The sequence below is a fragment of the Variovorax sucrosi genome, assembly GCF_051216635.1.
In the GTDB taxonomy this organism is placed as follows: domain Bacteria; phylum Pseudomonadota; class Gammaproteobacteria; order Burkholderiales; family Burkholderiaceae_C; genus Variovorax.
In genome coordinates, this window is record NZ_JBPJZU010000010.1 from 56606 (window position 1) to 166292 (window position 109687).

General features: G+C 68.3%; 113 protein-coding genes (2 of these 113 cut by a window edge). 70 read left to right on the plus strand and 43 right to left on the minus strand.

All coding sequences use genetic code 11. From position 1 onward, the window contains the following. Positions 1-680 carry the beginning of an ATP-binding protein gene (locus ACSFBE_RS19410; protein ID WP_435492055.1) on the minus strand. The gene continues 1645 nt to the left of window position 1, outside the view, so 680 of the gene's 2325 nt are visible here — the first part of the coding sequence; it begins with the start codon at positions 678-680; its stop codon lies off the left edge, out of view. Between the two features lie 114 nt (positions 681-794). Here ACSFBE_RS19410 and ACSFBE_RS19415 point away from each other — a divergent pair, with 114 nt between their 5' ends. The 3 genes from ACSFBE_RS19415 to ACSFBE_RS19425 all read left to right on the plus strand — a co-directional run bounded on the left by ACSFBE_RS19415 (position 795) and on the right by ACSFBE_RS19425 (position 4293). Continuing rightward, entirely contained in the window at positions 795-2000 is a 1206-nt protein-coding gene (locus ACSFBE_RS19415) for a threonine ammonia-lyase (protein WP_435492056.1), read from the plus strand. Positions 2001-2085: 85 nt separating this feature from the next. Beyond that, positions 2086-2238, plus strand: coding sequence for a hypothetical protein (locus ACSFBE_RS19420; RefSeq protein ID WP_435492057.1), 153 nt, complete (start codon positions 2086-2088; stop codon positions 2236-2238). Positions 2239-2385: 147 nt separating this feature from the next. Beyond that, positions 2386-4293: a phosphoenolpyruvate carboxykinase (GTP) gene (locus ACSFBE_RS19425; RefSeq protein WP_435492058.1), complete on the plus strand. Its 1908-nt coding sequence runs from the start codon at positions 2386-2388 to the stop codon at positions 4291-4293. A gap of 81 nt (positions 4294-4374) precedes the next feature. Here the strand turns inward: ACSFBE_RS19425 and ACSFBE_RS19430 are convergent, their stop codons facing one another. Further along, the gene (locus ACSFBE_RS19430) at positions 4375-4920 is read right to left on the minus strand and encodes a hypothetical protein (protein WP_435492059.1); all 546 of its coding nucleotides are present in this window, start codon (positions 4918-4920) and stop codon (positions 4375-4377) included. A 108-nt stretch (positions 4921-5028) separates the two neighbouring features. On the opposite strand from ACSFBE_RS19430, the gene ACSFBE_RS19435 reads away from it, so the two are divergent. After that, entirely contained in the window at positions 5029-6024 is a 996-nt protein-coding gene (locus ACSFBE_RS19435) for a LysR family transcriptional regulator (RefSeq protein ID WP_435492270.1), read from the plus strand. Between the two features lie 26 nt (positions 6025-6050). Here ACSFBE_RS19435 and ACSFBE_RS19440 read toward each other — a convergent pair whose 3' ends face one another. Then, entirely contained in the window at positions 6051-6224 is a 174-nt protein-coding gene (locus ACSFBE_RS19440) for a hypothetical protein (RefSeq protein WP_435492060.1), read from the minus strand. 124 nt (positions 6225-6348) lie between these two features. Between ACSFBE_RS19440 and ACSFBE_RS19445 the strand changes: the two genes are divergently transcribed. The 3 genes from ACSFBE_RS19445 to ACSFBE_RS19455 are packed head-to-tail and all read left to right on the plus strand — an operon-like array spanning position 6349 to position 8969. Further along, on the plus strand, positions 6349-7155 hold the full coding sequence (locus ACSFBE_RS19445; RefSeq protein ID WP_435492061.1) for a metallophosphoesterase: 807 nt from the start codon (positions 6349-6351) through the stop codon (positions 7153-7155). After that, the gene (locus ACSFBE_RS19450) at positions 7155-8384 is read left to right on the plus strand and encodes a nucleoside recognition domain-containing protein (RefSeq protein ID WP_435492062.1); all 1230 of its coding nucleotides are present in this window, start codon (positions 7155-7157) and stop codon (positions 8382-8384) included. Before ACSFBE_RS19445 ends, ACSFBE_RS19450 begins: the two co-directional genes overlap by 1 nt. 36 nt (positions 8385-8420) lie before the next feature. Next, complete coding sequence (locus tag ACSFBE_RS19455) at positions 8421-8969, plus strand: flavin reductase family protein (protein ID WP_435492063.1); 549 nt, start codon at positions 8421-8423, stop codon at positions 8967-8969. Between the two features lies 1 nt (position 8970). On the opposite strand, the gene ACSFBE_RS19460 is transcribed toward ACSFBE_RS19455, so the two are convergent. Genes ACSFBE_RS19460 through ACSFBE_RS19470 form a run of 3 tightly spaced genes read right to left on the minus strand, consistent with a single transcriptional unit; the run spans position 8971 to position 11473 of the window. Then, complete coding sequence (locus tag ACSFBE_RS19460; protein ID WP_435492064.1) at positions 8971-9507, minus strand: GNAT family N-acetyltransferase; 537 nt, start codon at positions 9505-9507, stop codon at positions 8971-8973. Beyond that, entirely contained in the window at positions 9504-10127 is a 624-nt protein-coding gene (locus ACSFBE_RS19465; RefSeq protein WP_435492065.1) for a helix-turn-helix domain-containing protein, read from the minus strand. Before ACSFBE_RS19465 ends, ACSFBE_RS19460 begins: the two co-directional genes overlap by 4 nt. 50 nt (positions 10128-10177) lie before the next feature. Next, positions 10178-11473 carry a 2-oxoglutarate and iron-dependent oxygenase domain-containing protein gene (locus ACSFBE_RS19470; protein WP_435492066.1) on the minus strand — a complete coding sequence of 432 codons (1296 nt, stop codon included), beginning with the start codon at positions 11471-11473 and terminating at the stop codon, positions 10178-10180. A gap of 79 nt (positions 11474-11552) precedes the next feature. Here ACSFBE_RS19470 and ACSFBE_RS19475 point away from each other — a divergent pair, with 79 nt between their 5' ends. Beyond that, on the plus strand, positions 11553-12455 hold the full coding sequence (locus ACSFBE_RS19475) for a DMT family transporter (RefSeq protein WP_435492067.1): 903 nt from the start codon (positions 11553-11555) through the stop codon (positions 12453-12455). After that, on the plus strand, positions 12452-13732 hold the full coding sequence (locus tag ACSFBE_RS19480) for an arsenic transporter (RefSeq protein WP_435492068.1): 1281 nt from the start codon (positions 12452-12454) through the stop codon (positions 13730-13732). Before ACSFBE_RS19475 ends, ACSFBE_RS19480 begins: the two co-directional genes overlap by 4 nt. Positions 13733-13765: 33 nt before the next feature. Here ACSFBE_RS19480 and ACSFBE_RS19485 read toward each other — a convergent pair whose 3' ends face one another. The 3 genes from ACSFBE_RS19485 to ACSFBE_RS19495 all read right to left on the minus strand — a co-directional run bounded on the left by ACSFBE_RS19485 (position 13766) and on the right by ACSFBE_RS19495 (position 16845). Beyond that, entirely contained in the window at positions 13766-14716 is a 951-nt protein-coding gene (locus ACSFBE_RS19485) for an alpha/beta fold hydrolase (RefSeq protein WP_435492069.1), read from the minus strand. A gap of 64 nt (positions 14717-14780) precedes the next feature. Next, the gene (locus tag ACSFBE_RS19490; protein ID WP_435492070.1) at positions 14781-15761 is read right to left on the minus strand and encodes a Bug family tripartite tricarboxylate transporter substrate binding protein; all 981 of its coding nucleotides are present in this window, start codon (positions 15759-15761) and stop codon (positions 14781-14783) included. 103 nt (positions 15762-15864) lie between these two features. Next, entirely contained in the window at positions 15865-16845 is a 981-nt protein-coding gene (locus ACSFBE_RS19495) for a LacI family DNA-binding transcriptional regulator (RefSeq protein ID WP_435492071.1), read from the minus strand. Between the two features lie 253 nt (positions 16846-17098). Here ACSFBE_RS19495 and ACSFBE_RS19500 point away from each other — a divergent pair, with 253 nt between their 5' ends. The 4 genes from ACSFBE_RS19500 (at position 17099) to ACSFBE_RS19515 (ending at position 20596) form a co-directional block, all read left to right on the plus strand. Further along, positions 17099-18445 (plus strand): NAD(P)/FAD-dependent oxidoreductase, encoded by a 1347-nt coding sequence (locus ACSFBE_RS19500; RefSeq protein ID WP_435492072.1) that lies wholly within the window; start codon positions 17099-17101, stop codon positions 18443-18445. Continuing rightward, complete coding sequence (locus tag ACSFBE_RS19505) at positions 18442-19356, plus strand: glutaminase (protein ID WP_435492073.1); 915 nt, start codon at positions 18442-18444, stop codon at positions 19354-19356. Before ACSFBE_RS19500 ends, ACSFBE_RS19505 begins: the two co-directional genes overlap by 4 nt. 45 nt (positions 19357-19401) lie before the next feature. After that, positions 19402-19902: a hypothetical protein gene (locus ACSFBE_RS19510; RefSeq protein WP_435492074.1), complete on the plus strand. Its 501-nt coding sequence runs from the start codon at positions 19402-19404 to the stop codon at positions 19900-19902. A gap of 127 nt (positions 19903-20029) precedes the next feature. Next, positions 20030-20596 (plus strand): murein hydrolase activator EnvC family protein, encoded by a 567-nt coding sequence (locus tag ACSFBE_RS19515; RefSeq protein WP_435492075.1) that lies wholly within the window; start codon positions 20030-20032, stop codon positions 20594-20596. Between the two features lie 36 nt (positions 20597-20632). On the opposite strand, the gene ACSFBE_RS19520 is transcribed toward ACSFBE_RS19515, so the two are convergent. After that, positions 20633-21049: a hypothetical protein gene (locus tag ACSFBE_RS19520; RefSeq protein ID WP_435492076.1), complete on the minus strand. Its 417-nt coding sequence runs from the start codon at positions 21047-21049 to the stop codon at positions 20633-20635. A gap of 83 nt (positions 21050-21132) precedes the next feature. Beyond that, positions 21133-21471, minus strand: coding sequence for a hypothetical protein (locus tag ACSFBE_RS19525; protein WP_435492077.1), 339 nt, complete (start codon positions 21469-21471; stop codon positions 21133-21135). A 169-nt stretch (positions 21472-21640) separates the two neighbouring features. Between ACSFBE_RS19525 and ACSFBE_RS19530 the strand changes: the two genes are divergently transcribed. Beyond that, complete coding sequence (locus tag ACSFBE_RS19530) at positions 21641-23089, plus strand: aminotransferase-like domain-containing protein (RefSeq protein WP_435492078.1); 1449 nt, start codon at positions 21641-21643, stop codon at positions 23087-23089. A gap of 107 nt (positions 23090-23196) precedes the next feature. Here the strand turns inward: ACSFBE_RS19530 and ACSFBE_RS19535 are convergent, their stop codons facing one another. Further along, positions 23197-23322 carry a hypothetical protein gene (locus ACSFBE_RS19535; protein ID WP_435492079.1) on the minus strand — a complete coding sequence of 42 codons (126 nt, stop codon included), beginning with the start codon at positions 23320-23322 and terminating at the stop codon, positions 23197-23199. Between the two features lie 109 nt (positions 23323-23431). On the opposite strand from ACSFBE_RS19535, the gene ACSFBE_RS19540 reads away from it, so the two are divergent. Further along, positions 23432-24457: a M14 family zinc carboxypeptidase gene (locus ACSFBE_RS19540; protein WP_435492080.1), complete on the plus strand. Its 1026-nt coding sequence runs from the start codon at positions 23432-23434 to the stop codon at positions 24455-24457. Continuing rightward, positions 24454-25239 carry an alpha/beta fold hydrolase gene (locus ACSFBE_RS19545; protein ID WP_435492081.1) on the plus strand — a complete coding sequence of 262 codons (786 nt, stop codon included), beginning with the start codon at positions 24454-24456 and terminating at the stop codon, positions 25237-25239. The genes ACSFBE_RS19540 and ACSFBE_RS19545 overlap by 4 nt, the downstream gene beginning before the upstream one ends. A gap of 10 nt (positions 25240-25249) precedes the next feature. On the opposite strand, the gene ACSFBE_RS19550 is transcribed toward ACSFBE_RS19545, so the two are convergent. Next, entirely contained in the window at positions 25250-26140 is an 891-nt protein-coding gene (locus tag ACSFBE_RS19550) for a LysR family transcriptional regulator (protein ID WP_435492082.1), read from the minus strand. A 118-nt stretch (positions 26141-26258) separates the two neighbouring features. Between ACSFBE_RS19550 and ACSFBE_RS19555 the strand changes: the two genes are divergently transcribed. Then, positions 26259-26672 carry a DUF1127 domain-containing protein gene (locus tag ACSFBE_RS19555; RefSeq protein ID WP_435492083.1) on the plus strand — a complete coding sequence of 138 codons (414 nt, stop codon included), beginning with the start codon at positions 26259-26261 and terminating at the stop codon, positions 26670-26672. Between the two features lie 134 nt (positions 26673-26806). Further along, the gene (locus ACSFBE_RS19560) at positions 26807-27271 is read left to right on the plus strand and encodes a CopD family protein (RefSeq protein ID WP_435492084.1); all 465 of its coding nucleotides are present in this window, start codon (positions 26807-26809) and stop codon (positions 27269-27271) included. Between the two features lie 43 nt (positions 27272-27314). On the opposite strand, the gene ACSFBE_RS19565 is transcribed toward ACSFBE_RS19560, so the two are convergent. After that, entirely contained in the window at positions 27315-28559 is a 1245-nt protein-coding gene (locus ACSFBE_RS19565) for a CaiB/BaiF CoA transferase family protein (protein ID WP_435492085.1), read from the minus strand. A 2-nt stretch (positions 28560-28561) separates the two neighbouring features. Next, positions 28562-29761 carry an acyl-CoA dehydrogenase gene (locus ACSFBE_RS19570; protein ID WP_435492086.1) on the minus strand — a complete coding sequence of 400 codons (1200 nt, stop codon included), beginning with the start codon at positions 29759-29761 and terminating at the stop codon, positions 28562-28564. 130 nt (positions 29762-29891) lie between these two features. Here ACSFBE_RS19570 and ACSFBE_RS19575 point away from each other — a divergent pair, with 130 nt between their 5' ends. The 4 genes from ACSFBE_RS19575 to ACSFBE_RS19590 all read left to right on the plus strand — a co-directional run bounded on the left by ACSFBE_RS19575 (position 29892) and on the right by ACSFBE_RS19590 (position 33303). Further along, on the plus strand, positions 29892-30794 hold the full coding sequence (locus ACSFBE_RS19575; protein ID WP_435492087.1) for a LysR substrate-binding domain-containing protein: 903 nt from the start codon (positions 29892-29894) through the stop codon (positions 30792-30794). Between the two features lie 10 nt (positions 30795-30804). Next, positions 30805-31449: an ABC transporter ATP-binding protein gene (locus tag ACSFBE_RS19580; protein WP_435492088.1), complete on the plus strand. Its 645-nt coding sequence runs from the start codon at positions 30805-30807 to the stop codon at positions 31447-31449. A gap of 96 nt (positions 31450-31545) precedes the next feature. Continuing rightward, the gene (locus ACSFBE_RS19585; RefSeq protein WP_435492089.1) at positions 31546-32817 is read left to right on the plus strand and encodes an MFS transporter; all 1272 of its coding nucleotides are present in this window, start codon (positions 31546-31548) and stop codon (positions 32815-32817) included. Between the two features lie 84 nt (positions 32818-32901). Further along, positions 32902-33303, plus strand: coding sequence for a phage holin family protein (locus ACSFBE_RS19590; protein WP_435492090.1), 402 nt, complete (start codon positions 32902-32904; stop codon positions 33301-33303). On the opposite strand, the gene ACSFBE_RS19595 is transcribed toward ACSFBE_RS19590, so the two are convergent. The 3 genes from ACSFBE_RS19595 to ACSFBE_RS19605 form a co-directional block, all read right to left on the minus strand. Then, the gene (locus tag ACSFBE_RS19595) at positions 33300-33782 is read right to left on the minus strand and encodes a bacteriohemerythrin (protein WP_435492091.1); all 483 of its coding nucleotides are present in this window, start codon (positions 33780-33782) and stop codon (positions 33300-33302) included. The two genes, ACSFBE_RS19590 and ACSFBE_RS19595, sit on opposite strands and share 4 nt — an antisense overlap. A 76-nt stretch (positions 33783-33858) precedes the next feature. Next, on the minus strand, positions 33859-35868 hold the full coding sequence (locus ACSFBE_RS19600; protein ID WP_435492092.1) for an acetoacetate--CoA ligase: 2010 nt from the start codon (positions 35866-35868) through the stop codon (positions 33859-33861). Positions 35869-35959: 91 nt separating this feature from the next. After that, positions 35960-37255 (minus strand): hypothetical protein, encoded by a 1296-nt coding sequence (locus ACSFBE_RS19605; RefSeq protein ID WP_435492093.1) that lies wholly within the window; start codon positions 37253-37255, stop codon positions 35960-35962. 97 nt (positions 37256-37352) lie between these two features. Here ACSFBE_RS19605 and ACSFBE_RS19610 point away from each other — a divergent pair, with 97 nt between their 5' ends. Beyond that, entirely contained in the window at positions 37353-37778 is a 426-nt protein-coding gene (locus ACSFBE_RS19610) for a hotdog fold thioesterase (RefSeq protein ID WP_435492094.1), read from the plus strand. Between the two features lie 10 nt (positions 37779-37788). Here the strand turns inward: ACSFBE_RS19610 and ACSFBE_RS19615 are convergent, their stop codons facing one another. Next, on the minus strand, positions 37789-38337 hold the full coding sequence (locus tag ACSFBE_RS19615; protein WP_435492095.1) for a lysozyme inhibitor LprI family protein: 549 nt from the start codon (positions 38335-38337) through the stop codon (positions 37789-37791). A gap of 271 nt (positions 38338-38608) precedes the next feature. Here ACSFBE_RS19615 and ACSFBE_RS19620 point away from each other — a divergent pair, with 271 nt between their 5' ends. Next, a complete protein-coding gene (locus ACSFBE_RS19620; protein WP_435492096.1) occupies positions 38609-39895 on the plus strand; it encodes a solute carrier family 23 protein in 1287 nt (428 codons plus the stop codon). Positions 39896-39907: 12 nt separating this feature from the next. Here the strand turns inward: ACSFBE_RS19620 and ACSFBE_RS19625 are convergent, their stop codons facing one another. Next, the gene (locus ACSFBE_RS19625; protein ID WP_435492097.1) at positions 39908-40972 is read right to left on the minus strand and encodes an acyltransferase family protein; all 1065 of its coding nucleotides are present in this window, start codon (positions 40970-40972) and stop codon (positions 39908-39910) included. A 189-nt stretch (positions 40973-41161) separates the two neighbouring features. Here ACSFBE_RS19625 and minC point away from each other — a divergent pair, with 189 nt between their 5' ends. The 12 genes from minC (at position 41162) to rutF (ending at position 51995) form a co-directional block, all read left to right on the plus strand. Beyond that, positions 41162-41917 carry a septum site-determining protein MinC gene (minC, locus tag ACSFBE_RS19630; protein ID WP_435492098.1) on the plus strand — a complete coding sequence of 252 codons (756 nt, stop codon included), beginning with the start codon at positions 41162-41164 and terminating at the stop codon, positions 41915-41917. A 50-nt stretch (positions 41918-41967) separates the two neighbouring features. After that, on the plus strand, positions 41968-42783 hold the full coding sequence (gene minD / locus ACSFBE_RS19635; RefSeq protein ID WP_435492099.1) for a septum site-determining protein MinD: 816 nt from the start codon (positions 41968-41970) through the stop codon (positions 42781-42783). A 3-nt stretch (positions 42784-42786) separates the two neighbouring features. Further along, positions 42787-43065, plus strand: a complete 279-nt coding sequence (gene minE, locus ACSFBE_RS19640; protein ID WP_435492100.1) for a cell division topological specificity factor MinE — start codon at positions 42787-42789, stop codon at positions 43063-43065. A 198-nt stretch (positions 43066-43263) separates the two neighbouring features. After that, complete coding sequence (locus ACSFBE_RS19645; protein ID WP_435492101.1) at positions 43264-45717, plus strand: GspE/PulE family protein; 2454 nt, start codon at positions 43264-43266, stop codon at positions 45715-45717. Positions 45718-45943: 226 nt separating this feature from the next. Then, positions 45944-46243 (plus strand): hypothetical protein, encoded by a 300-nt coding sequence (locus ACSFBE_RS19650; RefSeq protein ID WP_435492102.1) that lies wholly within the window; start codon positions 45944-45946, stop codon positions 46241-46243. Positions 46244-46424: 181 nt separating this feature from the next. Then, entirely contained in the window at positions 46425-47426 is a 1002-nt protein-coding gene (locus tag ACSFBE_RS19655; RefSeq protein ID WP_435492103.1) for a serine hydrolase domain-containing protein, read from the plus strand. Positions 47427-47737: 311 nt separating this feature from the next. Continuing rightward, positions 47738-48850 carry a pyrimidine utilization protein A gene (gene rutA, locus ACSFBE_RS19660; protein ID WP_435492104.1) on the plus strand — a complete coding sequence of 371 codons (1113 nt, stop codon included), beginning with the start codon at positions 47738-47740 and terminating at the stop codon, positions 48848-48850. A gap of 22 nt (positions 48851-48872) precedes the next feature. Next, a complete protein-coding gene (gene rutB / locus ACSFBE_RS19665) occupies positions 48873-49664 on the plus strand; it encodes a pyrimidine utilization protein B (RefSeq protein ID WP_435492105.1) in 792 nt (263 codons plus the stop codon). Between the two features lie 39 nt (positions 49665-49703). Continuing rightward, positions 49704-50093, plus strand: a complete 390-nt coding sequence (rutC, locus tag ACSFBE_RS19670; RefSeq protein ID WP_435492106.1) for a pyrimidine utilization protein C — start codon at positions 49704-49706, stop codon at positions 50091-50093. Next, complete coding sequence (rutD, locus tag ACSFBE_RS19675) at positions 50093-50887, plus strand: pyrimidine utilization protein D (protein ID WP_435492107.1); 795 nt, start codon at positions 50093-50095, stop codon at positions 50885-50887. The genes rutC and rutD overlap by 1 nt, the downstream gene beginning before the upstream one ends. A 7-nt stretch (positions 50888-50894) precedes the next feature. Next, positions 50895-51485 carry a malonic semialdehyde reductase gene (locus ACSFBE_RS19680; RefSeq protein ID WP_435492108.1) on the plus strand — a complete coding sequence of 197 codons (591 nt, stop codon included), beginning with the start codon at positions 50895-50897 and terminating at the stop codon, positions 51483-51485. A 21-nt stretch (positions 51486-51506) separates the two neighbouring features. Further along, positions 51507-51995 carry an NADH-dependent FMN reductase RutF gene (gene rutF / locus ACSFBE_RS19685; protein WP_435492109.1) on the plus strand — a complete coding sequence of 163 codons (489 nt, stop codon included), beginning with the start codon at positions 51507-51509 and terminating at the stop codon, positions 51993-51995. A gap of 10 nt (positions 51996-52005) precedes the next feature. Here rutF and rutR read toward each other — a convergent pair whose 3' ends face one another. Further along, entirely contained in the window at positions 52006-52719 is a 714-nt protein-coding gene (rutR, locus tag ACSFBE_RS19690; RefSeq protein WP_435492110.1) for an HTH-type transcriptional regulator RutR, read from the minus strand. A 177-nt stretch (positions 52720-52896) separates the two neighbouring features. Between rutR and ACSFBE_RS19695 the strand changes: the two genes are divergently transcribed. The 13 genes from ACSFBE_RS19695 (at position 52897) to ACSFBE_RS19755 (ending at position 64985) form a co-directional block, all read left to right on the plus strand. Next, positions 52897-53898, plus strand: coding sequence for an isopenicillin N synthase family dioxygenase (locus tag ACSFBE_RS19695; RefSeq protein WP_435492111.1), 1002 nt, complete (start codon positions 52897-52899; stop codon positions 53896-53898). Between the two features lies 1 nt (position 53899). Next, positions 53900-54286, plus strand: a complete 387-nt coding sequence (locus ACSFBE_RS19700) for a VOC family protein (protein WP_435492112.1) — start codon at positions 53900-53902, stop codon at positions 54284-54286. 52 nt (positions 54287-54338) lie between these two features. Next, positions 54339-55430 (plus strand): BMP family ABC transporter substrate-binding protein, encoded by a 1092-nt coding sequence (locus ACSFBE_RS19705; protein WP_435492113.1) that lies wholly within the window; start codon positions 54339-54341, stop codon positions 55428-55430. A 17-nt stretch (positions 55431-55447) separates the two neighbouring features. Beyond that, positions 55448-56968 carry an ABC transporter ATP-binding protein gene (locus ACSFBE_RS19710; protein ID WP_435492114.1) on the plus strand — a complete coding sequence of 507 codons (1521 nt, stop codon included), beginning with the start codon at positions 55448-55450 and terminating at the stop codon, positions 56966-56968. Then, positions 56961-58091 carry an ABC transporter permease gene (locus ACSFBE_RS19715; RefSeq protein WP_435492115.1) on the plus strand — a complete coding sequence of 377 codons (1131 nt, stop codon included), beginning with the start codon at positions 56961-56963 and terminating at the stop codon, positions 58089-58091. Before ACSFBE_RS19710 ends, ACSFBE_RS19715 begins: the two co-directional genes overlap by 8 nt. A gap of 2 nt (positions 58092-58093) precedes the next feature. Next, positions 58094-59029, plus strand: coding sequence for an ABC transporter permease (locus ACSFBE_RS19720; RefSeq protein ID WP_435492116.1), 936 nt, complete (start codon positions 58094-58096; stop codon positions 59027-59029). Beyond that, on the plus strand, positions 59029-59730 hold the full coding sequence (locus tag ACSFBE_RS19725) for a cysteine hydrolase family protein (protein ID WP_435492117.1): 702 nt from the start codon (positions 59029-59031) through the stop codon (positions 59728-59730). The genes ACSFBE_RS19720 and ACSFBE_RS19725 overlap by 1 nt, the downstream gene beginning before the upstream one ends. An 8-nt stretch (positions 59731-59738) precedes the next feature. Then, entirely contained in the window at positions 59739-60722 is a 984-nt protein-coding gene (locus ACSFBE_RS19730; protein ID WP_435492118.1) for an isopenicillin N synthase family dioxygenase, read from the plus strand. A 57-nt stretch (positions 60723-60779) separates the two neighbouring features. Continuing rightward, positions 60780-61826, plus strand: coding sequence for an ABC transporter substrate-binding protein (locus ACSFBE_RS19735; protein ID WP_435492119.1), 1047 nt, complete (start codon positions 60780-60782; stop codon positions 61824-61826). Between the two features lie 2 nt (positions 61827-61828). Beyond that, positions 61829-62938 (plus strand): ABC transporter ATP-binding protein, encoded by a 1110-nt coding sequence (locus ACSFBE_RS19740; RefSeq protein WP_435492120.1) that lies wholly within the window; start codon positions 61829-61831, stop codon positions 62936-62938. Further along, complete coding sequence (locus ACSFBE_RS19745; protein ID WP_435492121.1) at positions 62935-63843, plus strand: ABC transporter permease; 909 nt, start codon at positions 62935-62937, stop codon at positions 63841-63843. Before ACSFBE_RS19740 ends, ACSFBE_RS19745 begins: the two co-directional genes overlap by 4 nt. After that, on the plus strand, positions 63840-64652 hold the full coding sequence (locus tag ACSFBE_RS19750; protein ID WP_435492122.1) for an ABC transporter permease: 813 nt from the start codon (positions 63840-63842) through the stop codon (positions 64650-64652). The genes ACSFBE_RS19745 and ACSFBE_RS19750 overlap by 4 nt, the downstream gene beginning before the upstream one ends. Positions 64653-64733: 81 nt before the next feature. Then, complete coding sequence (locus ACSFBE_RS19755) at positions 64734-64985, plus strand: hypothetical protein (protein ID WP_435492123.1); 252 nt, start codon at positions 64734-64736, stop codon at positions 64983-64985. Positions 64986-65034: 49 nt separating this feature from the next. Here the strand turns inward: ACSFBE_RS19755 and ACSFBE_RS19760 are convergent, their stop codons facing one another. From ACSFBE_RS19760 to ACSFBE_RS19770, 3 genes are all read right to left on the minus strand, one after another. Beyond that, positions 65035-65481, minus strand: a complete 447-nt coding sequence (locus tag ACSFBE_RS19760; protein WP_435492124.1) for an RcnB family protein — start codon at positions 65479-65481, stop codon at positions 65035-65037. Between the two features lie 129 nt (positions 65482-65610). After that, positions 65611-65943 carry a hypothetical protein gene (locus ACSFBE_RS19765; RefSeq protein WP_435492125.1) on the minus strand — a complete coding sequence of 111 codons (333 nt, stop codon included), beginning with the start codon at positions 65941-65943 and terminating at the stop codon, positions 65611-65613. A gap of 16 nt (positions 65944-65959) precedes the next feature. Next, positions 65960-66580 (minus strand): cob(I)yrinic acid a,c-diamide adenosyltransferase, encoded by a 621-nt coding sequence (locus ACSFBE_RS19770; RefSeq protein ID WP_435492126.1) that lies wholly within the window; start codon positions 66578-66580, stop codon positions 65960-65962. A 58-nt stretch (positions 66581-66638) separates the two neighbouring features. Between ACSFBE_RS19770 and ACSFBE_RS19775 the strand changes: the two genes are divergently transcribed. Further along, positions 66639-68063 carry an FAD-binding oxidoreductase gene (locus ACSFBE_RS19775; protein ID WP_435492127.1) on the plus strand — a complete coding sequence of 475 codons (1425 nt, stop codon included), beginning with the start codon at positions 66639-66641 and terminating at the stop codon, positions 68061-68063. Between the two features lie 5 nt (positions 68064-68068). On the opposite strand, the gene ACSFBE_RS19780 is transcribed toward ACSFBE_RS19775, so the two are convergent. The 8 genes from ACSFBE_RS19780 to ACSFBE_RS19815 all read right to left on the minus strand — a co-directional run bounded on the left by ACSFBE_RS19780 (position 68069) and on the right by ACSFBE_RS19815 (position 75043). Next, positions 68069-69034 (minus strand): ParB/RepB/Spo0J family partition protein, encoded by a 966-nt coding sequence (locus ACSFBE_RS19780; RefSeq protein WP_435492128.1) that lies wholly within the window; start codon positions 69032-69034, stop codon positions 68069-68071. A gap of 5 nt (positions 69035-69039) precedes the next feature. Continuing rightward, complete coding sequence (locus ACSFBE_RS19785; RefSeq protein ID WP_435492129.1) at positions 69040-69597, minus strand: RBBP9/YdeN family alpha/beta hydrolase; 558 nt, start codon at positions 69595-69597, stop codon at positions 69040-69042. Between the two features lie 2 nt (positions 69598-69599). Next, a complete protein-coding gene (locus ACSFBE_RS19790) occupies positions 69600-70454 on the minus strand; it encodes a ParA family protein (protein WP_435492130.1) in 855 nt (284 codons plus the stop codon). 13 nt (positions 70455-70467) lie between these two features. After that, positions 70468-71082, minus strand: coding sequence for a LysE family transporter (locus ACSFBE_RS19795; RefSeq protein ID WP_435492131.1), 615 nt, complete (start codon positions 71080-71082; stop codon positions 70468-70470). A gap of 81 nt (positions 71083-71163) precedes the next feature. Beyond that, positions 71164-71802: a 16S rRNA (guanine(527)-N(7))-methyltransferase RsmG gene (rsmG, locus tag ACSFBE_RS19800; RefSeq protein ID WP_435492132.1), complete on the minus strand. Its 639-nt coding sequence runs from the start codon at positions 71800-71802 to the stop codon at positions 71164-71166. After that, the gene (gene mnmG, locus ACSFBE_RS19805) at positions 71799-73763 is read right to left on the minus strand and encodes a tRNA uridine-5-carboxymethylaminomethyl(34) synthesis enzyme MnmG (protein ID WP_435492133.1); all 1965 of its coding nucleotides are present in this window, start codon (positions 73761-73763) and stop codon (positions 71799-71801) included. The genes rsmG and mnmG overlap by 4 nt, the downstream gene beginning before the upstream one ends. 168 nt (positions 73764-73931) lie before the next feature. Continuing rightward, positions 73932-74855, minus strand: a complete 924-nt coding sequence (locus ACSFBE_RS19810; RefSeq protein ID WP_435492134.1) for a transglutaminase-like domain-containing protein — start codon at positions 74853-74855, stop codon at positions 73932-73934. Positions 74856-74857: 2 nt separating this feature from the next. After that, positions 74858-75043 (minus strand): DUF1328 family protein, encoded by a 186-nt coding sequence (locus ACSFBE_RS19815; protein ID WP_435448422.1) that lies wholly within the window; start codon positions 75041-75043, stop codon positions 74858-74860. 193 nt (positions 75044-75236) lie between these two features. Here ACSFBE_RS19815 and gstA point away from each other — a divergent pair, with 193 nt between their 5' ends. Then, positions 75237-75845: a glutathione transferase GstA gene (gene gstA / locus ACSFBE_RS19820; protein WP_435492135.1), complete on the plus strand. Its 609-nt coding sequence runs from the start codon at positions 75237-75239 to the stop codon at positions 75843-75845. Positions 75846-75862: 17 nt separating this feature from the next. Here gstA and ACSFBE_RS19825 read toward each other — a convergent pair whose 3' ends face one another. After that, the gene (locus tag ACSFBE_RS19825) at positions 75863-77404 is read right to left on the minus strand and encodes a cryptochrome/photolyase family protein (protein ID WP_435492136.1); all 1542 of its coding nucleotides are present in this window, start codon (positions 77402-77404) and stop codon (positions 75863-75865) included. Positions 77405-77527: 123 nt separating this feature from the next. Between ACSFBE_RS19825 and ACSFBE_RS19830 the strand changes: the two genes are divergently transcribed. After that, positions 77528-78631 (plus strand): alkene reductase, encoded by a 1104-nt coding sequence (locus ACSFBE_RS19830; RefSeq protein ID WP_435492137.1) that lies wholly within the window; start codon positions 77528-77530, stop codon positions 78629-78631. Here ACSFBE_RS19830 and ACSFBE_RS19835 read toward each other — a convergent pair. From ACSFBE_RS19835 to ACSFBE_RS19845, 3 genes are read right to left on the minus strand one after another with little or no spacing between them, the layout of a single operon-like run. After that, positions 78613-80001, minus strand: coding sequence for a sensor histidine kinase (locus ACSFBE_RS19835; RefSeq protein WP_435492138.1), 1389 nt, complete (start codon positions 79999-80001; stop codon positions 78613-78615). The genes ACSFBE_RS19830 and ACSFBE_RS19835 overlap by 19 nt on opposite strands. Then, positions 79998-80690 carry a response regulator transcription factor gene (locus tag ACSFBE_RS19840; RefSeq protein ID WP_435492139.1) on the minus strand — a complete coding sequence of 231 codons (693 nt, stop codon included), beginning with the start codon at positions 80688-80690 and terminating at the stop codon, positions 79998-80000. Before ACSFBE_RS19840 ends, ACSFBE_RS19835 begins: the two co-directional genes overlap by 4 nt. Before the next feature lie 31 nt (positions 80691-80721). Further along, the gene (locus tag ACSFBE_RS19845; protein WP_435492140.1) at positions 80722-82956 is read right to left on the minus strand and encodes a heavy metal translocating P-type ATPase; all 2235 of its coding nucleotides are present in this window, start codon (positions 82954-82956) and stop codon (positions 80722-80724) included. A 120-nt stretch (positions 82957-83076) separates the two neighbouring features. On the opposite strand from ACSFBE_RS19845, the gene ACSFBE_RS19850 reads away from it, so the two are divergent. Continuing rightward, positions 83077-83271 (plus strand): heavy-metal-associated domain-containing protein, encoded by a 195-nt coding sequence (locus ACSFBE_RS19850; protein WP_435492141.1) that lies wholly within the window; start codon positions 83077-83079, stop codon positions 83269-83271. An 8-nt stretch (positions 83272-83279) separates the two neighbouring features. After that, positions 83280-83708: a Cu(I)-responsive transcriptional regulator gene (gene cueR / locus ACSFBE_RS19855; RefSeq protein WP_435492142.1), complete on the plus strand. Its 429-nt coding sequence runs from the start codon at positions 83280-83282 to the stop codon at positions 83706-83708. Between the two features lie 115 nt (positions 83709-83823). Here the strand turns inward: cueR and ACSFBE_RS19860 are convergent, their stop codons facing one another. Then, positions 83824-84789: a YcjF family protein gene (locus ACSFBE_RS19860; protein ID WP_435492143.1), complete on the minus strand. Its 966-nt coding sequence runs from the start codon at positions 84787-84789 to the stop codon at positions 83824-83826. 531 nt (positions 84790-85320) lie between these two features. Between ACSFBE_RS19860 and creB the strand changes: the two genes are divergently transcribed. Both creB and creC read left to right on the plus strand, forming a co-directional pair. Next, positions 85321-86073 (plus strand): two-component system response regulator CreB, encoded by a 753-nt coding sequence (creB, locus tag ACSFBE_RS19865; protein ID WP_435492144.1) that lies wholly within the window; start codon positions 85321-85323, stop codon positions 86071-86073. Beyond that, complete coding sequence (creC, locus tag ACSFBE_RS19870) at positions 86070-87509, plus strand: two-component system sensor histidine kinase CreC (RefSeq protein WP_435492145.1); 1440 nt, start codon at positions 86070-86072, stop codon at positions 87507-87509. Before creB ends, creC begins: the two co-directional genes overlap by 4 nt. 3 nt (positions 87510-87512) lie before the next feature. Here creC and ACSFBE_RS19875 read toward each other — a convergent pair whose 3' ends face one another. The 4 genes from ACSFBE_RS19875 to creD form a co-directional block, all read right to left on the minus strand. Continuing rightward, positions 87513-88532, minus strand: a complete 1020-nt coding sequence (locus tag ACSFBE_RS19875; protein ID WP_435492146.1) for an SRPBCC domain-containing protein — start codon at positions 88530-88532, stop codon at positions 87513-87515. Continuing rightward, the gene (locus ACSFBE_RS19880; protein ID WP_435492147.1) at positions 88529-89467 is read right to left on the minus strand and encodes an acyl-CoA desaturase; all 939 of its coding nucleotides are present in this window, start codon (positions 89465-89467) and stop codon (positions 88529-88531) included. Before ACSFBE_RS19880 ends, ACSFBE_RS19875 begins: the two co-directional genes overlap by 4 nt. Before the next feature lie 70 nt (positions 89468-89537). Continuing rightward, complete coding sequence (locus ACSFBE_RS19885) at positions 89538-91907, minus strand: penicillin-binding protein 1A (RefSeq protein WP_435492148.1); 2370 nt, start codon at positions 91905-91907, stop codon at positions 89538-89540. Between the two features lie 6 nt (positions 91908-91913). After that, a complete protein-coding gene (creD, locus tag ACSFBE_RS19890) occupies positions 91914-93419 on the minus strand; it encodes a cell envelope integrity protein CreD (protein ID WP_435492149.1) in 1506 nt (501 codons plus the stop codon). Between the two features lie 221 nt (positions 93420-93640). On the opposite strand from creD, the gene ACSFBE_RS19895 reads away from it, so the two are divergent. The 3 genes from ACSFBE_RS19895 to ACSFBE_RS19905 are packed head-to-tail and all read left to right on the plus strand — an operon-like array spanning position 93641 to position 98534. After that, positions 93641-95809 carry a VIT and vWA domain-containing protein gene (locus ACSFBE_RS19895; protein ID WP_435492150.1) on the plus strand — a complete coding sequence of 723 codons (2169 nt, stop codon included), beginning with the start codon at positions 93641-93643 and terminating at the stop codon, positions 95807-95809. Between the two features lie 21 nt (positions 95810-95830). Then, the gene (gene xrtQ, locus ACSFBE_RS19900; RefSeq protein WP_435492151.1) at positions 95831-97267 is read left to right on the plus strand and encodes an exosortase Q; all 1437 of its coding nucleotides are present in this window, start codon (positions 95831-95833) and stop codon (positions 97265-97267) included. A gap of 10 nt (positions 97268-97277) precedes the next feature. After that, a complete protein-coding gene (locus tag ACSFBE_RS19905; RefSeq protein ID WP_435492152.1) occupies positions 97278-98534 on the plus strand; it encodes a biosynthetic peptidoglycan transglycosylase in 1257 nt (418 codons plus the stop codon). Positions 98535-98550: 16 nt separating this feature from the next. On the opposite strand, the gene ACSFBE_RS19910 is transcribed toward ACSFBE_RS19905, so the two are convergent. Beyond that, the gene (locus ACSFBE_RS19910; RefSeq protein ID WP_435492153.1) at positions 98551-98703 is read right to left on the minus strand and encodes a hypothetical protein; all 153 of its coding nucleotides are present in this window, start codon (positions 98701-98703) and stop codon (positions 98551-98553) included. A gap of 138 nt (positions 98704-98841) precedes the next feature. Here ACSFBE_RS19910 and ACSFBE_RS19915 point away from each other — a divergent pair, with 138 nt between their 5' ends. The 7 genes from ACSFBE_RS19915 (at position 98842) to ACSFBE_RS19945 (ending at position 105137) form a co-directional block, all read left to right on the plus strand. Then, complete coding sequence (locus ACSFBE_RS19915) at positions 98842-99960, plus strand: ABC transporter ATP-binding protein (RefSeq protein ID WP_435492154.1); 1119 nt, start codon at positions 98842-98844, stop codon at positions 99958-99960. A 52-nt stretch (positions 99961-100012) separates the two neighbouring features. Then, positions 100013-101293 (plus strand): ABC transporter substrate-binding protein, encoded by a 1281-nt coding sequence (locus ACSFBE_RS19920; RefSeq protein WP_435492155.1) that lies wholly within the window; start codon positions 100013-100015, stop codon positions 101291-101293. 4 nt (positions 101294-101297) lie between these two features. Continuing rightward, a complete protein-coding gene (locus ACSFBE_RS19925) occupies positions 101298-102215 on the plus strand; it encodes an ABC transporter permease (protein ID WP_435492156.1) in 918 nt (305 codons plus the stop codon). Positions 102216-102300: 85 nt separating this feature from the next. Next, a complete protein-coding gene (locus ACSFBE_RS19930) occupies positions 102301-103191 on the plus strand; it encodes an ABC transporter permease (protein ID WP_435492157.1) in 891 nt (296 codons plus the stop codon). A gap of 8 nt (positions 103192-103199) precedes the next feature. Then, positions 103200-103934, plus strand: coding sequence for an aspartate/glutamate racemase family protein (locus ACSFBE_RS19935; protein ID WP_435492158.1), 735 nt, complete (start codon positions 103200-103202; stop codon positions 103932-103934). An 87-nt stretch (positions 103935-104021) separates the two neighbouring features. Further along, positions 104022-104348 carry a thioredoxin family protein gene (locus tag ACSFBE_RS19940; RefSeq protein ID WP_435492159.1) on the plus strand — a complete coding sequence of 109 codons (327 nt, stop codon included), beginning with the start codon at positions 104022-104024 and terminating at the stop codon, positions 104346-104348. A gap of 228 nt (positions 104349-104576) precedes the next feature. Then, entirely contained in the window at positions 104577-105137 is a 561-nt protein-coding gene (locus ACSFBE_RS19945; protein ID WP_435492160.1) for a Spy/CpxP family protein refolding chaperone, read from the plus strand. A 104-nt stretch (positions 105138-105241) separates the two neighbouring features. Here ACSFBE_RS19945 and ACSFBE_RS19950 read toward each other — a convergent pair whose 3' ends face one another. Then, complete coding sequence (locus ACSFBE_RS19950) at positions 105242-105661, minus strand: serine/threonine protein kinase (RefSeq protein WP_435492161.1); 420 nt, start codon at positions 105659-105661, stop codon at positions 105242-105244. A 190-nt stretch (positions 105662-105851) separates the two neighbouring features. Here ACSFBE_RS19950 and ACSFBE_RS19955 point away from each other — a divergent pair, with 190 nt between their 5' ends. The 4 genes from ACSFBE_RS19955 to ACSFBE_RS19970 all read left to right on the plus strand — a co-directional run. Further along, positions 105852-106667 carry an endonuclease/exonuclease/phosphatase family protein gene (locus ACSFBE_RS19955; protein WP_435492162.1) on the plus strand — a complete coding sequence of 272 codons (816 nt, stop codon included), beginning with the start codon at positions 105852-105854 and terminating at the stop codon, positions 106665-106667. Continuing rightward, complete coding sequence (gene clsB / locus ACSFBE_RS19960; RefSeq protein WP_435492163.1) at positions 106664-107902, plus strand: cardiolipin synthase ClsB; 1239 nt, start codon at positions 106664-106666, stop codon at positions 107900-107902. The genes ACSFBE_RS19955 and clsB overlap by 4 nt, the downstream gene beginning before the upstream one ends. A gap of 23 nt (positions 107903-107925) precedes the next feature. Next, positions 107926-108885: a lysylphosphatidylglycerol synthase domain-containing protein gene (locus ACSFBE_RS19965; RefSeq protein WP_435492164.1), complete on the plus strand. Its 960-nt coding sequence runs from the start codon at positions 107926-107928 to the stop codon at positions 108883-108885. A gap of 67 nt (positions 108886-108952) precedes the next feature. Beyond that, positions 108953-109687 carry the 5' portion of a putative DNA modification/repair radical SAM protein gene (locus ACSFBE_RS19970; protein WP_435492165.1) on the plus strand. Its footprint extends 558 nt past the window's final position, so only the first 735 of its 1293 coding nucleotides appear in the window; its start codon is at positions 108953-108955; the stop codon falls past the right edge of the window.

Sequence of the window (109687 nt, forward strand, 5' to 3'; positions counted from 1 at the left end):
AGCCGCGAGCCGGCGCGCAACGCCTCGCCGACGTCGCTGGCGCTGACGCCGGCCACCTCGGCGATGGCGGCATAGGCTTCGGGCGCGTTGTTGACCTTGAACTCGACCAGCAGCGAGCGCAGGTCGCGCTGGTAGCGCGCCAGCGTGCCGTAGAGCAACAGGGCGCGCTCGGCCTTGTTGAGCTGCAGCAGTCCGGCCAACGCGTCGATGTTCTTCTCGACCAGCGTCGACTGCTTGCGCAGCGCATGCGTGAGCCAATCGCGGGTGACCGACAGCACCGACAGCAGGTCCTTCGGCTGATCCTTCGCGTATTCGTCGAGGTAGAAGAAGAGCGTGCCTTCCTCATAGGGGCCGCGCCAGACGCCATGGCGCTCCAGCAGGGTGCGGCCGTCGAAATGCTCGACGCCCTTCCACACGTCGTTGCCGGCGCAACGGCGGCCGAGGAATTCGCGCAGGCGCTGCAGCACCGGCATGGGCCACACGAGATGGCGGCCGGTGAGCGAGAGCAGGCCGTTCAGATCGCGGCGAACGTTGAAGCGCGGGCCCTGCTTGGCGGCCAGGGTGAGCACGAAGTGCGAGCACATGAGCTCGAGCACCGGCGCCTCCTTGAGGCCGGGCGACGGCAATGCCTGCCCGCGCAAGGGAGCAGCCACGGCATCGACACCCACACGCTTGACCATTCGACGACCTCCAGCCAAAGGAATCTTGCGCGACCATAGCGCAGAGTTTTGTGTTGTGGAAGACAGCGCATCGGTAAATCTCCCGATGTTGCAAATCCCTCCACAATGCCACGCATGATCGGAATCCAGGACATCGAACGTGCCGCAGAGCGCCTGAAGGGCCAACTGCTGGCGACGCCGTGCGTCGAATCTCGCACCCTCTCGGACATCGTGGGCGCCCAGGTCTTTCTCAAGTTCGAGAACCTGCAGTTCACGGCCTCCTTCAAGGAGCGGGGCGCCTGCAACAAGCTGGTGGACCTGAGCGAAAGCGGCGTCCACGGGGTGGTGGCGATGTCCGCCGGCAACCACGCGCAGGGTGTGGCGTACCACGCGCAGCGGCTGGGCATGAAGGCGACCATCGTCATGCCGCGCTTCACGCCGGGCGTGAAAATCGAGCGCACCCGCAGCTTCGGCGCCGAGGTGGTGCTGCACGGCGACACCCTGGACGCCGCCCGCGCCCATGCCTTCGAGCTGGCCGAGCGCGACGGCCTGGCTTTCGTCCATCCCTACGACGACGAAGCCATCATGGCCGGCCAGGGGACGGTGGCGCTCGAGATGCTCGACGCGGTCCCCGACTTGGACATGCTGGTCGTCTCGGTCGGCGGCGGCGGCCTGATCGCCGGCATGGCGGTGGCGGCACGCGCGCGCAAGCCGGACATCGAGATCGTCGGTGTGCAGACGACACGTTTTCCGGCCATGGTGAACGCCGTGCAGGGGACACATCATGTGCAGGGCACCAGCACCATTGCGGAAGGCATCGCGGTCGGCACGCCGGGCGTGCTGACGCGGGAAGTCATCGAAAAGCACGTCGACGCCCTCCTGCTGGTCGACGAGGGCGACATCGAACAGGCGGTTCTGATGCTGCTGGAGATCGAGAAGACGCTGGTGGAAGGCGCCGGCGCGGCCGGGCTGGCGGCGCTGATCCGGCACCCGGCCCGGTTCCAGGGCAAGAAGGTGGGCCTGGTGCTGTCGGGCGGGAACATCGACCCCCTGTTGCTGGCCGCCATCATCGAACGCGGCATGGTGCGGGCGGGCCGGCTGGCGCGGCTGCGCGTCAGCGCGCGCGACGTGCCCGGCATGCTGGCGCGCATCACCACGACCGTGGCCGAAGCGGGCGCCAACATCGACGAGGTGCACCACCAGCGCGCGTTCACGATGCTGGCGGCCCAGAATGTGGAGATTGAACTGGTGCTGCAAACCCGGGGTCGCGAGCATCTGGCCGCGGTGCTGGCGGCGCTGCGCCAGGCGGGTTTCGAGGCGGAAGAACAGCAGTCCCATTGACCCTGTTGGGGTAGGCCCTTGGGTGCCTGCAAGAGGGGTTGGCTAAAATGAAGGCAGTCTGCCTGTTGAATACAAAGGAATTAACATGTCTCACCCCACACCCGTCGAGCCTGGCCACGATGCCGCCGTCGAAAAAGACGCGGTCGAGTCGATCGTGCACCTGATGCCGCTCGTGCTGCCCCTGGTGGGTGCCGTGCTGATGCTGTTGCTCGCATCCATCGCCGTCTACATGGCCTGAACGGCAGGCTGCATTCCATTCCCTAGGCGCTCCGCGCCAGACGCATCGATACGCGTTCCCAAGAGCGAAAACGTTTTTTCAAGCGGCCCTCCCGCCGACACCGAGTACCGCTCGGAAAGACGATTTTTCAACTCCTGGAGACCTTCGATGAACGCACCCGTGATGAATGGCTTGACCATTCAGGCGCCCCCTTACGTCAAGAACGCCAAGCTGATTGCCTGGGTGGCCGACATGGCGGCGCTGTGCAAGCCCGAGCGCATCTATTGGTGCGACGGCAGCGATGAAGAATACGACCGCCTTTGCCAGCAACTGGTCGACGCCGGCACCTTCAAAAAGCTGAACCCGGCCAAGCGGCCCAATTCGTTCCTGGCGAACTCCGACCCGGTCGACGTGGCGCGGGTCGAAGACCGCACCTACATCTGCTCGGCCAACAAGGAAGACGCCGGCCCGACCAACAACTGGATGGCGCCGGCCGAGATGCGCGCCCTGCTCGAAACCGGCAGGTCTCCTTCGGAGCCCGCGCTGTTCGACGGCTGCATGAAGGGCCGCACGATGTACGTGGTGCCCTTCTCGATGGGCCCGCTGGGCTCGCCGATCGCGCACGTCGGTATCGAGCTGTCCGACAGCGCGTACGTCGCGGTCAACATGAAGATCATGACCCGCATGGGCCAGGCCGTGTACGACGTGCTGGGCACCGACGGCGAGTTCGTGCCCTGCGTCCACACCGTGGGCGCGCCGCTGGAAGCCGGCCAGAAGGATGTGAGCTGGCCCTGCAACACGACCAAGTACATCGTCCACTACCCGGAAACCCGCGAGATCTGGAGCTACGGTTCGGGCTACGGCGGCAACGCGCTGCTGGGCAAGAAGTGCTTCGCGCTGCGCATCGCCTCGACCATGGGCAGAGATGAAGGCTGGCTGGCCGAGCACATGCTGATCCTGGGCGTGACCAACCCCGAAGGCAAGAAATACCACGTGGCGGCCGCGTTCCCGAGCGCTTGCGGCAAGACCAATTTCTCGATGCTGGTTCCACCGGCCGGCTTCGAGGGCTGGAAGGTCACGACCATCGGCGACGACATCGCCTGGATCAAGCCGCAGGCCGACGGCTCGCTGCGTGCCATCAACCCCGAAGCCGGCTACTTCGGCGTCGCGCCCGGCACCAACTACACGACCAATCCGAACTGCATGCGCAGCCTGGACAAGGGCGTGATCTTCACCAACGTCGCGCTGACCGACGACGGCGACGTGTGGTGGGAAGGCATGGAGCAGGACGCGGAAGGCAAGGCGCTGCCGGCCCACCTGATCGACTGGCAAGGCAAGGACTGGACGCCCGCCATCGCCAAGGCCACCGGCGTGGACGGCAAGCTCAAGCCCGCCGCGCACCCCAACGCCCGCTTCACCGTGGCCGCGACCAACAACCCGGCGCTCGACGACGCCTGGGACGACCCGAAGGGCGTGAAGATCGACGCCTTCATCTTCGGCGGCCGCCGCTCGACCACCGTGCCGCTGGTGACCGAAGCGCGCAACTGGACCGAAGGCGTCTACATGGCGGCCACGATGGGTTCGGAAACCACGGCCGCCGCCACCGGCCAGGCCGGCGTGGTGCGCCGCGACCCGTTCGCCATGCTGCCCTTCATGGGCTACAACATGAGCGACTATTTCCAGCACTGGCTCGACCTGGGCAAGAAGCTGGAAGCTTCGGGCGCCGCGCTGCCGAAGATCTACACCACCAACTGGTTCCGCAAGGGCGCGGACGGCAAGTTCGTCTGGCCGGGCTACGGCGAGAACATGCGGGTGCTGAAGTGGATGATCGACCGCATCGAGGCCAAGGCCTCGGGCACCGAACACGTCTTCGGCGTGTCTCCTCGCTACGAAGACCTGAACTGGACCGGCCTGGACTTCAGCAGCGCCCAGTTCGACACGGTGACCAGCATCGACAAGGCGGCCTGGCAGGCCGAGCTGAAGCTGCACACCGAGCTGTTCGCGCAGCTGGCGCATCACCTGCCGAAGGAGCTGCCGGCCACCAAGGCGGCGATCGAGCAGCGCCTCGCCGCCTGAGACAGAAGACGCACGGGCGCCTCGTGCGCCCATGAAAAAGCCGCCCGAGGGCGGCTTTTCTTTGCGCGCTCAGCGCAGGGCTCAGTAGTACTTGCCCAGGTTCACGCGGCGCATGGCTTCGTACAGCGTCGGCACCTTCACGTCGGCCGAACGCTGCGCCATCATGGCGCGGGCCAGTTGGGCCGGCACGGCAGCCGGGGCACCGGTCACGACCTCATGACGGGTCACGGCGGCCTGGATGTCGTTCATGATGCGTTGGTCGTACTTGGCGTAGGCCAGGAAACGGGCATCGGCTTGCGCTGCATGACGGCGACGGGCATAGGCGGTCCAACCAGCGGTGGCGCGGACAGCCAGGTGGCGGGCCGTGTCGGCGAAGAAGGCGAGAGCCACGAAAGCCACACCCCACATCACCAGCCAGGCGGCAAGCAGGCCACCTTCGTTCAGGTTCGACACCAGCTTGTCAGCGACGATCAGCATGGCCGAGACGACTGCGGCGAGCAGCAGGGCTGCCAGGCCACGCGAGCCATCGAGGCGGCTGCTGCTGGAGCGGATATGGTCAAAAACGGCTTCGGCGCGGGCAACGCCCGGGTGAGCCGCCGGTTGTTCAACGTGGACAAAGCTGGTCATGAGAAATCCCTCCAAGGGGTGAATGGCCGAAGCCGATGGACCGAATATTAGGGGTTACCCTAGTGTTCCGCCACTTTATCTTTCTGATGTTTATCATTCACCACAATGATGAACGTCAACTTTCGCACGCTCGATCTCAACCTGCTGCGCGTCTTCGACGAGGTCATGGCCGAGCGCAACCTGACGCGCGCCGCGCGCAACCTCTCGCTCACGCAGCCCGCCGTCAGCAACGCCCTGCGGCGCCTGCGCGAGGTGCTCGGCGACGAACTGGTGCGCCGCGCCGGTGCGGGCGTCGAGCCCACGCCGCGGGCACTGGCGCTGTGGCCGACGGTGCGCGACGCACTGCAGCAACTGCAGCACACCTTGGCGCCGAACGAGTTCGATGCGGCAGTGGCCGACACCACCTTCGTGCTGGCCATGGCGGACGCCACCGCGGCCGAACTGATCCCCGGACTGGTCCAGATCATGCAGGCCGAAGCGCCAGCGATCTCGGTGCGCGTCGTGCCGCTGACCACGCGCGACCCGCGCCAGTTGCTGGAGAACGAAGAAGCCGACATGGCGATCGGCTACTTTCCGGCCGTGATCGCCAGCCTGACCGCTCGTGGCCAGTCGGGCGTGGCGGTGCCCTTCGAGGCGCAACGGCTCTATGTGGGCCAGTATGTGTGCGTGATGCGGCGCGACCATCCGCTGGCCCAGAAGCCGCTCACCCTGGACGACTACTGCGCGGCGCGCCACCTGCTGGTGAGCTTTTCGGGCCGGCCCTACGGCTTCATCGACCAGACGCTGGCCGCCCTCGGGCGGGAGCGCCGCATCGCAGTCACGGTGAATCAGTTCTTCACGGCCGGCCGGGTGGTGGCCAATTCGGACCTGCTCACGGTCTTGCCGCGGCACTTCGTGCGGGTGACCGGCATCGACGACCAGCTGGTGCTGCGCGACCTGCCCTTCGACCAGCCGCTGGTCCATGTGGACGCGGTCTGGCATCGGCGGGCGCAGCACGGGCATGCGCACGAATGGCTGCGCGCGGCGCTGGTGCGCTCTGCGGCGGCGGCCTTTGCGCGGTCGCTTCTGGGTCAACCCGCCCCGGGCGCGGCGGCGACGGGGTGATTTCGCGGCCGGCGGCCGCTCGTCCTTTAGCGGACCACGCGCAGCCAGGCGCTGGCGGCGACACGCAGGTCCTGGGCGTCGTGCGCATCGTGGCCGGCACGGTGGTCGGCGCTCTCCATCAGGAGCGATGCGGGGCTGGCCGGGGCCTGGTCGGCTGAAGGGCGGAAGAAGCGGGCGATCTGGGCAATGAGGCTGAACATGATGGTTGCGCGGCCTGATCCCGCGCTGGTGTTTGGAGTACACCGTAGATTAAGGGTTATCCCTAGTGTTTCCACCGCCACTTCATGCGCCTTGGACATAAGGGCATTCGCCTAGACTGCGTCCATGAAGCTTCAGCTGCTCTCCGATCTGCACCTGGAGTCCCATCCCCGCCTTCAGGTGGCGCCAGCGCCGGGCGCCGATCTTCTGGTGCTGGCCGGGGATGTTGGCTCCTACCAGAACGGGTCGCGGCTGGAGGGCACCGATTTCGGGCTGGCGCGGTTTTCTCCGCGCCATGGCTGGCCCACGCCGGTGCTCTATGTGCCCGGCAACCACGAGTACGACGCCACGGACTTCGACCAGACCCACGCCCGCCTGCGCGCCCTCTGCGATGAATTCGGCATCGTCTGGCTGGAGCGCGAAACGCTGGTGCACGGCGGCGTGCGCTTCATCGGCACCACGCTCTGGGCCGATTTCGACGCGCTGGTCGCGCCCACCGACGACCTGGGCGAGCGGCTCAAGAAGCGCGGCAAGGCGATGCGCGCCGCCGACTTCTACCTGGAGAAAGCAGCCGCCACGCGCGGCGGACTTCCCTTCATGGCGGCGCAAATGCGAGAGCATGCGCTCACTTGTGAAGCCTGGCTGGCCGCCGCGCTGGCCCAACCCTTCGACGGCACGACCGTCGTCGTCACCCATTTCGCGCCCACGCTGGCCAGCGCCGACCCGCGCTACGGCCTGCGCCCCGGCACCGCGGGCTTCTGCAACAGCCTGGACCACCTGCTGCCGCAGGCCGACCTCTGGCTCCACGGCCACCTGCACTGCGCTTTCGACTATGTGAAGGACGGTTGCCGGGTCATCGCCAACCCGCTCGGCTACGCGTCGAAGGGCGAGCAGGAGGGCTTCCGCCCCGACCTGCTGATCGAGGTGACCTGATGCTCAACGGCTTGTGGCTCGGCTTCTTCCTCGTCGCGGCGGTCGCCGGGCTGGCCCGCTGGCTGATCGGCGGCGACGCGACGGTGTTCGCAGCGATGGTCGAAAGCCTCTTCGCCATGGCCAAGCTGGCCGTCGAGGTGATGGTGCTGCTTTTCGGCACGCTGACGCTGTGGCTCGGCCTGCTGCGCATCGCCGAAGCGGCCGGTCTGGTCGCCTGGCTGGCGCGGTTGCTCGGTCCGTTGTTCCGCCGGCTGATGCCCGAGGTGCCGGCCGGCCACCCGGCGCTCGGCCTCATCACCATGAACTTCGCCGCCAACGCGCTGGGGCTGGACAACGCCGCCACGCCGATCGGCCTGAAGGCGATGCGCGAGTTGCAGACGCTCAATCCGCACCCGACCGCGGCGAGCAATGCGCAGATCCTGTTCCTGGTGCTCAACGCCTCGTCGCTCACGCTGCTGCCGGTGACCATCTTCATGTACCGCGCGCAGCAGGGCGCGGCCGACCCGACGCTGGTGTTCCTGCCGATCCTGCTGGCGACCAGCGCGTCGACGTTCGTCGGCCTGCTGTCGGTGGCGATCGTGCAGCGGCTCAAGCTGTGGGACCCGGTGGTGCTGGCCTACTTGCTGCCCGGCGCGCTGCTGCTGGGCGGTTTCATGGCGCTGCTGGCGACGCTCTCTTCCGCGGCGCTGGCCGCGCTGTCGTCGCTGCTGGGCAACCTCACGCTGTTCGGCCTGGTGATCGCCTTCCTGGGGGTCGGCGCGCTGCGCCGGGTGCCGGTGTACGAGCGCTTCATCGAAGGCGCCAAGGAGGGCTTCGACGTCGCGAAGAACCTGCTGCCCTACCTGGTCGCGATGCTCTGCGCGATCGGCGTGCTGCGTGCGTCGGGTGCGCTGGACATCGCACTCGACGGCATCCGCTGGGCCGTGATGCAGACCGGTTGGGACACACGCTTCATCGACGCATTGCCCACCGCGCTGGTCAAGCCTTTCTCGGGGAGCGCAGCGCGCGCCATGCTGATCGAGACCATGAAGAGCCAGGGCGTCGACAGCTTTCCGGCGCTGGCCGCGGCCGTCATCCAGGGCAGCACCGAGACCACCTTCTATGTGCTGGCGGTGTATTTCGGCGCGGTCGGCATCCAGCGTGCGCGGCATGCCGTGGCCTGCGCGTTGGCGGCCGAGTTCGCTGGCGTGGTCGCGGCCATCGCGGTCTGCTACTGGTTCTTCGGATAGCCCGCGCGACAGAGCGGGCGGGGCGCATCGGCCAGAATGGGCCTCCGCCTTTCTCACTTCTTCGCACTTCTCCCCGTGACCGTTCCCGTCCAGGCGCAGCCGCCCTCCTTCTCGGCCGACGAGTTCCGCCAGGCGCTCGGCATGTTCGCCACCGGCGTGACCATCGTCACCGCGCGCGCGGCCGACGGCTCGCTGGTCGGGCTCACGGCCAACTCGTTCAACTCGGTGTCGTTGAGCCCGCCCCTGGTGCTGTGGAGCCTGGCGCGGAGCGCGGGCTCGATGCCGACGCTGAGCGCCGGGTCGCACTACGCCATCAACATCCTGGCGTCCAACCAGAAGGCGCTGGCCGAGCGCTTCGCGAAGAAGCGCGACGACCGCTGGCAGGACGTGGCCTTCACCGAAGGCATCGGCGGCGCGCCGGTGCTCGCGGGCGCCGCGGCCAGCTTCGAGTGCTTCAACCGCAGCCGCTACGACGAGGGCGACCACGTGATCTTCGTGGGCGAGGTGGAGCGCTGCACGCACACGGCGGGCGCGTCGCCGCTGCTGTTCCACGGCGGGCGGTTCTACACGGAACACCCGCTCTAGATCAACCGTCTACAGGGCGGGTCGGTGTTTCCAGCAGCAGCTGATAGAAGGCCGCATCCAGCCATCGACCGAACTTGAAGCCGACCTGGCGGAGCGTGCCCGAATGCGTGAACCCCAGTCGTTCGTGCAAGGCGATGCTGCCCGCGTTGCTGGCGTCGATGCATCCGACCAGCGCGTGAAGATCAGCCGCACGGGCGCGGCGAACGAGTTCCACGATCAGCGTCTTTCCGAGTCCCTGACCGCGGTGCGCAGGGTGCACATAGACGCTGTGTTCGACGGTGTATTTGTAGGCAGGAAAGGCACGAAAGGTGCCCCAACTCGCAAAGCCCAGCAACCTGCCCGAGAGGTCCACGGCACCGACGACAGGAAAGCCGTTGCCCCGCTTGGTCGCGAACCAGGCAGCCATCGCTTCCGGCGGGCGCGGCACATAGTCATAGAGTGCCGTCGAGTGGACGATCGCCTCGTTGAGGATGGCCAGGATCGTGGCGGCATGCTCGTCTTCGTTGCAGTCCACGAGGCGCACGGCGTCGTTCGTCATGTTGTTTGACCTTTGACCCACTGGGCCAGCGCCTCGTCGCAGATCGCCACGATGTACTTGGCCGGTTGAGAAGAAGGGTTGCTGTAAACCAGTGGTCGGTCCAGCCGCAGCGCCAGGCAGTCGCCGCTGCGCAGCAAATGGCGCTCATCGCCCAGCGTGACCTCGATCTGCCCTTGAAGCACCCAGATCTGCTGCTCGAGCGCCGGCCGTCGCCCGCTCGATTCGTAGGCGACCCTGGCCTTCGCGGGGAAGTGGACCTCGACCAGCTGAATGGGCGTCGGCCAATTCGGCGGCGACAGATTGCGCCGCAAGTACCCCGATTCAGGATCCTTCCAAATGGACTGCTCCGCACGTCGAACAAGAGGCCGTCTTTCTTCCTCTGCGTCCTCCGGCCCGAAAAGGCTGGCCATCGAAACGCCGAGCCCCGCCGCCAGCTTTTCGAGGATCACGGCGGTCGGGCTGGCTTCGGCGCGCTCGATCAGGGAAATCATCGACCGACTGACACCGCAATTCGAGGCGAGTGCGTCCAGGGTCTCGGAACGCGCGGCACGAAGGTCGCGCACCCGTTTGGCAATGCGGGTGTTGATGTCGTCGACGTTCGGCGCTACCTTTTCCTTCATGTTGGAAAAGTATCCAACATTCTGGATTTTCCGGCAAGACGATCTTGTCTTTAGCAGCCGGCTTCGTCTTCCAGCGCATCAGGCAGCTCCACCCGCGTCCCCTGATGGAATCGGATCCGTGGGCTCCCAGTCGAAAGGTCCCACAGCGAGGAGTGCCGGCTCGGGGCCCCGTTCTTACTGAGTCGGTACGTCAGGAGCACAAGCTGCGGGCCGAGGTCGTGCAACACCACCTCGTCCATCGCCGGAGATTCGCGCATCTCCTCTCCCACCAGCGCATCGACGACCTGCGCTCGGTCCCATCGCTGTCCGGAGCGGCCGATCTCCACGAAGTCGGGATGCAGCAGCGCGAGGAGCAGGTCCCGATCCCCGCGGACCTGGCACGTTAGCAGCGCCTGCTCCGCGGCGACGACGTCCGATGGCTTAGGGGTGAGTGGCTTCGCAGCGTAGGTCGCTGCGAAGCGCTGCTGCAGGTAGTCGTGCGCCGTGATCGGCGCGTAGCGCGGCGATTCGCCGACGGGCACGCACCACGGGATCGCGCTCACCAACGCATCGGGGTTGGGGTCCACGAACAGCGCGATCGAATAGCGCTCCGCCGCGGGCTCGAGCACGCGGTGCGGCGTCGACACGTAGAGGTCGTTGGTCCAGCGCATCAGGCAGTCGCCGATGTTGCAGATGAAGGCGCCGTGCAGCACGGGCGCGTCGAGCCACACGCCGTCGCGCCGTTGCACCTGCAGGCCGGCCACGCCGTCGGTCGCAAGCAGCGTGACGTTGCCGTAGTCGGTGTGCGTGCCGGCGCCGATCTGGCCGGCCGGCGCCGTCTGCGCGGGCACCGGGTAGTGCAGCAGGCGCAGCGTGGCGAGTGGCCGATCGATCCTGTCGGCGAAGAAGTCCTCGGGCTGGTCGAGGTCCAGCGCGAAGGCTTGGTGTAGCCGCGCGCCGACCGCCAGCACCTCGTCGAAATAGTGCTGCACCGTGTCGCGGAAGCCGGGCAGTCCGGGCCACACGTTGTCGGGCCGGGTGGCGCCATCGGTCCAGATCAGGTTGAAGGCTTCCTTGTGGTCCGCCGCCGTGGTCTCGTCGAGCGCCTCGACGCCGAGGCCCACGTAGCCACGGTTGCTGCCGAGTTGGTCGATGGCCATCGCGCGCTTGACTTCGGCCGGCTGCGCGAAGAGCCGCGCACTCTCGGCGAAGGTCGCGTCGATCAAGGGCAGCGACACGCCGTGGCCGGTGATCACGAAGAAGCCGACCTCGCGACAGGCCTGGCCGATCTGCGCGGCAAGCGCGCGGCGCGCGGCCGGGTCGTTGGAGTCGAGGCCAGCGATGTCGATGACGGGGATGTCGTTCATGGCTGCATTGTGCGCAGTGGCCGACGGCGCACTCGTGCCCGGCTACGATGGCCCAGAACGCCCGCAACCGCGAGAGACGATGACCGACCGCAAGAACCACCTCGACGCCCTCGCCACCACCCTGCTCGTCGCCTGCTGCGCCTTCTGGGGACTGCAGCAGATCCTGATCAAGACCACCGTGGTCGAGGTGCCGCCGATGTGGCAGGCCACCATTCGCATGACCGGCGCGGTGGGGTTGTTGTGGCTGTGGTGCCTGGCGCGCGGCGTGAAGCTGTTCGAGCGCGACGGCACGCTGGGCAGCGGCTTGCTGGTCGGGCTGCTCTTCGCCGGTGAGTTCCTCTGCATCTACACCGGCCTGCAATACACCAGCGCCTCGCGTCTGACGGTGTTCCTCTACTGCGCGCCCTTCGTCGTGGCGCTGCTGTTGCCGCGCTTCGTGCCGTCGGAACGATTGCGCGGCATGCAGTGGGCCGGCCTGATGCTGGCCTTCGCCGGCGTGCTGGTCGCCTTCAGCGAAAGCTTCACCCATCCGGCCGGCCCGACGCAGTTGCGCGGCGATGCGCTGGCCCTGCTGGCGGGCCTGCTGTGGGGCCTGACCACGCTGGCGCTGCGCACCACGCGCATGGCGACGGCCAGCGCCGAGAAGGCGCTGTTCTATCAAATCGCCGTCACGGCAGCGGTCTCGCCGCTGATGTCGCTGCTGCTGAACGAGCCGCGCAGCTGGTCCTATTCAAGCTACGCGTGGCTGTCGATCGGGCTGCAGACCGTCATCGGCGCCTTCGCCAGCTACCTCGCATGGATGTGGATGCTGCGCCACTACCCGGCGACGCAGATGTCGTCCTTCACCTTCCTCACGCCGGTGTTCGCGCTGGTGTTCGGCGTGGTGCTGCTGAAGGAGCCGCTGACGCTGCAACTCGTGCTGGCCCTGTGCGGCGTGGGCGTGGGCATCCTGCTGGTGAACCGGAAGGCCCGCCCCGCATGATGCTTGCCGGCGTGTCCACGCCCCATCTCGCCACCTGGGCGATCGCGGCGCTGGCCACCGCCGGTGTCATCCTGCGCCCGGGTCGCTGGCCGGAGGCGGTGTGGGCGGGGTGCGGCGCATTGCTGCTGGTGGCGGGTCAGCTGCTGCCGTGGCGCGAAGCGCTGCACGCGGTCGGCAAGGGGCTCGACGTGTACCTCTTTCTCGCCGGGATGATGCTGATCTCGGAGCTCGCGCGGCGCGAAGGGCTGTTCGACTTTCTCGCGGCGCGCGCGGTGCTGCATGCGCGCGGCTCGGCGGCGCGGCTCTTCTTCGGCGTCTACGCCATCGGCGTGGTGGTGACGGTCTTCATGTCGAACGACGCCACAGCCGTGGTGCTCACGCCGGCCGTCTGTGCAGCGGCGAGGAAGGCCGGCGCCAGGCCCCTGCCCTACCTGCTGGCCTGCGCCTTCATCGCCAACGCGGCGAGCTTCGTGCTGCCGATCTCGAACCCGGCCAACCTCGTGATCTTCGGCGCACACCTGCCGCCGCTGGGCACCTGGATCGCGCAGTTCGCGCTGGCCTCGGTGGCGTCAGTCGTCGTCACGTACGCCGTGCTGCGCTGGTTGCAGCGCGACGCGCTGGCCGCGCCGATCGCACGCGACATCGAGCAGCCCACGCTGTCTACCGGCGGCCGCTGGGCGGGCGGGGGCATCGCGATCGTCGCGGTGGTGCTGCTCGTCACGTCGGCGCTCGACGGCCCGCTCGGTGCGATGACGCTCGGCGCCAGCACGCTGGCCTGCATCGGCGTGCTGCTGCGCGAACGCAGCGCGCCGTGGGCGCTGCTGCGCGGCGTGTCGTGGAGCGTGCTGGCCTTGGTGGCCGGTCTCTTCGTGCTGGTCGAGGGGCTGGTGCATTCGGGCCTGATCCCCTTGCTGAGCCATGCGTTGCGCGACGCCGCGAACGCCTCGCCGGCCGGCACCGCCATCGGCAGCGGCGCGCTCGTCGCCCTGCTGTGCAACCTGATGAACAACCTGCCGGCCGGGCTCATGGCCGGCTCGGTGCTGGCGAGCGCCGATGCCTCGCCGCTGATCCGCAGCGCCGTGGCGATCGGCATCGACCTGGGGCCGAACCTCTCGCTGACCGGCTCGCTCGCCACGCTGCTGTGGCTGGTCGCGATCCGGCGCGAAGGCGAGAACGTGACGGCCTGGCAGTTCCTGCGCGTGGGTGCGGTGGCGATGCCGCTGGCGCTGGCCGGTGCGCTGGGCGCGCTGTACCTGCAGCATCGGTTGTGGGGCTGATCGGCCCGGCGACGTCGGGCAGGCGATTTCGCGCTAGCGATCGCCCAACAGATCGCACAGCGCATGGCGCCACAGCGCATGCGCCGGCCCAGAGGCCTGGTGCCCGAACGCCGTGTCCATTTCCACGTAGCGCAACGCCTGCGGACGGCTCACCGCAGCCAGTGCCGCACGCACCGCCGGATCGGGTGGAAAGAGCTGATCGCTGTTGGCGACCACGTACAGCACGTTGGCACGCAGGCCTTCGAGCCGCGGCCTGACATCGAAACCCAGCGCGGCCTTGAGCAGAACGATCAGCGAGTGCGGATCGAATTCGGCCGCCCACGCAGCCGCCATGCGGTCCATGCGCTGATCGCGTTCACGCGATGTCATCCCTTGCGCCGCCAGGACTGCATCCATCGCATACGCCTGCAGCGTGGCCCACCGCAGGCGCTTCATCGTCTCTGGAATACCGCCGCCCGCATGGAATCGCCCGGCGTTCCACGACGGGTCGGCCTGCAGCTCGGCTTGCAGCGACTGCAGATTCATCAGCGGGTTGGGGGGCAGGTAGGGCGCCGACACGACGACACCGATCGCATCGACCCATCCGGGATGGTCCAGTGCCCACTGCAAGGCCTGGAAGCCACCGAGGGACGGCCCGACCACCGCACGCAGGTGGCGCACGCCGAGTCGCTCGAGCAGTTCGCGCTGGACATTGACGATGTCCGCGAAGCAGATATCGGGAAAGTCCGGCCCATAAGGAGCGCCGGTGCGCGGATCGATGCTGGCCGGGCCGGTCGTGCCGTAGCACGAACCGAGCACGTTCGAGCAGACGATGAAGTAGCGGTCCGTGTCCAGCGGTTTGCCAGGGCCGATCAAGGGCGCCCACGAGCCTTCCGCCACGCCGTCGCCATGCGCGAGCATCTGATGGCTCGCGGTGTAGCCGTGGGTGACGAGGATCGCATTGCGGCCGTCGGCAGCCAGCTGTCCATAGCTTGCGTAAGCCACGGACACCTCCGGCAATGAAACGCCGCAGGCAAGCCGGAATTCGCCGATCGAAAGGGTCGGGGTGCTACTCAATCTGGATTCCTGCATCCTTGATGGTGCGAAGCCACCGGGTGGTTTCCGCCCGCACGAATTTGTCGAAGTCGGCCTGGGAGGTGGCAAAGGGGATCCATCCCTCGGCACTCAGCCGATCCTGCACATCCTTGGACTGAACGGCCTTGAGGGTGGCGTCGTGCAAGCGTTCGACGATGGTCGACGACGTGCCTTTCGGCGCATCCAGGCCGGCCCACGATGTCACCACGAGTTCGGAGAAGCCGGCCTCGACGAAGGTCGGCACGGTCGGAAACACCGGATTGCGCTGGCGACTCGTCACGGCCAGGGCCTTGAGCTTGCCACCCTGGATGTGCGGGATGGCCGTGTCCTGATTGATCGCCATCATCGGGACCACACCCGCGAGCACATCCTGCAGTGCGGGCGCGGTGCCCTTGTACGCGACGTGATTCATCCGGATGCCGGCCAGGCGCTGGAACATCTCCATCGTCAGGTGCCCGGAGGTGCCGTTGCCGCCGCTGCCGAAGTCGATGCTCGATGGCTTCTTCTTGGCCAGCGCCACCAGCTGCGCCACGGTGCTGGCCTCGAAGTCGGGTTTGGCGACCAGGATGTTCGGTCCCTGGGTCATGGGCGCGATGTGAACGAAGTCGCTCACATAGTCGTACGGCAGTTTCGGATACAGGCCGGGGTTGATCGTGTTGAACACGCCGGTGAACAGCAGCGTGTAGCCGTCGGCCGGCGCCTTGGCGACCACGGCGGTTCCGAGCGAGCCCCCGGCCCCACCGCGGTTGTCGACCACGAAGGGCTGTCCGAAAGCCTTTCCAAGTTCGACGGCCAACAGGCGCGCCAGCCGGTCCGTGGCGCCGCCGGGCGGGGTGGGAACGATCAGCCGCACAGGTTTTGAAGGCCACGGCTCTCCCTGTGCCCAGACGGCGGCCGGAAGCATGGCGGTGCCCAGCATCGCTGCAAAAGCACGCCGGTTGAGAGAGAGGTGCATGGCTGTCTCCGAGTTCTTGTTGGGTATGGAGCAACAATGGTATCGGTACCATTTGGAGCGTCAATCCGTGAATCCTCATGGTTATCCCTGGGGAGGCACCCGATCAGCTGGTGCCGCGCTGCGCGATCGAGAAGCCGACGTCGACGGATTTCACGGCCTCCGCGCGCCCTTCGATCAGCGCCATCAACATGCCGGCCGCCCTTCGGCCAATCGCTTCGCCGTCGACATGCACGGTGCTCAACGAAGGCTCGAGGTCGCTCCCGAAGGGAAGATCGCCGCAACCCATCACGGCCATGCGGGCCGGCACCGCGAGCCCTCGCAACCGCGCCTCCGCCAGAACGCCCAAGGCGACGAGGTCGGAACTGCAGAAGACCGCATCGACCTCGGGCGTGCCCGCGAGCACGGAGGCCAATCCGGTACGCCCATCCATCAGGGTCGCCGGCGCCTTCACCGCATGGATGACGGGCGGATGCAGCCCCAGGCGGGCCGCTTCGTCGCAGAAGGCTTCGCTGCGCGAGCGCGAGCGCGTGTCGTCGCCGCCGAACAGCGCCAAGCGCCGATAGCCCCGTCCGTGGAAGTAACGCACGACTTCCCGGGCCATGGCCGCATGCGAAAAGCCGACGAGCATATCGAGCGGTGTGGGCGTCAGGTCCCATGTTTCCACGATGGGGACACCGCTGGCGCGCAACCGCTCGGACCACGCCGCATCCTCGAGCACACCGGTCAGCACGATGCCGCCGGGCCGTCGACCCAGGATGGTCTCCAGCAGCGCATCGCGCCGTGCGTTGTCGTAGCCGGTCTGTCCGAGCAACAGCTGGTAGCCGTTGGCCTCCAGGGCATCGCCGAGGGCTTGCAACATCGGATGCAGGGTCAGCGTGGAGATCGTCGGCACCACGGCGGCAATGAGACGGCTCTGGCCGGACGACAGCGCGCCCGCGGTCAGGTTGGGCACGTAGCCACTCGCTTTGATGGCGTCCCGGATGCGAAGCCGCACCTGCGCGGAGACCTGGTCGGGCTTGTTCAGCGCACGCGAGACCGTCATGGGCGCAACGCCCGCCATCCGGGCCACGTCGCGGATCGTCACCTGGCCCGTGCCGCGGCGGCGCGATGGCGCCGGCAATGGTGACGAGGGTGGGTCAGGTGGCTCAGGTGGCTCAGGTGGCTCAGGGTGCGACATGCAAAGATTCTAGGAACCCATCTCAGCGGTTCTCCAGCCGAGCACCCTGGCGATTGGGCGGTGGCCTGCCCACGCCCGCACCGCCCTTTCGGACGGTAGCGTCCACGAGCTTGGTACGCTCGCGCCCTGCACCTATAGCGCGAGAAGGAAAGACCGACCCATGCCAACAGTTCAGGAATGCGATGTGCTCGTCGTCGGCGGCGGGCCCGCGGGGTCGACCATCGCCACGCTTCTGGCGCGCGAGGGCCGCAACGTGGTGCTGCTCGAGAAAGCGCACCACCCGCGCTTCCACATCGGCGAATCGCTGCTGCCGGGCAATGTCGAACTGTTCGAGAAGCTGGGCGTGCGCGAGCAGGTCGAGAAGATCGGCATGCCGAAGTTCGGCATCGAGTTCGTCCCGCCGGACCTCGACTACTGCAGCTACGTCGACTTCTCCGAAGGCTGGGACCCGAGCAAGGATTCGGCCTGGCAGGTGCGCCGCTCCGAACTCGACGAGCTGCTGTTCCGCAACGCGGCCAAGGTGGGCGCGCTGACCCTCGAAGGCGCGAAGGTGCGCGAGATCGATTTCGACGACAGCGGCGCCACGGTGCAGGCGGTGCTCGACGACGGCGCCCCCCGCACCTGGCGCGCGCGCTTCATCGTCGATGCGAGCGGCCGCGACACGGTGCTGGCCACCAAGTTCAAGAGCAAGAAGAAGAACCCCGACCACAACAGCACCGCGCTCTTCGGGCACTTCCGCAATGCGCGGCGCCTGGAAGGCAGGCGCGAAGGCAACATCAGCATCTGCTGGTTCGAGCACGGCTGGTTCTGGTTCATTCCGCTGGCCGACGGCACCACCAGCGTCGGCGCCGTCTGCTGGGCCTACTACCTGAAGGCGCGCGACAAGCCGTTGAAGGACTACTTCTTCGACACCATCGCGATGTGCCCCGAGCTGCACGACCGCCTGAAGGATGCGACGCTGGTCGACGACGCCGTGCACGCGACCGGCAACTTCGCCTACTCGAGCACGCACGCCACGGGCGAGCGCTACCTGATGGTGGGCGATGCCTTCACCTTCATCGACCCGATGTTCTCGTCGGGCGTGTTCCTGGCGATGCAGAGCGCCTTCGACGGCGCGAAGCTGGTGCAGACGGCGCTCGACCGGCCCGCCGAACTGGCCATGGCACGCGAAGCGTTGGAGGAGCGCATGCGGGTCGGCCCGCGCGACTACTCGTGGTTCATCTACCGCGTGACGAACCCGACCATCCGCGACATGTTCATGCACCCGCAGAACATCTTCAATGTGAAGCAGGGGCTGATGTCGTTGCTCGCCGCCGACATCCATCAAGAAGGGCCCAGCTACCGGCGCTCGCTGCTGATGTTCAAGGTGGTCTACTACTTCGTCTCGCTGCTGAACTTGCGCCGCACCTATGCCGGGTGGAAGCGCCATCGCTTCAACGTGCGCGACATGGGGATGCTGCGCGGCGAGACCATCATGAAGGCCGACGGCGCCGAAGCGCCTCGATGAACTTCCAGCCCGTCCTCGACGAGATCAACACCGAACTGCGCCCGCTGCTCGGGCAGGCCGGCACGGTGGCCAGCTACATCCCGGCGCTGGCGCGCGTGCCGGCGCAGCAGTTCGGCATCGCACTGCGCACCTGCCACGGCGAGGAGGCCTGCGCCGGCGACGCGGCCGTGCCCTTCTCGATCCAGAGCATCTCCAAGCTCTTCACGCTGACGCTCGCCATGAGGCGCATGGGCGACGCGCTGTGGGAACGCATCGGCCGCGAGCCCTCGGGCAACCCCTTCAACTCGCTGGTGCAGCTCGAGAACGAGCAAGGCAAGCCGCGCAACCCCTTCATCAATGCCGGCGCCATCGCGGTGGCCGACCGGTTGCTGAGCCAGGGGGATGCCCAGCGCGACATCCTGGCGCTGCTGTCCGACCTGGCGGGCGAGCCGATCGCCTTCGATGAAGAGGTGGCCGCGTCCGAGGCTGCCACCGGCTACCGCAACTACGCGTTGGCCAATTTCATGAAGAGCTTCGGCAAGATCGACAACGACGTGACGCCGGTGCTCGACGTGTACTTCCATCAGTGCGCGTTGCGCATGACCTGCCTGCAGTTGGCGCGCGCCGCAGCCTTCCTGAGCCGCGACGGCGCCCATCCGCTCGGTGGGCAACCGGCCGTCTGCACCGAGCGCCAGACGCGCCGCCTCAACGCGCTGATGCTGACTTGCGGCACCTACGACGCGGCCGGCGACGTGGCCTTCTCGATCGGCCTGCCCTGCAAAAGCGGCGTGGGCGGCGGCATCGTGGCGGTGGTGCCCGACCACCTCACGCTGGCCGTGTGGTCGCCGGCGCTCGACGCCACCGGCAATTCCCTGCTCGGCCTGAAGGCGCTGGAACTGTTCGTCGCGAAGACCGGGCTGTCGGTGTTCTGAGCGGCTCGGCGCCGTGTCGTGCGGCTGTGCAAGACTCGACCCCTCATGACCGACATTTCAAGCACCGCCGACGAGTCCGGCATCGAACCGATCCAGACACCCACGCTGTGGCGCGATGAGCAGTGGACCGCCCGCATCATCAAAAACGAAGACGACGACGGCTGGGCCGTCGCGATGACGCGCCATGGCGACCCCGAACCCGCGCTGGTCGGCCCCTGGACCATGGGCCGCGACAAGAAGAACCCCAAGCCGCTGGACACGCCGGCCTTCCACACGCTGGTGAAGACCGCCAACGAGGTGCTGCGCCGGCACGAGCAGCAGCTGCATGCACAGCTCAACAAGCACCTGTTCGTCGGCCACGGCAACGAGCGCATCCGCGTGGCGCTGCGCATCGTGCCGGACGAGGACAACCCGCACGGCCTGCTCAGCGCGCAGGACGAGTCGGGCACGACGCTCGGCGAAGCGCGCGTGGCGCCGACCTTCAAGCTCACGGCCGCCAGCGCCGAGGCGTGGGTCGAGAACGGCTACCCTTCGAAGCCGCGATAGCCCCCCGCCGCCAGGGACTTCCCCGTCGCCAGGCAGGAACATCGGCGCGATGATCGCGTCGTACAGGGAGCCATCCATCGTCAACGAACCTTGCAATAAGGCTTTGCACCCCCCCATGGGCCCCAACATGCACCGTTTTTCCCCGTCGTCCGTGATGCTGCATTCGACCCTGGCCGCCGTTGCGGTGGCCGCCCTCGCCGCCTGCGGCACGACCACGCCGCTGCCGCCGATGGCCCCGCTGCCGACCTATTCGACGCCGGCGCCCGCGCCCGTGCCGGTGGCGCCGCCGGCACCGACCTCACCGGGGCTGCGCGACAACCTGGGCGCCGCGTTCGGCGCGCCCGCGGCCGGCCCGGTGATCGGGCGCTTCGACGGCAACACGAACAAGGGCATCGACATCGGCGGACGGCTCGGCGACCCGATCCGGGCCGCACGGGCCGGTCAGGTGGTGCTGGTGAGCAGCGCATTGCCGGCCTACGGCACGATGGTCATCCTCAAGCACGACAACGACTTCATCACCGCCTATGCGCACATCGGCCGCGCCCTGGTCGCCGAGGGCGACCCGGTGGCACGGGGCCAGCAGATTGCGGAGATGGGCCAGAGCGGCACCGATCGGGTGAAGCTGCGCTTCGAGATCCGCAAAGCCGGCGCGGCGGTCGACCCGCAGCCCTACCTCAGCGGCACGGCGCAGTAGCGCGGGCGGACACGCGCCGCCTCAGCGACCGTCGGCTCAGCAGTTGCCCTTCTTGGCCTGGCCCGGAGGGCAGTGGTGGCCGCCGTGCGGGCCGTCGTGGCGGTCATGCCGGCGTTCTTCGCGGCGTGCCTCGCGCCGCTCCGCGCGGCGCCAGTCGCCTTCGCGCCAGCGCCAGCCGTCGTCGACCCGCACCCAGCCGCCCGGCGCATAGGCGTAGTCGGGCCGCGCGGCCTGCCAGTAGCCGCCGCGCCATTGGTAGTCGCGGCCGGCCCATTGCCAATGGCCCGGCACCCACACCTGACCCGAGCGCGGGCCCGGCATGCGCTCGTAGCGCGGCGCCGGCGGCGCGACCTGCACCACGCCGGGTACGTTGATGTTGACCGAGACCTGTGCGGCTGCAGGGATGGCGGTGGCGACCAGGAGGGCGGCCAGCAGGAGGGAGGGGCTTTTCATGGGGTTCCTTGTGATTTGGACGGACTCTCGAACAACGTCGCCGGCCCGCCTTCGCCGTAAGGATATTCCATGAGTCGCCAGCTTTAGGCGAGCGCCGGGCGCCGCAGGCGTTGCCATAGCCACTGCCAGCGCGACGCCGGCGCGTGCCGCAGCAATACGGCGTCGCCGCCGCGCGCCTCCAGCACGCACCAGCCGCTGGCGGTCAGGGCATGGCGCTGGCCTTCGGCCAGGGCGGTGGCGGGCGCGACCAGGGTCTCGCCCAGCCAGCGCATCGGCTCGCGCAGCACCACCGCGCCGGCGGTCACCTGCAGGGTGGTGCCGGCGTCGAGCGCGACATGCAGGGCCTGGCCGCGGCGCAGTCGCAGCGTGCGAATCGTCGTCGTCGTCGTCGTCGTCGTCGTCGTCGTCGTCGTCGAGGTCATCGGGAACTCCTTGAAGCGAGGTCTCGATGCTCCGCCGCCTGGCCGTATCGCAACAGGCACAGCCAGACCGCATGCGAACGGAACAGAGGCGGTGCGCGCCCCTCTGTTATGGTCGTTTTTCGAGAATCTGCATCTGTTCCAAGGCCCGGGCCCGGGCCAGCATCGCCCCATGTCCCTGACGACGACCCCGCCGCTCTACCGCCAGCTCGCCAACCACTACCGGGGCGCGATCGAGGCCGGCGCGCTGCGGCCGGGCGAGCGGATGCCCTCGTTGCGCAGCCTGATGCGACTGCACGACATCAGCCTGTCGACCGCGCTGCAGCTGTGTCGCACCCTCGAATCCGACGGCTGGGCCGAAGCGCGCGCCCGCTCGGGCTACTTCGTGCGCCAGCCGCAGCGCCTGCGCATGGTGCCGATGGACGAGCCGGTGGCCGGGCTGCGGCCCGACCCGGCGCAATACGTCGGCATCCACGGCCAGGTGTCCGACTTCGTGGCGCGTCGGCGCCGTGCCGAGGTCCGGCTGAACCTGTCGATCGCGCGCGCCGCGCCGCAGTTCTACCCGGCCGAAGCATTGCGCGCGGCCATGACGCGTGCGCTGCGGCTACGCCCCGAGCTCATCTCGGGCGTGCCGCCGCTGCAGGGCGACCCGCACCTGCGCGCGGTGCTGGCCAAACGCGCACTCGCCGCCGGCATGACCATCGCGCCGGAAGACGTGCTCGTCACCAACGGCTGCATCGAGGCGCTCAACCTCGCGCTGCGCGCCGTGGCCCAGCCGGGCGACACCATCGCGGTCGAATCGCCGACCTTCTACGGCCTGCTGCAGGTGCTCGAAAGCCTGGGCCTGCGCGCGCTGGAGATCCCGACCAGTCCGCAGACCGGCCTGTCGGTCGAGGCGCTCGAGCTCGCCATCCAGACCTACGGCGACATCAAGGCGGTGGTGGTGGTGCCGCACCTGCAGAACCCGATGGGCAGCGTGATGCCCGACGCGCACAAGGCGCGGCTGGTGGCGCTGTGCGATGCGCAGGGCGTCGCGGTGATCGAAGACGACACCTACAGCGAACTGCTCGACGCCGACGGCACGCCGCGCGCCATCAAGTCGTGGGACCGCACGGGCAACGTGCTGCACTGCGCGTCGCTGCACAAGATCCTGGCGCCGGGCCTGCGCCTCGGGTGGATCAGCGCCGGCCGCTGGCAGGCACGGGTGGAAATGCTCAAGTACACGCAGACGCGCAACAACGAGATCCTGTCGCAGCTCGGTGCCGGCGAATTCATGGCCACGGGCGCCTACGACCGCCACCTGCGGCGGCTGCGCAGCGCCCTGCACGGCCAGCGCGAACGCACCGCGGAGGCCATCGCGACCTACTTCCCCGACGGCACCCGGATGAACCTGCCGCCGGGCGGACTGCAACTGTGGGTCGAGTTGCCGCAGGGCTGCTCGTCGGCCGCGGTGTTCGAGGCCGCGCTGCAGGAAGGCATCGCGGTGGCGCCCGGCTGGCTGTTCTCGAACAGTGCGCGCAGCGACCACTTTCTGCGGCTGAACTGCGGCTGGCCCTACGACGACACGATCGATGCGGGCCTGCGTCGGCTGGGCGACCTGGCCGCTGCCGCGATGCGTTGAGCCCCCACGCTCATCACTTCGTGTATTCGCTGCCCCCCGAGGGGGCGCAGGCCTGCCTTGGGGCGGCCCGGCGGAAGGCCTGAGCCTTCAGCGCCGGGGGCGGTCGTTCAACGTCCGGGCCGGCGCAGGCGGGAGCGCGCCAGCGCGAACGACTCCGCCACGCCCCAGGCGAAGGCCCCGGCGATCACACGCAGGCCTTGGATGGTCATCGGCAGGTAGAAGTCGGTGCGCATGAAAGAGCCTCCGTGGGAGAAAGCAGACCCTTGCCACCGTACGCGCGGTCGATGACAGTTTGATGGCAGGCCGCTGGCTATGCTTCGCTCGCCGAAGCACCCTACTGCCATGCGCCCCGCCCCCTCCGAACTGCCCGAACTGCTGGAACTCCAGGCCCTCGTCGACCTCGCCGGGCCGGCGATGGAGCGGCGTGTGCTCTGCGAGGTCGATGCCGGCGGCGAGCGCTTCGAGGTGCAGGCCTTCCTGCTCGGCAGCGAGCGCAGCGACGTGCCCGCCGTGGGCTTCTTCGGCGGCGTGCACGGGCTGGAACGCATCGGCGCGCAAGTGACGATCGCCTACCTGCGCAGCATCGTCACGCGGCTGCAGTGGGACACGACATTGCAGCGCCAGCTCGAGACGCTGCGGCTCGTTTTCCTGCCGATCGTCAATCCCGGAGGCCTGTGGCTCGGCACGCGGGCCAACCCGCGCGGCGTCGACCTGATGCGCAACGCGCCGGTCGACGCGCGCGGCCGAGTGCCCTTTCTGCTCGGCGGCCAGCGCCTGAGCGCGACGCTGCCCTGGTACCGCGGCGTCGAAGGCGAGGCGATGGAAAGCGAGAGCGCCGCGCTGTGCGCCCTGGTCGAGCAGGAGCTGCTCAGCCGGCCCTTCAGCATCGCGCTCGACTGCCACTCGGGCTTCGGCCTGACGGACCGCCTGTGGTTCCCCTATGCGCACACGCCGCAGCCGATGGCGCACCTGCCCGAGATGCACGCGCTCGGCGAGCTGATCGACCTGAGCCTGCAGCACCATCCCTATGTGCTGGAACCGCAGAGCCGGCAGTACACCGCGCACGGCGACCTGTGGGACCACCTCTACCTCACGGCCTGCACCCGGCCCGACACGCTGTTCCTGCCGCTCACGCTGGAGATGGGCTCATGGCTGTGGGTCAAGAAGAACCCGCGCCAGCTCTTCTCGCGGCACGGCATCTTCAACCCGGTCATCGCGCACCGGCAGCAGCGCGTGCTGCGGCGCCACCTGTGGTGGATGGACTTCATCACGCGTGCCGCAAGCAGCCATGCGCAGTGGGTGCCGGTGGACGAAGCGCGGCGGCGCCACCATGCGCAGGCGCTGGCGCGCTGGTACGAGGCCGTATGAACAGAAGCTCGGGCGCTCTCCCGTGGGTGCTGCTGCGCGGCCTCACGCGCGAGGCCGGCCATTGGGGGGCGCTGCCGGCGATGCTGGCGCAACGGCTGCCGCAGGCGCGCGTGATCGCGCTCGACCTGCCCGGCGCCGGTGCGCGGTACGCGATGCAGAGTCCGTGGTCGATCCGCGCCACGATGGAGTCTTGCCGTGCCGAACTGCGCACCCAGGGCGTGACGCGCTGCCACCTGCTCGCGATGTCGCTCGGCGCCATGGTCGCCGTCGAGTGGGCGCACCGGCATCCGCAGGAGGTGGCCAGTGCGGTGCTGGTGAACACCAGCCTGCGGCCGTTCAGCGCCTTCCATCAGCGGCTGCGCCCGCAGCACTATCCGGCCCTGCTCGGCGTGCTGTGGCCGGGGCGCGATGCGCGGGCGCGCGAAGCCACGGTCCTGCGGCTGACGAGCCGGCACCATGCGACCGGCACTGCCGCACCGCGCATCGTGGACGACTGGGTCGCGTTGCGTGCGCAGCATCCGGTAGCGGCCGCCAACGCACTGCGGCAGCTGCTCGCCGCCGCGCGCTATTGCGCACCGGCGCAGGCGCCTCGGGTGCCGCTGAAGGTGCTGGTGGGCGCGGGCGACACGCTGGTGGACCCGGGTTGCTCGCGCCGCCTGGCGCAGGCCTGGCGCTTGCCCATCGCCGAGCATCCGACCGCCGGCCACGACCTGGCGCTGGACGATGGCGCATGGACCATCGACCAGGTCGTGGCCTGGTCGGCCCTGCAGGGCGCCGGCTGACGCACCGGGCTCAGACCTGCCGAAACGCCATCAGCGTTTCGATCACCCGCTCGGTGGCACCGTCGAGCGAGGCCTTGCTGCGGTGCGCGATGCCCAGCCGACGCGTGAGCTTCGGGCTGAGCGGCAGGATCTGCACCCGATCGCGCCAGGCATCGTCGGTGCTGGGCGTCAGCGGCAGCATGGCCGCGCCGTAGCCCGCGGCCACCAGGCTGCGGATCGCCACGTCGTAGTTCAGCTCGATGCGGGCGCGCGGCGCCTGCCCGGCATTGGCGAACCACTCCACCGCCAGCCGGTACATGTGCGTGGTCGCGTCGTTGAAGATCAGCGGTTGCGCCGCCAGCCAGGCCGGTGTCACCCGCTTGGGCGCCTGCCACTTCGGCGGCACGAAGGCCATCATCGGCTGGGTGCGCCAGGCGGTGACGGCGAGCTCGCGCAGCGGCGGCTGCGGCATGGCGACCAGCCCGATGTCGAGCGTGCCCTGGGCCAGGCGCGACATCGCGTCGGTCGAGCCGAGGATGCTCACTTCGACGTCGATGCCGGGATGGCTCGCCTGCAGCGCTTCCAGCACCTGCGGCAGCAGGTCGATCACCACGCCGGTCGATGTGCCCAGCCGCACGCGGCCGATGCGGCCTTCGGCCTGTCGGCGCACCGCGTCCACCGCATCGTCGGCATCGCGCAGCAGGCGGCGGCCCCGCTCCACCAGGGCCATGCCCGCCGGCGTGAGCGTGACGCTGCGGCTGCCGCGCGCCACCAGCTGCGCGCCCAGCCGCGATTCGAGTTCGCTGATGTGCAGGCTGACCGTTGGCTGCGCGAGATGCAGCGCCTGCGCGGCCGCAGAGAAGGTGCCGAGGTCGGCGATTGCGACCAGGGTGCGCAGCTGGTCGAGGTTGAGTTGGCGCATGGCGGTCGAGAGGAAAGTGAGCTATCAGGAAGGCTGATCGTTGGCCTCAGAAATCTCAACTTCCACAATACCACGCCGGCACTCAAGATCGCGGCTCACTCAGCCCCAGGAGCTTTCGATGACCCGCTCGCCTACAGTCGCATCCACCCCTTGGTTCGCCACGCTGCGCCGCTGGATCGGCCGCCTGTGCGGCACCGGCACCGCATCGGCTGACGCACGCGATCTGCGCGGGATGAGCGACCACGAACTCAAGGACCTGGGCATCGGCCGCAGCGAAATCCAGGAGTGGTCGCGACGGCGCGCACCGACCGATCACCCTGGAACCCGTGAGCGCGCGCCGCTGCGCGGCAGCGCCGAGGGGCGTTGCGACTCAGTGCGCGCGGACGCCGAGCACCGACAGCACGACGGCCGCCAGCGTCAAGGCGACCGGTTGCTCGCGAGCGGTCAGTGCACGGGCCTGCGCAGCCGACAGCCGGCTGGGATGGAACACGTTTTTCTCGGAATGAAGGGCAGTGGTCATATGAACTCCTGAGTGGCGCGGACCTCGTGTCCGCAGGGGTTCGAAGATAGGCCAGCGCCCCGCCACCCGCACAGGCGCCGGGGAACCACCGTGTTTCCGTTTCGCGAACGAAACGCGGCGGAGGGCGTTGTGGTCTACGCTGCGCCATGCTCCTCACAACCTCGCTCCTTCTCTTCCTTCATCTGATCGCCGTGACCTTCTGGGTCGGCGGCATGGCGGTGATGCACCTCGCGGTGCGGCCCGCCGCCGTGGCCACGCTCGAGCCACCGCAGCGCCTGCCCTTCATGGCCGCGGCGCTGTCGCGCTTCTTCGTCGGCGTCTCGATCGCGGTGGCCACGACCCTCGCCAGCGGCCTCGCCCTCGTGATGGCCAGCGGTGGCTTCGCAGGCGTGCACTGGCGCGTGCATGGCATGTTCACGGGGGGGCTGGTGATGATGGCGCTGTTCCTGCACATCCGCTTCGCGCCCTACGCGCGGCTGCAGCGTGCGGTTGCCGCGCGGGCGTGGCCGATGGCGGCCGTGCAGCTCGGCAGCATCCGCAAACTGGTGGCGGTGAACCTGACGCTCGGCGTCGTGGTGGTCGCGCTCGCGGTGGTCGGCCGAGCCTTCTGATCGCCGAGGGCTGAGCGCCCTGGGCGCTCGGCGACAGCGCTCGTCAGACCACCCCGGCGGCGCGCAACGCAGCGATCTGCGCGGCGTCGACGCCCCACTCGGCCAGCACCTCGTCGGTGTGCTGGCCCAGCGCCGGCGGTGCATGGCGCAGCACCGGCGGCGTGGCCGACAAGCGCAGCGGACTGGCCACGCCGGTGATGCTGGCGATGCCGTCGCCCGCATCGCGCGGCAGCGTCACGGCCAGGCCGCGCGCCTTCACCTGTGCGTCGTCGAAGGCCTGGGCGATGTTGTTGATCGGGCCGCAGGGCACGGCCTTGTCCTCGAGTAGCGCGATCCACTCGGCCGTGCTGCGGGTGCGCGTGACCTCCTGCATCGCCGGGATCAGCACCTCGCGGTGCTTCACGCGCAGCGTGTTGGTCGCGAAGCGCTCGTCGACCGCCCACTCGGCGCGGCCGGCCGCTTCACAGAAGCGCGCGAACTGGCCGTTGTTGCCGATGGCCAGCAGCATCGCGCCGTCCTGCGTCTGGAAGTCCTGGTAGGGCGCCAGGCTCGGGTGGCTGTTGCCCTGGCGCTGCGGCACGCTGCCTGTGTTGAGGAAGGCGCTGGCCTGGTTCGCGAGGATCGCCATGCCGACGTCGAGCAGCGCCATGTCGATGTGCTGGCCTTCGCCGGTGCGGTGCCGCACTTCCAGCGCGGCGAGGATGGCCGTGCTGGCATAGACGCCAGTGAACAGGTCGGTCAGCGCCACGCCCACCCGCAGCGGGCCACCGCCGGGCACGTCGTCGGGACGGCCGGTGATGCTCATCATGCCGCTGGTGGCCTGGATCATCAGGTCGTAGCCGGCGCGCTGTGCATGCGGGCCGTCGTGGCCGAATCCGGTCACGCTGCAGTAGATGAGGCGTGGGTTGGCGGCGCGCAGGCTCTCGTGGTCGAGCCCGTACTGCGCGAGGCCGCCGGTCTTGAAGTTCTCCACCACGATGTCGCTCTGCGCCGCCATGCGCTGCAGCAGCGCCTGGCCTTCGGGCGTGGCCATGTCGACCGTGACCGAGCGCTTGTTGCGGTTGCAGGCGGTGAAGTAGGTGGCCTGGTCGGTGTCGTTGCCATCCGCGTCCTTCAAAAAAGGCGGGCCCCAGCCGCGCGTGTCGTCGCCCACGCCGGGGCGTTCGATCTTCACGACGTCGGCGCCCAGGTCCGCGAGGATCTGCGTGCACCACGGGCCCGCGAGCACGCGGGACAGGTCGAGCACCTTCAGGCCGGCGAGGGCGCCTTCCTTCGACGGGATGCTCATGCTCAGTTCGCGAAGGCGGCGATGCCGGTGATCGCACGCCCCAGGATCAGCGCGTGGATGTCGTGCGTGCCTTCATAGGTGTTCACGACTTCCAGGTTCACCAGATGGCGGGCCACGCCGAACTCGTCGCTGATGCCGTTGCCACCCATCATGTCGCGCGCCTGGCGGGCGATGTCCAAGGCCTTGCCGCAGTTGTTGCGCTTGAGGATGGAGGTGATCTCGACCGAAGCCGTGCCTTCGTCCTTCATGCGGCCCAGGCGCAGGCTGCCCTGCAGGCCCAGGGCGATCTCGGTCTGCATGTCGGCCAACTTCTTCTGGATCAGCTGATTGGCGGCGAGCGGGCGGCCGAACTGCTTGCGGTCGAGCGTGTACTGGCGGGCGCGGTGCATGCAGTCCTCGGCCGCGCCCATGGCGCCCCAGGAGATGCCGTAGCGTGCGCTGTTGAGGCAGGTGAAGGGGCCCTTGAGGCCCTGCACTTCGGGGAAGGCGTTCTCTTCAGGGCAGAACACGCCGTCCATCACGATCTCGCCGGTGATGCTCGCGCGCAGGCCGACCTTGCTGTGGATGGCCGGGGCGCTGAGGCCCTTCATGCCCTTTTCCAGCACGAAGCCGCGGATCGGGCCGACCGTGCCGCTTTCGCTGACTTCCTTGGCCCACACGACGAACACGTCGGCGATGGGCGAATTGCTGATCCACATCTTGGCGCCGCTGATCGCGTAGCCGCCCGGCACCTTCTTGGCGCGGGTGACCATGCTCCCGGGGTCGGAGCCGTGGTCGGGCTCGGTCAGGCCGAAGCAGCCGATCCATTCGCCGGTGGCGAGCTTGGGCAGGTACTTCTGCTTCTGCGCTTCGGTGCCGAACTCGTTGATCGGCACCATCACCAGCGAGCTCTGCACGCTGGCCATCGAGCGGTAGCCCGAATCGACGCGCTCGACTTCGCGCGCGATCAGGCCGTAGGCCACGTAGTTGAGGCCGGGGCCGCCGTACTGCTCGGGGATGGTCGGGCCCAGCAGGCCGAGTTCGCCCATCTCACGGAAGATGGCCGGGTCGGTTTCGCCAGAGCGGAAGCCCTCGACCACGCGCGGCAGCAGGCGCTCCTGGCAGTAGGCATTGGCCGCGTCGCGGATCATGCGTTCTTCTTCGGTCAGTTGCTGGTCGAGAAGAAGGGGGTCGTCCCAGTGGAATTGCGCTTTGGCGGCCATGTGGCTGTCTCCGAAAAGAAGAGGGGAAATCGGGGGGAAAGGAATCTGACGATGCTAGCCGCCACACCGAGCCGGCGCAAACGAGCAATACTCAGCCAGATATGAGTTCGACGAATATCTGGAGTACCGCATGCGCCGAAAGATCCCGCCCCTGCAAGCCCTGGTCTGCTTCGACGCCGCCGCCCGCCACGAGAGCTACACCCGCGCCGCGCAGGAGCTGTCGCTGACGCAGAGTGCGGTGTCGCGCCAGATCGGGGCGCTTGAAACCTTCCTTGGCGTCGCCCTGTTCCGCCGCACGCGACACGGCGTGGCGCTGACGCCCAGTGGCACCCGTTATGCGCGCCAGACCGCGCTGCGGCTGGAATCGATGGAGCGCGACACGCTCGACGCGATGGCCGACCAGGGCAGCGGCGGCTCGCTCGCGCTGGCGGCGGTGCCGACCTTCGCCACCCGCTGGCTGCTGCCGCGCCTGCCCGGCTTCGCGCAGCGGGAGCCCGATGCGGTGGTGCACATCGAAACACGCACCCGCCCCTTCCTCTTCGCCGACGGCGAGTTCGACGCCGCGCTCTATGCGGGCACGCCAGCGCAGGTGGCGAACTGGGCCGGCACGCGCGCGCTGCTGCTCATGCCCGAGGACGTGGTGCCGGTCTGCAGCCCGCGCCTGCTGCCGCGCGGCAAGGCTGTCGCGCCGACCGCCATCGCGCAGATGCCGCTGCTGCAGCAGAGCACCCGGCCCGATGGCTGGCGCCAGTGGTTCGACGCCCAGCAGGTCGACGCACCCCGCGCCCGCACCGGGCCGCGCTACGAGCTGTTCTCGATGCTGGCCACCGCCGCGGCGCACGGCCTGGGCGTGGCGCTGATGCCGACCATGCTGGTCGACGATGAGATTGCACGCGGCGAACTGGTGGTGGCCTGCGCGCGACCCCTGTCCGGGCAGCGCAACTACTACCTCGTCACGCCGGACCGCGGCGAGCCGCGCCCGCTGCTGGCCGCCTTCGCCGACTGGCTGGGGGCGCAGGCGCGGGTGCGTTAGGGTCGGCGCCATGAGCCCCGCATCGACACCCCCGATCCTCCACATCGACAACCTGCGCTTCGCCTACCCTGGCGATCCGCCGATCGCCACCGACTGGTCGTCGCGAATCGGTGCCGGCGTCACGTTGATGCACGGCGACACGGGCAGCGGCAAGTCGACGCTGCTGCGCGTGCTGGCCGGCGCCCTGCCCGCCATCGGCGGCCGGCTGACGCTGGCCGGTGCGTCGCTGCCGGGCGCGGCCGAGGCCTACCGCCGCCAGGTGTTCTTTGTCGACCCGACCACCGACGCCTTCGACGCGATGGGCGTGCAGGAATGCGCCGCGTCGCTGCGCCGGGCCGACGTGCCTTTCGACGCCGTGCGCTGGCAGGCGCTGGTCGAAGGCTTCTCGCTCGCGCCGCATCTCGAAAAGAAGATGTTCATGCTGTCGACCGGCTCGAAGCGCAAGGTGTGGCTGGCCGCCGCGCTCGCATCGAGCCGGCCGCTGACGCTGCTCGACGAGCCGACCGCGGGCCTGGACGCCGGCTCGATGCGCTGCCTGTGGCGCACGCTCGCGGATGTCGCGCAGGAAGGCGACCACGCGGTGATCGTCGCCAGCGGGGAGCGCGTCGTCGACGTGCCGCTGGCGGGCACCATCGCGCTGCCACTGGCCGGCTGACCGCCGTCGCACCGGCCACAATGTGCACCCAGGCGCGGCGCCAGGCCGACGCCGATGAAGGCCACCGCGAGATGGCGAATGACGAGACACCACCGCATGCCCCTCACTGCATCCGACGCGCGTCCGCACGACGCACACCAACCCGATTCGCGCTACGCCCTCTGGCGCCTGCTCGTCACGCTGCTCATCATGACGGTGGGCAGCAGCGGCATGTACGTGGTGTCGGTCGTCATCCCCGCGGTGCAGGCCGAGTTCGGCATCGACCGTGCCCAGGCCTCGCTGCCGTACACGCTGCTGATGATCGGCTTCGGTGTCGGCGGCGTGGTGATGGGCCGGCTGGCCGACCGCTTCGGCGTCATGTGGCCCCTGCTGGGCGGTGCGGTCGCCCTCGGCCTGGGCTACGTCGCGTGCAGTCTGGCGCCGAACATCGTCGTCTTCATCGCGGCGCAGGCGGTGCTGGTAGGGCTGCTCGGCAGTTCGGCCGCGTTCGCACCGCTGGTGGCCGACACCTCGCTCTGGTTCGCGAAGCGGCGCGGCATCGCGGTCGCGATCTGCGCCAGTGGCAACTACATCGCCGGGGCCGTGTGGCCGCCCATCGTGCAGCACTTCGTCGAGACGGTGGGCTGGCGTCAGACCTACCTGGGCATGGGCCTGTTCTGCGGCGTCGCAATGTTCGGGCTGGCGCTGTTCATGCGCCCGCGCCCGCCGGCCGTGGTGATGAACGCCGCACCGGTCGCCGGGTCGCCGATCGCGGCCGACACTCTGCGCCCCTTCGGCCTGAGCCTCGGCACCGCGCAGGGCCTGCTGTGCGTGGCCGGTGTCGCCTGCTGCGTGGCCATGGCGATGCCGCAGGTGCACATCGTGGCCTATTGCACCGACCTCGGCTTCGGCGCCGCGCGTGGCGCGCAGATGCTGTCGCTCATGCTGGCCTGCGGCATCGTCAGCCGGCTGGTGTCGGGCGCCATCTGCGACCGCATCGGCGGGCTGCGCACGCTGCTGCTAGGTTCGGCGCTGCAGTGCGTGGCGCTGCTGCTGTTTCTGCCTTTCGACGGGCTGGTGCCGCTCTTCGTGGTGTCGGCGATGTTCGGGCTGTTCCAGGGCGGCCTCGTGCCGTCGTACGCCATCATCGTGCGCGAGCACTTCCCGCCCGCCGAGGCCGGCGCGCGGGTCGGCACGGTGCTGATGTGCACGCTGCTCGGCATGGCGCTGGGCGGCTGGATGTCGGGCAAGGTGTTCGATCTGACCGGCAGCTACCACGCCGCCTTCGTCAACGGCATCGCGTGGAACCTGCTGAACATGTCGATCGCGGCGACGCTGCTGTGGCGGGTGCGCGGGCGGGTGGTGGGCCCGGCCGCCGTGCGGATGTAGGTCGCCGGCCACCACGCATGCGCCGATATGATCGGGTCGCATCGCCTCCCTCGCCTTCCAACGCCGCCTTTCGGCGTCCTCCACATGCTGCAGAACCTGACCCCCTTCCTCGTCCACTGGGCGATCATCGCGCTGTCGCTGTGGATCGCGAGCCACCTCTTCCGCGGGCTCACCTTCGACAGCACCGGCGCGCTGGTGGTGTCGGCCCTGCTGCTGGGCCTGGCCAACGCGGTGGTCAAGCCGCTGCTCATCGTGCTCACGCTGCCGCTGACGCTGCTGACCTTCGGGCTCTTCCTGCTGGTGATCAACGCGCTGATGATCCTGCTCGTCTCGGCGCTGGTGCGCGGCTTCAAGGTCTCGGGTTTCTGGACCGCTTTCTTCGCCAGCATCTTCATCTCGCTGCTGAGCATCGCGATCGGCGCGCTGGTGGGCGGCGGCGACCCGGCCACGACGATTCAGATGCCGCAAGGCGGCAACTGGCTCTAGGCCCGCACGGTCGCGCAGGCGACCGTGCCGCAGCCCTGCACAGGCTCCGCCGGCAGTGCCTGCGGCATGCGCACCTCGCCGCTGCCCGCATCGAAGCCCACGCTGCGCAGATGCAATGCCAGCGCCGCATCCATGGTCTGCGCATGCTGGACGAACCACACGGCCAGCTCGCGCGCCATCTGGCGGATCGCCTCGTTCTGGCCCTTCAGGCCCTGCACCAGCCCTTCGCACATGACCTCCAGCACCACACGGTGCTGCACGGTATGGCAGTTGGTGGACGTGAAGCCGGTGCGGCGCATCCAGTCGTCCTCGCGGCCGAAATGCTCGGCGGTGTGATCGACCAACGCACGCCAGGCGGCCACCAGCGTGGCATCGTCGGCCGTCTCGACGCGGGCCAGCAACGCGACGAATTCCTGATGGGTTTCGTCCATCACGGGCAGTTCGAGCGACAGCGACTCGGACCATTGCAGTACGGCCATGGGGCACTCCTTGGATCGGAAAGCCCCAGGCTAGCCACGGGCGGCCACTCGCGCCTTGACCTGCCTCAACACTCGATCAGAACGCCGGGACGGCAGCCTCCGCGCGCCGCGCCGCCAGCGCCACGAACCAGTCGAGGCTGGCCGGATTGGCCATCGCCTCCTTGTTGACCACTCTCTCGATCGGCTGGCCCAGCAGCAGCTTCTTGATCGGAAGCTCCTGCTTCTTTCCCGACAGCGTGCGCGGGATCTCGGGCACCACGAAGATGTCGTTGGGCAGGAAGCGCGGCGACAGCGAGGTCTTGATCGCGCCTTCGATCTTGGCGCGCACCGCGTCGTCGAGCACGGCGCCGGGGCGCAGCACGACGAAGAGCGGCATGTAGCTGTCGCGCCCCAGGTATTCGAGGTCGACCACCATCGAATCGAGCACCTCGGGCAGCGCCTCGACCGCGCTGTAGATCTCGCTGGTGCCCATGCGCAGGCCCTGGCGGTTGATGGTGGCGTCGCTGCGGCCGTAGATGATGCAGCCGCCATCGTCACCGATCTTGATCCAGTCGCCGTGGCGCCAGACACCGGGGTAGGTGTCGAAGTAGCTCGACAGGTAACGCGCGTTGCCTTCGTCGTTCCACAGGTAGAGCGGCATTGACGGGATGGGCTGCACGCAGACCAGCTCGCCGACCTCGCCGATGACCGGCTGGCCCTGCTCGTTCCAGGCCTCGACCGCATGGCCGAGTTGGCGGCACTGCATCTGGCCGGGCACTTCGGGCAGCTCGCGGTTGCCGCCGACGAAGGCGCCGCAGAAGTCGGTGCCGCCCGAAATGTTGCACCACCAGATGTCCTCGGAACCCGCAGCGCGAAACTGTTCGGTGCCCCATCGCTGCACATCTTCCGACAGCGGCGAGCCAGTGCTGCCCAGTGCCCGCACCCGCGACAGGTCGCCGCATTCGGCGGTGCTCACGCCAGCCTTCATGCAATTGGTGAAGTAGGCCGCACCAGCGCCGAAGAAGGTCACGCGGTGCTTCGCGACGAAGCGCCACAGCACGGCCCAGTCGGGCTTGTCCTTGCTGCCTGCCGGATGGCCGTCGTAGAGCACGATGGTCGCACCGAAGGCCAGGCCCGCCATCTGGCAGTTCCACATCACCCAGCCGGTGGAGCTGTACCAGTGGAAGCGTTCGCCAACGTTGTTCGGCCCGTAGCTCGCGCCGATGTCGTTGTGCAGACCGCAGGCGTACATCGTCATGACGATGCCGCCGTGCCCGTGGACGATGGGTTTGGGCAGGCCGGTGGTGCCGCTCGAATAGACGATCCAGATCGGGTGGTCGAAGGGCAGCCACTCGGGCGCGAAGGCCGCGACCGCGGCGTCGTCGCGCGCGATGGCGTCGGTCCAGTCGGCCTCGGCGTCGAGCTGCACGGCCGCGTACGGTGTGTGCAGCAACAGCAGCGTCTCGACGCTGGGCAGCTGCCCGCGCAGTTCCTGCACGACGGCGCTGCGGTCGAGCGCCTTGCCGCCGTAGTGCACGCCGTCGGCGGCGATGAGCACCTTGGGTTCGATCTGCCGGAAGCGGTCGGCCACGGCGGCCGTGCCCATGTCGGGCGCGCACACGCTCCACACGGCGCCGATGCTCAGGCAGGCCAGGCAGGCGACGATGGTCTCGGGCACGTTGGGCAGGTAGGCCGCAACGCGGTCGCCGCGCTGCACGCCGAGCGCCTTGAGCGTGAGCGCGACCGAGGCCACCTGGCGGCGCAGCTCGGGCCACGACATCTCGCGGACTTCGCCGCGCTCGTTGTCGCTCACGATGGCGGGCATGCCGGCCGCATGCGCCGCATCCGCATGGCGCAGCACCTCGCGCGCGTAGTTGACCTGCGCACCGGGGAACCACACGGCGCCCGGCATCTTGCGCGCCACGAGCACCGCGCTGCGCGGCGTCGGCGACTGCATGCCGTGGTAGTCCCAGATGCTCTGCCAGAAACCATCGAGGTCGGTGGTCGACCAGCGCCAGAGGTCGTCGTAGCGGTCGAAGGCGAGGCCGCGCGTGTCGCGCAGCCAGTCCTGGTAGAGGCGGAGTTGGGGGACGTTGGGAGCGGTCATGTCGCTCAGGAGCTTACGGCGCACAAGCCGCACGCGGCCACGGGGAATGTCCCATGGGCGGCCGCGCCGCTGTCCCGCCCGCGACGCGCCATCAAGGCGCCCGCGGGCCCTTGGGCGGCGTCTTCTTGGCGTCGTCGCCGAAGAGGCGTTCGACCTGCTGCCCGATGCGCGCGCCGATGGCCGTGCCCACGCCCGGCAGCACCGCGGTGCCGACGGCCGCACCGGTGAGCGCGCCACCGGTGAGCGACAGCGTCGGGTCGTCGAGCGAACCGCCGACCTTGAGCGGCACGCCGACCACGCCGTCGACCAGGTCGACCGCCACCTCGCCATCGATCGCGCGGTGGTAGATGCGCGCACTGCCGCTGGCGGTGAGCAGGCCGGAGCGCGCCTTCAGGCCGCTGTAGCGAAAGCGCATGCCGTCGTCGGTGCCTTCGGTGTCGAGCGTGCCGGTGAGTTCGTCCAGCGGCGTGCGGCCGCCGCGGCTGGTGCCGGCCGTCTGGATCGCCTTGGCCAGGTCGAAGCGGGTGAGCGTGGCGGGCCGCACCGAGAAGCGCGTGCGCGTCGTCGCATGGCGCCACAGCTCCGCCACGTTGGCGCCGGTGGCACGCAGCTCGGTGCGCCCATTCACCTTGCCGGCCACGGGCGCGCGGCGGCCGAAGGTCTGCATCAGCTGCTCGATGTCGATGTTGCGCGGTTCGAGTTGCGCGCTGAGCACCAGCGCGCCCTCCTTGTCGGTGGCCAGTTCGCTGTGCCCGTTCCAGGTGCCGCCGGCCACGTCGATCAAGGTGCGCCAGCGGTCGGCCTCGCCCTCGCGCTCCAGACGAAGTCGCGCGGGCGGCGTCACGCCGTGACGGCTGAACTCGGCGCTGCGCGGGCGCCACTGCGGGTCGAAGTCGATGCGACCGTCGTAGGCCAGCGCAATGTCGCGGCGGTCGACCCAGGTCAGTTCGGTGAAGCGCACCTGCTCGACCGGCACCGGCGCCAGCGTCCAGGCGCCGCCCGCGGGGGTCGGCGCCGCTTCCTTGCCGCGGAAAGCGCGCACGGATTCGCGTGGCAGCGCGGCGCCGTCGATAGAGACGCTGTCGACACGCAGTTCGCGCGAGAGCAAGGATCGCAGTTGCGGGCTCACTTCCAGCCGACGAATGCGGATGGGCTCTTCCTGCACAGTCGCGACGTCTTCCAGCACCACGCGGGCCGCGGGGAACACGGTCCAGTGCAGGTGGCCCACCGTCAGGCCGATGCCGGTGCGCTGTTCGAATTCGGAACGCACGCGGGCAGCGAGCTCGGCGTCACTCGGCACCCACCACGCGACCAGCGCCGCGCCGACGACCAGCAGGGCCGCGAATCCTGCCGCACCCCGTACCCACCAGCAACCTGTGCGTGTCATGCAACGAGCTTATCCGCGGGGCGATGGCGGGCCTGTCGGCCGCCGACCCGAGTTGGCCGCTCGGTATAGTTTTGGCCATTCCTTCTTCGGAGTTCACATGGCCATCTGGCAAAAACCGATCTCGCTCGAACTGCTCGCGGCCGCCAACGAGAAGACCGCCGCGAGTCGGCTCGGCATCGAGTTCACCGAGATCGGCGACGATTTCCTGCGCGGCCGCGTGCCGGTCGACGAACGCACGGTGCAGCCCTTTGGGCTGCTGCACGGCGGCGTGTCGGTGGTGCTGGCCGAGACGCTGGGTTCGAGTGGCGCCTACTATTCGGCGCCCGAAGGCCATGGCGCCGTCGGGCTCGACATCAACGCCAACCACCTGCGTTCCGCGCGCAGCGGCTGGGTGACGGGCACCGCGCGCCCGGTGCACCGGGGCCGGACGGTCCAGGTCTGGCAGATCGACCTGGTGAACGAGGCCGGCGACCTGACCTGCGTGTCGCGCCTCACGATGTCCATGCTGCTGCCGCGCGGCTGACCCGGCGCCCTCACCCCGGGCCGCGGCAGGCGTGGATGCGCTCGATGCGCCGGGTCATGCGCGCAGTGCTGTCGGCCAGGCAGAGGTTGCGTGCCGTGGGCTCCATGGCGCCACCGCCCCACTCCTTCGCCGCGCGCCAGGTGCAGGTGCTGTCGCGCAGGCTGCCCCAGCGTCGGATGCTGGCTTCGATCGTCGGTCGGCATGCCGGCAAGCGACGGACGGCTTCGGCCGCGGTGCGCCGCAGGGTCAACTCGGCCGATACGGCGTCGCGCTGGGCGCAGAAGGCGTCGCCCTGCGGCCGGGCCGTGCAGTCGGCGATGAGCCGACGGAGCTCGTCGGGGGAGCGCTCGCCGCGCCACGACAACTCGGACACAAGTTCCTCCATGGTGGGCGTCTGCAATGCAGCGGGCTGCGCCTGCACGGCTGCGCAAAGACCCATCGCAGCGAGCCACAGGCACAGGATGCTGCGCGCAGCGCGGGCGCGCACGCGCCATCGGGGGTCCCCGGCATCCCGGGTGCTCGCTCGGATGCGCCGACGCGCACCGTCTTGTGTGTCCATGATTCCTCCCTGTCGCTTTTGTTGAGGATGCAGGTTAGACACATTCGTGCGGACCTCATACGCAATCTGTCACGGTGTGACTGCAATTTGCGCGTTCGCCATTGATTCCGGTCTGTCGCCAATGGCGGCACCTCCGGCGGCTGGGTGGGTGCCCGGCGCTTCGACCACAATCCGCACCGCACCGCACCGCACCGCACCGCCAGGGCACGGGGACCGGCGCAGCGGTTTCGGCGACACCCATTCACACACCCCGCAACGAGGAGAAGAAGCAATGTTCAACTGGACTGAACGGCCGGCGTCCGCGCTGGTCGAAGGCGCCGTCGTCGCGCCCGACGAGCGCCTGCCCTGGCCGCAGACCGCGGCGATGGGCGTGCAGCACGTGATCGCGATGTTCGGCGCCACCGTGCTGGCGCCGATCCTGATGGGCTTCAACCCGAACATCGCCATCCTGATGAGCGGCGTCGGCACGCTGCTGTTCTTCTTCATCACCGGCGGGCGTGTGCCGAGCTACCTGGGCTCGAGCTTCGCCTTCATCGGGGTGGTGATCGCGGCCAGCGGCTATTCGGGCTCGGGGCCCAACGGCAACCTGGCGGTCGCGCTCGGCGGCATCGTCGCCTGCGGCGTGCTCTACATCGCGATCGGCGCACTGGTGCAGGCCGTGGGCACCGGCTGGATCGAACGCTTCATGCCGCCGGTGGTCACCGGCGCGGTGGTGGCCGTCATCGGGCTCAACCTGGCGGGCGTGCCGATCAAGAACATGCAGGCGGGCAACTTCGACGCCTGGATGCAGGCCATGACCTTCCTCTGCGTCGGCCTGGTCGCGGTGTTCGCGCGCGGCATGGTGCAGCGACTGCTGATCCTGGTCGGGCTGATCCTCGCGACCCTCGTCTACGCGCTGCTGACCAACGGCCTCGGCCTGGGCAAGCCGGTCGACCTGAGCGGCATCGCCAACGCGGCCTGGTTCGGCATGCCGGCCTTCACCGCGCCGGTGTTCACGGGCAGCGCCATGCTGCTGATCGCACCGGTGGCGATCATCCTGGTAGCTGAGAACCTGGGCCACCTGAAGGCCGTGACCGCCATGACCGGCCGCAACCTCGACCCGCTGATCGGCCGGGCCTTCATCGCCGACGGCGTGGCCACGGTGGTGAGCGGTGCCGCCGGCGGCACCGGCGTGACGACCTATGCCGAGAACATCGGCGTGATGGCGGCCACCCGCGTCTATTCGACGGCGGTGTTCGTGGTGGCCGCGGTCATCGCGCTGGTGCTGGGCTTCTCGCCCAAGTTCGGCGCGCTCATTCAGGCGATTCCGCTGCCGGTGATGGGCGGCGTGAGCATCGTGGTGTTCGGGCTGATCGCGGTGGCCGGCGCCAAGATCTGGGTCGACAACCGGGTGGACTTCTCGCAGAACCGCAACCTGATCGTCGCGGCCATCACACTGATCATCGGCACTGGCGATTTCACGCTGAAGTTCGGCCAGTTCGCGCTTGGCGGCATCGGCACCGCGACCTTCGGCGCCATCCTGCTGTGGGCGCTGCTCGGGCGGGCGCGCAACGCCTGACAACCCCTGAGGTCAAGGCGGCCGCGATGTCTTGCGCGCGGCCGTCAGGCGGGTGAGGACACGACGCACCGGCTGGTCGAAGCATCGGTCCAGCACCAGCGCCAGCGTGCACAACCCGACGGCGAACAGCACGCCGGCCAGGGGCACGTAGCCCGCCAGCGGCACGGCCAGTGGGCGTTCCAGCCATTCGCTCAGCGGCGCATGCAGCACGTAGATCGGATAGCTCAGCAGCCCGAGCAAGGACAGTCGCCGCGCGGTGCCGTCCGGCACCGCGGCCCGTGCGCCCAGGTAGACGCAGACCGGGAACACCAGCAGCACGGCGATCAGGTCCACGGTGCTTCCGAGGGCCTCGTAGCGCGGCACCAGCAGCAGCGCCGTGACGGCCGCGCACAGCGTCCACGGGCCCGGGCCGGCACCCGGTCGCAGCGGGCGGGCCAGGTGCAACCGGTGCAGGCCGATGCCGACGAAGATGCCGAAGACGGCACGCAGCGCACCACCCCCCAACGAACGCGTGCTCCAGACGAAGCCCACGTCCAGGCTGCCGTTGTACAGACCGGTGGCGACGACCCCGGCACCGCTGACCGCGATCACCGCCACCAGCACGCGCGGGGTCAGCCAACGATGCGTCAGCGCATAGAGGACGTTGACCGCCATTTCGTAGAACAAGGACCAGCCCGGCCGGTTGAGCTCGAACAGGCTGTCGCCGGCTTCGGGCATGCGCGAGGGCAGGAACAGCAGCATCAGCAGCAGCGGCACCACCCATGCGCCGGGTGGGTACAGGTCCCGCGCGACGACCATCGCGGCACCGAGTGCCGCCCCCAGGGCATGCAGCGGCCACAGGCGGATCCAGCGGACCCGCATGAAGCGCCCGGCGGAGAGTCGCCCGTCCCGCAACTGCTGCGCATAGGCGTGGCTGATCACGAAGCCGCTCAGCACGAAGAAGAGATCGACGGCGAGATAGCTGTGGTTCTTGGAGAGCCAGGGCGCACCCCAGTAGCCTTCCGTGTGTCGGGTCAGGACCAGGAGCGCGGCGATGCCGCGCATGCCGTCGAGCACCGTGAATTTTTGTGACTTCATCCCTGGTTGACACCTTCCAAAGTCATGGCACGCCGGTTTCTCCGGCTTAACACCGTCGCGACTATACGGGCCCGGCAGTTGAAACCTGATGCAAGAAACTGTTGCCGAACGCAGCTGAACTCCGGAGCGGAGGCCATTTCGGCCAAGCCCTGCCGTTAGACTTCAACGCTTTTCGGACGACCTTTTCCCATGGCCGATGCTTCCGCCGCGCGCAACAAGGCGGTATTCGAATTCAAGAGCGCCACGCTGCCCCTGGTGGCCGTGATTCTCAAGACCACCCGACTCGACGTGCTGGCCGACGCGCTGGACGCGCAGCTGGCCGACTCGCCCGACTTCTTCGAGCAGGAACCGGTGGTGATCGATCTGTCGCAGTTGCCGGACGATGGCGAGGCGGCCGACATCGACTTCATCGCGCTGCGCAACCTCCTGGCCCGCCACCAGACGCAGCCGATCGCGGTGCGCGGCGGCAGCGATGCGCAGCACGCGGCGGCCCGCGGCGTCGGGCTGTCCATCGCCGCGATGCCGGTGGCCCCCTCGCCGACGCCCCGTGCGGCAGCACCGGCCCCCGCAGCCGAAGCGCCGCAGATCGTGCGCGAGGTGCCGGTGCCCGCGCCCGGCACGCTGGTCATCGACAAGCCGCTGCGCTCGGGCCAGCAGGTCTATGCCCGCGGCGGCGACGTGATCGTGATGGCGGTCGTCAACTTCGGCGCCGAAGTGATCGCCGACGGCAACATCCATGTGTACGCGCCGCTGCGCGGCAAGGCGATCGCCGGCGCGCGCGGCAACACCGAAGCCCGCATCTTCACCACCTGCATGGAAGCGCAGCTGGTGGCGATCGCCGGCATCTACCGCACCTCCGAGGTCGCGCTGCCGGCGGACATCGCGGGCAAGGCGGTGACGATCCGCCTGGACGACAAGAAGCTTCTGATGGAGCCGATCCTCTGATCGCCGCTCCGCACACTCCTGAACAACCGAAAAACGAAGAAGGAACGGCAATGGCCAAAATTGTGGTGGTGACCTCGGGCAAGGGCGGCGTCGGCAAGACGACCACGAGCGCCAGCTTCGCGTCGGGCCTCGCGCTCGCGGGCAAGAAGACGGCCGTGATCGACTTCGACGTGGGCCTGCGCAACCTCGACCTGATCATGGGCTGCGAACGCCGCGTGGTGTACGACCTCATCAACGTGATCCAGGGCGAGGCCAACCTGAGCCAGGCGCTGATCAAGGACAAGCAGTGCGACAACCTGTTCGTGCTGGCCGCCTCGCAGACGCGCGACAAGGAAGCGCTGACGCAGGAAGGCGTCGAGAAGATCCTCAACGACCTGGCCGCGATGGACTTCGACTACATCGTCTGCGATTCGCCGGCGGGCATCGAGACCGGCGCGATGATGGCGATGTACTTCGCCGACGAGGCACTGGTCGTGACCAACCCCGAAGTCTCGTCGGTGCGCGACTCGGATCGCATCCTGGGCATGCTCAGCAGCAAGACCAAGCGCGGCAAGGAAGGCGGCGAAGGCATCAAGGAACACCTGCTCATCACGCGCTACAACCCGAACCGCGTGGCCGGCGGCCAGATGCTGTCGCTCGAAGACATCAAGGACATCCTGCGCATCAAGCTGATCGGCGTGATCCCGGAATCGGAGACGGTGCTCAACGCTTCCAACCAGGGCGTGCCGGCCATCCACGACAAGGGCACCGACGTGTCCGAAGCGTACAGCGACGTGGTGGCGCGCTTCCTCGGCGAAGACCGCCCCATGCGTTTCATCGAGGCGGAAAAGCCGGGCTTCTTCAAGCGCATCTTCGGAGGGAAGTAAGCCATGTCCTTCCTCTCCTTCCTGCTCGGCGAAAAGAAGAAGACGGCCAGCGTCGCCAAGGAGCGGCTCCAGATCATCCTCGCCCACGAGCGCTCCAGCCTTAGCGGCAAGAAGCGGCCCGACTACCTGCCCGACCTGCAGCGCGAGCTGGTGGCGGTGATCTCGAAGTACGTCTCCATCAACCCGGACGACATCAAGGTCCACCTGGAGCGCCAGGACGACCTCGAAGTGCTCGACATCAAGATCGAACTGCCCGACGCGACGCCGAGCCCGGCGCGCTGAGGCACGGCGCCTGCGGGCGCACGTGTACTTTCAGCCTCAGCACGGGGCGAGCCGAGGGGTTTTCCCCGTGTTGATCGAGGCTTTGTCTGCACGCGGTCCGCAGTAGAGTGCGGCGAGGACGGGAGAGATGCAGCGTGACAAGCCGCCGCCGATGAGCGGCTGCACGCCAACCACAGGCCGGCGCCTGGGAGCTCGCAGATGAACACATTGAAGCCACTGGACTGGGATCCGCCCAAAGACCTGTTGGAGGGCCGCGCGAGCAAGCGCGAAGGGTTCCTGTGGCCCACGCCGCCTCAGGGCGGCTACCCGCCGTCCAAGCTGCAGACCGAGCCGCTGCCCTGCGAGATCCAGAGCCTGAACGACCAGCGTGTGGCCGGGCGCATGACCTTCTTCGTGCCCGAGGAGCGGGTGATGCACGTGCAGCTGCCCCGGGCCCGCACGACCCTGGCACTGCGTTTCGACCAGTTCCGCGCCGTCATCCTCACCGCGCCGATCGCTCCGCTGGATCCGCCAGCGCTCGATCCGGAATCCGGTGCGCTGCGCCAGCCGGGGCAGAGCCGCTTCCGGCTGCGCTTCACCAACGGCAGCCAGCTCGCCGGCGAGACGATCGGCCATGTCGAGAACGGCATGGGCCTGTTCCTGTTTCCGCCCGTCAGCGACGACGGCAGCGTGCAGCGCCAGTTCGTGCCGCGCAGCGCCTATGTGAAGTTCGAATTGGACACCTCGGCGGTGGCGCTGGCGGCATCGGCCGCGCCGACCGAACTGCTGCTGGCCCGCGTGGTCACCACGCCCGAGCAGTTGCTCGAGGCGATCGAGCAGCAGAGCCGCATGCCCATGGTGCGCATCGGCGAGGCCCTGATGTCGCTGGGCATGATCACCGCGGCGCAGTTGCAGGAAGCACTCCATGCGCAGCTGGGCGATCGGCGCGTGCCGCTGGGCGAGTTGCTGGTGCGCCAGAACGCGGTGTCGCGCGCCGATCTGCAGGTCGCCCTGGCCCGCAAGATGGGCTACCCGCTGGTGGACCTGGACAGCTTCCCCACCGAGCCCGAGGCCTTGCGCAAGATCGCCTACAACGCGGCCCAGCGCCTGCAGGTGATGCCGCTGCTGGTGCGCGACGGCCGCCTGATCGTCGCCCTCGACGACCCGGCGAACCGGCGCAATGCGGTCGACGAGGTCGAGTTCATCGCACAGATGAAGACCGTGCCGGTGCTCGCGCAATGCCGCGACCTGGAGCGGATGATGTTCGCCGCTTACGACAAGATCGGCGCGTCCGCCGACGGCCGCCCGGGCAGTGTGGCGCTCAAGCCGATCGAGTTCGTGCCGGCCGACACCAACGAACTGCTCGAGACCCTCGAGAAGGAAGGCAAGCAGGACCGGCCCGACGACGACACGCCGATCGAGCAATCGGACAACTCGCTGGTGCGCATGATCAACCGCATGATCCTCGAAGCCCACGGGGCCGGGGTGTCGGACATCCACATCGAGAGCTACCCCGGCCGCGAGAAGATCCGCGTGCGCTTCCGCAAGGACGGGCAGCTGCGCACCTACCTCGAGCTGCCGGCCAACTACCGCAACGCGATGATCGCGCGCATCAAGATCATGTGCGATCTGGACATCAGCGAACGCCGCAAGCCGCAGGACGGCAAGATCAACTTCGCGAAGTTCTCGCCGCAGCACCGCATCGAGTTGCGGGTGGCGACCATCCCCACCAACAGCGGCCTGGAAGACGTGGTGATGCGGATCCTGGCGTCGGCCAAGCCGATCGCGCTCGACGGCCTGGGGCTGTCGGAACGCAACTTCGTGCGCTTGCGCGACGCCATCGAGCGGCCGTACGGCATGGTGCTGTGCGTGGGCCCGACCGGCTCGGGCAAGACCACCACGCTGCATTCGGCGCTCAGCCACATCAACGTGCCGGAGCGCAAGATCTGGACCGCCGAGGACCCGATCGAAATCACCCAGCCCGGCCTGCGCCAGGTGCAGGTGAACCCGCGCATCGACTGGACCTTCGCGAAGGCGCTGCGCGCCTTCCTGCGGGCCGACCCGGACGTGATCATGGTGGGCGAAATCCGCGACGAGGAAACCGCCAAGACGGCCGTGGAAGCCTCGCTCACCGGCCACCTGGTGCTTTCGACGCTGCACACCAACAGCGCTCCCGAGACGGTGACCCGCCTGCTCGACATGGGCATGGACCCCTTCAACTTCGCCGACTCGCTGCTGGCGGTGCTGGCCCAGCGGCTGGTGCGCCGGCTCTGCACCCACTGCCGCACCAGCCGCGATGCCGAGCCGGTGGAGATCGAGGAGTTGCTGGCCGACCATCTGCACGCCTTCGGCGAGGCCGAATTGCCGGAGCCGCGCGAGGCGGTGCTCGCGCGCTGGGCCTCGCAGCACGGCAAGGACGGACGGCTGCAGATGCACGCCAGCCCGGGCTGCGCCGCCTGCGACCAGACCGGCTTCAAGGGACGCGCCGGCCTGCACGAGCTGATGGTGATCTCGCGCGAGCTGCGCCACCTGATCCAGACCGGCGCCCGCGCCGAGGCACTGCAGGCCACCGCGCTGCGCGAAGGCATGCGGACGCTGCGCCAGGACGGCATCGAGAAGGTGCTGGCGGGCCAGACCACCATCGACGAAGTGCGCGCGACCAGCAACGTCTGAGCCAAATGGCCACCGCGGCGGGATGTGAGGCTGCGCCATGTGCGCAGTGCTTGGGTCACACGGGCAATATGTTGGTGAGCCGTTCCCGGCACAGCGCCTTTGTGGCATCTTCCGGCTGACTGCTTTCGGTGGGGGAATCAACTGATCAGCCTATCCGCCCCCCCACCCTGGTCGGACCAACACGAGAGCAGCGACAACCCAGGGTGTCACCCGAATGGAGCGTCCAATGTGGAGCATCTTGGCCGATCTGTGCGTCGGCTTCTTCGAACTTGTTATGGATGTCTTGATGTTCAGGAGGCAGCGCAGCAAGCACGGTCGCAGTCCCCGCAGTGTTGCCGAAGACACGTTCGAGGTCGCGCGCTTCAATTTCGTCACGTTGATTTTCATCGGGCTGGTCTGTGCCGGGTTGATGCTGCTCCTGGCCCTCGGGTTTGGGCTGTCGGTCGGCTTGAGCGTCGGAATCGGCATCACCGTGGGAGCGATCTGGGGAGTCTTGCAATACGCCCAATTGCTTCGTAAGCGATGAGCGCGTCGCGGCGCTGACCCGATCCCCGAACTAAGACCGCCTTCGCTGGGTCGTGCCGTACATGCACACGGACGGGGCGTGCGCGGTGACCTCCTCTCCGCACATGCAGCGCGAGCGGGCTCAATGCCGCGGGGGACGGCGTTCAACTGGCGCAGTCCTCAACAAAAACTCGGAGAACAAGATGCGGATATTCGTCGTCTGGCTTTGTTCGATGGTTGCGGCCACCGCGCTTGCACAGGAGTTGCCGCCTTGGCGAATGTCGACATCCCAAGAGCAGCACCTTGACGCTGCCATTTTCGAGGGCTTCGACGAAGGAATTACCACGGCCTTGGGTGATGTCCAAGGCGTGGTGGTCGTTCTCCAAGGCCGCAAGGTGTACGAGTACTACCGTGATGGCAATCCCGATGCTCTGCGAGACACGCAGTCCGTCACCAAGAGCGCCATGGCCCTGCTGGTGGGGACTGCTCTGCAGCGAGGGCAGCTTGCTTCGTTGGAACAGGCGGTGGTCGACCTCATCCCTGAGTGGCGCGCACTCAATTCGGACCCTCGGTCCCATGCCATCACGCTTCGACACCTCCTCGCCATGACAACTGGCTTTGAAGTCGATGACGCCACAGGGACTGCCGCGCCACTCGCTCCAGCGGCGGCTTGGGCCCGGCCGATTCGGGCAGACCCAGGCGAGCGGTTCGCTTACGACAACAGCGGCCCGCTCATGGTTCAAGGCATTCTCGAACGAATCGCCAGCCGCCACATCGCCGACCTGGTGCGCGACCAACTCGTGACGCCACTCGCTTTACGGGAGCCTAAATACGTACACAACAGTGCGTGGATGAGGACGGTGGACATGGCCAAGGTCGGCAATCTGCTGCTACAGGACGGGCGATGGGCCAACCAGCAAGTTCTTCCTCCCGGGTTCGTGGCGCAGCTGGTCAGACCTCAAAGTGCCGGCGGGCCGCCCGTTGGCTTGCCGTACGGACTGGGCTGGTGGTCTGCATCCGGTCCGACGTACATCGCAAGCGGCTACGCAGGCCAAGTCATCTGGGTTCACCCGCCGCTGGACTTGGTCGTTGCCGTGAACTCGACGGTCTCGCCGGAGAGCCAACAGCGCGGCCAAGCGATGCGACTCACACGGGGTCGCATCTTCCAAGCCGCGCAGAAGCGTCTGGCACTGATTGGCAAATAGTCAGCACTCGGCCAGAAGCGGGCGATCGACTGCGCCGCAGAATTCGCCAGATAGCCGCCAGTCGCAAGCCACGGAGCAGCTCGGCGAACCTACGCCAAGCGGGCCAACGTGCGCACCAAGGGCGCGCACCGCGCACCCACACTGACTGGCCGAATGATCCACTTTGGACCATTTGGTCAAATTCGAGCGTGACGTGCACCGCAAGTCCTTGAGAAACAAGGACTTTCCAGGATGGCACGAAGCGTGCAAAGCGATTTCCATCGCACCGCAGGCTCGGCCTCGGCCCTCGTCCACTCCTGGAATGGTCCGCCATGAACATCGGCATCTTCATCCCCATCGGCAACAACGGCTGGCTGCTGTCGGAGAACGCGCCGCAGTACAAGCCGAGCTTCGCGCTCAACAAGGAGATCACGCTGAAGGCCGAGCACTACGGGCTGGACTTCGTGTTGTCGATGATCAAGCTGCGCGGCTTCGGCGGCAAGACCGAGTTCTGGGACCACAACCTCGAGTCCTTCACCCTCATGGCCGGCCTGGCCGCCGTGACCACCAAGATCAAGCTCTTCGCGACCGCGGCCTCGCTGGTGATGCCGCCGGCCATCGTGGCGCGCATGGCGTCGACCATCGACTCGATCTCCGGCGGCCGCTTCGGCGTGAACCTGGTCACCGGCTGGCAGCGGCCCGAGTACTCGCAGATGGGCCTGTGGCCGGGCGACCAGTTCTTCGGCACCCGCTATCAATATCTCTCCGAATACGTGCAGGTGCTGCGCGACCTGTGGGGCAAGGGCCAGTCGGACTTCAAGGGCGCGCATTTCCAGATGGAGGACTGCCGCCTGAGCCCGCAGCCGCAGGCCGACATGAAGGTGATCTGCGCCGGCGCGAGCGACGCGGGCATGGACTTCTCAGCCCAGTACGCCGACTACAACTTCTGCTTCGGCAAGGGCGTGAATACGCCCAAGGCCTTCGCGCCCTCGGCGCAGAAGCTGATCGAGGCCACCGCCAAGACGGGCCGCCATGTCACCACCTACGTGCTGATGATGGTGATCGCCGACGAAACCGACGAAGCCGCCCGCGCCAAGTGGGAGCACTACAAGGCCGGCGCCGACCAGGAGGCGATCGCCTGGCTGGGCGTGCAGGGCGCGGCCGACACCAAGTCGGGTGCCGACACCAACGTGCGCCAGATGGCCGACCCCACCTCCGCCGTGAACATCAACATGGGCACGCTGATCGGCTCCTACGCGAACGTGGCGCGCATGCTCGACGAGATGGCCGAGGTGCCCGGCACCGAAGGCGTGCTGCTGACCTTCGACGACTTCGTGAAGGGCATCGAGGCTTTCGGCGAACGCATCCAGCCGCTGATGAAGAGCCGCGTCGGCGTCGACACACCGGTGCCGTCGCAGGTCGAACCGCAGGCGCTTGCCGCCTGATCGCATGCAGGAATCACCCGCCATGACGACGCCGAAGAACACCACCCTCACTTCCACCGTGCCGGTCGGCGCGCCGAACGCGCCCGGCGCCCCCGCACCGCTGGTGCTGCCCGCGCGGCCCGAGCCGGTGGCGCTGCACGCGGCCAACTCGGCATTGATCGTGGTCGACATGCAGAACGCCTACGCGTCCGTCGGCGGCTATGTCGATTCGGCAGGCTTCGACATCTCCGGCGCGCAAGGCACCATCGCCAACATCGTGCGCACCGTCGAGGCGGCGCGCGCGGCGGGCGTGCTGGTCATCTTTTTGCAGAACGGGTGGGACGCGGAATACGTCGACGCCGGCGGCCCCGGCTCGCCCAACTGGTACAAGTCGAACGCGCTCAAGACCATGCGCAAGAAGCCCGAACTGCAGGGCAAGTTCCTGGCCAAGGGCGGCTGGGACTACGAGCTCATCGACGCAATGAAGCCGCAGGTCGGCGACATCGTGATCCCCAAGACGCGCTACAGCGGCTTCTTCAACAGCACGCTCGACAGCACGCTGCGCGCTCGCGGCATCCGCAACCTGGTGTTCACCGGCATCGCGACCAACGTGTGCGTCGAGTCGACGTTGCGCGACGCCTTTCACCTCGAGTACTTCGCCGTGATGCTGGAAGACGCGACGCACGAACTCGGTGGTGCCGCGATCCAGCAGGCGACCGTCTACAACGTCGAGACCTTCTTCGGCTGGGTCTCGACCGTCGACGATTTCTGCCGCACCGTGGCTGCGCCGAGCAGGCCTGCCGCCATGACCGCACGCGAGACCACCGCGGCCTGACCCTTTCCTCCACCCCTCGTTTCTTCAGGAACCTCGTCCATGCCCAAGCAAGCCATCATCCCGCCGGGAACCACCACGCCCATCGCGCCCTTCGTGCCCGGCACCATGGCCGACGGCATCGTCTACGTGTCGGGCACCCTGCCGTTCGACAAGGACAACAACGTGGTCCACGTCGGCGACGCCACGGCGCAGACGAAGCACGTGCTGGAGACCATCAAGAGCGTCATCACCACCGCCGGCGGCACGATGGACGACGTTACGTTCAACATGATCATGATCAAGGACTGGGCCGACTACGCGAAGGTGAACGCGGTCTATGCCGAGTACTTCCCGGGCGTGAAGCCGGCGCGCTACTGCATCCAGTGCGGCCTGGTGAAGCCCGACGCCCTGGTCGAGATCGCCTCCATCGCCCACGTCGGCAAGCCTTGATGCCGCTGTTCCACGAGGTCCACGGCCACGCGAGGCCCGGCGCGCCGAGCCTGCTGCTGTCGTCGGGCCTGGGCGGCTCGGCGAATTTCTGGAAGCCGCAGATCCCGGCGTTGGTGGCCGCGGGCTGGCGCGTGGTCGCGTACGACCAGCGCGGCACCGGCCGCAGCCCCGAGGCGCTGAAGGCCGGCTACGCGATCGCCGACATGGCGCGCGACGTCGTCGAAGTGCTCGACGGCACCGACACGGCGCAATGCATCGTCATCGGCCATGCGCTGGGCGGCCTGGTCGGCCTGCAGCTGGCGCTCGAAGCACCGTCGCGCGTGGCCGGGCTGGTGCTGGTCAACGCCTGGTCCAAGCCCAACCCGCATTCGGCGCGCTGCTTCGAGGCGCGACTGGCGCTGCTGGGCGCCGTCGGCCCGCGCGCGTACGTCGAGGCGCAGCCGATCTTCCTGTACCCGGCCGACTGGTGCGCCGCGCATGCCGACGTGGTGCAGGCCGAGGTCGACCACGCCTTCGCGCATTTTCCCGGCGAGGCCAACATGCGCGCGCGCATCGGCGCGCTGCGTGCCTTCGATGTCGATGCACGCCTCGCCAGCATCGCGGTGCCGACGCTGGTCGCCGCGGCGATGGACGACGTCCTGGTGCCATGGACGATGTCGCAGCGCCTGGCCGGCGCCCTGCCCCACGCGATACTCGATCGGGTACCGCATGGCGGCCACGCCCACAGCGTGACGGACGCGGACACCTTCAACGCCACCCTGCTCGCCTTCCTCGCCAAGACGGGCACTCACTGACATCACCATGACCCAAGCACTCGACAGCGCCGCCCTGGCGACCCTCTTCACCGAAGCCCGCAGCCAGAACGGCTGGACGGCCGAGCCCGTGTCCGACGACCTGCTCCGTCAGGTCTACGAACTCGCCTGCATGGGCCCGACCTCGGCCAACTGCTCGCCGGCCCGCTTCGTCTTCGTGCGCACCCCCGAGGGCAAGGAACGCCTGAAGCCGGCGCTGTCGGCCAGCAACGTCGACAAGACCATGACCGCGCCCGTCACCGTGATCGTGGCGTGGGACACCACCTTCTTCGACAAGCTGCCGCAGTTGTTCCCGCACACCGACGCACGCGCCTGGTTCACCGGCAGTCCAGAAGTGGCGCATGAGACGGCCTTTCGCAACGGTACGCTGCAAGCGGCCTACCTGATCCTCGCGGCCCGCTCGCTGGGCCTGGACGCCGGCCCGATGTCGGGCTTCGACAAGGCCAAGGTCAACGCCGCCTTTTTCGGCGGCACGACATGGACGGTCAACTTCCTCATCAACCTCGGCCACGGCGACGCGTCGAAGGTCTTCGGCCGCCTGCCGCGGCTGGACTTCGCCGAGGCCTGCACGCTCGCCTGAGCCAGGACCGGGGACACGACGATGCAGAAGGCCGACTACCGCAACGCGATGTCGCGCCTGGGCGCGGCCGTCAACATCATCACGACCGACGGCCCGGCTGGCCGCGCGGGCTTCACGGCCTCGGCCGTGTGCAGCGTGACCGACGAGCCGCCCACGCTGCTCGTCTGCCTGAACCGCACGGCCTCGGTGTACCCGGCCTTCGAAGCCAACGGCGTGCTGTGCGTGAACGTGCTGGCGCCGGGCCACCAGGAACTCTCCGGCGTGTTCGGCGGCAAGACGCCGATGGACGAGCGCTTCGCTGCCGGCCGTTGGAGCGAGCACGTCACCGGCTCGCCGATGCTCGACGGCGCCGCCGTGTCCTTCGATTGCCGCGTGGTGCGCAGCACCAGCGTGGGGACGCACGACGTGCTGTTCTGCGAAGCGGTGGCGATCCGCGTGGGCGAGACGGCGCACGGGCTGATGTACTTCGATCGCCGCTACCACGACCTGGTCGCGGCGTCGGCGCACTGAGCGACGGGGCTCAGCCCGCGACGATCCCCTGCAGCACGATGGCCTGCACGTTGCGTACCGTCTCTTCGAAGAAGGCTGGATCGTCGAGCGTGCGGCCGGTGATGGCCTGCACCTGCACGCCGAAATCGGCGTAGTGCTGGGTGGTGGCCCACAGCGCGAAGATCAGGTGGTGCGGGTCGATCGGCGCCAGCCTGCCGGCGGCCACCCAGGCGCGGATCACCTCCGACTTGCGCTCGACCAGGTCGCGCAGCTCGCGGCTGAGTTCGTCGCGCAGCAGCGGTGCGCCCTGAATCATCTCGAGGCAGAACAGCCGTGACGCATCGGGCCGGTCGCGCGAGACCACCAGCTTGCGGCGGATGTAGTCGCCGATGGCCGCGCGCGGGTCCTGTTCCACGCTGAATCCGCGCAGCGGCTCGAGCCAGACGGTGAGCAGGTCGCGCAGCACGCAGACGTAGAGCTCTTCCTTGTTGGCGAAGTAGTAGAGCAGGTTGCTCTTCGACACGTCGGCCCGCGCGGCCACCTGGTCGACGCTGGTGCCGTGCAGCCCGTAGCGCGAGAACAGGCCGAGCGCCGCAGCCAGGATGACGCTGCGCTTGTCCTCGATCTGCCGCAGGCGCCGGTTGATCGCCGCCGGCCCGCGCGCGGCCGGCGCCCGCTTGGCCCGCACCCGCTGCGAGGGCTTGGTCGCGGGTTTGCCGACGGTGCTCCCTGTCATCTTTGCCATGTCCTGGTGCCTTCTTGTGCATTGCTCTTCGAACGTGCACATCTGCTTGCACGAGCCGTACCCGCTTGGTGCGGCGGCGGCGACGGTAACGCATTTGTCCATTTGGTCCAACTGGCACAGACGTTGCATGCCACACCGTGCCGCGACCGTCCTCGCGTTGGATCAAGGAATGACGACATGACGCTGCTGTCCGTACCGATCATCGACCTGGCGCCCTACTTCGAGGGCACGCCGGACGCACGCGCCGCGCTGGCGCAGCAGGTGGACGAGGCCTGCCGCAGCATCGGCTTCCTGGTCATCACGAACCACGGCATCGACCCCGCGCTGATTGCGCGCGTGTCGTCGCTGTCGCGCCAGTTCTTTGCGCTGCCGCTGGCCGAGAAGCGCATGGTCGACCGGCCGCGCGAGGACGCGGTGCGCGGCTACAGCGCGGTCGGTGAGGAAGGCCTGTCGTACAGCCTCGAGGAAGCCGCACCGGGCGACCTGAAGGAGTCGTTCTCGATCGGCCCGTCGGGCGTGCCCGACGACGACTACCACCGCGGCCCAGCCGCCGGCCCGCACTTCGAGCCCAACAGCTGGCCGCCGATCCCCGGCTTCCGCGAGGCCTACGAGGCCTACTTCGAGGCGATGAGCGACCTGTCGCGCTCGCTCATGCGCATCTTCGCGCTGGGGCTGAAGCTGCCCGAGACCTTCTTCGACGACAAGATCGACAAGCACATCAGCATGTTCCGCGTGCTGAGCTACCCACCGCAGACCGAGGCGCCGCTGCCGGGCCAGCTGCGCGCCGGTGCGCACAGCGACTACGGCAGCCTCACCATCGTGCTGCCCGACGACAAGGGGCTGCAGGTCTTCAACAAGGCCGGCCAGTGGGTCGACGTGCCGCAGATCGACGGCGGCCTGGTCGTGAACATCGCCGACCTGATGATGCAGTGGACCAACGACCAGTGGGTGTCGACGCTGCACCGCGTGGTGAACCCACCCTTCGAGGTGGCCACCAGCAACCGCCGGCAGTCACTGGTGTTCTTCCATCAGCCCAACTACGACGCGATGGTGGAATGCCTGCCGAGCTGCCTGGCACCGGGTGAGCAACCCAAGTACGCGCCGATTTCCTCGGGCGATCACCTGACCTCGAAGTTCGTGAAGCAGACGACCTTCGGTGGGACCAAGGCGACGGCCTGACATGGCCCACCTCTCCTACGTCAACGTCTTCGCGAAAGACGTCGTCGCGCTCAGCGGCTTCTACCAGCGCGTGTTCGCCTTTCCCGAGATCGAGGCGATCCGCTCGCCGATCTTCCGCGGGCTCGACACCGGCAAGTCGAGCCTCGGCTTCAATGCGCTCGATGCCTACGCACTGCTGCACCTGGCCGAGTACGCCGACACGCGCGGCGTGAAATTCCTGCTGAACATCGACGTCGATTCGAAGGACGAAGTCGACCGCAGGGTGCCCGTCGCCGTCGACGCCGGCGCGACGCTCATCAAGGCGCCCTACGAGACCTACTACCACTGGTACCAGTCGGTGCTGCTCGATCCCGAAGGCAACGTGTTCCGCATCAACTTCATGATGTAGACGCGCAGCCGCCCACCCCTCCTTTTTTCTTCCCGCCTGAAAGGTCAGAGTGATGTTGCGTCGATCGATTTCTTGCGCCGTTGCGGTGCTGGTGGCATGTGCAGCGCTGCCGGGGGCCGCGGGGGCCGCCGATGGCTTCACCCTCAAGGGCGAGCCGAAGATCGCGATGATCTACTTCGGCCCGAAGAACGACGGTGGCTGGACGCAGGCCTTCGACGAGGCGCGCCTCAAGGTCGAGGCCGCCATCGGCAAGAAGATCCAGTTCGTCGAGAACGTGCCCGAAGACGCCTCGGCCATCAAGCCGGCGGCCGAGCGCTTCATCTCGCGCGGCGCCAACATCGTGATCGGCACGGCCTTCGGCTATTCCGACGCCTTCAAGGAACTGGCCGCCAAGTACCCCGACGTGGCCTTCCTCAACGGCTCGGGCACCACCAACGGCACCAACCTGGAATCGTTCTACGGCCGCACCTACGAAAGCCAGTACCTGTGCGGCATGGCGGCGGGTGCGGCGTCCAAGAGCGGCAAGCTCGGCTTCGTCGCGGCCAACCCCTTCGGCGTGGTGAACTGGACGGTCAATGCCTTCGCGCTCGGTGCGCAGAAGATGAACCCGAACGCCACCGTCAACGTGATCTACACCGGCGCCTGGAACGACCCGGTGAAAGAACGCGCCGCAGCGATGGCGCTGATCGACCAGGGCGCCGACGTGATCGGCCAGCACGTCGACTCGCCCACGCCGCAGATCGTCGCGCAGGAGCGCGGCGTGTACGGCACCGGCCACCACCGCGACCTGCGCCAGTTCGCGCCCAAGGCCACGCTGTGTTCGTCGGTCTGGGTCTGGGACAAGTTCCTCACGCCCGAGCTCAAGAAGATCATGGCCGGCGGCTGGAAGCCTGCGCAATACGGCGCCTTCATCGCGATGAAGGACGGCGGCACCGACATCGCCGGCTTCGGCGCGGGCGTGCCCAAGGACAAGGCCGCGGCCATCAACGCCGAGCGCGATGCATTGATGAAGGGCAAGCAGATCTACGCCGGCCCGCTGAAGGACCGCGACGGCAAGGAGCGCGTCGCCGCCGGTGCCGTGCTGTCGGACGCCGACCTCTGGAAGATGGACTGGTACGTCAAGGGCGTGGTCACGCAGAAGTAAGCATCTGGCACGCGCGCATGACGACCGCCCTTCAACTCACCGGCATCGGCAAGTCCTTCGACGGCTTCCAGGCGCTGATCGATGCGGACTTCGACGTGCGCTGGGGCGAGGTGCATGCGCTGCTGGGCGAGAACGGCGCAGGCAAGTCGTCGTTGATGAACATCGCGGCCGGGCTCTACGCGCCCGAAGCCGGGCAGATGTGGGTCGACGACAACCCGGTGCAATTGGGCGGCCCGCGCGACGCGGCGCGCCATCGCATCGGCATGGTGCACCAGCACTTCAAGCTGGTGAAGCCCTTCACCGTGGCCGAGAACATCCTGCTGGGCCACCCCTTGGCCGCGGGCGAGGGCAGCCATCGAAAAAGGCTCGGAGCGCTGGAGGCGCAGATCCGCGCCAAGGCCGGCGAGCTGGGCTTCGACATCGACCCGACACAGCGCGTCGCGCGCCTGTCGATCGCCGAGCAGCAGCGCGTCGAGATCCTCAAGGTGCTGCTGGCCGGTGCGCGCATCCTGATCCTCGACGAACCGACCGCCGTGCTGACCGACGTGGAGGCCGAGCGCCTGCTGTCGACCGTGCAGGCGCTCGCGCGCAGCGGCGCTGCCGTCGTGCTGGTCACGCACAAGATGGCCGACGTGAAGACCTATGCCGATCGGGTGACCGTGATGCGCGGCGGCCGCACGGTGAAGACGGTCGACCCGAAGCAGGTGGCCGTGGCCGAGCTGGTGCAGCTCACCGTCGGCGGCTCGGTCCCGGTGCCGCAGCGGCAGCGCGTGGGCGCAACGCACGGTGCGCCGCGGCTCACCGTGCGCGGTCTGCGCAGCGCAGCGTCCAGCGGTCGGCCGGCGCTCGACGGCGTCGACCTGCTGTTGAAGGCTGGCGAGATCTACGGGCTGGCCGGCGTCGGCGGCAACGGCCAGGGCGAGCTGGCGGCGGCGCTGATGGGCCTGGACGACACGGTCGAGGGCGACATCACGCTGCAGGATGTCGGCGACCTGAAGCGCCTGTCGAACGCACAGCGGCGCAGCCTGCAGTTCGCCGCCATCCCGGCCGACCGCTACGGCCTCGCGCTCGCGGGTGCGCTGACCGTGGCCGAGAACTTCGGCATCGGCCAGGTGCATGCGGGGCGCTACGGGTCGCCGTGGCGGCTCGACACGCGCACGCTCGAAGCCGATGCGCAGGCGGCAGTCGAACAGTTCGACGTGCAGGGCGTGCGCAGCCTCGGCCAGAAGGCCGCGCTGCTGTCGGGCGGCAATGCGCAGAAGCTGGTGCTGGCGCGCGAGTTCGGCCGTGCGCCGCGCATCGTGCTGGCGCACAGCCCGAGCCGCGGGCTCGACGTGCGCGCGGGTGCCGAGGTGCATGCGCGCCTGCTGGCCGCACGCGACGCCGGCGCGGCAGTGCTGCTGATCAGCGAAGACCTCGACGAGGTGCTGGCGCTGGCCGACCGCGTCGGCGTGATGACGCGCGGCCGCATCGTGGCCGAGTTCGAACAACCGGCGGATCGGCAAGCGGTCGGCCAGGCGATGACGGACCATGGCTGACGCTGCGGTGACCGTGCCCGCCGCCACCGCCGCGCCCACGACGGCGAAGCGCCCGCTCGCCAGCCGGCGCTTCGCGCTCGAGCTGCGCCAGCAGATGGCATGGCACACCCAGGCGCTGATCCTCGCCGTGTCGCTCGGCATTGGCATGGGGGTCTCCGCCGCGATCCTCGTGGCAGCCGGTGTGCCGGCCAACGAGCTGCTCAACGAGTTCGTGCTGCAGACGCTGTTCGACACACAGAGCCTGCAGGCCGTGCTGTTCCAGGCGGCACCGATGATCCTCGTCGGCATCGCGGCGTCGATGGCCTTCCGCGCGCGCTTCTGGAACCTCGGGCTCGAAGGCCAGATGATCTGGGGCGCCATCGGTGCGACGGCCATCTCCTTCTTCGATGTCGGCCCCGCCGCGCTGCGGCTGCCGCTGATGCTCGTCATGGCGATGGCGCTCGGCCTGTTGTGGGCCCTGGCACCCGCGTTGCTCAAGCTGAAGCTCGGCGTGAACGAAATCATCTCGTCGCTGATGCTCAACTACATCGCGAGCAACTTCCTGCTGCACCTGGTCTACGGCGCGTGGAAGGACCCGAAGGATGCCTTCCCCTATTCGCCGCAGTTCCGCGCCTTCGAGCGGCTGCCCGAGTGGTTCGGCAACGTGAGCACCGCGGCCATCGGCCTGGCGCTCGTCGTCGCCGGGCTCGCATGGTGGTTCGTCGGCATCAGCCGCGCCGGCCTGTACCTGCGCTTCGTCGATGCGAACCCGCGCATGGCCGATGCCGTGGGCGTGCCGGTGCGCCGCATGATCCTGGCGGCCGTGCTGCTGTCGGGCGCGCTGTCGGGCATCGCGGGCTTCGTGGTCGTCGCGGGGCAGGAGGGCCGGCTCACGCAGGGCTTCTTCGCGGGCTACGGCTTCTCGGGCATCCTGATCGCCTTCCTGGCGCGCAACAACCCGCTGGCCGCCACGGTGGTCGCGGTGCTGGTGGCAGCGCTGTTCGTGGCGGGGCGCAACCTGCAAGTGTTCTACCAAATCCCGTTCTCGATGGTGCAACTGATCCAGGCCATCGTCGTGATCTGCGTGGCCTCGTCGGACTTCTTCATCCGCCACCGCATCCGCGCGGTCGCCAGCAAAGTCTGACCATGGACGTCTTCGCCATCGCCACCAACTGGCTGGGCAACGCGCCCGACTTCGCCGTGCCCTACGCGCTCGCCGCGCTGGGGCTGATCGTCTGCGAACGCGCGGGCGTGCTGTCGCTCGGCGCCGAAGGGCTGATGCTGGTCGGCGCGCTGGCCGGCATCGGCGCGCAGATCGCCTTCGGGCAGCCTGGCCTGTCGCTGGTCCTCGCGATGTTCGCGGCCAGCGCGGTGTCGGTGCTGTTCGCGGTGATGACGATCCTGCTGCGCGTGAACCAGGTCATCGCAGGCCTCGCGCTGGTCTTCTTCTGCCAGGGGTTGACCAGCCTCGCCGGCACGCTGTTCGGCTGGACCAACGTGGCGGTCAGCAGCTTCGGCGCCATCGCGCTGTGGCCGCTGTCGGAACTGCCGCTGGTCGGCCGTCTGTTCAACCAGAACATCGTCGTGTACCTCACGCTGCCGATCTTCGTCGCGGTGGTGTGGGCCTTCACGCGCACCACCGCGGGCCTGCGTCTGCGCGCGGTCGGCGAGAACCCGCAGGCCGCCGATGCGGCGGGCATCAGCGTGACGGCGTGGCGCTTCGCGGCGGTGCTGGCGGGCTCGGCGCTGGTCGGCCTGGCGGGTGCGTACATCTCGGTCGTGAGTACCAAGCTGTGGATCGCGGGCATGACGGGCGGGCGTGGCTGGATCGCGGTGGGGCTGGTGATCTTCGCGCGCTGGTCGCCCTGGAAGGCGCTGGCCGGCGCGGTGCTGTTCGGCTGCGTCGAGGCCTTGATCCCGCAGCTCGCCGCAGCGGGCGTGCAGCTGCCGCAGTACTTCGTGCTGATGACGCCCTACGCGATCACGCTGGCCGTGATGGTCTGGGTCGCGGTCGCACGCCGTGGCGGCGATGGCGAACCCGGCGCGCTGGGCCAACCCTATGTGCGAGAGGAGAGAAGATAGTGCGCGCCTTCGTCTACGAAAAAGAACGCGAGCTGGACCCGCAGCAGTTCGCCGACTACCTCGACCCGACCACCACGGCGGTGATCTCCATCGACATGCACCGCGGCCACCTGGACGACTCGCCCGACTGCCCTTGCCCAGCCCCGCGTGCGCGCGACATCGTGGCGCCCATCGACGCGCTCCACGATGAAGTGCGCGCGCTCGGCGGGCGCATCGTGCACGTGAAGTCGACGCTGCGGCCCGATGGCGTGGACGACATCCGCGGCATTCCGTCGGCGTGGCGCCGCACCTTCCCGCTGCATGTCGGCGCCATCCCGAACGCCGATGCGCATGCCATCGAAGGCTCGCCGTGGACCGAGTGGGTCACGCGTGTGGAGCCGGGCGACATGCGCGTGGAGAACAAGCGGCGGCTGTCGGCCTTCTACCCGACCGACCTCGACTTCCTGCTGCGCAACCAGCGCATCACGACCGTGGTGCTCGACGGCGGCTTCACCGACTGCTGCGTGCTCAACACCGCCTTCGACGCCAACAACCACAACTACCGCGTGATCGTGCTGCGCGACCTGGTGCGCGGCACCGACCCGCAGCTCGAAGCCGCGGCGCTCACCATGGTGTCGCTGCACCTGGGCCTGGTCATGGAATCGCAGGACCTGCTGGCGCAGTGGCGCGGCGCCTCGCGGCACCTCCCTTCTTCCACCTGAACGATCCCATGCTGAAGTCCATTCCCCTGATCGATCTCGGCGGCAACCTCGACCCGCAGAGCCCTGCAGCGCAGGCCAGTGCCACCGAACTGCACGACGCGCTGAGCACCCTCGGCTTCGCCTACATCGGCGGCCACACCGTGTCGTCCGCCACGCGCGCCGCGGCCTTCGCGGCGTCGAAGACCTTCCATGAATCGCCGCTCGAACTGAAGCAGTCGCTCGCCATCAACGCGGCGCACCGCGGCTACATGGGCATGGCCACGTCGACCATCGTCACCTCGTCCGTGGCCAAGGTGACCAAGCCCAACATGAGCGAGTCGTTGATGCTGATGCACGAGCTGCCGCCGGACGACCCGGGCCTGCTTGCCGGCCTGCCGATGCAGGGCCCGAACCAGTGGCCGGCCTGGCTGCCCGACTTCAAGCCGGCGATGGAACAGTACGTGCGCGAGGTCGACGTGCTGGGCCGCTACATCGTGCGCCTGATCGCCATCAGCCTGGGGCTGCCGGCCACGTCGCTCGACCATCACTTCGACCATCCGACCACCTTCCTGCGGGCGCTGCACTACCCGCCGCAGCCGCCGCTCGATGACGACCAGATGGGTTCGGCGCCGCACACCGACTACGGGATCATCACGCTGCTCGCGCAGGACGACTCGGGCGGCCTGCAGGTGCGCCCGCGCGGTGGCGACTGGATCGAAGCGCCGCCCATCGCCAACACCTACGTGCTCAACGTCGGCGACATGCTGGCGCGCTGGACCAACGGCCGCTTCGTGTCGACGCCGCACCGGGTGATAAACCGCTCGGGCAGCGACCGCTATTCGCTGCCCTACTTCCTCGATCCGTCGATGGATGCGCTGATCGAATGCCTGCCGACCTGCACCGACGCCGAACACCCGCCCCTTTATCCACCAGTGCCCTACGGCGAGTACCTGATGGAGCGGCTCAACAAGAACTACGACTACCGGCGAGACACGTCGAAGGCCTCGGCCTGACGCCCTTCCTCACGCCCGCTCTCTTCCTCTTTTCCTTTTTCTTCTTCAAGGACACCCATGAAAAACTTTTCCCGCCGCGACTACCTCCAGGCCATGGCCGCAGCCGCGGGCATGTCGGCGCTGGCCATCCCCGGCATCTCGGCCGCCGCGCAGAACCTGGTCGTCAACACCTACGGCGGCCGTTGGGAAAAGTTCTGGCGCTCCGACCTGATGCCGATGTTCCAGAAGTCCGCCGGCGTCGAGACCACGCTCGACGTGGGGCTGGGCAAGAACTTCGTCGCCAACCTGCGCGCGGCCGGCGTCGAGAAGCCGCCCTACAGCATCCTCATGCTCAACGAGAACATCGCAAGCATGGTGCGCGCCGAAGGCTACTTCGAAGCCATTCCCGCGGCCAAGGTGCCGAACCTCGCCAATGCCTATCCGTTCCTGCGCAACCCCGGCGACAACGGCGTGCGCGGCATCGTGTCGACCATCGGCATCGGCTACCGCAAGGACCTGGTGAAGACGCCGCCCAAGTCGTGGACCGACCTGTGGAGCAACCCGGAGTTCAAGGGCAAGATCGGCCTCTACCAGATCGGCAACACGGCCGCGATGCTGTTCCTCCTGATGACGGCCAAGCTCTACGGCGGCTCGCAGGACGCCATCGACCGCGCCTTCGCCGAGATCAAGAAGCTGCTGCCTTTCACACAGGCCGACTGGAGCGGCACGCTGTCGACCATGCTCACGCGCGGCGACGTGACGGTGGCGGTCATCGACTTCCCCGAGATCGTGGCGCTGCAGAAGAAGGGCGTGCCGGTCGAGATGGTGGTGCCCACCGAAGGCGTGCTGGCTTTCGAGCAGTCCTTCAACGTGCTGAAGAACGCACCCGCCAAGGAAGAGGCTTACAAGTACCTCGACTTCATCCTGCGCCCCGACGTGCAGGAGATGATGGCCAAGGAGTTCTTCACCTCGCCGACCAACACCCAATCGAAGCTCGACGCGGCGCTCGCCAAGGACGTGCCGGTGGCCGGCGAGAGCATGAAGAAGATCTTCCAGTTCGACTGGAGCAAGGTCAATCCACAGGTCGCGGCCATCACCGACCGCTGGAACCGGGAGATGAAGTGAGCGTGGCGACCGACGCATCGCCCGCCCTCGGGCGACGCACCACGCGCGTGTCGCTCGACGGCCTGCGCAAGACCTTCGCCGGCAGCGCCACGCCGGCCATCCAGCATCTCGACCTGAACACGGTCGAGGGTGAGTTCATCTCGCTGCTGGGGCCCAGCGGCTGCGGCAAGACCACCACGCTGCGCTGCGTGGCGGGCTTCGAGTTTCCCGATGCGGGCCGCGTGCGGCTGGACGACGAAGACATCACCGACCTGCCGCCCGAGAAGCGCGACATCGGCATGGTGTTCCAGAACTACGCGCTGTTCCCGCACCTCACCGTCTACCGCAACCTGGCCTTCGGGCTGGAGATGCGCGGCGTCGGCAAAGCCGAGTGCAAGCGCCGCATCGACGCGGTGCTGGCGATGGTGCAGCTCACGCCGATGGCCGAGCGCTACCCGCGCCAGCTCTCCGGCGGCCAGCAGCAGCGCGTGGCGCTGGCGCGTGCGCTGGTGATCGAGCCACGCCTGCTGCTGCTCGACGAGCCGCTGGCCAACCTCGACGCGGTGCTGCGCGAAGACATGCGGGTCTTCATCCGCGAGCTTCAGAAGCGCGTGGGCATCACCACGCTCTACGTCACGCACGACCAGGCCGAGGCGATGGTGATGTCCGACCGCGTGGCCGTGATGCTCGGCGGCCGGTTGCTGCAGTTCGACGTGCCCGAGGCGATCTACCTGCGCCCGCGCAGCATTGAGGTCGCGCGCTTCATCGGCCGCTCGAACCTGATCGAGGGGCGCGTGGAGGGCCTGACCGATGCGGCGGGGCCCTACCCCACCTACCGCATCAGGACGCCGCTCGGCGACGTGCCGGCCTGCTACGACCAGCCGCTCGCGAGCGGGCAGGCGGTGCACGTGACGATTCGCCCCGAAGCGATCCGCTTCCGCAACGACGGGCCCTACACCGGCAACGTGCAGGCCACGTACTTCCTCGGCAGCACGGTCGAGCACACGGTCCAATGCGTCGATGGCCAAAGCCTGCTGGTGCAGACCGCGCCGAGCCAGCGCATGGACGCCGGCGTGAACGCCGCCTTCGTTTTCGATCCGGGTCACGCCTGGATCATCGCGGGCGACGCATGAGCGCCGCTGTGATTCCCATGGCGGGCGCGGTCGTCGTCCCGCAGCGCCGCCCCCAACCGCTGTCGCGCCGTGCCTTCTGGCTCATCGTGCCGGCGCTGCTGCTGATCGGCGTGTTTCTGGTGCTGCCCTACCTGAACATCGTGAGCATGAGCCTGCGCCCGCCGGCCGTCGGCGCGCCGTACGGCAAGGGCTTCACGCTGGGCAACTACGCGACGCAGCTCACGGACAGCTACCTGCTCGGCGTGCTGGGCGACACGCTCCTGCTGGGCCTCACGACGGTGCCGATCTGCCTGCTGCTGGGCTACCCGGTGGCGTTCCACCTGGCGCGCACCCCATCGCGCTGGGGCAGCCTGCTCTATGTGCTGGTGCTGTCGCCGCTGCTCGTCGGCGTGGTGGTGCGCAGCTTCGGCTGGCTGATCCTGCTGTCGGGCAACGGCGTGATCAACCGCGCGCTGGTCGACATGGGCCTGATCGAGACCGGCCTGCAGCTGATGAACAACCGCCTGGGCGTGACCATCGCCCTGGTGCACGTGTTCCTGCCCTTCATGATCCTGCCGCTGGTCGGCGTGATCCAGGCCATCGACCCGACGCTGGAGCAGGCCGCGCGCTCGCTCGGCGCGTCGCGGCTCAAGGTGTTCTGGCGGGTCATCCTGCCGCTGTCGTGGCCGGGCATCCAGGCCGGCACCATCCTGGTCTTCGTGCTCACGCTGAGCGCCTACGTCACGCCGGTGATGCTGGGCGGCGCGCAGGTCAAGACGATGTCGGTGCTGGTGGTACAGAACCTGATCGACAACTTCCAGTGGCCGGTCGGCGCCGCGCAGGCGCTGGTGCTGGCCTTCTGCGGCATGGCGGCGGTCTTCGTCTACGCCCGCATCAGCGGCCTCTTCACGAAGGGCATCCAGTGAAGCGCAACCCCATGGGCAGCCGCGTGGCCGACGGCCTGGGCCTGGCCTACGTCGGCGCGGTGTACGTGTTCCTGCTGCTGCCGATCGTGATCATCGTGCTGATGTCGCTCAACGCGGGCGAGTTCCTGACCTTCCCACCGCAGGGCATCTCGCTGCGTTGGTTCGGCACGCTGTTCGCCAACGAGGCCTTCATGCGCGCCATCGGCACCTCGCTGAAGATCGCGGCCATCGCCACCGTGTGTTCCACGCTGATCGGCGTGACCGGCGCGCTGTACGTGGTGCGCTATTCGACGCGCTTTCGCGAGGGCCTGCGCATGCTGTTGATGCTGCCGCTCATGCTGCCGGAGATTCTCACGGCCATCGCGCTGCTGTTCTTCCTGTATGCGAGCGGCATCGGCACCAAGACCATGTTCGGCCTCGTCGTCGGCCATGTGCTGGTGACGCTGCCCTACGTGTTCACCAACGTGGCGTCGACGCTCTACAACCAGGACGCTTCGCTCGAGCAGGCGGCGCGCAGCCTCGGGGCTTCGCCAGTGCGCGCGTTCCTGCGCGTGACGCTGCCGCTGATCAAGTCGGGGATCATCACCGGAGCACTGTTCGCCTTCGTGATCTCCTTCGACCTGTTCAACATGTCGCTGCTGCTCAAGGGCATCGGAATGACGACGCTGCCGCTGCAGCTGTTCGACTACCTGCGTTGGGATTTCGACCCGACGGCGGCGGCGGTGTCGACGGTGAGCATCCTGCTCACGCTGGCGGTCGTGATCGTGATCGATCGCACGGTCGGCCTGCGCTCCTTGCGCTTCGGCTGAGCGCGGGGTAAATAGTCCAATCCACTGTAGCTATCAAAGGTTACAGTGGAAGACATCCTCAGCTTGCGAAACGGATCCGCCATGGCATCGACCCAGCAGACGCGCATCGAAGTGAAGGCAGCCGCTGCGGCTGCATTGCGCGAGCGATTGCGGCAGGCGTTGCCGCTCACGGTCGAGCGGCTCAACCATCGCCAGGCGGATCTGATCGACGATCAGGACATCGAGGGCTTTGTCGCCCTCAACTGGCTGGAGTGGCATGGGGGCGGCTTGCGCCTCACGATCACCGGGCGCAACGTGTGCGCCCAGTTGACCACGGCCCCGGCCTCGGTCTGAGAAGAATGCTCGCTGCACCGCCATCGGGCGGCCCAGCGAGTTCTCGCGCTTACTGCGATGCGATGATCTGCACGATCACGCCGGTCGCAATGGCAGCGAGGACGAAGTCCCCACCGACGCCGACCCACTGGTAACCGCGCGGCGGCTGTTGCAGCCGATAGCCGCGCCAGTCCTCGACCACGTAGTTGCGACCGCGGTATTCGGGCGGAACGCGCCCACCGCGGCGCCATTCGACGTGCGGCTGCGGGTAGCCGCGACGATCGGCCTGGCGGCCTTCGCGGTAGTCCTGGCGGTCGTAGCGGTCGTGGCGCCAATCGTTGCGGGCATCGCGGCGATCGTCACGCCGATCACGCTGTTCATGGCGCTGGTCATGGCGCTGGTCATGGTCGTTGCCGCGGCCCCGGTCGTCACCCCGGCGATCCTGCGCGAAGGCGCTGCCAGCCATGCTGAGGGCCATGGCGGCGGCGATGAGGGTCATGCCCCTGGATTTGTTCATCTGAAACTCCTTCTGCGTGGATGAGGGTTCCAGTGTGGGCCGGACTTGTGTCGCCCGGGCACGGCGCGCATGCGCTTCGCGTGAAGGCGGTAAGCGCAGGTATCCGTGGGCCACTCGCCTTCCGCCGGCTCAACCCGGCGACGGCGTGGTGCTTTGCGGGCCGATCGGCGGCGGTGCCGGGTGACGCGTGCCGCCCGGCAGCTTGCGGCCGATCGACTCGCCGACCTTGCGGACCGGGCGGCTCGCGCGTTCGGACACGTTCGCCACGCCGCGGCGCGTGGCGTGGTCGGCGCGGTTGACACCCCGGGCCGCGGCGTTGCTGCCACGTTCGACGCCGCTCATCACGGTGCCTTTGCGTGGCTGCGGCGGGTCGGTGCGCTGCGCCATGGCGCTGAAGGGCACGGCCAGCGCCATGCAAAGGGCGGCTGCCGCCCAGTCTTTGGAAGAGAACGTTCGGGTCATGCGATGGCTCCTTGCTTCAGACATCGGTACCGGTATCGGTATTCGTCGATGCGGTGTCTGGATGCTGCGCCGCCTCTGCGGCGGCGCGCGTCAGACGCTCGCTTTTCCAGTAGACATCATCGCCCCCGTCCACGCGGTTGAGAACCCGGGCCAGCACGAAGAGCAAGTCGCTGAGTCGGTTGAGGTAGTGCCGCGGTGCATCGTTGAGGGCCTCGGCAGCGCCCAGCGCGACCACCGCGCGCTCGGCCCGGCGCGCCACGGTGCGGCAGACATGCGCCTGCGAAGCGGCGCGCGTGCCGGCCGGGAGGATGAACTCGGCCAGGCGCGGCAGCGCCGCGTTGTGCGTGGCCAGGGCCTGGTCGAGCTGCAGCAGCGCTTCGGCCTTCAGCAGCGTGTAGCCCGGCATCGACAGTTCGCCGCCGAGGTTGAAGAGCTGGTGCTGCACGTCGACCAGCAGCTCGCGCACCGGCACGGGCATCGGCTCGCACAGCAGCAGGCCGATGTGCGAGTTCAGCTCGTCGACGTCGCCCATGGCCTGGACCCGCCGATGGTCCTTGGGCACGCGGCTGTTGTCACCGAGGCCGGTGGTGCCGTCGTCGCCGGTGCGGGTGGCGATCTGGGTGAGGCGATTGCCCATGGCGGAGACTTTCGTGGAGGCGGTTCTTAGAATGGTAGACCGCCTCAGGAGACAAACGATGAATGCCCCGACTGCCGCCGACCATCTGCTGCCCGAATTCCATCTGCGCGAGGTGCCGCCCGCTTTCATCGACGCGCTCAAGGCGCGCTTCGCCGAGCGCTGCTCGACGGCGCTGGCGGTCCGCACGCAGCATGGCCGCGACGAGTCGTCCTTCGAGGCGCCGCCGCCCGCCGCGGTGGTCTTCGCCGAGACCACGCAAGACGTCGCCGATGCCGTGAAGCTGGCCAGCGCGCACGAAGTGCCGGTCATCCCCTTCGGCGTCGGCTCCTCGCTCGAAGGCCATCTGCTGGCCGTGCAGGGCGGCATCAGCGTCGACCTGTCGCGCATGAACCGCGTGCTGTCGATCAACGCCGACGACCTCACCGTCACCGTGCAGCCGGGCGTGACGCGCAAGCAGCTCAACGACGAGATCAAGAGCACCGGCCTGTTCTTCCCGATCGACCCGGGCGCTGATGCGTCGCTCGGCGGCATGACCGCCACGCGCGCCAGCGGCACGAACGCGGTGCGCTACGGCACCATGCGCGAGAACGTGCTGGGGCTCGAGGTGGTGACGGCCAGTGGCGAAGTCATCCGCACCGGCACGCGCGCGCGCAAGTCGTCGGCCGGCTACGACCTGACGCGGCTGATGGTGGGCAGCGAAGGCACGCTGGGCGTCGTCACCGAGATCACGCTGCGTATCTACCCGCTGCCGGAAGCGGTGTCGGCCGCGATCTGCTCCTTCCCGAGCATCGAGGCGGCCGTGCGCACCACCATCGAGACCATCCAGCTCGGCGTGCCGATCGCACGTGTGGAGCTGATCGACATGAACACGGTGCGCATGGTGAACGCCTACGCCAAGCTCGGGCTGCGCGAAGAGCCGATGCTTCTGATGGAATTCCACGGCTCGCCGGCGGGCGTGAAGGAACAGGCCGAGACGGTGCAGGAACTGGCCAGCGGCCACGGCGGCAACGCCTTCGAATGGGCCACCACGCCCGAGGAGCGCACCCGCCTCTGGACGGCGCGCCACAACGCCTACTTCGCCGCAATCCAGTCGCGTCCGGGCTGCCGCGCCATCTCGACCGACACCTGCGTGCCGATCTCGCGGCTGGCCGACTGTCTGCTCGAATCGGTGGCCGAGGCCGATGCCAGCGGCATCCCCTACTTCCTTGTCGGCCATGTGGGTGACGGCAACTTCCACTTCGGCTACCTGATCGACCCCAACGACGCCGAGGAGCGCGCCAAGGCCGAGGTGCTCAACCATGCGCTGGTGTCGCGCGCCATCGCGCTGGAAGGCACCTGCAGCGGTGAGCACGGCATCGGGCTGCACAAGATGGGCTTCCTGATCGACGAGGCCGGCGCCGGGGCTGTCGACATGATGCGCACCATCAAGCGCGCGCTCGACCCGAAGAACATCATGAACCCCGGGAAGATCTTTTCCCTCTGACTGGCTTAGCTCGCAGTACCGCGCAAGCGGTCAATCAGGCCGTTCAGCGCTTCGAGCGAGCCGAAATGGATGGCAAGCTCACCGCTCTCCTCCACCTTGCCGCCGCGCTTGCTGCGCTTCTTGATGCGCACCTCGACCTCGGCCGTGAGCAGATCGGCGAGCTCTTCCTCGACGCGCTGCAGATCGCGCGACTTCTCGGCATTGCCGCGGCGCGGCGACGGCGTCAAGCTGAACTCGGCGGCCAGCTTCTTCACCAGCGCCTCGGCTTCCCGGACCGACAGTTTCTTGGCGGCGATCTGGTTGGCCGCCGTGATCTGCGTGCCGCGATCCAGCGACAGCAGCGCGCGGGCGTGGCCCATGTCGATGTCGCCCGCCATCAGCATCGCCTGCGCCGGTTCGGCCAGGTTGAGCAGTCGCAGCAGGTTGCTGGCCGCGCTGCGCGAGCGGCCCACGGCCTGCGCCGCCATTTCGTGAGTGAGCCCAAACTCTGCGACCAGGCGTTGCAGGCCCTGGGCCTCCTCCAGTGGATTCAGGTCTTCGCGCTGGATGTTCTCGATGAGCGACATGGCCGCGGCCGCCTCGTTCGGCACATCGCGCACCAGCACTGGCACGCTGTCCAGCCCGGCCAGCTTGGCGGCACGGAAGCGTCGCTCGCCGGCGATGATCTCGAATTCGGCATCTTTCGCAGTGGCCGACTCGGCATCGAGCCGGCGCACGAGGATGGGCTGCATGATGCCCTGCACCTTGATGCTCTCGGCCAGCTCGTACAGCGCGCCCTCGTCCATGCGGGTGCGCGGCTGGTAGACGCCGGCGACCATCTGGTCGAGCTTCAGCGTCGTCGGATTGGCGGCCGCGGCGCCATTCGAGGCAGCGGCGGCATCGCCGTTGCCACTGTCACTGCTCCCATTGAATGTGGGGCCCAACAGGGCTTCGAGTCCGCGGCCGAGGCCCTTGGGTTTCTTGGTGGCCATCGAGGTCAATCTTGGTTGTCGTTCAAAAAGTCGTCGAGCAACGCCCGGCCTTCGGGCCAGTCGCCCAGGCCGGATTCGCCATTGAGGTGGCCGCCGCGGCCACGGTCGACGAAGCGTGCACCCCAGTCCGCGGCCATCTGGCGCGAACGCACGGCGTCGCAATAGGGATCGTCGTTGGCGGCGACCAGCAGCGCCGGGAACGGAAGCGGCTGGCGCACGATGGGCGCCCAGCCGGGGATCATCTGGCGCAGATCGTCGCGTTCGAGGTCACCCGGCGCCACCAGAAAGGCGGCGCGCACGCGACGCGTGTGACGGGAATGGGCGGCCCAGGCCGCGACGAGGATGCAGCCCAGGCTGTGGGCGGCCAGCACGACCGGACCGGGTGCGGCCAGCACCGCCTCCTCGAGGCGTGCCGACCAGTCCCCGCGCTTGGGCCGCAGCCAGTCGTGCTGGTCGACGCGGTGGTCGCCGTAGACCGCCTCCCACCGGCTTTGCCAGTGCGCCGCATCGCTGTTCTGCCAGCCCGGTAGCAGAAGAAGGGTTGTGGGGGTTGGGCCGTCCATCGTCAGATCGGCCCGCCGTCGGCGCTCTGGAGAGTGGTGGGCAGATCGATCGGTGCCGGCACCGGCGGGGCCGAGGGCGCGAAGGCGCTGGCAGGCGGCATCTTGGCCACCAACTCTTCCGCGAAGGCAAGGAAGGCCTGGCTGCCGCGCGCGGCCGGGTCGAAGATGACGCCCGGCAACCCGTAGCTCGGCGCCTCGGCGAGCCGCACGTTGCGCGGGATGACGGTGTCGAACACCTTGTCGCCGAAGTGCGCCTTGAGCTGCTCGCTCACCTGCTGCTGCAGCGTGATGCGCGGATCGAACATCACACGCAGCAGTCCGATGATCTGCAGGTTCTTGTTCAGATTGGCATGCACCTGCTTGATGGTATTGACCAGGTCGGTCAGCCCCTCGAGCGCGAAGTACTCGCACTGCATCGGCACGATGACGCCGTGCGCCGCACACAGGCCGTTGAGCGTGAGCAGGCTCAGGCTCGGCGGACAGTCGATCAGGATGAAGTCGTATTCGGCACCGACGGCGGCGAGCGCGGTGCGCAGGCGCTTTTCGCGCCGGTCGAGCGCGACCATCTCCACCTCGGCACCGGCCAGTTCGCGGTTGGCGCCCAGCACGTCGTAGCCGCACTTCTCGGCCGTCACCCGCGCCTCCGCCACCGATGAGGACTCGAGCAGCACGTCGTAGACGGTGGTTTCCAGCTGCCGCTTGTCGATGCCCGAACCCATGGTGGCGTTGCCCTGGGGGTCCAGATCGATCATCAGGACCCGCTGGCCGACCTTCGCCAGGCCGGCGGCCAGGTTCACGGTGGTGGTGGTCTTGCCGACGCCGCCCTTCTGGTTGGCGATGCAGAAAATCTTGGCCATGGTGCGGTCCTTCTCAGCGCGACACGGCGAGCTTGACGCCGAAGCCGATCAGGAAGATTCCGGCCAACTTCTGTAGCGTGGCCGAGATGCGTGGGTTGGCACGCATGCGCTCGGCCAGAAAATGCGTGAGCAGCGTTGCGGCCAATCCATAGGCGAAGGTGAGCACCGCGATCGTGAGCGCCATCGCGCCGAAGGTCACCACACCCTGATGGCACACCGGGTCGACGAAGAGCGGGAAGAAGGCCATGTAGAAGACGATGGCCTTGGGATTCAGCAAGGTGATGAAGAAGGCCTGCCGCGCGAACTGGCGCGGGTGGATGTTCAGGATGGGTGCGGCACCGGGCTTGGCCAACAGCATCTTGAAGCCCAGCCAGGCCAGGTAGGCGGCGCCCAACCAGCGCACCGCGTGGAAGGCGGCCGGGTAGGCGGCCAGCAGCGCGGCCACACCCGCTACAGCCATCCACATGAGCACCTGGTCGCCTGCAATCACCCCCAGGGTGGCGGCCAAACCGCCGCGGATACCACCCTTCCCCGTCGAGGTGATCAACGCCAGATTGCCTGGGCCTGGAATCGCGAGAAACAGAACGATGGCCGCAACGAAAGCGCCGTAATCAGCGATGCCGAACATGGGGAGTGCCTGAAGAAAGGGAGCGTCGAGTCTAAGTCAGCCCCGGCGCGGCGGCGCCCTCTTCCAGTGCTCGTTGAGGTCTCAATGCGCGGCTTTTCGCGCCCAGACGATGCAGCGCTCAGCATCGAGGCCGGGCACGGTCAGTTGTTCCACGTGAAACACATCCACGCCCGCGGGCAGTGCGGCCAGCTCGTCCGCCGGCACCTTGCCCTTCATCGCAAGCCAGACACCCTCCTCCGCCAGCAGCTGCATCGAGCCGTTGTAGAAGTCGGGCAGCGAGGCGAACGCCCGGCTGCTGATGACGTCGTACGCGCCGGTCAGCATCTCGACCCGCGCGTGCAGGCCGCGGAGGTTGGGCAGCTTCAGTTCGGCCGCCACCTGCTGCACGAAGGCGGTCTTCTTCGCCACTGCGTCGAGGCAGGTGACATCGACTTCGGATCGCATGATGGCGATCACCACACCCGGCAGCCCGGCGCCGGCGCCGACGTCCAGCAAGCGCGTTGGGGCCGCTCGCTCACGCTTCAGCGGCGAGATGACTGAGAGGCTGTCCAGCAGGTGGTGGGTCATCACCAAATCCGGGTCGCGCAGCGCCGTCAGGTTGTAGACCTTGTTCCACTTCAAGATCAGCGCGCCGTAGGCGAGCAGACGCTCGCACTGGCGCTCGTCCAGGCTCAAACTGAGCGCGGCTGCACCGGCTCGCAGCGTTGCCTCGGCGCTCATTCGGCCGCAGAGGCAGAGGCCACAGCCAGATCCACATCCGCGTCGCGTGCGAACGCGCGGTGTCCGCCCTTTCGCAAGTGCACCATCAGCAAAGAAATCGCCGCGGGCGTCACCCCTGAAATGCGGGACGCCTGGCCCAAGGTTTCCGGGCGCTGGCGCGTCAGCTTCTGCCGCACCTCGAAACTGAGCGCGGGGACCTGGCCGTAGTCGAAATCGTCGGGCAATCGGAGGTTCTCGAAGTGCGCCGCACGCTCGACCTCATCATGTTGGCGGTCAATGTAGCCGGAGTACTTGGCCGAGATCTCGACCTGCTCCACCTCGGTCACCTCGAGGGCTTGGGCCGGCGCGTACTTCCCGCCGTCCAGCGACATGAGCGACGCATAGTTCACATCCGGACGACGCAGCAGGTCGCCAAGGTTGTACTCGTGCTCTATCGCCTTGCCGAGTACGCGCACCGACTCACTGGCGGGCAGGTTCCGAGGATTCACCCAGGTCGACTTCAGCCGCTCTGTTTCACGTGAAACAGCGTCGCGCTTTCGGGAGAAGGCCTCCCACCGCGCGTCATCGACCAAGCCCAGGCGGCGGCCGGCTTCGGTCAGCCGCATGTCGGCGTTGTCCTCGCGCAGCTGCAGCCGGAACTCGGCCCGGCTGGTGAACATGCGATAGGGCTCGGTCACGCCCTTGGTGATCAGGTCGTCGACCAGCACGCCCAGGTAGGCTTCGTCGCGGCGCGGCAACCAGGCTTCTTCACTACGGCACTGCAGCGCCGCATTGACGCCGGCGAACAGGCCTTGGGCTGCCGCCTCTTCGTAGCCGGTGGTGCCGTTGATCTGGCCGGCGAAGAACAGGCCGCGGATGGCACGCGTCTCGAAACTGCTCTTGAGCTCGCGCGGATCGAAGTAGTCGTATTCGATGGCGTAGCCGGGCCGCAGGATGTGTGCATTTTCCAGGCCGGCCATCGAGCGCACCAGTTGGTACTGGATGTCGAAAGGCAGACTGGTCGAGATGCCGTTGGGGTAGTACTCGTTGGTGGTCAGCCCCTCGGGCTCCAGGAAGATCTGGTGGCTGTCCTTGTCGGCAAAGCGGTTGATCTTGTCCTCGACGCTGGGACAGTAGCGCGGCCCCACCCCTTCGATCTTGCCGGTGAACATCGGACTGCGGTCGAAGCCGGAGCGGATGATCTCGTGCGTGCGTGCGTTGGTGTGCGTGACCCAGCACGCCATCTGCTGCGGATGCATGTCGGCCCGGCCCATCGTGCTGAACACCGGCATCACATCGGTGGCGCCGCCTGGCATGCCGTCGCCCGGCTGCTCGGCGCACTTCGAAAAATCGATGCTGCGCCCATCCAGCCGGGGCGGCGTGCCGGTCTTCAAACGGCCTTGCGGCAGCTTGAGTTCCTTGAGCCGCGCCGACAGGCTGATCGCAGGCGGGTCCCCTGCGCGCCCGGCCTGGTAGTTGTTCAGCCCGACGTGGATGCGCCCGTCCAGGAAGGTGCCGGCGGTGAGCACGACCGTACGCGCCCGGAAGCGGATCCCGACCTGCGTCACCGCCCCGACCACCCGGTCCCCCTCGATCATCAGGTCATCGACCGCTTGCTGGAACAGGCTCAGGTTCGGCTGATTTTCCAGCATGCGCCGAATCGCCGCCTTGTAGAGCACCCGGTCGGCCTGGGCGCGGGTGGCGCGAACCGCCGGGCCCTTGCTCGAATTGAGGATGCGGAACTGAATGCCCGCTTCGTCGGTGGCCAATGCCATCGCACCGCCGAGGGCGTCCACTTCCTTCACCAGGTGCCCTTTGCCGATCCCGCCGATCGACGGGTTGCAGCTCATCTGGCCCAGCGTCTCGATGTTGTGGGTCAGCAGCAGCGTCTTCGCGCCCATGCGGGCGGCCGCCAGCGCGGCTTCGGTGCCGGCATGGCCGCCGCCGACGACGATCACATCGAATTCTTCGGGATACAACATGGTGGGTGGCAAACGCACGCCTGCGCTGCGGGGACTCTGCAAGAGAGGGGGCGCTGATTTTAAGCGCCCTGCCCCGGCTATGCGGCCTGTGGGGGCACCTGGGTGCCGCAACACAAACGCCCGCACAGCCTCTGCCAGCGCTGCTTTTATGCTATAAATTTAATAGCATCAACCGATGGCGGCAATACCGTGTGCGGCACTCAGTGCACGATCGTCCGCCGCACCGGGCGTCACCGGCACCGGCTTCTCGATGCCCAGTACCGTCCCGGTCGGCGCCGGCGCCACGGTCACCGGCGCACTTTCGTCCTGGTACTCGCGCACGGTCAGGGCTTTGCCGGTCATCGAGACCGGTCCAAAGAGGGTGCAGAAGGCCACGTCTTTCGCGTCGCGCCCGGTGCCCACCCGAACCAGCCGGTCGACGGGCGCCATGCGCGTCGGGTCGAACAACACCCACTGGCCGCCGATCCAGGCCTCGAAGATGGCGTGGAAGTCCTGCGGCGGTTCGTCGAAGTACACATAGCCCACCACCAACCGGGCCGGAATGTTCAGCGCGCGGCAGAAGGTGATGCCCAGGTGCGCGAAGTCGCGGCAGACCCCGGCCCGCTGCACGAAGGCATCCCGCGCGGTGGTGGTCGAGTCGCTGCTGCCGGGCTCGTAGGCAATGCTCTCGTGGATCCAGTTCACGATCGCCTGCACCCGGCCGATGCCCTGCGGCAGGTCGCCGAAGAGCTGCTGCGCCGCGCGCGCCATCAGGTCGGACTCGCAATAGCGCGTCGGCATCAGGTAGTGCACCAGTTCGTTGGGCACCTCGTTGACCGGTGCCTCCTTCAGGTCGACCGGCACATGGACGAAAGACCGCTGCACGCTCGCGGTGTAGCGGATCCTGAGCGGGCCAGGGGCGGCATCGAAGCGGAAGAAGCGGTTGCCGCTGCCCTCGTCGCAGAAGGCGTGCATCTCAACGGCCGGCTCGATCGTCAGGTTCTCACGCAGCACCGCCTGCGCGCCCCCACGCGCCGCTTCGATGTTGAGTACCAAGTGCGAAGGTGCTGCGACCTCGTAGTCGAGAACGGCTTCGATGTGGGAGAAGTGCACGGTCAGTCGATCGCTTTTCGGACTGCGCCGACGCCCAGCGCAGCCAGCACCAAGAAGACCACCGTGAGCACCAGGAACAGGCCGAACAGCACCTTGGCGATGCCCGCCGCGCCGGCCGCCACGCCGCCGAAGCCGAGCGCACCGGCAATCAGTGAAACGATGGCGAAAATGATGGCGTACTTCAACATGCGAACTCCTCGTCGGCGACACCACGCCGCCGTGAAAAGCAGCTTAGGTCGGCAGCCTGGCGACCGGATAGTCGCGCCGCCCAAGCCACCGTAGGACAAAAACGCAGCGACGCGAAAGCGCTACGATCGACGCACGAAGCGCGCATATGCGCGCATTCGACGCCATCAACCCCGACCACCCGGAACCTCTCGCATGAAGCTGTACTACTCCCCCGGCGCCTGTTCGCTCTCTCCCTTCATCGCCCTGCACGAAGCCGGCTTGGCCTTCGAGCCGGTGCTGGCCAGCACGAAGAGCCACAAGCTCCAGGACGGCACCGACTACTACGGCATCAACCCGCTCGGCTATGTGCCGATGCTCGAACTCGACGACGGCACCCGCCTGCGCGAAGGCCCGGCGATCGTTCAGTACATCGCCGATCTGGCGCCGCTGAAAAACCTCGCCCCGGCCGCCGGCACGCTGCAGCGCTATCGCCTGCAGGAATGGCTCACCTTCATCGGCACCGAAGTCCACAAGGGCTTCAGCCCCCTGTTCAATGCGGCGATGCCCGAAGAAGCCAAGACCATTGCAAAGGAACGCCTGAAGACCCGCTTCGCCTGGCTGGAGAAGGAAGTCGAAGGCAAGGAATTCCTGATGGGCGAACACTTCGGCGTGGCCGACGGCTACCTGTTCACCGTGCTCAACTGGGCCAAGCCGACCGGCGTCGACCTGACGCCCTATCCGAACCTGCTGGCATGGCACGCCCGCGTCGGCGCACGTCCGGCGGTACAGGCTGCGCAGAAGGCCGAGAGCCAGGCGAAGTAGCGCAGCGGCGCGGGCGCTCAGAGCGCGTCCGGCTGCGCGCGCATGCGCTCGGCCGTCGCGCGGATGGACGCCACCTCGTCGGCACCGAAGCGTGCGAGGTTCTTCACCATCATCACGGTTCGCGGGTTGCGTTCCAGCATCGGCGCATGGCGCGCCACAAAATCCCAGTACATCACGGTCATCGGGCAGGCATCGTCGCCGCGGCGCGAGGCCGGCTTGTAGCGGCAGCCCGCGCAGTAGTTGCTCATGCGGTTGATGTAGGCACCGCCCGCTGCATACGGCTTGGTCACGAAGCGCGCGCCGTCGGCGTACAGCGCCATGCCGAGCGTGTTGGGTGCCTCGACCCACTCCACCGCATCGACGTAGACCGACAGATACCAGGCATGCACCTGCGACGGCGCCATGCCGAAGGTGAGCGCGAAGTTGCCCGTCACCATCAGCCGCTGGATGTGGTGTGCATAGCCCGTCGAAAGCGTCTGGCCGATGGCGTGCTTCATGCAATTCATCTGCACTTGGCCGGTCCAGTACCAGTCGGGCAGCGGCGCCGTGTGCTTGAGCGCATTGGCCTCGAGCAACGCCGGCATGCGCCACCAGTACACGCCACGGATGAACTCCCGCCAGCCGAGGATCTGGCGCACGAAGCCCTCGACGGCCTCGATCGGTGCGGCGCCCTCGTCGTAGCGCGCGACTGCTGCATCGATGACCTCGCGCGGATCGAGCAGCTTGAGGTTCAGCGACGACGAGATCAGCGCGTGGTAGAGGAAGGGCTCGTCTTGCCACATCGCGTCCTGGAAGCGGCCGAAGTCCTGCAGGCGATGCGTGACGAAGTCCGCCAGCGCCTCCAGCGCCTGGGCCCGCGTGACCGGCCAGTCGAAGCCGTCGACGCTGCCATAGTGGTTGCCGAAATGCTGTTCCACGTCGGCGATCGCCGTTCGCGTGATGGCATCCGGCGGAAACGACGGCGGCCGCGGCAGCAGGCCGGGCCCCTGCCGGTCAAAGGTGCCGCGGTTCTCGGCGTCGAAGTTCCACTGCCCGCCGATCGGCTCGCCGTCGGGCTGCATCAGCACCTGGTGGCGCACGCGCATGCGGCGGTAGAAGGCCTCCATCACCAGGCGCGACTTGCCGCGCGCGTCGTCGATGAAGTCGCGCCGTGCACACAGGAAGTGCAGGTCGTCGCGCAGGTCGACCCGTACACCCGCTGCTGTGCACGTCGCGAACACGGCCTGCTCCAGCCGCCACTCACCCGGCTCGACCAGCACCAAGGCCTCGGGTGCGTAACGTGCCAGCGCATCGGCCAGGGCCTCGGCAATGGTGTCGAAGGCGTGGCTGCCGAGCAGCAGGTAGTCGAGTGGCCACGTCTGCGCCCGCAGGTCTTCAGCGAAATGCCGCATCGCCGACAGGAACAGCGCGCTGCGCATCTTGGTGCTCGGCACATGCGTCGATTCGGCCGGCGCCTCGACCATCAGCACCCGGTCGCATGTCGGGTCGAATCGCTGGAAGGCAGCGCTTCGCACGCTCAGCTGATCGCCGAGCACCAGCACCAGGTGTCGCAGTCTCATGCGCTGCATTCTGCGGGCGGCCCGCGCACGGCGCCTACACCAAAGGCGACAACCCCGCCACAGCAAGGATCGGCGAGCCGGCTTAGTCTCGAGCCGTCGTTCAACTCGCAACCCAACAACAAGATGCCAACCCTCTTCGATCCCGTCCAGGCCGGGGGCCTGCAACTCGCCAACCGCATCGTGATGGCGCCCTTGACGCGCAACCGTTCGCCCAACGCGATCCCGCTGCCCATCACCGCGACCTACTACGAGCAGCGCGCCAGCGCCGGCTTGCTCATCACCGAAGCGACCGCCATCAGCCACCAGGGCCAGGGCTATTCGGACGTGCCGGGCCTCTACGACACCGAGCAGCTCGACGGCTGGAAGCGGGTGACCGATGCGGTGCATGCCAAGGGCGGCAAGATCGTGGTGCAGCTGTGGCACGTCGGCCGCATCTCGCACACCGACCTGCAGCCGGACCACGGCAAGCCGGTCGCGCCTTCGGCCATCACGGCCAAGAGCAAGACGGTGCTGATCAAGGACGGCGTGGCCAGCTACGTCGAGACCTCCGAGCCGCGCGCACTGAAGGCCGAAGAGCTGCCCGGCATCGTCCACGCCTACGCCGTTGCCGCGCGCAACGCGGTGGAGACGGCCGGCTTCGACGGCGTCGAAGTGCACGGCGCCAACGGCTACCTGCTCGACCAGTTCCTCAAGCGCGGCAGCAATCAGCGCACCGACGACTACGGCGGCAGCATCGAGAACCGCGCCCGCCTGCTGCTCGAAACCACGCGCGCCGTCGTCGACGCCATCGGCGGCGGCAAGACCGGCATCCGCATTTCACCGGTGACACCGGCCAACGACGTGCACGACCCGGAACCGCAGCCGCTCTTCGAGTACGTCGTGAAACAGCTCGCGACGATGAACCTGGCCTTCATCCACGTCATCGAAGGCGCCACCGGCGGCCCGCGCGAGATCGACGACCGCCCCTTCGACTACGAGGCGCTCAAGGCCGCCTACCGCCAGGCCGGCGGCAAGGGCGCCTGGATGGTGAACAACGGCTACGACAAGCCGCTGGCCGAGACGGCCGTGAAGGAAGGCGACGACCTCGTGGCCTTCGGCAAGCCCTTCATCGCGAACCCGGACCTGGTGCGCCGCCTGCGCGAGAACGCGCCGCTGAACGCGCTCGACAAGGCCACCATGTACGGTGGCGGCGAGAAGGGCTACACCGACTACCCGACGCTCGGCTGATCGGTCCCCGGCGCGAAGGCGAGGGTCACGCGCAGCCCGCCGCGCGCATCGGCATCTTCCAGGGTGAGCTGGGCGTCGAGCAGTTGTGCATAGCGCGCGACGATCGACAGCCCGAGCCCGGCCCCCTGCCCCAGGCGCTGCCCGTCGGCCCCCTGGGCCCAGCGCTGCATCAGCGCCTGCCGTGAGTCGGCTGGAATGCCCGGCCCGTCGTCCACCACGCTCAGCACCGTGCCCTCGAGCTCGACCGTCAAGGTGCGACCGCCATAGCGCAGCGCGTTGTCCAGCAGGTTGTCGAGGATGCCTTCGACGAGCGCCGCGTTCGCCAGCACCGTGACCGGCGCACCGTCGAGTCCGCCGGCACCCAGGTCCACGCCCAGCGCGTCGGCACGGGCCAGGTGCCGCATCACCGCTTCTTCCGCCAACCGGTCCAGCCGCACCGGCACCCGCTGCAGCGCGGTGCGTCCTTCGTCGGCCAGCGCCAGCCCCAGCAGTTGGTCGACCAGATGGCTGGCGCGCGCCTGGCTGCCCACGATGCGTTCGAGTTGCTCGCGCCACACCGTCGGGTCCTTGTGCCCCAGGCCGTAGTCGGCCAGGGCGCGGATGCCCGCCAGCGGAGTGCGCAACTCGTGCGCCACGTTGCCGGCGAATTCGCGCTGCGCACGCACGCTGTGGGCAACCCGTGCGAACAACGCATTCATCGCATCGCCCAGGCGCTCGAGTTCGTGCGAGCTGCGTGCCACCGGCACCGGCGACAGATCGTTGGCGTCACGCCGGTCGAGCGCCGCCTCGAGTTCCCCCAGCGGCCGCAGTTCGCGGTCGATGCCGCGCCACAGCCAGACGGCCAGCACCGCGAGCAGCAGCAGCTGCGGCACCAGGGCGTACACCACCAATCGCTCGACCAGCGCCGAACGTGCCCGCGTGGTCTGGGCCACCAGCACGCGATAGGGCGCGGGCGTCGCCTGATCGAGCACCACCGCGCGCAGGGACTGGCCCTGAAAGACGATGTCGGAGAAGCGGTGCGACGCGCCGCCTTCGGGCACTGGCGCCATCAACCCGCTTTCGCCCGCCAGTCGGCGGCCGTCGGTCTGCAGCACCGCGAAATGCACGGCTTCGGTCTGGTCGAAGAGCACCGCCCGCAGCTCCCGGGGTGTCAGCAGCAGTTCGACGCTGCTGGCGGTGGCACGCACGTTGGCGGACACGGCGTACGCGTCGTCGAGCAAGGTGCGGTCGAAGGCCTGTTCGGTGAAGCTGTTGGCCACCACCAGCGCCACGCCTGTGCCCAGCAGCCAGGTCAGTGCCAGCGGCAGCAGCACGCCGCGCAGCACGCGCTGCGTCAGCGACGGCGCGGCGGTGCGCGCCGGAAGGCTCACGATGCCTCGGCTTCCAGCAGGTAGCCGATGCCGCGCAGCGTACGAATGCTTGCCCCGCTGCCCACCAGCTTCTTGCGCAGCCGCGAGATGAAGGCCTCGAGCGCGTTGTCGCCCAGGGATTCGTCGAAGCTCGACAGCTTGTCGGACAGCTCGCGCTTGCTCACCGTGCGGCCGGGCGGGCTCATCAGTTCGCACAGCACCTCGAACTCGCGCGCCGGGAGGTCGAGCGGCACGCCCGACACGCCGAAGCGCCGCGCCTTGCGGTCCAGCCGCAGCAGGCCCAGCGTCGAGACGTCGTCGATGCCCTGCGCCCGGCGCACCAGGGCGCGCAGCCGTGCCTCGACCTCGGCCAGGTCGAAAGGCTTGCCGAGGTAGTCGTCGGCCCCGGCATCGAGGCCGGTGATGCGTTCCTCGGTGCGGTCGCGCGCGGTCAGCACCAGCACCGGTGTGCGATCGCCGCGGCCACGGGCCTGGCGCAGCACCTGCAGGCCGCTGGCCAGCCCGCTGGTGGGGCTGGGCGTGGCCGGCAGGTTCAGGTCGAGCAGCACGGCATCGAAAAGCTGTACGCGCCAGAGGTGGTCGGCGTCTTCGACGTTGGTGGCCAGATCCACGCGGTGGCCAGCGTCGCGCAGGCTGCGCAGCATGACGTCGTGCAGCACGGCATCGTCTTCGATCAACAGAATTCGCATGGAAGGAAAGTGCGGCAGGAGGTCTGCGTTTCTACACCAGCTCGGACCCTCGACGGCGGCCCTTCGGTTGCCAGCGCCGCAGCAGCAGCGCATTGGCCATCACGCTCACGCTCGACGCCGCCATCGCGGCACCCGCCACCACCGGGCTCAGCAGGCCGAAGGCCGCGAAGGGAATGCCGACCACGTTGTACGCGAAGGCCCAGAACAGGTTCTGCCGGATCTTCGCCACCGTGCGCGCGGACAGGTCGAGCGCATCGGCCACCAGCGACAGGTCGCCGCGCATCAGCGTGATGCCGGCCGCTTCCATCGCGACATCGGTGCCGTTGGCCATGGCGATGCCTACATCGGCGGCGGCCAGCGCCGGTGCGTCGTTGGCACCGTCTCCCACCATCGCGACGATGTGGCCGCCCTCGCGCAGCGCCGCGACCTGCGCCGCCTTGTCGGCCGGCAGCACGTCGGCGCGCACATCGCCGGGTGCGATACCCACGCGTGCGGCCATGGCTTGCGCGGCATGCAGGTTGTCGCCGGAGATCATGACCACGCGCAACCCACGCGCCTGCAGTGCCGCGACGGCTTCGGCGGCCCGCGGCTTCGGCTCGTCGCTGAAGGCCAGCAGCGCCTTCACCTGCGGCGCGCCATCTGCGGCGAATACGAGCAGCGCCGACACCGTGGCACCGCGCCGCTGCAGGCGTTGCACGGCCAACGCGTCAGGCACCGCACCGAGTTCCTCGCACCAGCGCAGACTCGCGATGGCCCATTCCGAGGGACCGACGACGCCGCGCACGCCGCGCCCCGACTCGGCGCGCAGGTCGCGCGCCGCCGCCGCGTCGAGCCCGGCCTTCGCCGCCGCATCGAGCACCGCCTTGGCCAGCGGATGCGTGCTGCCGCGCTGCAGGCTTGCCGCCGCGGCGAGCAGGTCGTTGGTCGCCTCACCGCCATTCGGCACCAGCGCGGTCAAGGCCGGCGTGCCCAGCGTCAGCGTGCCGGTCTTGTCGAAGGCCACGGTGCCGACCCGGTGCGCCAGTTCGAGCGAACGCGCGTCCTTGATCAGGATGCCGTGCTTCGCTGCCACACCCGTGCCGGCCATCACCGCCACCGGCGTGGCCAGCCCGAGCGCGCAGGGGCAGGCAATCACCAGCACCGCAACCGCATGCACCAGCGCGACCTCGCTGCCCGCACCGGCCATCAGCCAGGCGACCCAGGTCAGCAGCGCAATAACCAGCACCACCGGTACGAAGACCGCCGCCACCTTGTCGACCAGCCGCTGGATCGGCGCCTTGGCCGCCTGCGCATCTTCGACCAGCCGGATGATGCGGGCCAGCACGCTCTCGGCACCGACGGCGCGCACCTCGACCACGAGACGGCCAGCGCCGTTCAGCGAACCGCCGGTGAGCGCATCGCCCGGCCCCTTGGCCACCGGCAGCGGCTCGCCGGTGAGCATCGACTCGTCGACCTCGGACCGACCTTCGAGCACACGCGCGTCCGCGGGGATGCGCTCTCCGGCGCGCACAGCGAGCGTGTCGCCCTTCATCACTTCGGCCACGGGCACGTCGGTTTCCTTCCGCGGCCCAACCAGATGCGCCAGCTCGGGCCGCAGCTGCTGCAAGGCACGGATGGCCGACGTGGCCTGTCGCTTGGCGCGCGCTTCGAGCCACTTGCCCAGCAGCACCAGCGCGATCACGACCGCCGAGGCTTCGAAGTAAAGGTGCGGCATCTCGCCCGGCGACGCACGCCACCAGAGCCACAGCGACAAGCCGAAGGCCGCGCTGGTGCCCAGCGCCACGAGCAGGTCCATGTTGCCGGTGAGCGCGCGGGCCGCATGCCAACCGGCGCGATAGAAGCGCGCGCCCAACCAGAACTGCACCGGCGCAGCCAGCAGCAACTGCCACCACGGCGAGAGCATCGCGTGCACGCCCAGGGGCTGCAGCAACATCGGTGCAAGCAAGGGCACCGACAAGGCCAGGCCGGCCGCGACCGGGAAGAAGCCGGCCCACGGCGAGGCATCGGCCGCCGCCTCCGCAGCCTCGGCGCTGCGCGGCTCGTAGCCGGCGCTGCGCACCGCGCGCCGCAAGCGCACGTCGATGTCCGCATCGCCCTTCGCATCGACCAGCACGCGCGCACTTTCGGTCGCGAGATTCACGTTGGCCTCGCGCACGCCCGGCACCTGCTGCAACGCCCGCTCCACGCGAGCCACGCACGACGCGCAGGTCATGCCGCCGACAGAAAGGTCGAGCGTGTGCGGCGAAAGGGTGTGGGCATCGTTCATGGGCGCAAGCCTAAAGCCTCACATCGTGGCAAGGTCAAGGCATTGATTGCTTGACCTTGCCATCGCGTCAAGGTTCACACTGCCTTCCTTCCCACTCTTCATCTGCAAGGAGCAAGACCCATGAGCCAGAAATTCGAAGTCGCCGGCATGACCTGCGGCCACTGCGCGAGCGCCGTCCAGAACGCGGTGCAGGCGGTCGACCCCGACGCGCAGGTCACGGTCGATCTGCCCACCGGCCATGTCGACGTGCTGAGCGAACAGCCGCGCGAGGACATCGTGGCGGCCATCGAGAACGCCGGCTACAAGGTGCAGTGAGCGCGGCGATGCCAGGGCCTCTGCACAGCGCGGGACCGTGGAACATCGGCGAAGCCGCGCGCCGCTCCGGCGTGTCGGCGCGCATGGTGCGGCACTACGAAGGGCTCGGCCTGCTGCCGGACGTGGCACGCACCGAGAGCGGCTACCGGCAGTACGCCGAGGCCGACATCCACACCCTGCGTTTCATCAAGCGCTCGCGCGACCTCGGCTTCTCGATGGAAGAGATCGCCGAGCTGGTCGGCCTGTGGCACAACCGGCGCCGCACCAGCGCGAGCGTCAAGCGCATCGCGCAAAAGCATCTGGGCGAACTGGAACAGCGCATCGCCGACATGCAGGCGATGCAACGCACGCTGTCGCATCTCGTGCATTGCTGCCATGGCGATGCACGGCCCGACTGCCCGATCCTTGAGGATCTGGCGGGTAGCCCATCGGCTTAACCAGGAAACGCTCGATGCCAGGAACACCGCGGAACCGGCTTTGCCGGGCCGCTGGTGTTGCCCCCGGAAGGGGGTGGGCGCTGCCACACGAAGTGGGCAAGCCTTGGGGGTGAGCCTATTGACCGCGGACCATCGAGAGGATCTGTGACGGGTTCAGGGTGCGGGCCTTTTCCTGAATGGCCGGCAGGTAGCGCGCCTGCAGGCCCTGCCCTTCCTTGGTGACGCTGGCATAGGCTTCCTTGAGCATCTGCGTGGACAGCGTGCGACCCCCGGCGTAGTAGCGCTTGGCCACATGGCCCAGCGCATAGGTGGTCGCGAAGCTCATGCCCGAGCTCACCGCCTGGTTGCCCAGGCCGCGCAACAAACCACCGCCCACCTTGCCCAGCAAGCCGCCCAGCAGCTTGCGCCCGGCCTGCTCGAGGTACTGCGAGGTCAGCCCCACACCGACGGTGGCGAGAAAGTCCTTCACATGGCCGCTGTCGAGCTCGTAGCCATGCGCCTTGCCGATGCCATAGACCAGCTTCATCTGCAGCGGGATGATCGCCATGGTCGACAGGGTTTCGGGCAGCAGTTCGAGGGCGCCATTGAGGATGGCGGCGTTGAGGATGGACTTGTCCAGCGCCGCATCGTCCACGGCCATGGCGGGCGCACTGCCGGTGGCCGCGACGACGTCCGACACCACCAGCGCGGCCCCGGCCGCCAACGGCGCGGTCGCCAACGCCTCGGCCTGCTGCGAGAAAGCCGCGGCTTCGGGTGCGCCCAATTCGAGCGCGGCCCGCACCTCGGCGAGGAATCGGCGCTCGGCCTCCGATTGGGCACCGTCGGCATCGCAGACGCAGACGGCCATCTCGTAGCCCAGCTGGCGCGCTTCGGTGCTGGTCAGCGCAGCACTCACATCGGCCAGCGACACACGCTTCATGAGCACGTCCTGATAGAGAGAGGGCAGATGCACGCCTTCCGCCTGCGACAGGCCCTCGGCGATGCGCTTGATCTCTTCGCGTTCGCGCTCGTGCTTCTCGCCATCGACGAATGCGGCCAGGAGGCTCAGGGTCACGATGGCGCGGGTTTCGGAAGGGTTCACAGATTTTTCCTTGGTTGAACGGCAATCGCTGCCGATTCGGCCATGGTGAAGCAGAAGTACGCCTCGCCCAAGCTTCTCCCCACAAACCTTGGGTAACTCTGTGAATAACTCAGGCACTTGGTTGTAAAGGCGTTCTAACCTGTTGTTTTTAAAAGAGAAACAACAGTCTGCCTAAAACTTGAGCAGTGGATGTCTTTTGCCGGTACCGCTCCTTTCCCAGATTTCACCCCCCCTGTCAAAGGACAACTCTGGGGAGAGTTCCGGCACAAGAGAGGGGTTGTCCACAGGCCGGGGCAGGTCCCCGAAGTTGTCCCTTTGGACGCGACAGCAGAAAAGCAGGGGTGCGCACATGGGTCGGGGTGCGGCAAGTCCTTGTCACACCAGTGAAATAGTGCCCTGTCCACAGAAAGGCGCGCCCCCTATCTACTACTACTAATTTAAATAAGAGAGATAAGAAGAAGATAGAGACGCCGCGCGTTCCGCAGAATTCTTTTCCGAATCGGCTCGCTGACGCGTCGCTACCATCCCCCCATGAGCGTCCCCGCCCCGGTCCCCAACCCCCGCATCCTCATCGCGGAAGACGAGTCCGGCATCGCCGACACCCTGCAGTACGTGCTGCGCAGCGACGGGTTCACACCGGTCTGGTGCGCCACCGCCCAGGAGGCGATCGCCCAATTCGCGCAGGAACCGCCGGCGCTGGCCATCCTGGACATCGGCCTGCCCGACCTCAACGGCTTCGAGCTGTTCAAGCGGCTGCATGCGCTGCCCGGTGGTGCCGACGTGCCGATGATCTTTCTGACGGCCCGCAGCGACGAGATCGACCGGGTGGTCGGCCTGGAGCTCGGTGCCGACGACTACATCGCCAAACCTTTTTCGCCCCGGGAACTCGTGGCACGGGTCAGGACGGTGCTCAGGCGCAGCGTGCGGGCGGCGGCGGTCGCACCCGTGGCCCCCCCTGCCCCGGCGGCGGCCAGGCCGCCACAGCCCTTCCTGATCGATGGTGATCGGCGCCAGATCCGCTATTACGGCCGGGTGCTGGAGCTGTCGCGTTACGAATACGGCCTCTTGTGCCTCTTCGTGCAGCGGCCGGGACGGGTCTACACCCGGGACGAACTGCTGGAAATGGTGTGGGACGACCCGGGCGAGAGCTTCGACCGCACGGTCGACGCCCACATCAAGACGCTGCGCGCCAAGCTGAAGGCCGTGGCGCCGGAGGTCGAGCCGATCCGCACGCTCCGCGGCACCGGCTACGCCTTGAACGAAGACCTGCCGACCGCCGCGTGACGAAGCGCTCGCGCATCTTCCTGGGCATCCTGCTGATCTATGCGGCGGGCATCGCCTTCCTGCTGTACCGCGTGGTGAGCGACATCGACCCGCGCTACCGCGAATCGGCCGAGGAATCGCTGGTCGAAAGCTCGCAGCTGATGGCCAGCCTGGTCGAGCAGGACGTGATCGCCGGTGCCATCAACACGGCGCGGCTCGAGCCGCTGTTCCGCTCGGTCTACGCCCGCCAGTTCTCGGCGCAGATCTACAACCTGCACAAGAACCGGGTCGAGCTGCGGGTGTACGTCACCGATCGCAGCGGTCGGGTGCTGTTCGATTCGCTCGGCCGCGCATTCGGCGCCGATTACTCGCAGTGGACCGACGTCAGCCGCTCGCTCGCCGGCCTGTATGGCGCGCGCACCTCGCGCGACGTGGACGTCGACCCCCGCACCTCCGTGATGTACGTCGGTGCACCGATCCGCTGGAACAACGAGATCGTCGGCATGGTCAGTGTCGGCAAGCCGGTGCAGAGCTTCGGCCAGTTCATCGAGGACGCGCGGGCGCGCACGCTGTGGGTGGGAGTCGGATCGGCTTTCGCGCTGCTGGTGCTGGCGATCATCGTGTCGGTGTGGCTGGTGCGGCCCTTCGGGCTGATCTCCGACTACACCGCCTGGGTGCGTGCGCAGAAGACGCTCAGCATCGGCCGCATGGCGCGGCGCATGCTCGATGCATTACGGGGCGGCTTCAGCGAGATGCGCGATGCGCTCACCGGCCGCAACTACGTCTCGGACTACGTGCAGACCTTCACGCACGAGGTGAAGAGCCCGCTGTCGGCCATCCGCGGTGCGGCCGAGCTGCTGCAGGAACCGTCGATGCCGCAGGCCGAACGCGAACGCTTCCTCGCCAACATCGCCAGCGAGACGCAGCGCATCCAGGAGATCGTCGACCGCATGATGGAACTCACCGCGCTCGAGACGCGGCGCGTGCTGCAGCGCACGCAGCCGGTGGCACTGGGGCCGCTGCTGCAGGACATCGCGGCCGGCGCCCGTTCTGCCGCGTCGGCGCGCAACGTCGAGCTGCGTGTGGCCATCAACGCACAGGCCACGACCGAAGGAGACCCTTTCCTGCTGCGCCGCGCAGTGAGCAACCTGCTCGACAACGCAATCGACTTCTCACCGACCGGCCACGAGGTGGTGCTGACGCTGCAGGCCACGGCGCGCCTGGCCCGCATCACGGTGCGCGATCGCGGCCCCGGCATCCCCGACTACGCCAAGGACAAGGTGTTCGAGAAGTTCTATTCGCTGGCGCGCCCCCACAACCAGAAAAAAAGCACCGGCCTCGGCCTCGCGTTCGTGAAGGAGATAGCGAACCTGCACCGCGGCCGCGTCGAACTGGTCAACGGGCCGGGCGGCGGGGCGCTGGCGACGCTGATGCTGCCGCTTCCGGCGCACGACTGACGTTCAGTGCGGCGCGTGCGCTGCCCGCTGCGCATAGAACTTCAGGATCACATCCTCGAAGTTGCCGATCAACAGGCTGGCCACCGGCCGCGCGTACCAGTTGAAGTCGGTGCTCACGCGGTAGCCCATGTTGATGTCGAGCCGCGTCGCGCCGTCGGCGAGGGGGGTGAGCGTGTAGGCCGTGTCGATCAGGTCGAAGTAATGGCCGCCGATCGTCACGTGGTCGTCCAGCGTGCCGGCCGGAATCGAGTCTTTGTCGAATCGGTAAATCCAGCGCACATGCCGGTTCTCCTGCCGTTCCTGCTCCACCTGCTCGAAGTGGATCTGCTTGCCCATGGTGATCTTGCGCACACGGCCATGCGCGGTGTCCTGCGTCACGCCACTCTGCGGCAGCGGCACGCCGATGCGGTACATCCAGCCCTGCTGCACTTCCTCGGGCCGGATGTCGCGCGTGTCGTGGATCTGTCGCCAGACGGCAGATGGCGGCGCCGCGATCACGATGCTGCGCTCGATGCGTTCGATCTCGCGCGGCGGCGGCGCGGCATCGACCAGTGCACCCAATGCCAGCGGCAGGGCGGCCAGGCTGTAGAGCGTGGCGCGCGGCCATATCAGCTTGCGGCAGACAAACCCCATTAACATGCCTGCGAGGCCGCCCAGCACCATGAACAGCGGCACGATGATCACGGCGCAGATCAGGCCTTCGATCAGCACCGCCATCGTGCCCAGCACGAACAGCAGGTTGGCCAAGGCACCGGCGCGAAAGCAGTAGCCCAAGGTGCGCGGCACTTGCCGCTCGGCGACATAGACCGTCACGGCCCCCACCAGTACGGGGACCAGGTAGATGAACACCCAGCTCATGGCTGTAAAGCGCGCCCCGGTCGGATCACCACTGAACACCAGCCGCAAGGCGAGGCCAATGCCAGCACCAGTCAACACGGGCAGCCAGCGGGAGAACGGCATCTTGCGCGCACCATCGTCTTCGGGCACTTCGAGTTTCGGCAGTTGTTCGTCTTGGATGGTCATGGCGAGAGTGGTGTGGTCGTCGTGGCGGTACCGGCAGGGGTCAGCGGCATCAGTTCGGGTCTGCGAGGCAAGTCAGCCGGCAGGCGCAAGCCCCACACCAGTCCTGCCCGACGTAGCGCGCACAGCATCCACCAGCCCGGATCCCATTCGCCCGGAGCCAGGCCCAGCCGTGCCGAACCCGGAAACGCATGGTGGTTGTTGTGCCAGCCTTCGCCCATGGTCAGCAGCGAGGTCCAGCGGATGTTGCGGCCTTGCACCGCGGCGCCGCGCACTTCATGGTGCATGTCACCGTGGTTGTGGGCGAACCAGCCGATCAGCCAGTGGCCGGACACGCCCGCGGCGATGCGTGCGCAAACGCCCCACACCACGAACGCCCAGCCGCCCCATAGCCAGAGCAGCGTCGCAAGCGGCAGCTGCTGCAGCATCCAGGTGCGCTCCAACCAGCGGTAGAACAGGTCGTCGGCCACGCTGGATTCGATTTCGATCCGCGGCGGCGCGTGCAAGCGCAGTTCGCAATGCAACTGCCACCAGGCATCACGCCAAAACGTGCGGCCGTGGCGCAGGTAGTCGTGGCATTGCGGCAGGCGCTGCGCAAAGTCGCGCAGCTCGTGCTGGCGCAGCAGACCGATCGGCCCGGCCAGCCCGACCTGCACGCCGGCATACAGCAGGTATTCCAGCCACTTCAGGCACTGGTAGCTGTTGTGAATCAACTTGCGATGGCTGCCGAGCGAATGCCCGAACAGCAGCACCAGTGCGGTGCTGGCGGCAAACAACGCCAGCGCGGCCCAGCTGAAGGTGAACGCGCCACCGACCAGCGCCACCACGGCCATGCCCGTGAACCACAGCGACTTGACAGGACTCCAGCGCACCGTGCCGTCGCACACCATGGCCAGCGCGTCGGCGTGCACGCGGTGGCGGGTAGGTATCGGTTGCATGCACGGATTCTCACGCAGGCGACGGGCGGGATTCAGCGCTTCGAAGTCGCAATCGCCAGCGCCGCTGCGCTCACCGAAACCAGTCCAGGATCCGGTTGCGCTCCTCCGGCGACGGCGTCGGTGCCACCTGTTCGGGTGCCAATGCTTCAGCCGGTGGCATCTCACCGTTCGCCTCGCCCAGCGACGCGATGCCGCGTCCCGGCGCATAGTCGTCGAAGTACCAACTGCCGTCGACCTGCACCACGCCGTCGGGTGCTGTCGGCGCGGTCACCGGCACGCCCTGCAGCGCGGTGCGCATGTAGTCGGTCCACACCGGCAGGCTCAGGCTGCCGCCGGTCTCGCCGCGCACGCCCAGCCGGCGCGGCGTGTCGTAGCCGATCCAGGCGATGCCAACCATCGTCGGCTGAAAGCCCGCGAACCAGGTGTCGAGCGAATCGTTGGTGGTGCCGGTCTTGCCGTACAGGTCGTCGCGCTTGAGCGCTTGCCAGGCCTTGGTGCCGGTGCCGCCCTTCATCACGCTGTTGAGCAGCGTGTTCATCACGAAGGCGTTGCGGGCTGGGATGGTGCGCATGCTCTCGTCGAGCGCCGGTGCGGCGTACTCGGTCAACACCTGGTCGCGGTGGTCCGTCACGCGGGTGATGAGCCGCGGGCTCACCCGGTAGCCGCCGTTGGCGAACACGGCGTAGGCCGAGGCCATTTGCATCGGCGTGACCGAACCCGCGCCGAGCGCCATCGGCAGCACTGCCGGGTGCTTGTCGCGGTCGAAGCCGAAGTGCGTGATCCAGTCCTGCGCATACGGCGCGCCGATGGATTGCAGCACCCGCACCGACACCATGTTCTTCGAGGCCATCAGCGCGCTGCGCAGGCTCATCGGGCCTTCGAAACTGCCGTCGTAGTTCTTCGGCTCCCAGGGTTGGCCGCCGGTGGTGGCAGCATCGAAGAAGAGCGGCGCGTCGTCGACCACCGTGGCCGGCGTGAAGCCCTTCTCCAGCGCGGCCGAATAGATGAAGGGCTTGAAGCTCGAGCCCGGCTGGCGCCAGGCCTGCGTCACGTGGTTGAACTTGTTCTTCCCGAAATCGAAACCGCCCACCAGCGCGCGGACCGCGCCGTCGCGCGGGTCGAGCGCGACGAAGGCGCCTTCGACCTCGGGCAACTGCGTGATCGTCCAGCTGTCGCGCGCGCCCTTCGCAATGCGGATCACCGCGCCGCGGCGCAGCTTCACGGTGGGTGCCGCCTTGTCCGACAGCGCCACGCGCGCGATCTGCAGACCGGTACCGGTGATCGTGATCGGGTCGCCGTCGCCGCGCACCACCACCACCTCGCGCGGTGTGGCCGACAGCACCACGGCGGACATCAGGTCGCCGTTGTCGGGCAGATCGGCCAGCACATCGTCGACGGACTCGTCGAGCGCCGCAGCGTCGTCGGGCAGGCTCACGAAGCGCTCCGGGCCGCGGTAGGGCTGACGCTGTTCGTAGTCCATGATGCCGCGCCGCAGCGCGCGGTAGGCGGCGGCCTGGTCGGTCGCGATCAGCGAGGTGTAGACCTTGAAGCCCCGCGTGTAGGCGCTCTCACCGTACTGCGCCACCATCGTCTGGCGCACCGTCTCGGCGACATGCTCGGCATGCAGCTGCTTCGGGTCGGCGGGGTCACGCAGGTGCAGGGATTCGGCCTTCGCTTCGTCGGCCTGCGCGACGGTGATCGCGCCGGTCTCTCGCATGCGGTCGAGCACGTGCAACTGCCGTGTGCGTGCACGCCGCGGGTTGCTCACCGGGTTGCCGGTGCGCGGTGCCTTCGGCAGCCCGGCCAGCATCGCGGCCTCGGCGACGCTGATGTCCTTCAGCGGCTTGCCGAAATAGGCTTCCGACGCGGCCGCGAAGCCGTAGGACCGGTTGCCCAGGTAGATCTGGTTCATGTAGATCTCGAGGATCTGGTCCTTGCTCAGTCGGCGTTCCAGCCGCAGGGCCAGCAAGGCCTCGTACAGCTTGCGCGAGTAGGTCTGCTCCGAGCTCAGGTACACGTTGCGTGCCACCTGCTGCGTGATGGTCGACGCGCCCTGGCGCGTGCCATGCTGCAGGTTCGACAGCATGGCGCGCGCGATGCCTTTCGCATCGACGCCGCCGTGCGCGTAGAAACGCGTGTCCTCGACGGCCAGCACCGCGTCCTTGAGCACCTTCGGCACCTGGTCGATGGGCACGAGCTGGCGCCGCTCCTCGCCGAACTCGCCGATCAACGCGCCGTCGGCGGTGTACACGCGCAGCGGCAGCTTGGGCTTGTAGTCCGACAGGGCCGACACGTCGGGCAGGCGGGCGGAGATCACCGCGACGGCCACGCCGCCGGCGCACAGAAGAACGGCTGCCAGGGCGGTGCCCGAGAGAAGGCCGATGCGCACGATGCGGCGCGTGCGCTGCGAGATTCGAGGAAAGCGAAGGAAGGAGGACATGGGGGATCAGCGGACGTTCGAAGGGGTAGGAGCCACCATGGCGGGCATCGGTTCCGCAACAACGGGCGTCGACGAGGTCGAGAGCGCATACCAGTCGACCTTGCGCGTGGCGAGCATCAGCACGGCCAGCATGCCGAAGACCAGCAAGGCGCCCAGCAGCAGCGCATTGCTCTCCGAGGCGAGCAGGCCGTAGAGCGCACCGTACAGCACGGCGACGAAGGCCGCGAACGACAGGCCGCGCCGCCAGCCGCCAAGCACTGCGCTGAAGTACACGCCCAGCAGCAGCACGCTGGCGCCGGCCGCGACGGCATAGGCCGCACCGAAGGCCATCTTCTCCGACAGCGCGAGCAGCAGCAGGAAGAAGAGCGCGATCGACAGGCCCACCAGGCCGTACTGCACCGGGTGCAGGCGCAGCGTGCGGAACAGCTCGAACATGAAGGCCGCCATCAGCACCAGCGCGATGAAGAGCGCGCCGTATTTGCCGGCACGCGTGGACATCGAATACACATTGAGCGGCTGGGCCAGCGACACGTCGAAGGTCTGCAGCGGGCCGTCGGCTACGGCCTGACGGCGGGCGGAAGCCGGCCCCACGGCATCGACCCGTGTCGCCGCGCTGGCGGACGCCGAGGCCGTTGCAGCAGGATCGAGCAACCCCGCACGCACCTGGTCGCGCGCCGAACTCACCAACGAAGACACACGCCAGCGTGCATCGAAGCCCTGGGCATCGACACGACGCTCCGATGCGAGGAAGCGACCGCCGAAGCTGGGGTGCGCCCAGGGCGACTGCAGGTGTGCGGTGGTCTCGTCGGCGATGGGTGCGATCGACAGCGTCTCCTGCCCGACCACGGCCAGCTTCATGTCGAAGGGAAGCGACTTGCCGGCCAGCCAGCTGGACAGCGCCGCGCCTTCCAGCGGCGCGTGGATGCCACCGCCGAAGGCCTGCTCCGACAGCCCGGGCATGCGCTGGGCGAAGCGCAGCGTCGTACCGCCGACGGTCAGTGCGGGCGAGCCGTCGAGCCCGCGCAGATCGCTCAGGTTGAACACGACAGAGGGCGTACGGAACTCCAGCTTCGAGCCGCTGACGCTGCGCGTCACGGTGGCCGGGTCGAAGGCAGCAAAGCCGCCGTTCAGCGTCGCATCGAGCGTGTAGAAGGGAATGCGGAAGATGCCGCGGTAGCGCTGCTGCGGCGCGAGCGATCCTTCGATGTGCAGCGTGTCGGGGAACACCAGGTGCACGCCCTCCTCGCTGCGCGGCTCGACACCGGTGACCTGGCCCTTGCTGTTGCGCTGCGTCTCCATCCAGCGCTCGACATAGGGCACGGCGAGCACCGGGCCGATAACGGTCTGCGCTCCGGTGTAGGTGCTGGCGAGTTCTGCCGCAGCTTCGCGCTGGCTCTCGCCGCGCTCGCGGTTGAGCGCGTCGATGCGGTCGAGCGGGATGCACAGCAGCAAGGTCAGCACGACGAGGCCGAGCACCTTGATGACGATGGAGTTGCGAAGCGTCTGAAGCATTGTTGTGGTCCCTGGAGGGTGTGGGCCGTGTGGCGGAGCGCTGATGCTCGCGGGCCCGTTCGAAGCGTCGATGAAGTCGAGCGACGGCTTTGCGCACGCCGACTTCACACAGACTTCACACAGCGCGAACTCGCTTCTCATCGGCTTCGCGTGACGCTTCGACAGTCCTTCCCATGCATCCGCAGTCCGCGGGGCAACAGGTACACACAAGGACGAACGCCATGCAACACACCACCGCGCAGCCGGGCCGCTGGAGCCCATGGCTCTGGGCCGGCACCCTGGCCCTGGCCGGCACCGCTTTCCTGGCACTCACCGCGCGGCCGCTCCATGCGCAGGAGGCCGCGGGCCCGCGCCTGAAAACCGAGAGCCCGTATTTCTTCGTGAAGAGCGACGCGCCCGGCGTCGATGCGCTGCCGCTGAAGAACACCGCGGTCGACGTGAAGATCTCCGGTGTCATCGCCGACGTGACGGTGACGCAGACCTACCGCAACGAGGGCCAGCGCGCCATCGAGGCGAAGTACGTGTTCCCCGGCTCCACCAAGGCGGCCGTCAGCGGGCTCAGCGTGCGGCTGGCCGACCGGCTCATCACGGCGCAGATCCGCGAGAAGCAGCAGGCGCGCATCGAGTACGACACGGCCAAGAAGGAAGGCAAGACAGCCGCGCTGCTCGAGCAGCACCTGCCCAACGTGTTCCAGATGAACGTCGCGAACATCCTGCCGAACGACGAGGTGAAGGTCGAGCTGCGCTACACCGAACTGCTCGTGCCCAACGCCGGCAACTACCAGTTCGTGTTTCCGACGGTGGTCGGGCCGCGGTACGCCAGCGCCGGGCCGCCCCAAGCTGGCAGCGGCCCCCTCGGGGGGCAGCGAGGACACGAAGTGCCGAGCGTGGGGGCAAGCAACAGCCCGCAGTCGGAGCAACGGGATGCGACGTGGGTGGCGCAGCCGGTGTTGCGTGCGGGTGTGCCGTCCACGGCGGGCTTCCAGCTGAAGGTCGCGCTCGACACGCCGATAGGGCTGAAGGAAGTGCGCTCGGCCACGCACGCCATCGACGTGAAGAAGAGCGACGAGGACCGCCATGCGAACGTCGCCCTCACGCCCACGCCGGAGCCCGCAGCCAACCGCGACTTCGTGCTCGACTACCGCCTGGCCGGCGAGAAGATCGAATCGGGCCTGATGCTCTACAAGGGCCAGGGCGACGGGGCAGAGAACTTCTTCCTCGCGATGGTCGAGCCGCCGAAGTCGGTGGCGGCCAGCGCCATTTCGCCGAGGGACTACATCTTCGTGGTCGACATCTCGGGCTCGATGCACGGCTTTCCGCTGGACACCGCGAAGGCGGTGCTGGAGCGCCTGATCGGCGGCCTGCGGCCGAGCGATACCTTCAACGTGCTGCTGTTCTCGGGCAGCAACAAGATGCTGTCGCCGCAGTCGGTGCCGGCCACACGCGCCAACATCGATCAGGCGCTGGCGACGATCAAGAACTACAGCGGCGGTGGCAGCACCGAACTGATCCCGGCGTTGAAGCGTGTGTACGCCGAACCCAAGGCGCCGAACCTGTCGCGCACCGTGGTGGTGGTGACCGACGGCTACGTCACGGTCGAGCGCGAGGCCTTCGAGCTGGTGCGCAAGAACCTGTCGAAGGCCAACCTGTTCGCCTTCGGCATCGGCTCCTCGGTCAACCGCCATTTGATGGAAGGCCTGGCCCGCGCCGGCATGGGCGAGCCCTTCGTCATCACCGACCCGATCCAGGCTCCCGAGCAGGCCGCGCGCTTTCGCCGCATGGTCGAGTCGCCGGTGCTCACCAACGTGCGCGCGACCTTCGGCGGCCTCGACGTGTACGACGTCGAGCCGACGGTGCTGCCCGACGTACTGGGCGAGCGCCCGGTGATCGTCTTCGGCAAGTGGCGCCCGAACTCGGAGGGATTGGCCAAAGGCCGCGTCGTGATCGAAGGCCACAGCGCGAGCGGCCCGTACCGCGAAGAGATCGCCATCGACGGCCGCACGCCGCAGAACGCCGCCGCGCTGCGCGCGCTGTGGGCACGCCACCGCATCGCGGCGTTGAGCGACCAGGAAGCACTGGAAGGCGGCGACAGTTTCGCGAAGGCGATCACCGAGCTCGGCCTGAGGTACAGCCTGCTGACGCAGTACACCAGCTTCATCGCGGTCGACAAGGTGGTGCGCAACCTGGCGCCGCAGAACGCGACCAGCGTGGACCAACCCTCGCCGCTGCCCAAGGGCGTGAGCGAACTGGCCGTCGGACAGGCATTGGGCGCGGAGGTGCCGAGCACGCCCGAACCCGAGGTGCTCGGCGCGGTGGCCGTGGTGCTGTCGATGCTGGCCATGCTGCGCCGCCGGGCGCGTCGGCAGGACCTGCGTCGCTTCACCGCCTGAGCGCGATCGGGAGTCCTCGACATGAACCTCGCCTACATCGCTTCCGCCCACCCGCGCGTCATCGACGGCGGCATCCGGCTCGACCGCGTGCCTGCCGCCGCCTGGCTGGCCCTGCAGACCGTGGCCTTGTGGCCCACCTGGACCTGGATGGCCCGCCGTGTCGTGGACGGGTCGGACGACCCGCTGGGCCTGCTGGCCATCGCCGCGCTCGTGGCACTGGTCGCGTCGCTGCGCGGCGAGCTGCGCGCGGCGCCGCGGCTGGGCTGGCTGGTGCTTGCGTCGCTCGGCACGCTGGCGGCCACGGCGCTGCATGGCGCACTGCCACCCTTGCTGTCCGGCCTGGTGGCCGTGCTGGCCTGGGCTTGCGGCCTGCTGGCCTTCCTGCCACGCCGTGTGGCTGCGCTGCCCGTGGCGGGGTTGGCCGTGCTGGCGCTGCCGCTGCTGTCGTCGCTGCAGTTCTACGCGGGCTACCCCTTGCGCGTGCTGACGGCGGAGGCCAGCCGCTGGTTGCTGATGCCCGGCTTCGAGGTGTCGCGCGAAGGCAGCACGCTGTGGGTGGATGGCCGACTGGTCATCGTCGACGCGCCCTGTTCCGGCGTGCAGATGGTGTGGCTGGGCTACTTCACCGCCTGTGCCGTCGCGCTGTGGGCCCGCCGCAGCGACCGCAGCTTCGCCGCGCGCCTGCCGATCGTCGGGCTGCTGGTGCTGGCCGGCAATGTCGTGCGCAACAGCGTGCTGGTGGCGCTGGAAGGTGCGGGCCAAGCGCCGGCGCCCTGGGTGCACGATGTGCTGGGCCTGCTCGTGCTGGCGGTGGTGTGTGCCGGCATCGCACGGGCAATGGGGCGCACCACGCCGGCCGACGCATCGGCGTCGCAGGCCGGGCTGTCGATGCCCTGGCTCGAACGCTGGCTGGCCAACCGCTTCGTCCACCGCATCGCGCACAAGGCGTTGTTCGGCGTCGCGATGGCGGTGTGCGCGGTCGCGTCGGTGGCGCAGGCGTGGCAGGCACCCGTGTCGCTGCCGGCGCAGACTTTCCACGAATGGCCGTCGCGCTGGGACGGCGCCCCGCTGCGGCCGCTGGCGCTCAGCGAGGTCGAACACCGATTCGCGCAGCGCTTTCCGGGCGCCATCGCCCGCATGACCGATGGGCAAGGCGTCTTCGTGCTGCGCCATGTCGCATCGCCGACACGCATGCTCCACCCGGCGGCCGACTGCTACCGCGCGCTGGGCTACCGTGTGGCGCAGGTTCGGCTGGAGAACGATGCGCAGCAGCGGCTCTGGCGCTGCTTTTCGGCGACACGCAAGCGCGGACAAACCCTGCGCGTGTGCGAGCGCATCGTCGACGCGCAGGGCCGCTCTTTCACCGACACTTCAGCTTGGTATTGGGCCGCTGCGGCCGGGCAATCGCAAGGGCCCTGGCAGGCCGTGACCCTGGCACGATCGATGGGAGATTTGTGAGTCATTCGCTGTGAAAAGAGCATTGCGCCTGCTGTTGCTGAGCCTGCTGGCCCTGGTCGTGACCGCTGGCATCGCGCTGGCGCTGATCGTGAAGTTCGTTTTGGCGCCGTCCACCGGCGAATGGGCCGCCGACGTGGGGCCGCCCGCGCTGCGCATCACGGTCGGCGTCCCGACGACGGTCCGGCTGGCGACCTCGCCCTGGTTCGCACCGCACCTCGCCGGCCGTTCGTTCGACACCGTGCACGGCACGCTGCATTTCGACTGGAACGAGGCGACGCAAAGCTTGGCGCTGCGTTGCGGCCCCTGCGTCGTCGACGTGCCCGCGCTGGGCGCGCAGCCGATCCGGGTCGCGCAACTGAGCGCCACGGTGCGGCGCGACGGCCACCTGCTCAACGGGCGCTTCGAAGCCACGCCGGACGGCGATGCCGAACCCCCGCTGAAGGGCCGCTGGGACGGACGCCTGTCGCAAAAGGGCCTGCAACTCGCCGTCGATGCCGAAGACGCACCCATCGCCCGCTGGTACCGCGTGATGGCGCCCTTGCTGCCCGAGCTGCGCCGGGCGCGCATCGGCGGTACGCTGGCATTGCACGCGGAACTCGGCCTGCCCGACGGCGCGATCGCGCTGCGTCCGCGCGTCGCCGCCTTCACCGTGGAGGGCCTCGGCTCCGAGGCCTTGCTGGGCGCACGCAGCAGCTGCGGCCCGTCGGCCAAGCTGGCCGCCGACAGCTGGCTCGCACGTGCCGTCATCTCCGCAGAAGACCAGCGCTTCTTCCAGCACCCGGGTTACGACCTGGAGGAACTCGGTGCCGCCCTGGCGGCCAACCAGAAAAGCGGCGGGGTCGAGCGCGGTGGCAGCACGCTGACGCAGCAACTGGCCAAGCTGGCCATCACCGGTTCGGAGCGCAGCGGCGAGCGCAAGCTGCGCGAGATGCTCTATGCGGTGGAGATGGAGCGAACGCTGGGCAAGGCGCGCATCCTGCAGCTGTACCTCGACAACGCGCCCTGGGGCGGCACCCTGTGCGGCGCCGAAGCGGCGGCCCGGCGCTACTTCGGGCGCAGCGCCCGCACGCTGGAGCCCGCGCAGGCCGTGTGGCTCGCATCGATGCTGCACAAGCCATCGGCCGAGCTGTCGCAATGGCAGGCGACCGGCAGCATCGATGCCGCCCGCTTCAAGCGCGTGGCCGAGGGGATCCGCGGCATCAGCCGGGCGCAGCGGGAGGCGCTTCTTCGGGGGGTGGCCGGGGCCCGCTACACCGCGCCGTCCTGAGCGCAGCCGCGGCCGCTCAACCCAGCCGCGAAACGATGTAGGCCAGGCTCGTGACGAACGTGATGTGGATCACGTAGGGCACGCGGTTCTCGCGGTGCGTTCCCAACACCGCGATGGTCCCTAGCACCAGCGTCAGCAGGCCGAGCCCGATCGTCGTTGGAAGGTCCATGGGTGTGCGGCTGGCGGCGGCTCGTTGCCGTGGGTCGATATGTCGAGGAGCTCGATGGTAACGAGTCGACCGGCACGGAAGACTGCGCACGGTTTCGGTGCGCGAGCGACTGGCACATGTCTTGCGAAAGTCCGCGCCATGGACGTCGCCACCCCGCCTCCCGCCGCTGTCGAAGTGATCGCGCTGACCAAGCGCTACAAGGCCGGCACCCCCGCCGCGGTCGACCAGATCGATCTGCGCATCGCCAGCGGCAGCTACTGCTGCCTGCTCGGCCCCTCGGGCTGCGGCAAGAGCACCACGCTGCGCATGATCGCGGGCCACGAATCGGTCAGCGCCGGCGACATCCTGCTCGACAACCGCAACATCACCGACCTGCCCGCCGCGGCGCGCGGCACGGCCATGATGTTCCAGAGCTTCGCGCTGTTCCCGCATCTCTCGGCGCTCGACAACGTGGCCTTCAGCCTGAAGATGAAGGGCGTCGGCAAGGCCGCGCGTCAGAAGCGCGCCGGCGACCTGCTTGAACGGGTGGCGATGGGCCATCTGGCCGAGCGCAAGCCGGGCGAACTCTCCGGCGGCCAGCAGCAGCGCGTGGCGCTGGCGCGGGCCCTTATCACCGAACCGCGCGTGCTGCTGCTCGACGAGCCGCTGTCGGCGCTCGACCCCTTCCTGCGCATCCAGATGCGTGCCGAGCTGCGCCGCTGGCAGAAGGAACTGGGCCTGACCTTCATCCACGTCACGCACTCGCAGGAAGAGGCGATGGCACTGGCCGACACCATGGTCGTGATGAACCACGGCCTGATCGAGCAGGTCGGCTCGCCGCACGAGGTCTACAACCATCCGGCCAGCGAATTCGTCGCGCGCTTCATGGGCGGCCACAACGTGCTCGACACGCCGGCAGGCCCGATTGCCGTGCGCAACGACCACATGCAGATCGCACCTGCTGCCGATAGGAGCACCGGCAGCGCCGGCCCAGGCCTTGCCGCGCACGTGACCGACGTCGAATACCAGGGCACCTACGTGCTGCTCGGCTTGGCCCTCGATGGCGTGGCCAAGGAGCGCCAGACCGTCTCGGTGCTGCTCGGCGAAGCCGCCTTCTTGGCACGGCCCTATGCGTCGGGCGACGCGGTGCGCCTGACCTGGGCCGAGGCCGACGCGCGGGTGCTTGGCCCCGGTGCGGAGCGCCCGGCCGACCGTGCCGCACCGGCGGTGCCGGCACCGCGCGACGACACCGCGGCCATTGCCGCCTTCGTGGCCTGAGCCTGCCAGGGCCGCGACCCGTCCTTCTCAAACCAGCAACCGGAGACCTTCCATGTCCGAACCCATCGACACGTCCAATCAAGGCCTGCAGCGCCGTACCCTCATTCAAGGCGGCGCCGGCCTGGCCGGCATCCTCGCCAGCGGCATGGCGCCCTACGTCCATGCGCAGGAGAAGATCGTGCTGCGCTACCTCGGCACCGCGGTCAACCAGGACAAGGCGATCGGCGACAAATTCAAGGCCGACACCGGCATCGAGATCCAGTACGTGGCCGTGACCACCGACGACGTGACCAAGCGCGCCGTCACCGCGCCCAATAGCTTCGACCTGATCGACACCGAGTTCTTCTCGCTCAAGAAGATCGTGCCGACCGGCAACCTGAAGGGCATCGACACCAAGAAGATCAAGAACGCCGACAAGATCACCTCGCTGTTCACCAAGGGTGAGGTGGCGGGCAAGGCGGTCGGCGACCAGGGCACGGCCCCCAAGAAGGTGATCTACCTCGAAGGCGAAAAGTCCAAGAAGTTCTCGGCCACGCCGACGCAGTTCATGTCGCTGATCCCGACGGTCTACAACGCCGACACGCTGGGCATTCGCCCCGACCTGATCAAGCGCCCGATCGAATCTTGGGCCGAACTGCTCAACCCCGCGTTCAAGGGCAAGGCCGCGATCCTGAACATTCCGTCGATCGGCATCATGGATGCGGCGATGGTGGTGGAAGCCAAGGGCATTCACAAGTACAAGGACAAGGGCAACATGAGCAAGGCCGAGATCGACCTCACGATCAAGACCCTGATCGAAGCCAAGAAGGCCGGCCAGTTCCGCGCGCTGTGGAAGGACTTCAACGAATCGGTCAACCTGATGGCCTCCGGCGAAGTGGTCATCCAGTCGATGTGGTCGCCGGCCGTGACCGCCGTGCGCACCAAGGGCATCGCCTGCACGTTCCAGCCGCTCAAGGAAGGCTATCGCGCCTGGGCCGCAGGCTTCGGCCTGCCGGCCACGCTGAGCGGCAAGAAGCTCGACGGTGCGTATGAATTCATCAACTGGTTCCTCGACGGCTGGGCCGGTGCCTACCTCAATCGCCAGGGCTACTACAGCGCCGTGCTCGACACCGCCAAGGCCAAGATGGAAGCCTACGAGTGGGCCTACTGGATGGAAGGCAAGGCGGCCTCGCAAGACATCAAGAGCCCGAACGGCGACGTGCTGGCCAAGGCCGGTTCGGTGCGCGATGGCGGCAGCTACGAAGCGCGCATGGGCGGCATCGCCTGCTGGAACGCCGTGATGGACGAGAACGAGTACATGGTCCGCAAGTGGAACGAGTTCGTCGCTGCTTGATCCTGTGAGCGCCCCCCCCACCAGCGCGCACGCGCCCAGTCCGTCCGTCCATGCCGTCAAGGCCTGGTGGCAGGCGGCGCCGTTCGCGCTGGTGTTCCTGCTGTTCTTCCTGATTCCGCTGGCGCTCATCGCGATGGTCAGCCTGTGGAACTTCAACGAGTACGAGCTGATTCCGGCCGTCACGCTGCGCAACTACCTGAGCCTGTTCGAAGGCTGCTCGCAGCTCACCGACAACGGCGACCTGTGCGTCACGCTCAGCACCTACATCAGCACGCTCAAGTTCTGCCTGCTGGTGTGGGGCATCACGCTGCTCGTCGGCTTCTCGGTGGCGTACTTCCTGGCCTTCCACGTGCGCTCGTCGACGATGCAGACGGTGCTTTTCGTGCTGTGCACCGTGCCCTTCTGGACGTCGAACGTGATCCGCATGATCTCGTGGGTGCCGCTGCTGGGCCGCAACGGGCTGGTCAACCAGGGGCTGATGGGCATCGGCCTGGTGAACGAGCCGGTCGAGTGGCTGCTGTTCTCCGATTTTTCGGTGGTGCTCGCCTTCGTGCACCTCTACACGATGTTCATGATCGTGCCGATCTTCAACTCGATGATGCGCATCGACCGTTCGCTGCTCGAAGCCGCCAACGACTCGGGCGCCACCGGCTGGCAGACGCTGTGGAACGTGATCGTGCCGCTGTCGCGCACCGGCATCCTGATCGGCTCGATCTTCGTCATCACCATCGTCATGGGCGACTTCGTCACCATCGGCGTGATGGGCGGCCAGCAGATCGCCTCCATCGGCAAGATCATCCAAGTGCAGACGTCCTACCTGCAGTTCCCGCTGGCGGCGGCCAATGCGATGATCCTGCTGGCGGTGGTGCTGATGATCATCTGGGGCCTGACGCGCCTCGTCGACATCCGAAAGGAGCTGTGATGACGACCCCCACGCTCATCGCTTCGCGTATCGCTGCCCCCGGAGGGGGCGCGTCAGTGCCTTCGGGCGGCCGGGCGGCACTGACATGAGCAACCGTATCGGCGAGAAACGCGCAGCCGGCTTCTGGCCGCTGGCCATCGTCTTCGGGCTCTTCGTGCTGTTCCTCTACGGCCCGATGATCACGATCTTCGTGCTCAGCTTCCAGGGTCCCGAGGGCGGCCTCACCTTCCCGCTGCGCGGCGTGTCGCTGCACTGGTTCTACAAATTGGCCGAGGGGCTGGGAACGGTCGACATCGGCGCCGCGTTCCGACGCTCGCTGGCGCTGGGCGCGGTGGTGATGGCCTTCACCGTGGTGCTGTCGGTGCTGGCGGGCCTGGCTTTCCGCAAGAAGCTGGCGGGCAGCAACCTGCTCTTCTTCGTCACGGTGGCCAGCCTGATCATGCCGTCGATCATCATCTCGCTGGGCATCGGCCTGCAGTTCCGCCTGCTCGACACCGGCATCAAGGAAGTGCTGACCGCCATCGATGCGACCAGCGCGCTCGAGAACTACGGCACCGCGCTCGGCCTGTTCACCTCGGCGCTCGGTGCGCACCTGACGTGGACGCTGCCCTTCGGCCTGCTCATCATGTTCGCGGTGTTCAACCGCTTCAACCCGGCCTACGAAGAGGCCGCGCGCGACCTCGGTGCCACGCCCTGGCAGACCTTCCGCCATGTGGTGCTCCCGTTGATCGGCCCGTCGATCGTCGGCATCGGCATGTTCGGCTTCACGCTGAGCTGGGACGAGATCGCCCGCACCTCGCAGGCCATCGGCGACGTCAACACGCTGCCGCTCGAGCTGCAGGGCCTCACCTCCACCGTGACCACGCCGTCGATCTATGCGCTGGGCACGGTCACTACCATCGTTTCGCTGGGCGTGATGGCGGTCGCGCTCGGCGCGGCTTCGCTGTTGCGCCGGCGGTCCACCCGCCGCCGCTGAGGTCCACCGTGCCGCGCCTGCTCGTCATCAACCCCAACACCTCGGCCTCTGTCACCACCCTGCTGCAGCAGCACGCGCAGGCGGCGGTGGGCGAGGCGATGGCGGTGCAGAGCATCACGGCACGCTTCGGTGCCCCCTACATCTCGTCGGAGGCCAGCTATGCGGTGGCCAGCCATGCGGTGCTCGACGCCTGGGCCGCCACCGTCGCGAAGGACGGCGGCAAGCCCGACGCGGTGCTGATCGGCTGTTTCGGCGACCCGGGGCTCTTTGCCATGCGCGAAGGCGCCGGCGTGCCGGTGGGCGGTCTGGCCGAAGCGGCCTTCTCCGCGGCCGCGTGGCATGGACGCTTTGCCATCGTCACCGGCGGCGAGCGCTGGCGCCCGATGCTGTCGCGCCTGGCCGGCGCGCTGGGCCACACGCAGACGCTGGCGGGCATCCACACGGTCGCGCCGACCGGTGCGCAACTGATGGCCGATCCGGCCGGCGCGCGCCGGCTGCTGGCCGACGCCTGCTGCCAGGCGGCCGAGCGCTTCAAGGCGCAGGCGGTGATCCTCGGCGGCGCGGGCCTGGCGGGCATGGCAGCCGACATCGCCGCGCAGGTGCCGGTGCCGGTGATCGACAGCGTCCAGGCCGGTGCTGAATGGGCGCTCGACGCGCTGCGCCGCAAGAAGGAGGGGCCCACCGACGAACGCTTCGGCGTTGCGTGGCAGAACGTCTCGTGGGAAATGACCGCGCTCGAATGACGGGCACGCCGCCAGGGCGTTCAGGCCTTGGCCGACGGCGAGATCGTGCCGCCCATGCCACCATGGTGGCTCCCAACGGAGCGCGCGATGAGCACACCCTACACCCCCGAAACCGAGAGCCGCGCCGAGCTTGACCAATGGCGCGGCCCTGCCGTGGTCGACTTCGGCACCAACTGGTGCGGCCATTGCCAGGCGGCGCAGCCGCTGGTCGATGCCGCCTTCGCCGACCACCCCGAGGTGCGGCATCTGAAGGTGGAGGACGGCAGCGGCCGGCCGCTCGGCCGCTCGTTTCGCGTCAAGCTGTGGCCCACGTTGATCTTCCTGCGCAATGGGCAGGAGGTCGAGCGGCTGGTGCGTCCGACCGATCCGGCGGCCATCCGGGACGCGCTGGCGCGCATCGCTGCACCGGGCTGACGGAGGGGCCGGCGCCGCCGGTTGCCCCGTCGCTGCGCGCCCGCGCAGGTTCACGCATCTTTACGCGCGCTCACCGCGCGTTGACCGGCGGGCCGAGCGGGCGAAACATCCGGCCGCCAGACTTCGCTTCACCTGCTGCCGAAAGGCGACAGGCAGGGCCCCGGCACCGCAGCCTCGATGAACGATCCGCGGCAGGCCGGCGCCCTCACCTTGAAAGGAAACGCTCTCATGATCACCGCACGTCAACGCATCCTGTGGGCCAGCCTGCTGGCCTCGGCCACCTTCGCCGCATCGGCCCAGACGCCGCCGCCTTCCAACGTACCGACGGCCATCACGCAGGCCGCCTCGCCGGCCCAGGCTGAGCCGCGCGCCCACAAGCCGCGCGACGGCAAGGGCTTCGAGCGCATGCAGGAGCGCCGCGCCAAGCACCTGGCCGAGCTGAAGACCAAATTGAAGCTGAACGCTTCGCAGGATGGTGCCTGGTCGACCTTCGCCACTGCGATGCAGCCCGCCGCGCCGAAGGCACCGCGCCCCGACCGCGCCGCCGCCCGCGCCGAGTTCGAGAAGATGACGACGCCCCAGCGCCTCGACCGCCTGCAGGCGCGCCAGAGCGAACGCGCTGCCCGCTTCGCGCAACGCGCCGATGCGACCCGTGCCTTCTACGTGACGCTCAGCCCGGAGCAGCAGAAGACCTTCGACGCCGAGGCGATGCGCCATGCGTCGCACGGTCTGCACGGCGGGCATCCGGGTGCGCACGGCCATCGCTCGCCGGCACCCGCCAAGGGTTGACCGACGCGCTGGCCATCCCGCCCGCTGAGGTCGAACCGATCGGCTGAAAGAAAAAGCCCGCGGCATCACTGCCGCGGGCTTTTTCGCAAGGGCGACCGAGGTTCTTACTTCGGCGTGCCGGTGCTGTCCTTCGGGTTGGTCGGGACGTCCGGGCGCTCGCCCTTCTGGCCGAACTGCGGCGTGGGCTTGACTGCGTCCTGGCGGACCTCGGCGCGGGTGGTGCCGCTCATCGTCTGCGGCAGTGTGTTGGGCTGGTTGTTCATCCGGGTGCTGGCCTCGCCGTTCGGCGTGGCGGTGTTGGCCGGATTGCGGTTCTGCACGCGCGCTTCGGACTTCACCGCTTCGCGCGACGTCGGCATGCTGCCGTCGGGGCGCTGGGTCGGGTTGGGCACGCCGGCACGCGTTTCGGTGCTGGCTTGGCCGGCGGTCGACGGCGGCATCACCGGTGCGGGCGCCTGGGCGAAGGCGGCGCCAGCGACGAGGGCGCTGGCGAGTGCGGCGGTGCGGATCAGGGTCGATTTCATGGTTGTCTTCCTTTGCATGATGACGGGGTATGAGCCGAGCCTCGGCGGGCTCGTGAACTCACCGTAGGAGGCGTGTGCGAGCCGCCCTGTGGGGCACGGGGGCATCGCCCTGTAGGACGTGGCAGCGGGCTGGCGAAGACGCTGGGGCGTCCTACAGCGCTATCGCGGGCGCCGTTCTACAAAGGAGGCAATGTCCTTTTCCACCGTGCACACCGTGCAGCCTGTGAGCGCGCCCCCCCCGAAATCCGACCAGCGTACCCCCATCTCGCTCAAGGTCATGACCGTGAACACCCACAAGGGCTTCACCGCGCTCAACCGCAAGTTCATCCTGCCGGAACTCCGCGACGCCGTGCGCACCGTCGGCGCGGATGTGGTGTTTCTGCAGGAGGTGCAGGGCACGCACGATCGCCATGCCCGCAAACACAGCAACTGGCCCGAGGCGCCGCATTACGAATTCCTCGCCGACACGATGTGGCCGCAGTTCGCCTACGGCCGCAATGCGGTCTATCCGAAGGGGCACCATGGCAATGCGGTTCTGTCGAAGTTTCCCATTGCGGACTACACCAACCACGACGTGTCCATTGCCGGGCCCGAGAAGCGCGGCCTGTTGCATTGCTCGCTGCGTGTGCCGGGGCGCGCGGGCGAGGTGCATGTGATCTGCGCGCACCTGGGGCTGGCCGAATCGCACCGGCAGCAGCAGCTGGAATTGCTCTGCCACATCGTGCGCGACGAGGTGCCGGCCGACGCGCCCCTGGTGGTGGCTGGCGACTTCAACGACTGGCGCGGGCGGGCGCACGACGTCCTGGCGCAGGGCGCCAACCTGCGCGAAGTCTTCGTGCATGCGAACGGCAGCGCCGCGAAGACCTTCCCGTCGCGCTTCCCGCTGCTGTCGCTGGACCGCATCTATGTGCGCAACGCCGCGGTGCACGCACCCATCGTGCTGCCGCGCAAGCCCTGGTCGCACCTGTCGGACCATGCGCCGCTGGTGGCGGAGATCGAGTTGTGAACCCGCGCAAGTGGGTCGGCGGCAACGCGGTCGAGCTGCTCGAGAACGGCGAGCAGTTCTTCCCGCGCGTGTTCGATGCAATCCGCGACGCGCAGCGCGAGGTGATCGTCGAGACCTTCATCCTGTTCGACGACAAGGTCGGGCAAGGGCTCCATGCCGCCTTGCGTGCGGCCGCGCAGCGCGGCGTGAAAGTCGACCTGATGATCGACGGCTTCGGCTCGCCCGACCTGTCGCCCGAATTCCTCGCCGGCCTGACCTCGGTGGGCGTGAAGGTGCGCGTGTTCGATCCGGGCCGGCGCGTGTTCGGCCAGCGGCTCAACGTGTTCCGCCGCATGCACCGCAAGATCGTGGTGGTCGACGGCGAGCACGCCTTCGTCGGCGGCATCAACTTCTCGGCCGACCATCTGATGGATTTCGGGCCCAAGGCCAAGCAGGACTATGCGGTAGCGCTGCGGGGCCCGGTGGTGTCGGAGATCCATCGCTTCGTGCTGCATGCGATCGCGGTCGGGGGCAAGGGCGCGGGCTGGTTCCGCCGGCGGCTGAAGGCGGCGCAGCATCAGGCAGTGAACACACCGGTCGGTGAAGCCGAGATGCAGTTCGTCACGCGCGACAACCGACGCCACACGAACGACATCGAGCGGCAGTACCGCGCGGCCATCCGCACCGCACGCGAGCGGGTCGTGATTGCCAACGCCTACTTCTTTCCCGGCTATCGCCTGATCAAGGAGATGCGGCGCGCTGCACGGCGCGGCGTCGACGTGCGGCTCATCTTGCAGGGCGAGCCCGACATGCCGATCGTCAAGACGGCGGCCAGCCTGCTCTATCACCACCTGCTGCACGCCGGGGTGCGCATCTACGAATACTGCGAGCGCCCGCTGCACGGCAAGGTGGCGCTGATGGACGATCACTGGAGCACGGTGGGCTCGAGCAACCTCGATCCGCTGAGCCTGTCGCTCAATCTCGAAGCCAACGTGATCGTGCGCGACCGCGCCTTCAACCAGGTGTTGTCCGAACGGCTCGACCATCTCATCGAACACAGCTGCAAGCAGATCCAGGCGGAAGACCTCACCGAATGGAGCGGCTGGCGCCTGGTGCGCAGCTTCTTCATCTTTCACCTGCTGCGCTGGTACCCCTCGCTCACCAGCTGGCTGCCGCGCCACGCGCCGCGGCTGATGCCGCTCGATCCGCCGCCGACCCCGACCGGCGGCGCGACCCACACCGAAACGGCCGCGTGATGCGCACGCAGCGGGCGCACGCCATGGCGCCCGCGTCTGCGACGCGGCCGTGGTGGCCGTGGGTCAAGCGCATCGGCACCTGGCTCTTCTTCGCGCTGATCGCGTGGCTGCTGGTGAAGCAGGCGCGAGGCATCGACTGGGGGGATGTGCTGCACGCCTTCTCCCGCCTGCCGGCCGCCACGCTCGCGCTGGCAGCGGTGCTGGCGGCCGCGAGCTTCGCGCTCTACAGCACCTACGACCTGCTCGGCCGCCGCGTCACCGGCCACCCCTTGGGCAGCGGCGCCGTGATGGGCGTGACCTTCGTGAGCTATGCCTTCAACCTCAACCTGGGCTCGCTGGTCGGCGGCGTGGCCTTCCGCTACCGCCTGTATTCGCGGCTCGGGCTCGACAACCCGACCATCACGCGCGTGCTCGGCTTCAGCATGCTGACCAACTGGTTCGGCTACCTGGTGGTGGCCGGCGCCGCCTTCTGCTTCTGGCCGCCCGAGTTGCCGGCGGATTGGAAGATCGACAACGGCGGGCTGCGCGTGCTCGGTGCCGCGCTGCTCGTGCTGGCCGCGGCCTACCTGGCACTGTGCGCCTTCGCGAGCGACAAGACCTGGGACTTGCGCGGCCACGCCATTCAACCGCCCACGCTGCGCATGGCGTTGCTGCAACTGCTGATGTCCTGCAGCAACTGGTGCCTCATGGGCGGTGTGGTGTGGCTGCTGCTGCAGCGGCAGGTGCCTTATCCCGAAGTCGTCGCGGTGCTGCTGGTGGGTGCGGTGGCCGGTGTCATCACCCATGTGCCGGCCGGGCTGGGCGTGCTCGAGGCAGTCTTCGTCGCCCTGCTCTCGCACCGCTTGCCGCCGGGGCAGATCCTGGCGGCGCTGATCGGGTATCGGGTGCTGTATTACCTGCTGCCCTTGGCCGTCGCGACGCTCGCGTATCTAACGATGGAATTGCGGACGCGCCGGCGCCGTCGGGCCACCGCCTTGCGCTGATCCACGCTGACCCGCGCAGGAACCCGCTTCGCGGGCAGGGCCGTTCGCGCCACTGTATATTCATCCAGTGGACACGCAACGCAAGCTCGCCATCCTCGCCGACGCCGCCAAGTACGACGCCTCCTGTGCGTCCAGCGGCACGCGCGAGCGCAACTCGGTCGGCGGCCGCGGCATCGGCTCGACCGAGGGCTCCGGGATCTGCCACAGCTATGCGCCCGATGGCCGCTGCATCTCGCTGTTGAAGATCCTGCTGACCAACTTCTGCCAGTACGACTGCCTCTACTGCGTCAACCGCGTCACCAGCAACGTGCCGCGGGCGCGCTTCACCGTCGACGAGGTGGTGCAGCTCACGCTCGATTTCTACCGGCGCAACTGCATCGAAGGCCTGTTCCTGTCCAGCGGCATCATCCGCAGCCCCGACTACACGATGGAGCAGGTGGTCGAAGTAGCGCGCGTGCTGCGCGAGGTGCACGACTTCCGCGGCTACCTTCACCTCAAGACCATTCCCGACGCCTCGCCCGAGCTGCTGCAGAAAGCCGGCCGCTATGCCGACCGGCTCAGCATCAACGTCGAGCTGCCGACGGTGCAGGGCCTGGAGGCGCTGGCGCCCGAGAAGGACGGCGCGGCGATTCGCCGCTCGATGGCGCGGCTGCGGGTCCACATCGACGACGCGAAGGGCGCACAGCGCGATGCCGCGCGCACGGCGGTGGTGTCGATGCCGAAGGCCGGTGCTCGGCGTGCCCCGGCGCCGGTGTTCGCGCCGGCCGGCCAGAGCACGCAGATGATCGTCGGCGCCGACGCC

Coding starts and splice junctions, on each gene's coding strand:
- ACSFBE_RS19415 (WP_435492056.1), top strand. CDS start 795: ATGATCGGAATCCAGGACATCGAACGTGCCGCAGAGCGCCTGAAGGGC.
- ACSFBE_RS19420 (WP_435492057.1), top strand. CDS start 2,086: ATGTCTCACCCCACACCCGTCGAGCCTGGCCACGATGCCGCCGTCGAA.
- ACSFBE_RS19425 (WP_435492058.1), top strand. CDS start 2,386: ATGAACGCACCCGTGATGAATGGCTTGACCATTCAGGCGCCCCCTTAC.
- ACSFBE_RS19430 (WP_435492059.1), bottom strand. CDS start 4,920: ATGACCAGCTTTGTCCACGTTGAACAACCGGCGGCTCACCCGGGCGTT.
- ACSFBE_RS19435 (WP_435492270.1), top strand. CDS start 5,029: ATGAACGTCAACTTTCGCACGCTCGATCTCAACCTGCTGCGCGTCTTC.
- ACSFBE_RS19440 (WP_435492060.1), bottom strand. CDS start 6,224: ATGTTCAGCCTCATTGCCCAGATCGCCCGCTTCTTCCGCCCTTCAGCC.
- ACSFBE_RS19445 (WP_435492061.1), top strand. CDS start 6,349: ATGAAGCTTCAGCTGCTCTCCGATCTGCACCTGGAGTCCCATCCCCGC.
- ACSFBE_RS19450 (WP_435492062.1), top strand. CDS start 7,155: ATGCTCAACGGCTTGTGGCTCGGCTTCTTCCTCGTCGCGGCGGTCGCC.
- ACSFBE_RS19455 (WP_435492063.1), top strand. CDS start 8,421: ATGGGCCTCCGCCTTTCTCACTTCTTCGCACTTCTCCCCGTGACCGTT.
- ACSFBE_RS19460 (WP_435492064.1), bottom strand. CDS start 9,507: ATGACGAACGACGCCGTGCGCCTCGTGGACTGCAACGAAGACGAGCAT.
- ACSFBE_RS19465 (WP_435492065.1), bottom strand. CDS start 10,127: ATGAAGGAAAAGGTAGCGCCGAACGTCGACGACATCAACACCCGCATT.
- ACSFBE_RS19470 (WP_435492066.1), bottom strand. CDS start 11,473: ATGAACGACATCCCCGTCATCGACATCGCTGGCCTCGACTCCAACGAC.
- ACSFBE_RS19475 (WP_435492067.1), top strand. CDS start 11,553: ATGACCGACCGCAAGAACCACCTCGACGCCCTCGCCACCACCCTGCTC.
- ACSFBE_RS19480 (WP_435492068.1), top strand. CDS start 12,452: ATGATGCTTGCCGGCGTGTCCACGCCCCATCTCGCCACCTGGGCGATC.
- ACSFBE_RS19490 (WP_435492070.1), bottom strand. CDS start 15,761: ATGCACCTCTCTCTCAACCGGCGTGCTTTTGCAGCGATGCTGGGCACC.
- ACSFBE_RS19500 (WP_435492072.1), top strand. CDS start 17,099: ATGCCAACAGTTCAGGAATGCGATGTGCTCGTCGTCGGCGGCGGGCCC.
- ACSFBE_RS19505 (WP_435492073.1), top strand. CDS start 18,442: ATGAACTTCCAGCCCGTCCTCGACGAGATCAACACCGAACTGCGCCCG.
- ACSFBE_RS19510 (WP_435492074.1), top strand. CDS start 19,402: ATGACCGACATTTCAAGCACCGCCGACGAGTCCGGCATCGAACCGATC.
- ACSFBE_RS19515 (WP_435492075.1), top strand. CDS start 20,030: ATGCACCGTTTTTCCCCGTCGTCCGTGATGCTGCATTCGACCCTGGCC.
- ACSFBE_RS19520 (WP_435492076.1), bottom strand. CDS start 21,049: ATGAAAAGCCCCTCCCTCCTGCTGGCCGCCCTCCTGGTCGCCACCGCC.
- ACSFBE_RS19525 (WP_435492077.1), bottom strand. CDS start 21,471: ATGACCTCGACGACGACGACGACGACGACGACGACGACGACGACGACG.
- ACSFBE_RS19530 (WP_435492078.1), top strand. CDS start 21,641: ATGTCCCTGACGACGACCCCGCCGCTCTACCGCCAGCTCGCCAACCAC.
- ACSFBE_RS19535 (WP_435492079.1), bottom strand. CDS start 23,322: ATGCGCACCGACTTCTACCTGCCGATGACCATCCAAGGCCTGCGTGTG.
- ACSFBE_RS19540 (WP_435492080.1), top strand. CDS start 23,432: ATGCGCCCCGCCCCCTCCGAACTGCCCGAACTGCTGGAACTCCAGGCC.
- ACSFBE_RS19545 (WP_435492081.1), top strand. CDS start 24,454: ATGAACAGAAGCTCGGGCGCTCTCCCGTGGGTGCTGCTGCGCGGCCTC.
- ACSFBE_RS19550 (WP_435492082.1), bottom strand. CDS start 26,140: ATGCGCCAACTCAACCTCGACCAGCTGCGCACCCTGGTCGCAATCGCC.
- ACSFBE_RS19555 (WP_435492083.1), top strand. CDS start 26,259: ATGACCCGCTCGCCTACAGTCGCATCCACCCCTTGGTTCGCCACGCTG.
- ACSFBE_RS19560 (WP_435492084.1), top strand. CDS start 26,807: ATGCTCCTCACAACCTCGCTCCTTCTCTTCCTTCATCTGATCGCCGTG.
- ACSFBE_RS19565 (WP_435492085.1), bottom strand. CDS start 28,559: ATGAGCATCCCGTCGAAGGAAGGCGCCCTCGCCGGCCTGAAGGTGCTC.
- ACSFBE_RS19570 (WP_435492086.1), bottom strand. CDS start 29,761: ATGGCCGCCAAAGCGCAATTCCACTGGGACGACCCCCTTCTTCTCGAC.
- ACSFBE_RS19575 (WP_435492087.1), top strand. CDS start 29,892: ATGCGCCGAAAGATCCCGCCCCTGCAAGCCCTGGTCTGCTTCGACGCC.
- ACSFBE_RS19580 (WP_435492088.1), top strand. CDS start 30,805: ATGAGCCCCGCATCGACACCCCCGATCCTCCACATCGACAACCTGCGC.
- ACSFBE_RS19585 (WP_435492089.1), top strand. CDS start 31,546: ATGCCCCTCACTGCATCCGACGCGCGTCCGCACGACGCACACCAACCC.
- ACSFBE_RS19590 (WP_435492090.1), top strand. CDS start 32,902: ATGCTGCAGAACCTGACCCCCTTCCTCGTCCACTGGGCGATCATCGCG.
- ACSFBE_RS19595 (WP_435492091.1), bottom strand. CDS start 33,782: ATGGCCGTACTGCAATGGTCCGAGTCGCTGTCGCTCGAACTGCCCGTG.
- ACSFBE_RS19600 (WP_435492092.1), bottom strand. CDS start 35,868: ATGACCGCTCCCAACGTCCCCCAACTCCGCCTCTACCAGGACTGGCTG.
- ACSFBE_RS19605 (WP_435492093.1), bottom strand. CDS start 37,255: ATGACACGCACAGGTTGCTGGTGGGTACGGGGTGCGGCAGGATTCGCG.
- ACSFBE_RS19610 (WP_435492094.1), top strand. CDS start 37,353: ATGGCCATCTGGCAAAAACCGATCTCGCTCGAACTGCTCGCGGCCGCC.
- ACSFBE_RS19615 (WP_435492095.1), bottom strand. CDS start 38,337: ATGGACACACAAGACGGTGCGCGTCGGCGCATCCGAGCGAGCACCCGG.
- ACSFBE_RS19620 (WP_435492096.1), top strand. CDS start 38,609: ATGTTCAACTGGACTGAACGGCCGGCGTCCGCGCTGGTCGAAGGCGCC.
- ACSFBE_RS19625 (WP_435492097.1), bottom strand. CDS start 40,972: ATGAAGTCACAAAAATTCACGGTGCTCGACGGCATGCGCGGCATCGCC.
- minC (WP_435492098.1), top strand. CDS start 41,162: ATGGCCGATGCTTCCGCCGCGCGCAACAAGGCGGTATTCGAATTCAAG.
- minD (WP_435492099.1), top strand. CDS start 41,968: ATGGCCAAAATTGTGGTGGTGACCTCGGGCAAGGGCGGCGTCGGCAAG.
- minE (WP_435492100.1), top strand. CDS start 42,787: ATGTCCTTCCTCTCCTTCCTGCTCGGCGAAAAGAAGAAGACGGCCAGC.
- ACSFBE_RS19645 (WP_435492101.1), top strand. CDS start 43,264: ATGAACACATTGAAGCCACTGGACTGGGATCCGCCCAAAGACCTGTTG.
- ACSFBE_RS19650 (WP_435492102.1), top strand. CDS start 45,944: ATGTGGAGCATCTTGGCCGATCTGTGCGTCGGCTTCTTCGAACTTGTT.
- ACSFBE_RS19655 (WP_435492103.1), top strand. CDS start 46,425: ATGCGGATATTCGTCGTCTGGCTTTGTTCGATGGTTGCGGCCACCGCG.
- rutA (WP_435492104.1), top strand. CDS start 47,738: ATGAACATCGGCATCTTCATCCCCATCGGCAACAACGGCTGGCTGCTG.
- rutB (WP_435492105.1), top strand. CDS start 48,873: ATGACGACGCCGAAGAACACCACCCTCACTTCCACCGTGCCGGTCGGC.
- rutC (WP_435492106.1), top strand. CDS start 49,704: ATGCCCAAGCAAGCCATCATCCCGCCGGGAACCACCACGCCCATCGCG.
- rutD (WP_435492107.1), top strand. CDS start 50,093: ATGCCGCTGTTCCACGAGGTCCACGGCCACGCGAGGCCCGGCGCGCCG.
- ACSFBE_RS19680 (WP_435492108.1), top strand. CDS start 50,895: ATGACCCAAGCACTCGACAGCGCCGCCCTGGCGACCCTCTTCACCGAA.
- rutF (WP_435492109.1), top strand. CDS start 51,507: ATGCAGAAGGCCGACTACCGCAACGCGATGTCGCGCCTGGGCGCGGCC.
- rutR (WP_435492110.1), bottom strand. CDS start 52,719: ATGGCAAAGATGACAGGGAGCACCGTCGGCAAACCCGCGACCAAGCCC.
- ACSFBE_RS19695 (WP_435492111.1), top strand. CDS start 52,897: ATGACGCTGCTGTCCGTACCGATCATCGACCTGGCGCCCTACTTCGAG.
- ACSFBE_RS19700 (WP_435492112.1), top strand. CDS start 53,900: ATGGCCCACCTCTCCTACGTCAACGTCTTCGCGAAAGACGTCGTCGCG.
- ACSFBE_RS19705 (WP_435492113.1), top strand. CDS start 54,339: ATGTTGCGTCGATCGATTTCTTGCGCCGTTGCGGTGCTGGTGGCATGT.
- ACSFBE_RS19710 (WP_435492114.1), top strand. CDS start 55,448: ATGACGACCGCCCTTCAACTCACCGGCATCGGCAAGTCCTTCGACGGC.
- ACSFBE_RS19715 (WP_435492115.1), top strand. CDS start 56,961: ATGGCTGACGCTGCGGTGACCGTGCCCGCCGCCACCGCCGCGCCCACG.
- ACSFBE_RS19720 (WP_435492116.1), top strand. CDS start 58,094: ATGGACGTCTTCGCCATCGCCACCAACTGGCTGGGCAACGCGCCCGAC.
- ACSFBE_RS19730 (WP_435492118.1), top strand. CDS start 59,739: ATGCTGAAGTCCATTCCCCTGATCGATCTCGGCGGCAACCTCGACCCG.
- ACSFBE_RS19735 (WP_435492119.1), top strand. CDS start 60,780: ATGAAAAACTTTTCCCGCCGCGACTACCTCCAGGCCATGGCCGCAGCC.
- ACSFBE_RS19745 (WP_435492121.1), top strand. CDS start 62,935: ATGAGCGCCGCTGTGATTCCCATGGCGGGCGCGGTCGTCGTCCCGCAG.
- ACSFBE_RS19755 (WP_435492123.1), top strand. CDS start 64,734: ATGGCATCGACCCAGCAGACGCGCATCGAAGTGAAGGCAGCCGCTGCG.
- ACSFBE_RS19760 (WP_435492124.1), bottom strand. CDS start 65,481: ATGAACAAATCCAGGGGCATGACCCTCATCGCCGCCGCCATGGCCCTC.
- ACSFBE_RS19765 (WP_435492125.1), bottom strand. CDS start 65,943: ATGACCCGAACGTTCTCTTCCAAAGACTGGGCGGCAGCCGCCCTTTGC.
- ACSFBE_RS19770 (WP_435492126.1), bottom strand. CDS start 66,580: ATGGGCAATCGCCTCACCCAGATCGCCACCCGCACCGGCGACGACGGC.
- ACSFBE_RS19775 (WP_435492127.1), top strand. CDS start 66,639: ATGAATGCCCCGACTGCCGCCGACCATCTGCTGCCCGAATTCCATCTG.
- ACSFBE_RS19780 (WP_435492128.1), bottom strand. CDS start 69,034: ATGGCCACCAAGAAACCCAAGGGCCTCGGCCGCGGACTCGAAGCCCTG.
- ACSFBE_RS19785 (WP_435492129.1), bottom strand. CDS start 69,597: ATGGACGGCCCAACCCCCACAACCCTTCTTCTGCTACCGGGCTGGCAG.
- ACSFBE_RS19790 (WP_435492130.1), bottom strand. CDS start 70,454: ATGGCCAAGATTTTCTGCATCGCCAACCAGAAGGGCGGCGTCGGCAAG.
- ACSFBE_RS19795 (WP_435492131.1), bottom strand. CDS start 71,082: ATGTTCGGCATCGCTGATTACGGCGCTTTCGTTGCGGCCATCGTTCTG.
- rsmG (WP_435492132.1), bottom strand. CDS start 71,802: ATGAGCGCCGAGGCAACGCTGCGAGCCGGTGCAGCCGCGCTCAGTTTG.
- mnmG (WP_435492133.1), bottom strand. CDS start 73,763: ATGTTGTATCCCGAAGAATTCGATGTGATCGTCGTCGGCGGCGGCCAT.
- ACSFBE_RS19815 (WP_435448422.1), bottom strand. CDS start 75,043: ATGTTGAAGTACGCCATCATTTTCGCCATCGTTTCACTGATTGCCGGT.
- gstA (WP_435492135.1), top strand. CDS start 75,237: ATGAAGCTGTACTACTCCCCCGGCGCCTGTTCGCTCTCTCCCTTCATC.
- ACSFBE_RS19825 (WP_435492136.1), bottom strand. CDS start 77,404: ATGAGACTGCGACACCTGGTGCTGGTGCTCGGCGATCAGCTGAGCGTG.
- ACSFBE_RS19830 (WP_435492137.1), top strand. CDS start 77,528: ATGCCAACCCTCTTCGATCCCGTCCAGGCCGGGGGCCTGCAACTCGCC.
- ACSFBE_RS19840 (WP_435492139.1), bottom strand. CDS start 80,690: ATGCGAATTCTGTTGATCGAAGACGATGCCGTGCTGCACGACGTCATG.
- ACSFBE_RS19845 (WP_435492140.1), bottom strand. CDS start 82,956: ATGAACGATGCCCACACCCTTTCGCCGCACACGCTCGACCTTTCTGTC.
- ACSFBE_RS19850 (WP_435492141.1), top strand. CDS start 83,077: ATGAGCCAGAAATTCGAAGTCGCCGGCATGACCTGCGGCCACTGCGCG.
- cueR (WP_435492142.1), top strand. CDS start 83,280: ATGCCAGGGCCTCTGCACAGCGCGGGACCGTGGAACATCGGCGAAGCC.
- creB (WP_435492144.1), top strand. CDS start 85,321: ATGAGCGTCCCCGCCCCGGTCCCCAACCCCCGCATCCTCATCGCGGAA.
- ACSFBE_RS19875 (WP_435492146.1), bottom strand. CDS start 88,532: ATGACCATCCAAGACGAACAACTGCCGAAACTCGAAGTGCCCGAAGAC.
- ACSFBE_RS19880 (WP_435492147.1), bottom strand. CDS start 89,467: ATGCAACCGATACCTACCCGCCACCGCGTGCACGCCGACGCGCTGGCC.
- ACSFBE_RS19885 (WP_435492148.1), bottom strand. CDS start 91,907: ATGTCCTCCTTCCTTCGCTTTCCTCGAATCTCGCAGCGCACGCGCCGC.
- creD (WP_435492149.1), bottom strand. CDS start 93,419: ATGCTTCAGACGCTTCGCAACTCCATCGTCATCAAGGTGCTCGGCCTC.
- ACSFBE_RS19895 (WP_435492150.1), top strand. CDS start 93,641: ATGCAACACACCACCGCGCAGCCGGGCCGCTGGAGCCCATGGCTCTGG.
- xrtQ (WP_435492151.1), top strand. CDS start 95,831: ATGAACCTCGCCTACATCGCTTCCGCCCACCCGCGCGTCATCGACGGC.
- ACSFBE_RS19910 (WP_435492153.1), bottom strand. CDS start 98,703: ATGGACCTTCCAACGACGATCGGGCTCGGCCTGCTGACGCTGGTGCTA.
- ACSFBE_RS19915 (WP_435492154.1), top strand. CDS start 98,842: ATGGACGTCGCCACCCCGCCTCCCGCCGCTGTCGAAGTGATCGCGCTG.
- ACSFBE_RS19920 (WP_435492155.1), top strand. CDS start 100,013: ATGTCCGAACCCATCGACACGTCCAATCAAGGCCTGCAGCGCCGTACC.
- ACSFBE_RS19930 (WP_435492157.1), top strand. CDS start 102,301: ATGAGCAACCGTATCGGCGAGAAACGCGCAGCCGGCTTCTGGCCGCTG.
- ACSFBE_RS19940 (WP_435492159.1), top strand. CDS start 104,022: ATGAGCACACCCTACACCCCCGAAACCGAGAGCCGCGCCGAGCTTGAC.
- ACSFBE_RS19945 (WP_435492160.1), top strand. CDS start 104,577: ATGATCACCGCACGTCAACGCATCCTGTGGGCCAGCCTGCTGGCCTCG.
- ACSFBE_RS19950 (WP_435492161.1), bottom strand. CDS start 105,661: ATGAAATCGACCCTGATCCGCACCGCCGCACTCGCCAGCGCCCTCGTC.
- ACSFBE_RS19955 (WP_435492162.1), top strand. CDS start 105,852: ATGTCCTTTTCCACCGTGCACACCGTGCAGCCTGTGAGCGCGCCCCCC.
- ACSFBE_RS19965 (WP_435492164.1), top strand. CDS start 107,926: ATGGCGCCCGCGTCTGCGACGCGGCCGTGGTGGCCGTGGGTCAAGCGC.